The organism is Butyrivibrio proteoclasticus P6B7, from assembly GCF_000622085.1.
In the GTDB taxonomy this organism is placed as follows: domain Bacteria; phylum Bacillota; class Clostridia; order Lachnospirales; family Lachnospiraceae; genus Butyrivibrio; species Butyrivibrio proteoclasticus_A.
This window is the reverse complement of the sequence record NZ_JHWL01000002.1, coordinates 1-115,343: the sequence shown is the minus strand read 5'-3', so window position 1 is coordinate 115,343 and position 115,343 is coordinate 1. Positions and strand designations below refer to the sequence as shown.

At 41.0% G+C, this 115,343-nt stretch carries 99 protein-coding genes and 2 tRNA genes (1 of these 101 running past the window's edge); 7 read left to right on the top strand and 94 right to left on the bottom strand.

The window, feature by feature from the left end; translation table 11 throughout:
* The 29 genes from T541_RS0102105 to T541_RS0101965 form a co-directional block, all read right to left on the bottom strand.
* Positions 1 to 171, bottom strand: the beginning of a protein-coding gene (locus T541_RS0102105) for a ribonuclease HII (RefSeq protein ID WP_026651129.1). 591 nt of this gene lie to the left of the window's left edge; only the first 171 of its 762 coding nucleotides appear in the window; the start codon lies at positions 169 to 171; its stop codon lies off the left edge, out of view.
* Positions 171 to 704: a signal peptidase I gene (gene lepB / locus T541_RS0102100; protein WP_026651128.1), complete on the bottom strand. Its 534-nt coding sequence runs from the start codon at positions 702 to 704 to the stop codon at positions 171 to 173. Before lepB (T541_RS0102100) ends, T541_RS0102105 begins: the two co-directional genes overlap by 1 nt.
* Before the next feature lie 27 nt (positions 705 to 731).
* Complete coding sequence (gene ylqF, locus T541_RS0102095) at positions 732 to 1,607, bottom strand: ribosome biogenesis GTPase YlqF (protein WP_026651127.1); 876 nt, start codon at positions 1,605 to 1,607, stop codon at positions 732 to 734.
* Positions 1,604 to 2,161 carry a signal peptidase I gene (lepB, locus tag T541_RS0102090; protein ID WP_026651126.1) on the bottom strand — a complete coding sequence of 186 codons (558 nt, stop codon included), beginning with the start codon at positions 2,159 to 2,161 and terminating at the stop codon, positions 1,604 to 1,606. Before lepB (T541_RS0102090) ends, ylqF begins: the two co-directional genes overlap by 4 nt.
* Positions 2,162 to 2,236: 75 nt before the next feature.
* Positions 2,237 to 2,587, bottom strand: a complete 351-nt coding sequence (gene rplS, locus T541_RS0102085; protein WP_026487880.1) for a 50S ribosomal protein L19 — start codon at positions 2,585 to 2,587, stop codon at positions 2,237 to 2,239.
* 105 nt (positions 2,588 to 2,692) lie between these two features.
* Positions 2,693 to 3,115 carry a cytidine deaminase gene (locus T541_RS0102080; protein WP_026651125.1) on the bottom strand — a complete coding sequence of 141 codons (423 nt, stop codon included), beginning with the start codon at positions 3,113 to 3,115 and terminating at the stop codon, positions 2,693 to 2,695.
* Positions 3,116 to 3,121: 6 nt separating this feature from the next.
* The gene (locus T541_RS0102075) at positions 3,122 to 4,063 is read right to left on the bottom strand and encodes an ABC transporter permease (RefSeq protein ID WP_026651124.1); all 942 of its coding nucleotides are present in this window, start codon (positions 4,061 to 4,063) and stop codon (positions 3,122 to 3,124) included.
* On the bottom strand, positions 4,060 to 5,238 hold the full coding sequence (locus tag T541_RS18570; protein ID WP_034465726.1) for an ABC transporter permease: 1,179 nt from the start codon (positions 5,236 to 5,238) through the stop codon (positions 4,060 to 4,062). The genes T541_RS0102075 and T541_RS18570 overlap by 4 nt, the downstream gene beginning before the upstream one ends.
* The gene (locus T541_RS0102065; protein ID WP_026651123.1) at positions 5,238 to 6,749 is read right to left on the bottom strand and encodes an ABC transporter ATP-binding protein; all 1,512 of its coding nucleotides are present in this window, start codon (positions 6,747 to 6,749) and stop codon (positions 5,238 to 5,240) included. Before T541_RS0102065 ends, T541_RS18570 begins: the two co-directional genes overlap by 1 nt.
* Before the next feature lie 129 nt (positions 6,750 to 6,878).
* Positions 6,879 to 8,108: a BMP family lipoprotein gene (locus T541_RS0102060; RefSeq protein ID WP_026651122.1), complete on the bottom strand. Its 1,230-nt coding sequence runs from the start codon at positions 8,106 to 8,108 to the stop codon at positions 6,879 to 6,881.
* 48 nt (positions 8,109 to 8,156) lie between these two features.
* Complete coding sequence (gene udp / locus T541_RS0102055) at positions 8,157 to 8,933, bottom strand: uridine phosphorylase (protein ID WP_197025107.1); 777 nt, start codon at positions 8,931 to 8,933, stop codon at positions 8,157 to 8,159.
* A 126-nt stretch (positions 8,934 to 9,059) separates the two neighbouring features.
* A complete protein-coding gene (gene rimM / locus T541_RS0102050; protein ID WP_026651120.1) occupies positions 9,060 to 9,572 on the bottom strand; it encodes a ribosome maturation factor RimM in 513 nt (170 codons plus the stop codon).
* Positions 9,569 to 10,318 carry a tRNA (guanosine(37)-N1)-methyltransferase TrmD gene (gene trmD, locus T541_RS0102045; protein ID WP_026651119.1) on the bottom strand — a complete coding sequence of 250 codons (750 nt, stop codon included), beginning with the start codon at positions 10,316 to 10,318 and terminating at the stop codon, positions 9,569 to 9,571. The genes rimM and trmD overlap by 4 nt, the downstream gene beginning before the upstream one ends.
* Positions 10,319 to 10,409: 91 nt before the next feature.
* Entirely contained in the window at positions 10,410 to 10,637 is a 228-nt protein-coding gene (locus T541_RS0102040; RefSeq protein ID WP_026651118.1) for a KH domain-containing protein, read from the bottom strand.
* A 36-nt stretch (positions 10,638 to 10,673) separates the two neighbouring features.
* The gene (gene rpsP / locus T541_RS0102035; RefSeq protein ID WP_026651117.1) at positions 10,674 to 10,919 is read right to left on the bottom strand and encodes a 30S ribosomal protein S16; all 246 of its coding nucleotides are present in this window, start codon (positions 10,917 to 10,919) and stop codon (positions 10,674 to 10,676) included.
* Positions 10,920 to 10,984: 65 nt separating this feature from the next.
* Positions 10,985 to 12,361: a signal recognition particle protein gene (gene ffh / locus T541_RS0102030; protein WP_026651116.1), complete on the bottom strand. Its 1,377-nt coding sequence runs from the start codon at positions 12,359 to 12,361 to the stop codon at positions 10,985 to 10,987.
* 3 nt (positions 12,362 to 12,364) lie between these two features.
* Positions 12,365 to 12,712, bottom strand: a complete 348-nt coding sequence (gene ylxM / locus T541_RS0102025; protein WP_026651115.1) for a YlxM family DNA-binding protein — start codon at positions 12,710 to 12,712, stop codon at positions 12,365 to 12,367.
* Between the two features lie 76 nt (positions 12,713 to 12,788).
* Positions 12,789 to 13,628 carry an AraC family transcriptional regulator gene (locus T541_RS0102020; RefSeq protein ID WP_034465721.1) on the bottom strand — a complete coding sequence of 280 codons (840 nt, stop codon included), beginning with the start codon at positions 13,626 to 13,628 and terminating at the stop codon, positions 12,789 to 12,791.
* A 1-nt stretch (position 13,629) separates the two neighbouring features.
* Positions 13,630 to 14,718: a glycoside hydrolase family 25 protein gene (locus tag T541_RS20475; RefSeq protein WP_051538045.1), complete on the bottom strand. Its 1,089-nt coding sequence runs from the start codon at positions 14,716 to 14,718 to the stop codon at positions 13,630 to 13,632.
* A 3-nt stretch (positions 14,719 to 14,721) separates the two neighbouring features.
* A complete protein-coding gene (locus T541_RS0102010) occupies positions 14,722 to 15,600 on the bottom strand; it encodes a YitT family protein (RefSeq protein WP_026651113.1) in 879 nt (292 codons plus the stop codon).
* A 2-nt stretch (positions 15,601 to 15,602) separates the two neighbouring features.
* Positions 15,603 to 16,829 (bottom strand): threonine ammonia-lyase, encoded by a 1,227-nt coding sequence (gene ilvA / locus T541_RS0102005; RefSeq protein ID WP_026651112.1) that lies wholly within the window; start codon positions 16,827 to 16,829, stop codon positions 15,603 to 15,605.
* A gap of 41 nt (positions 16,830 to 16,870) precedes the next feature.
* On the bottom strand, positions 16,871 to 17,785 hold the full coding sequence (gene ftsY, locus T541_RS0102000; RefSeq protein ID WP_026651111.1) for a signal recognition particle-docking protein FtsY: 915 nt from the start codon (positions 17,783 to 17,785) through the stop codon (positions 16,871 to 16,873).
* Positions 17,785 to 21,342: a chromosome segregation protein SMC gene (gene smc / locus T541_RS0101995; protein WP_026651110.1), complete on the bottom strand. Its 3,558-nt coding sequence runs from the start codon at positions 21,340 to 21,342 to the stop codon at positions 17,785 to 17,787. Before smc ends, ftsY begins: the two co-directional genes overlap by 1 nt.
* Position 21,343: 1 nt before the next feature.
* Positions 21,344 to 22,036 (bottom strand): ribonuclease III, encoded by a 693-nt coding sequence (gene rnc / locus T541_RS0101990; RefSeq protein ID WP_026651109.1) that lies wholly within the window; start codon positions 22,034 to 22,036, stop codon positions 21,344 to 21,346.
* Between the two features lie 90 nt (positions 22,037 to 22,126).
* Entirely contained in the window at positions 22,127 to 22,363 is a 237-nt protein-coding gene (gene acpP / locus T541_RS0101985) for an acyl carrier protein (protein ID WP_026651108.1), read from the bottom strand.
* A gap of 50 nt (positions 22,364 to 22,413) precedes the next feature.
* Positions 22,414 to 23,424 carry a phosphate acyltransferase PlsX gene (gene plsX / locus T541_RS0101980; RefSeq protein WP_026651107.1) on the bottom strand — a complete coding sequence of 337 codons (1,011 nt, stop codon included), beginning with the start codon at positions 23,422 to 23,424 and terminating at the stop codon, positions 22,414 to 22,416.
* A 133-nt stretch (positions 23,425 to 23,557) separates the two neighbouring features.
* Positions 23,558 to 23,740 carry a 50S ribosomal protein L32 gene (gene rpmF / locus T541_RS0101975; RefSeq protein ID WP_022777229.1) on the bottom strand — a complete coding sequence of 61 codons (183 nt, stop codon included), beginning with the start codon at positions 23,738 to 23,740 and terminating at the stop codon, positions 23,558 to 23,560.
* Between the two features lie 168 nt (positions 23,741 to 23,908).
* Positions 23,909 to 24,769 carry an AraC family transcriptional regulator gene (locus T541_RS0101970; RefSeq protein ID WP_026651106.1) on the bottom strand — a complete coding sequence of 287 codons (861 nt, stop codon included), beginning with the start codon at positions 24,767 to 24,769 and terminating at the stop codon, positions 23,909 to 23,911.
* A gap of 196 nt (positions 24,770 to 24,965) precedes the next feature.
* Positions 24,966 to 26,159, bottom strand: coding sequence for an acetate/propionate family kinase (locus T541_RS0101965; RefSeq protein ID WP_026651105.1), 1,194 nt, complete (start codon positions 26,157 to 26,159; stop codon positions 24,966 to 24,968).
* Between the two features lie 232 nt (positions 26,160 to 26,391).
* On the opposite strand from T541_RS0101965, the gene T541_RS0101960 reads away from it, so the two are divergent.
* The 3 genes from T541_RS0101960 to T541_RS0101950 all read left to right on the top strand — a co-directional run bounded on the left by T541_RS0101960 (position 26,392) and on the right by T541_RS0101950 (position 30,392).
* Positions 26,392 to 27,669, top strand: a complete 1,278-nt coding sequence (locus T541_RS0101960) for a nucleotidyltransferase (protein WP_026651104.1) — start codon at positions 26,392 to 26,394, stop codon at positions 27,667 to 27,669.
* A gap of 177 nt (positions 27,670 to 27,846) precedes the next feature.
* Positions 27,847 to 28,179 carry a hypothetical protein gene (locus tag T541_RS0101955; protein ID WP_026651103.1) on the top strand — a complete coding sequence of 111 codons (333 nt, stop codon included), beginning with the start codon at positions 27,847 to 27,849 and terminating at the stop codon, positions 28,177 to 28,179.
* 101 nt (positions 28,180 to 28,280) lie between these two features.
* Positions 28,281 to 30,392: a hypothetical protein gene (locus tag T541_RS0101950; protein ID WP_026651102.1), complete on the top strand. Its 2,112-nt coding sequence runs from the start codon at positions 28,281 to 28,283 to the stop codon at positions 30,390 to 30,392.
* 116 nt (positions 30,393 to 30,508) lie between these two features.
* On the opposite strand, the gene T541_RS0101945 is transcribed toward T541_RS0101950, so the two are convergent.
* The 8 genes from T541_RS0101945 to T541_RS0101910 all read right to left on the bottom strand — a co-directional run bounded on the left by T541_RS0101945 (position 30,509) and on the right by T541_RS0101910 (position 41,297).
* Positions 30,509 to 31,264 carry a hypothetical protein gene (locus tag T541_RS0101945; protein WP_026651101.1) on the bottom strand — a complete coding sequence of 252 codons (756 nt, stop codon included), beginning with the start codon at positions 31,262 to 31,264 and terminating at the stop codon, positions 30,509 to 30,511.
* A gap of 121 nt (positions 31,265 to 31,385) precedes the next feature.
* A complete protein-coding gene (locus tag T541_RS0101940) occupies positions 31,386 to 32,231 on the bottom strand; it encodes a sugar phosphate isomerase/epimerase family protein (RefSeq protein ID WP_026651100.1) in 846 nt (281 codons plus the stop codon).
* Positions 32,232 to 32,249: 18 nt separating this feature from the next.
* Positions 32,250 to 34,202: a family 43 glycosylhydrolase gene (locus tag T541_RS0101935; protein WP_242840737.1), complete on the bottom strand. Its 1,953-nt coding sequence runs from the start codon at positions 34,200 to 34,202 to the stop codon at positions 32,250 to 32,252.
* A 19-nt stretch (positions 34,203 to 34,221) separates the two neighbouring features.
* Positions 34,222 to 35,859: a glycoside hydrolase 43 family protein gene (locus tag T541_RS18560; RefSeq protein ID WP_034465716.1), complete on the bottom strand. Its 1,638-nt coding sequence runs from the start codon at positions 35,857 to 35,859 to the stop codon at positions 34,222 to 34,224.
* A 66-nt stretch (positions 35,860 to 35,925) separates the two neighbouring features.
* Positions 35,926 to 36,792 (bottom strand): carbohydrate ABC transporter permease, encoded by an 867-nt coding sequence (locus T541_RS0101925; protein WP_026651098.1) that lies wholly within the window; start codon positions 36,790 to 36,792, stop codon positions 35,926 to 35,928.
* 11 nt (positions 36,793 to 36,803) lie between these two features.
* Positions 36,804 to 37,760, bottom strand: a complete 957-nt coding sequence (locus T541_RS0101920; protein ID WP_051538044.1) for an ABC transporter permease — start codon at positions 37,758 to 37,760, stop codon at positions 36,804 to 36,806.
* Between the two features lie 103 nt (positions 37,761 to 37,863).
* Positions 37,864 to 39,498: a hypothetical protein gene (locus tag T541_RS0101915; RefSeq protein WP_026651096.1), complete on the bottom strand. Its 1,635-nt coding sequence runs from the start codon at positions 39,496 to 39,498 to the stop codon at positions 37,864 to 37,866.
* A 296-nt stretch (positions 39,499 to 39,794) separates the two neighbouring features.
* The gene (locus T541_RS0101910) at positions 39,795 to 41,297 is read right to left on the bottom strand and encodes a UxaA family hydrolase (RefSeq protein WP_026651095.1); all 1,503 of its coding nucleotides are present in this window, start codon (positions 41,295 to 41,297) and stop codon (positions 39,795 to 39,797) included.
* A 201-nt stretch (positions 41,298 to 41,498) separates the two neighbouring features.
* Between T541_RS0101910 and uxaC the strand changes: the two genes are divergently transcribed.
* Both uxaC and T541_RS0101900 read left to right on the top strand, forming a co-directional pair.
* Positions 41,499 to 42,917 (top strand): glucuronate isomerase, encoded by a 1,419-nt coding sequence (gene uxaC / locus T541_RS0101905; protein WP_026651094.1) that lies wholly within the window; start codon positions 41,499 to 41,501, stop codon positions 42,915 to 42,917.
* A gap of 3 nt (positions 42,918 to 42,920) precedes the next feature.
* Positions 42,921 to 43,943: a LacI family DNA-binding transcriptional regulator gene (locus T541_RS0101900; RefSeq protein WP_242840736.1), complete on the top strand. Its 1,023-nt coding sequence runs from the start codon at positions 42,921 to 42,923 to the stop codon at positions 43,941 to 43,943.
* 57 nt (positions 43,944 to 44,000) lie between these two features.
* Here T541_RS0101900 and T541_RS20470 read toward each other — a convergent pair whose 3' ends face one another.
* The 5 genes from T541_RS20470 to mscL form a co-directional block, all read right to left on the bottom strand.
* Complete coding sequence (locus tag T541_RS20470) at positions 44,001 to 45,479, bottom strand: GGDEF domain-containing protein (RefSeq protein WP_051538043.1); 1,479 nt, start codon at positions 45,477 to 45,479, stop codon at positions 44,001 to 44,003.
* A 114-nt stretch (positions 45,480 to 45,593) separates the two neighbouring features.
* A complete protein-coding gene (gene mnmA / locus T541_RS0101890; RefSeq protein ID WP_026651092.1) occupies positions 45,594 to 46,679 on the bottom strand; it encodes a tRNA 2-thiouridine(34) synthase MnmA in 1,086 nt (361 codons plus the stop codon).
* Positions 46,680 to 46,727: 48 nt separating this feature from the next.
* Complete coding sequence (locus T541_RS18550; RefSeq protein WP_051538042.1) at positions 46,728 to 48,467, bottom strand: Hsp70 family protein; 1,740 nt, start codon at positions 48,465 to 48,467, stop codon at positions 46,728 to 46,730.
* Positions 48,433 to 50,727 (bottom strand): J domain-containing protein, encoded by a 2,295-nt coding sequence (locus T541_RS0101880; protein WP_026651091.1) that lies wholly within the window; start codon positions 50,725 to 50,727, stop codon positions 48,433 to 48,435. Before T541_RS0101880 ends, T541_RS18550 begins: the two co-directional genes overlap by 35 nt.
* Positions 50,728 to 50,812: 85 nt before the next feature.
* On the bottom strand, positions 50,813 to 51,295 hold the full coding sequence (gene mscL, locus T541_RS0101875; protein WP_051538041.1) for a large conductance mechanosensitive channel protein MscL: 483 nt from the start codon (positions 51,293 to 51,295) through the stop codon (positions 50,813 to 50,815).
* 111 nt (positions 51,296 to 51,406) lie between these two features.
* Here mscL and T541_RS0101870 point away from each other — a divergent pair.
* Positions 51,407 to 51,477: transfer RNA gene (locus tag T541_RS0101870), tRNA-Gly, on the top strand.
* 291 nt (positions 51,478 to 51,768) lie between these two features.
* On the opposite strand, the gene T541_RS0101865 is transcribed toward T541_RS0101870, so the two are convergent.
* From T541_RS0101865 to rny, 46 genes are all read right to left on the bottom strand, one after another.
* Positions 51,769 to 52,569 carry a response regulator gene (locus T541_RS0101865; protein ID WP_026651089.1) on the bottom strand — a complete coding sequence of 267 codons (801 nt, stop codon included), beginning with the start codon at positions 52,567 to 52,569 and terminating at the stop codon, positions 51,769 to 51,771.
* Between the two features lie 30 nt (positions 52,570 to 52,599).
* Entirely contained in the window at positions 52,600 to 53,358 is a 759-nt protein-coding gene (locus tag T541_RS0101860) for a response regulator (RefSeq protein ID WP_026651088.1), read from the bottom strand.
* Between the two features lie 108 nt (positions 53,359 to 53,466).
* Entirely contained in the window at positions 53,467 to 55,851 is a 2,385-nt protein-coding gene (locus T541_RS0101855; RefSeq protein ID WP_026651087.1) for an HD-GYP domain-containing protein, read from the bottom strand.
* A 16-nt stretch (positions 55,852 to 55,867) separates the two neighbouring features.
* Positions 55,868 to 60,118 carry an ATP-binding protein gene (locus T541_RS18545; RefSeq protein WP_051538040.1) on the bottom strand — a complete coding sequence of 1,417 codons (4,251 nt, stop codon included), beginning with the start codon at positions 60,116 to 60,118 and terminating at the stop codon, positions 55,868 to 55,870.
* 26 nt (positions 60,119 to 60,144) lie between these two features.
* Positions 60,145 to 62,310 carry an HD-GYP domain-containing protein gene (locus T541_RS0101845; protein WP_026651086.1) on the bottom strand — a complete coding sequence of 722 codons (2,166 nt, stop codon included), beginning with the start codon at positions 62,308 to 62,310 and terminating at the stop codon, positions 60,145 to 60,147.
* Between the two features lie 91 nt (positions 62,311 to 62,401).
* The gene (locus T541_RS0101840; RefSeq protein ID WP_081779822.1) at positions 62,402 to 64,705 is read right to left on the bottom strand and encodes a transglutaminase-like domain-containing protein; all 2,304 of its coding nucleotides are present in this window, start codon (positions 64,703 to 64,705) and stop codon (positions 62,402 to 62,404) included.
* Positions 64,626 to 65,696 carry a DUF58 domain-containing protein gene (locus tag T541_RS0101835; RefSeq protein WP_026651084.1) on the bottom strand — a complete coding sequence of 357 codons (1,071 nt, stop codon included), beginning with the start codon at positions 65,694 to 65,696 and terminating at the stop codon, positions 64,626 to 64,628. The genes T541_RS0101840 and T541_RS0101835 overlap by 80 nt, the downstream gene beginning before the upstream one ends.
* A complete protein-coding gene (locus T541_RS0101830; RefSeq protein ID WP_026651083.1) occupies positions 65,693 to 66,625 on the bottom strand; it encodes an AAA family ATPase in 933 nt (310 codons plus the stop codon). Before T541_RS0101830 ends, T541_RS0101835 begins: the two co-directional genes overlap by 4 nt.
* Before the next feature lie 90 nt (positions 66,626 to 66,715).
* On the bottom strand, positions 66,716 to 69,220 hold the full coding sequence (locus T541_RS0101825) for an ABC transporter substrate-binding protein (RefSeq protein ID WP_026651082.1): 2,505 nt from the start codon (positions 69,218 to 69,220) through the stop codon (positions 66,716 to 66,718).
* Between the two features lie 4 nt (positions 69,221 to 69,224).
* A complete protein-coding gene (locus T541_RS0101820) occupies positions 69,225 to 70,532 on the bottom strand; it encodes an ABC transporter permease (protein WP_026651081.1) in 1,308 nt (435 codons plus the stop codon).
* Positions 70,519 to 72,069 carry an HlyD family efflux transporter periplasmic adaptor subunit gene (locus tag T541_RS0101815; RefSeq protein WP_026651080.1) on the bottom strand — a complete coding sequence of 517 codons (1,551 nt, stop codon included), beginning with the start codon at positions 72,067 to 72,069 and terminating at the stop codon, positions 70,519 to 70,521. The genes T541_RS0101820 and T541_RS0101815 overlap by 14 nt, the downstream gene beginning before the upstream one ends.
* A gap of 13 nt (positions 72,070 to 72,082) precedes the next feature.
* Positions 72,083 to 73,015: a carbohydrate ABC transporter permease gene (locus tag T541_RS0101810; protein ID WP_051538039.1), complete on the bottom strand. Its 933-nt coding sequence runs from the start codon at positions 73,013 to 73,015 to the stop codon at positions 72,083 to 72,085.
* On the bottom strand, positions 73,015 to 73,938 hold the full coding sequence (locus tag T541_RS18540; RefSeq protein WP_034465710.1) for a carbohydrate ABC transporter permease: 924 nt from the start codon (positions 73,936 to 73,938) through the stop codon (positions 73,015 to 73,017). Before T541_RS18540 ends, T541_RS0101810 begins: the two co-directional genes overlap by 1 nt.
* Positions 73,938 to 76,115: an ABC transporter permease gene (locus tag T541_RS0101800; RefSeq protein WP_026651078.1), complete on the bottom strand. Its 2,178-nt coding sequence runs from the start codon at positions 76,113 to 76,115 to the stop codon at positions 73,938 to 73,940. The genes T541_RS18540 and T541_RS0101800 overlap by 1 nt, the downstream gene beginning before the upstream one ends.
* Entirely contained in the window at positions 76,087 to 76,992 is a 906-nt protein-coding gene (locus tag T541_RS0101795; RefSeq protein ID WP_026651077.1) for an ABC transporter ATP-binding protein, read from the bottom strand. The genes T541_RS0101800 and T541_RS0101795 overlap by 29 nt, the downstream gene beginning before the upstream one ends.
* Positions 76,989 to 77,369 (bottom strand): GntR family transcriptional regulator, encoded by a 381-nt coding sequence (locus T541_RS0101790; protein WP_026651076.1) that lies wholly within the window; start codon positions 77,367 to 77,369, stop codon positions 76,989 to 76,991. Before T541_RS0101790 ends, T541_RS0101795 begins: the two co-directional genes overlap by 4 nt.
* A 259-nt stretch (positions 77,370 to 77,628) precedes the next feature.
* Positions 77,629 to 78,993: a PFL family protein gene (locus T541_RS0101785; RefSeq protein ID WP_026651075.1), complete on the bottom strand. Its 1,365-nt coding sequence runs from the start codon at positions 78,991 to 78,993 to the stop codon at positions 77,629 to 77,631.
* Positions 78,994 to 79,040: 47 nt separating this feature from the next.
* Positions 79,041 to 79,313 (bottom strand): ACT domain-containing protein, encoded by a 273-nt coding sequence (locus T541_RS0101780; protein ID WP_026651074.1) that lies wholly within the window; start codon positions 79,311 to 79,313, stop codon positions 79,041 to 79,043.
* Between the two features lie 104 nt (positions 79,314 to 79,417).
* Positions 79,418 to 80,215 carry an MBL fold metallo-hydrolase gene (locus T541_RS0101775; protein WP_026651073.1) on the bottom strand — a complete coding sequence of 266 codons (798 nt, stop codon included), beginning with the start codon at positions 80,213 to 80,215 and terminating at the stop codon, positions 79,418 to 79,420.
* 102 nt (positions 80,216 to 80,317) lie between these two features.
* A complete protein-coding gene (locus T541_RS0101770) occupies positions 80,318 to 82,489 on the bottom strand; it encodes a cell division protein FtsA (RefSeq protein ID WP_026651072.1) in 2,172 nt (723 codons plus the stop codon).
* Positions 82,482 to 83,108 (bottom strand): dephospho-CoA kinase, encoded by a 627-nt coding sequence (coaE, locus tag T541_RS0101765; protein WP_026651071.1) that lies wholly within the window; start codon positions 83,106 to 83,108, stop codon positions 82,482 to 82,484. Before coaE ends, T541_RS0101770 begins: the two co-directional genes overlap by 8 nt.
* Positions 83,109 to 83,156: 48 nt before the next feature.
* Positions 83,157 to 85,334 (bottom strand): DNA polymerase I, encoded by a 2,178-nt coding sequence (gene polA / locus T541_RS0101760; RefSeq protein WP_026651070.1) that lies wholly within the window; start codon positions 85,332 to 85,334, stop codon positions 83,157 to 83,159.
* A gap of 4 nt (positions 85,335 to 85,338) precedes the next feature.
* Positions 85,339 to 85,665, bottom strand: a complete 327-nt coding sequence (locus tag T541_RS18535; protein WP_051538038.1) for an anti-sigma factor family protein — start codon at positions 85,663 to 85,665, stop codon at positions 85,339 to 85,341.
* A gap of 244 nt (positions 85,666 to 85,909) precedes the next feature.
* Positions 85,910 to 86,263 carry a hypothetical protein gene (locus T541_RS0101750; RefSeq protein WP_155839445.1) on the bottom strand — a complete coding sequence of 118 codons (354 nt, stop codon included), beginning with the start codon at positions 86,261 to 86,263 and terminating at the stop codon, positions 85,910 to 85,912.
* The gene (locus T541_RS18530) at positions 86,254 to 87,177 is read right to left on the bottom strand and encodes an alpha/beta hydrolase (RefSeq protein WP_051538037.1); all 924 of its coding nucleotides are present in this window, start codon (positions 87,175 to 87,177) and stop codon (positions 86,254 to 86,256) included. The genes T541_RS0101750 and T541_RS18530 overlap by 10 nt, the downstream gene beginning before the upstream one ends.
* A gap of 18 nt (positions 87,178 to 87,195) precedes the next feature.
* Positions 87,196 to 87,741 carry a DUF3592 domain-containing protein gene (locus tag T541_RS0101740; RefSeq protein ID WP_026651068.1) on the bottom strand — a complete coding sequence of 182 codons (546 nt, stop codon included), beginning with the start codon at positions 87,739 to 87,741 and terminating at the stop codon, positions 87,196 to 87,198.
* Positions 87,742 to 87,885: 144 nt separating this feature from the next.
* The gene (locus tag T541_RS0101735; protein ID WP_026651067.1) at positions 87,886 to 88,197 is read right to left on the bottom strand and encodes a hypothetical protein; all 312 of its coding nucleotides are present in this window, start codon (positions 88,195 to 88,197) and stop codon (positions 87,886 to 87,888) included.
* A 151-nt stretch (positions 88,198 to 88,348) separates the two neighbouring features.
* On the bottom strand, positions 88,349 to 88,990 hold the full coding sequence (locus T541_RS0101730; RefSeq protein WP_026651066.1) for a trimeric intracellular cation channel family protein: 642 nt from the start codon (positions 88,988 to 88,990) through the stop codon (positions 88,349 to 88,351).
* Positions 88,991 to 89,175: 185 nt separating this feature from the next.
* Positions 89,176 to 91,032 (bottom strand): MFS transporter, encoded by a 1,857-nt coding sequence (locus T541_RS22165; protein ID WP_330375704.1) that lies wholly within the window; start codon positions 91,030 to 91,032, stop codon positions 89,176 to 89,178.
* 26 nt (positions 91,033 to 91,058) lie between these two features.
* Positions 91,059 to 92,531, bottom strand: coding sequence for a DUF6937 domain-containing protein (locus T541_RS0101720; RefSeq protein WP_026651065.1), 1,473 nt, complete (start codon positions 92,529 to 92,531; stop codon positions 91,059 to 91,061).
* Positions 92,532 to 92,712: 181 nt separating this feature from the next.
* Positions 92,713 to 93,795, bottom strand: coding sequence for an HD-GYP domain-containing protein (locus T541_RS20465; protein ID WP_051538036.1), 1,083 nt, complete (start codon positions 93,793 to 93,795; stop codon positions 92,713 to 92,715).
* Positions 93,796 to 93,955: 160 nt separating this feature from the next.
* A tRNA-Leu gene (locus tag T541_RS0101710) sits at positions 93,956 to 94,038 on the bottom strand.
* A gap of 53 nt (positions 94,039 to 94,091) precedes the next feature.
* Positions 94,092 to 94,889 (bottom strand): YlmH/Sll1252 family protein, encoded by a 798-nt coding sequence (locus T541_RS0101705; RefSeq protein ID WP_034465706.1) that lies wholly within the window; start codon positions 94,887 to 94,889, stop codon positions 94,092 to 94,094.
* A gap of 18 nt (positions 94,890 to 94,907) precedes the next feature.
* On the bottom strand, positions 94,908 to 95,264 hold the full coding sequence (locus T541_RS0101700) for a hypothetical protein (RefSeq protein WP_026651063.1): 357 nt from the start codon (positions 95,262 to 95,264) through the stop codon (positions 94,908 to 94,910).
* Positions 95,257 to 95,466, bottom strand: a complete 210-nt coding sequence (locus T541_RS0101695) for a hypothetical protein (protein WP_026651062.1) — start codon at positions 95,464 to 95,466, stop codon at positions 95,257 to 95,259. Before T541_RS0101695 ends, T541_RS0101700 begins: the two co-directional genes overlap by 8 nt.
* Positions 95,444 to 95,644: a hypothetical protein gene (locus tag T541_RS0101690; RefSeq protein ID WP_026651061.1), complete on the bottom strand. Its 201-nt coding sequence runs from the start codon at positions 95,642 to 95,644 to the stop codon at positions 95,444 to 95,446. The genes T541_RS0101695 and T541_RS0101690 overlap by 23 nt, the downstream gene beginning before the upstream one ends.
* On the bottom strand, positions 95,641 to 96,711 hold the full coding sequence (locus T541_RS0101685; protein WP_026651060.1) for a hypothetical protein: 1,071 nt from the start codon (positions 96,709 to 96,711) through the stop codon (positions 95,641 to 95,643). Before T541_RS0101685 ends, T541_RS0101690 begins: the two co-directional genes overlap by 4 nt.
* A gap of 28 nt (positions 96,712 to 96,739) precedes the next feature.
* Positions 96,740 to 97,168 (bottom strand): hypothetical protein, encoded by a 429-nt coding sequence (locus T541_RS0101680; RefSeq protein ID WP_026651059.1) that lies wholly within the window; start codon positions 97,166 to 97,168, stop codon positions 96,740 to 96,742.
* A 182-nt stretch (positions 97,169 to 97,350) separates the two neighbouring features.
* Positions 97,351 to 98,871, bottom strand: a complete 1,521-nt coding sequence (locus tag T541_RS21785; protein ID WP_155839444.1) for an NUDIX domain-containing protein — start codon at positions 98,869 to 98,871, stop codon at positions 97,351 to 97,353.
* A 113-nt stretch (positions 98,872 to 98,984) separates the two neighbouring features.
* Positions 98,985 to 99,287 (bottom strand): hypothetical protein, encoded by a 303-nt coding sequence (locus T541_RS0101665; protein ID WP_026651058.1) that lies wholly within the window; start codon positions 99,285 to 99,287, stop codon positions 98,985 to 98,987.
* 75 nt (positions 99,288 to 99,362) lie between these two features.
* On the bottom strand, positions 99,363 to 101,012 hold the full coding sequence (locus T541_RS0101660; protein ID WP_026651057.1) for a putative manganese-dependent inorganic diphosphatase: 1,650 nt from the start codon (positions 101,010 to 101,012) through the stop codon (positions 99,363 to 99,365).
* 126 nt (positions 101,013 to 101,138) lie between these two features.
* Positions 101,139 to 102,869 (bottom strand): ABC transporter ATP-binding protein, encoded by a 1,731-nt coding sequence (locus T541_RS0101655; protein ID WP_026651056.1) that lies wholly within the window; start codon positions 102,867 to 102,869, stop codon positions 101,139 to 101,141.
* Entirely contained in the window at positions 102,866 to 104,590 is a 1,725-nt protein-coding gene (locus T541_RS0101650; protein ID WP_026651055.1) for an ABC transporter ATP-binding protein, read from the bottom strand. The genes T541_RS0101655 and T541_RS0101650 overlap by 4 nt, the downstream gene beginning before the upstream one ends.
* A gap of 55 nt (positions 104,591 to 104,645) precedes the next feature.
* On the bottom strand, positions 104,646 to 106,076 hold the full coding sequence (locus tag T541_RS0101645; RefSeq protein ID WP_026651054.1) for an RsmF rRNA methyltransferase first C-terminal domain-containing protein: 1,431 nt from the start codon (positions 106,074 to 106,076) through the stop codon (positions 104,646 to 104,648).
* Between the two features lie 119 nt (positions 106,077 to 106,195).
* Positions 106,196 to 106,573, bottom strand: coding sequence for a metal-dependent transcriptional regulator (locus tag T541_RS0101640; RefSeq protein ID WP_026651053.1), 378 nt, complete (start codon positions 106,571 to 106,573; stop codon positions 106,196 to 106,198).
* A 150-nt stretch (positions 106,574 to 106,723) separates the two neighbouring features.
* Entirely contained in the window at positions 106,724 to 108,268 is a 1,545-nt protein-coding gene (gene rny / locus T541_RS0101635; protein WP_026651052.1) for a ribonuclease Y, read from the bottom strand.
* Between the two features lie 236 nt (positions 108,269 to 108,504).
* Between rny and T541_RS0101630 the strand changes: the two genes are divergently transcribed.
* Entirely contained in the window at positions 108,505 to 109,452 is a 948-nt protein-coding gene (locus T541_RS0101630; RefSeq protein WP_026651051.1) for a hypothetical protein, read from the top strand.
* 56 nt (positions 109,453 to 109,508) lie between these two features.
* Here T541_RS0101630 and T541_RS0101625 read toward each other — a convergent pair whose 3' ends face one another.
* The 6 genes from T541_RS0101625 to T541_RS0101600 form a co-directional block, all read right to left on the bottom strand.
* Positions 109,509 to 110,039 (bottom strand): FmdE family protein, encoded by a 531-nt coding sequence (locus T541_RS0101625; RefSeq protein ID WP_026651050.1) that lies wholly within the window; start codon positions 110,037 to 110,039, stop codon positions 109,509 to 109,511.
* A 90-nt stretch (positions 110,040 to 110,129) separates the two neighbouring features.
* Positions 110,130 to 110,882: an ABC transporter ATP-binding protein gene (locus T541_RS0101620; protein ID WP_026651049.1), complete on the bottom strand. Its 753-nt coding sequence runs from the start codon at positions 110,880 to 110,882 to the stop codon at positions 110,130 to 110,132.
* Positions 110,879 to 111,952 carry a FecCD family ABC transporter permease gene (locus T541_RS0101615; RefSeq protein WP_026651048.1) on the bottom strand — a complete coding sequence of 358 codons (1,074 nt, stop codon included), beginning with the start codon at positions 111,950 to 111,952 and terminating at the stop codon, positions 110,879 to 110,881. Before T541_RS0101615 ends, T541_RS0101620 begins: the two co-directional genes overlap by 4 nt.
* 1 nt (position 111,953) lies before the next feature.
* Positions 111,954 to 113,144: an ABC transporter substrate-binding protein gene (locus tag T541_RS18500; RefSeq protein ID WP_051538035.1), complete on the bottom strand. Its 1,191-nt coding sequence runs from the start codon at positions 113,142 to 113,144 to the stop codon at positions 111,954 to 111,956.
* 50 nt (positions 113,145 to 113,194) lie between these two features.
* Positions 113,195 to 114,001: a class I SAM-dependent methyltransferase gene (locus tag T541_RS0101605; protein ID WP_026651047.1), complete on the bottom strand. Its 807-nt coding sequence runs from the start codon at positions 113,999 to 114,001 to the stop codon at positions 113,195 to 113,197.
* 394 nt (positions 114,002 to 114,395) lie between these two features.
* Positions 114,396 to 115,163: a nucleoside phosphorylase gene (locus T541_RS0101600; RefSeq protein WP_026651046.1), complete on the bottom strand. Its 768-nt coding sequence runs from the start codon at positions 115,161 to 115,163 to the stop codon at positions 114,396 to 114,398.
* Positions 115,164 to 115,343: the final 180 nt, after the last annotated feature.

The window sequence follows — 115,343 nt, the reverse complement described above, 5'->3', positions numbered from 1 at the left end:
TTCGATACGCTCTTTTTCTTTTAAAAGAGCTTCATGCTTTTTGGCGGCAGTAGCTATAAGCTTCTGAACACCCGCTCTTTGATCTTCCTGATATTCCCTGATAAAAGCCTCGAAATTATTGACTTTAACTGCCTCTTCCAGTCTTTCCTTAATAAATGCTATGCTTTCCATTATCTGATGCCTCCAAAACTGTCAAAGGGGAATATGCGAATAAATGCCTTACCTATGATGTCTTCTTTCTGAACATTACCTACAGAAGGATCTCTACTGTCCATACTGTGGTTTCTGTTATCACCCATAACGAAGTATTCATCCTCGCCCAAAGTGATCTCTTCTATGGCTCTACCAGGTTCAAGAATGACCTCTGCGCCATAATTCTCACTAAGAACCTGACCATTGATATAAATATTACCGCTTTCATCGATCCTTACTGTCTCTCCAGGAAGACCGATGACACGCTTGATGAAATACTGCTTATTGCCGTATTTGTATGGGAAAATAACTATATCAAATCGCTTGGGATCTGAAAATCTGTAGGATAATTTATCTACTAAAAGAGAATCCTCGTTATGAAGGGTTGGCTCCATAGAAGAGCCACTAACCTCCGTACGCTGAGCTATAAACGTAATAAAAAGAAATGTAAGCACGAAGATACATGCCAGATATACTATAGTGTTAAATATTTCCTTCAATACTTTTTTCATGTTTTACCCATTTCCGCACCAGGTGCTTTAATTTGGTCTTTCTAATGAAAGCTTCCCCAATCTTCCATTTCTAAAATCATCAAGAAGTAATGCTGCAGCCCTATCAATATCAGGAACACCGCCTTGTTTAAAGCACTTTCTATTAAGGGCAATAGCAGAAAGGTAAGCACTAAGCTCAGTAGCATACTGCTCCTCTGCCAGCTCCTGAAGCTGTTCGTTAGTTATATTATACTTCTCTAAAATAGCATTTGGATAATCAATTTTAAGAATCTTGATAAGTTCGCAGGCAAGCTCTGTCTGATCAAGATTCTCATCATTCATAGATCCAATAAGTGCAAGATGAAGACCAACTGTTTCATCCTCAAATTTAGGCCAAAGAATACCAGGAGTATCTAGTAACTGCATGTTCTTAGAAAGGGCGATCCACTGTTTACCCTTAGTAACACCAGGCTTATTACCTGTCTTGGCAGAAGCCTTTCCAGCAAGCTTATTGATAAATGTGGACTTACCAACGTTAGGGATACCTGCAACCATGGCTCTGATAGGTCTTCCAACGATTCCTCTCTTTTTATCCTTTTCAATCTTTTCAGCACAGGCACTCTGAACAAGGTCTTTAACCTTTCCAGCCTCATTACCTGTCTTAGAATTCATCTCGCAGACAAAATAGCCCTGATTCTTGTAATACTCATGCCACTTCTTGGTAACTGAAGGATCAGCAAGATCAGCCTTATTAAGCACAATAAGTCTGAACTTATTCTTACCAAGCTCATCTATATCAGGGTTACGTCCTGATGCTGGAATTCTGGCATCAGTCAGCTCGATTATAATGTCGATCAGCTTGATGTTCTCCTGCATCATTCTTATCGCTTTGGTCATATGACCTGGGTACCACTGAAAATTCATAATTTATACCAAACCTTACCTATCATCATCTTGGTAGTGATAATTCCAATATTGGCGCTTCTGGAATCCTCACTACTGTTTCTGTTATCACCAAGTACAAAGTACTCACCGCTACCAAGCTTTATTTCATTGACAGCTATCCCTGCATCTTCCATTTTATCATAGTTTGCGTTATCATCGTCGGCTAATGTTCCATTTACATACAATGATCCATCTATGATCTGGACAGTATCACCAGGCTCTGCCACAACTCTCTTAACATAATAATGTGAATTAGTATTACCATTTGGTAAAAAAACTATCACATCCCCCTTAGATGGTCCTCCAATCTTATAGACCAGTCTATTGACCAGTACACTCTGTCCATTGGAATAAGAAGGCTCCATAGAATCACCGATAACCTTCACCTGCATTCCAAAGGATGTAACGAAAACAAATGCCAGAAAAATAGCAAGCACAGTCACAAATGCCCATGACATTATTTCTCTGACAAGTTTAGATGTAATTCTCTTTTTCTTTTGATAAAATGTGTATCTCTTTCTTCTGCGAAACATGGCCCCTCCACCAAAAGCTTTATTTAGAGAAAAAGAGGCAATTACTAAAAAGTAACTGCCTCTTTTAAAAACAAATTATCTGGTAACAAGTTCCTTAACCTTAGCCTTCTTACCTGTAAGACCCTTAAGGTAGTTAAGCTTAGCTCTTCTAACCTTACCTCTTCTAACAACCTCTACCTTCTCAACGATAGGTGAGTGAAGTGGCCAAGTCTTCTCAACGCCAACACCGTAAGACTCTTTTCTTACTGTGAAAGTTGTACGGTTGCTGCCGCCCTGAATCTTCTTAACAGTTCCCTCGAAAACCTGAACTCTCTCACGGTTTCCTTCCTTGATCTTAGCGTGAACTCTAACTGTGTCACCTGTGTTGAACTGAGGTGCGTTAGCATTCAGCTGCTCTTTCTCGAGCTCTTCGATAATTGTACTCATATCTTTTCTCCTATCTCTGGGACGTTCTTAATACACAAATTCTGTAACAGAGGACCGTCTGATTATCACAACGCATTTTAATATAACATATATCCTTGTGACAAGTCAAGACAAAAGATCATTTGGACCAAATCTGTCCGGTAAACTCTCAGGCAAAGTATACTTACGATATTCAGTTTCAGATTTAGCGCATATTACAATGAAGTCATTGTCACAGAACTCGCTCATTACCTGTCTGCACACTCCACATGGAGGGCAAAACTCAAGCTCTGCGGCGTCTTCTGGGCCTCCTACAATAGCAATTGCTTTAAATTCCTTGACTCCTTCAGATACTGCCTTAAAAAAGGCAGTTCTTTCGGCACAGTTTGTTGGAGTATATGCTGCATTCTCAATATTACAGCCTGTATAGATCTTACCGTTCTTAGCAAGAAGCGCTGCTCCAACCTTAAACTTGGAATATGGAGTATAAGAAAAAGCTCTCATATCCAGTGCTTTTCTAATAAGCTCTTTAATTAAACTCTCATCCATTACAAATTACCTTGATCCCTTATCGTATGGAATTCCTTCAGCCTTAGGAGCTCTTGAATTAGCTGATGTAAATGCAAGAACTATAAGTGAAATAATGTAAGGCATCATGTTGTAGACTGAACCAGGAATATTAAGCGTGGTCAGGAAATCAAATCCTGAATATACATTGGAAAGAGCTCTGAAGAATCCGAATAAAAGAGCTGCAAGTCCAATATTAACTGGCTTCCACTGACCAAAGATCATAACAGCCAGAGCAAGGAAACCAAAGCCTGCTACACCATTTTCAAATTTCCACTCTCCAACACCGGCTGTGATATATACGATACCACCAAGTCCGGCCAAAAGTCCTGAAATAAGTACGCCAGCCCAACGCATTGTATAAACATTAATACCAACGCTATCTGCAGCCTGTGGATGCTCACCGCAGGCCATAAGTCTAAGACCAAATTTAGTCTTATAAAGTACTACATAAGATGCAATAAGTGCAAGTACAGCCACAAGCATAAACCAGTTAAACTGGAAAGAACCAAAATTAACAACAAGAGCCTTTTTGGTTGCAACATACTGTACTGTTGAAGATACATTGTTAGGATCCTCTGCTACGTTAATTGACTTGGCAATAATAGAAGCAAGTGCTGTAGCCAGGATATTAAGGGCAGTTCCAATAAGTGTCTGATCAGCCTTAAAGTTAATGCAGGCAAATGCAAGAAGCATAGAATAAACCATACCAACAGCAATAGCCACAAGCATTACTGAAACAATGATCAAAAACTTAGGAGTTGAAGGAGAAATATATTTAAGAGTAAGAGCTCCGCCCAATGCTCCCATAACCATTATTCCCTCAAGACCAAGGTTGATTACTCCGGAGTGCTCTGAAAAGCAGCCGCCAAGAGCAACCAGGGTTAAAACAGATGCAAATAATAAGGTATACTGAAGAAGAAGTATCATTCTTTCTTACCTCCTTCCTCGTTTTCGTCTTTATTGTCTTTGTTTTCTGGTGGATAGCCTAATTTGCTAACCTTCTCATTAAGCTTTCTGTTAACTATGAATTTAACAATAAATGCAAATCCGCAGAGGTAGATAATGATTGAAGAGATAAGATCTGCAATCTGTGCAGGATATATCTGCTTATCAAGATGAGCTCCACCACTGGTAATATGCTGAATAAAGTATGAAGCAAAAATGGTTCCGATAGGATCAAGACCACCAAGGAATGTAGCAGCAATACCATTGAATCCCATGCTAGGAACTGATGACTGTGTAACCTCCCACTGCTCATAGCCTGTAAGGTAAAGGAATGCTGCACCTGCACCAGCCAGTGCGCCACCAATAAACAGTGTAAGGATGATATTTTTCTTTTCTTTCATTCCGCTGTACTTAGCAGCATCCTTAGAAAGACCTGTTGCTTTGATTTCATAACCAAATACAGTCTTGCTAAGAACAATCTTAAGTACGATAGCTACGATAAGAGCAAGAGGAATTGCAATAGTTACATACTTGTTATTGGAAAAGAGCTTTTCAAGTCCAAGTGAAGGAATGATAGCAGCCTTGTTAGTGCTTGCAAGTGTCATTGTATATGGGCTTGCTGTCTCTTTAACCTTAGCAAGAAGCATGTTAACTGAGTAAAGTCCCATCCAGTTAAGCATGATTCCTGAAATAACCTCATTAACATTAAGGTAAGCCTTAAGGAAACCAACAATGATACCAAAAATTCCGCCGGCAATAATAGCAGCCAAAAGGCAGAGATACCAAGGAAGTTTAAAGGAAAGTGCACAGAAAAGGCACGCTCCTGCTCCAGCTACATACTGTCCAGCTGCACCGATATTGAAAAGACCTGTCTGGTAACAGAACTGAATAGAAAGGGCACACATAAGAAGTGGCGCAGCCTTTACCAGTGTATTACCGAAGTACTTCTTAGCTGTAGCTGGTGATGAATAGTTAAGGAAGTTCTTCAGGATAGATAAAATTGCATCATTAGCTCCCTTACTATTGATTAAAAGAAGAACAATATATCCAATCAAAAGACCAATTACTATACAAACGATAGAAGCCAGGAATGATTGAACTGCAGAATTCGCTAAAAAGCTCTTTTTAGGTGTATTTGTGTTTTTGTTAGCGCTCATTATGCACCAATCTCCTTTCTCTTGGCTCCAGCCATGTAAAGACCAAGCTCTTCTGTTGTAACTTCTTTAGGATTGAATTCTCCAACAATCTCACCCTCGTACATAACAAGGATTCTGTCGGAAATACTCATTACTTCTTCAAGCTCGAGAGATACAAGTAAAACTCCATGACCAGCGTCTCTCTGAGCAATAAGTTCTTTGTGAATAAACTCGATGGCTCCTACATCAAGTCCACGTGTAGGCTGAACTGCAATAAGAAGATCCGGATTCTTATCAAGCTCTCTGGCAATAATTGCCTTCTGCTGATTACCACCTGACATACTTCTAGCTATTGTTGTAGCTCCCTGACCAGATCTTACATCAAATCTGTCGATTAGCTTGTTAGCATAGTCAAGAATCGCATCCTTTTTAAGGAAGCCCTTATTGCTAAATTCTGGTTCAAAATATCTCTGAAGCACAAGGTTATATGCCAAAGAGTAATCAAGAACAAGACCGTGCTTATGTCTATCCTCTGGAATATGGCTCATTCCACTGGTAGAACGCTCTCTGATAGAAGCAGTTGTAATATCCTTGCCCTTAAGAGTGATCTTACCGCTTGAAATATTTTCAAGTCCTGATAAGCCGTAAACCAGCTCAGTCTGACCATTTCCATCAATACCAGCAATACATACAATCTCGCCTGCTCTTACATCGAAGGAAACATTCTTAACTGCATTATTCTTATGAAGTTTGGAAGGAACTGTCATATTCTCCACATGAAGAATAACATCGCCTGGAGTCTTATCTTCCTTGGAAGCAACCAGCTGAACGTCACGTCCTACCATCATTCGGCTAAGCTCTTCCTGAGTAGTATCTGCAATATCAACAGTACCGATATACTTACCTCTTCTAAGAACAGAGCATCTGTCAGCTACAGACATGATCTCAGCAAGCTTATGAGAAATAAACAAAATTGATTTACCCTCTTTAGAAAGGTTCTTCATAATTTCCATAAGCTCATCAATTTCTGCAGGAGTAAGAACCGCTGTTGGCTCATCGAAAATAAGAATATCATTATCTCTATAAAGCATCTTGAGAATCTCAGTTCTCTGCTGCATACCAACAGTGATATCCTCAATCTTGGCGTCTGGATCAACCTTAAGTCCATATTTCTCAGAAAGAGCAAGAACCTTCTTACGAGCCTCGTCTTTCTTAAGAAGACCGCACTTTGTAGTCTCCACACCAAGGATAATATTATCAAGAACAGTAAAGCACTGAACAAGCTTAAAATGCTGATGAACCATACCAATTCCAAGATCATTAGCATCATTAGGATTGTTGATCTTTACTTCCTTTCCGTCCTTTTTGATAATACCCTCTTCAGCCTGATAAAGGCCAAAAAGAACACTCATAAGCGTAGATTTTCCTGCACCATTTTCTCCAAGAAGTGCATGAATTTCACCCTTTTTGAGCTGAATAGTAACATTATCATTCGCTACAATACCAGGAAAGCGTTTGGTAATATTTAGCATCTCAATTGCATACTGGGTATTCTCTGCCAATTTCTTTTCCTCCAACGATTATTACTCCATATCTATATGGTAAAAAGGACCGGTAGACTATGAATCTGCCGGTCCCTGTGAAATTATAAAGTAAATTGATTACTTAATATTTCCCTGGAAAACAACCTTGATGTTCTCAGCAGTTGGCTCATCAGCTGATGTATCATTAGATACTGTTACAGCACCGCTTGCCATATCAGCAACAAGCTTCTTGTAATCATCAACTGTGAAATCCTCTGTCCAAAGTGTTGAATCCTCTGGAAGACCTACGTAGTTAAGTGATAAATCATCACCTGATACGATACCAAGGTTTAAGATCTGTCCAGCGTAGTTATCCCACTCGCCATCTCTGATAGCTGAAAGAAGTGTGTTAACTGTAGCCTTAAGTCCCTTCATAGCTGAAGTAACTGTCATGCCATCGCCGTACTGTCCATCGATTGTAGCCTTCTGGTCAACGTCTACACCGATAACCTTGCCGCCTGTCTTAGAACCAGCCTCTGCAGCTGATGTCCAGATTCCGCCACCACAAGCGAATACTACTTCTGTTCCGTTCTGATACCATGTATCCATAACAGCTGTGATATCAGGATCGCCTGAGAACTGGTTACCATAAGCATAGTTAACTGTTACATCAACGCCAAGCTCAGCTGCTGCATCATCAGCACCCTGAACAAAGCCGTAACCATAACGGATAACAGCAGGAACTGCCATACCGCCAAGGAAACCGAGCTGTGTGTAGCCCATCTTTACAGCTGCATAACCAGCCATGTATCCAGGAAGCTCTTCCTGATAAATAGCACTAAAGAGGTTAGGCTGTGAATATGTGTCTGTACCAGCTGCTGTAGCAAGGTCGTACTCAGAAACATCAAGAGCAACGAACTTAACATCAGGATATGTCTCAACAGTCTCAACAATAGCCTCAGCGAAAGCATAACCAGGCATAACGATTACGTTATAACCATCTTCAACAGCTTTCTCGATCATAGCTACTCTACCAGCTGTTGTGTTGTCTTCTGGCTTGTAGTATGTGAATGTAGCGTTGTTCTTTTCTGACCAATCTGTGCAAGCCTCGTGTGTTGACTGGTTGAAAGACTGGTCTGTGATATCACCATAGTCTGTGATCATAGCGATCTTCATGTCTGAAGCATCAGCTGTCTCAGCATCCCCAGTTGTCTCTTCACCTTCTGTCTTTTCTTCTGTCTTTTCTTCAGTCTTCTCTTCTGTCTGTTCTGTTGGCTCACTTGTTGTAGGCTCAGCTGACTGTCCACAAGCTACAAGTGATGAAACCATAGTTGCAGCCATTAAAACTGCGATGAGTTTCTTTTTCATAATTTCCCTCCGTTTTTATGAATGTTTAACAACATATAATAAAACCCTTTAGGCTTTATCCATTGCTATCAGGTTCTTAACTGCCTGGATTGTTGTGCGATACACAACATCCATATCGTGAACCTGCGGATTAGAAAGACCAGCCTTAGCTCTTTCCTGGTTAGCAACAACCAGGAGAATTGCACCAGTTCTAACCCTTAAATAATTACCAACAATAAAGAGCGTTGATGATTCCATTTCAGAGCATAAAGCTCCGCATTTAATCCATGCATCCCATTTATACAAAAGCTCAGGTCCTACAGGCTTAGTCTCTGGCTCGTGCTGACCAAAGAAAGAATCCTTACACTGTACTACACCAACATGATACTTGGCGCCATTAGCTTTAGCTCCGTCTACAAGGGCATTAACAACATCAAATGTAGCAACGGCAGGATATTCAATAGGAGCATACTCCTTGGAAGTGCCCTCTGCTCTAATGGCTCCGGATGCAATAACTACATCTCCACCAATGACATCCTGCTGCATACCACCAGATGTGCCCATGCGAATAAAGGTATCAGCGCCGGCCTTAACAAGCTCTTCAACTGCAATTGCAGTTGATGGACCGCCAATTCCGGTAGACATAACTGTTACCTTCTCGCCATCAATGGTTCCTGTATAAGTATTATATTCTCTGTTATAAGAAATAAATTTGGGATCATCAAAGAAATGTGATATAGATTCGCATCTTCCAGGATCTCCTGTAAGAAGAACGTAACGTCCTACATCACCTTTTTTAACATGAGTATGGTACTGATATCCAGCCCCTTCAGTATAATCGATCATATTAACCACCAACAAAATTCAACGAATATTATTTCTAATATTTGATTATAGAGCATATAAGCAAAAAAGTCATCTTACTTTTTTATGTAAATCTATAGGAAGTCCTGCTATTCTTTTATGTAAAACTTACAAAAGCCCGTCCATAACGTGAATTGTAATCTTGCCAGCCTCTACATCAATATTAAGAACGCAGTCTTTGATAGCTGGAATATAGACCTTCTCCCCACCGTCTATTCTATCCATCTCGTAGACATCATTGGCACCAGTCTGAATAATATCAGAAATAGTTCCAAGCTCTTTATCATCCTCATCAACTACCTTAAGGCCGATAAGATCTGCGCAGTAATATTCTCCCTTTTCAAGCTTAAGGGCATCTTTTCTATCGATAGTAAGTTCACACCCTCTAAACTTCTCAACATCATTGATGTTGTCGTACTGCTTGAACTTCACAATAACAAACTTCTTAAAGAACTTGGCACTCTGAACATCAAGCTCTATCTCTTCGCCGCGATTTGTATGAAGAGTCACCTTTTTAAGCTTTTTAAATCTCTGTGGATCCTCAGTTGTAGGAAAAACATTAACTTCACCGTGAAGTCCGTGGGTAGAAGCTATAACACCTACTTGAAATCTATCTGTCATGCTTTTCTCCTTCTTTTCTTTTTCTCAGGCTTAGGAGGATTCTCAAGAATATACTTCTCGTAAAGATCAGGTCTTCTCTCCTTAGTTCTAAGTATAGACTGTTCTAGTCTCCATTCGTCAACCTTCTTGTGATCTCCGGATAAAAGAATAGGAGGCACCTTCATGCCCATCCACTCCTCAGGTCTTGAATACTGAGGATACTCCAGAAGATTATTGGCAAAACTCTCGGTCATGGCGGACTCTTCGTTGTTAAGAACTCCCTTAACCAGACGTGAGATAGCATCTATCATTACCATGGCAGGAAGCTCCCCGCCTGTAAGGACATAATCTCCAATTGAAATATAATCTGTAACTATAGTCTCAAGAACTCTTTCATCCACGCCTTCATAGTGGCCACACAAAAAGACAAGATCATCTTCCTTGGCAAGATCAGCAGCTATGCCCTGATTAAAAACGCTGCCCTGAGGAGTTACATATATAACTCTTGGCTTCTTATTGCCCTTTTCAAGAATTCTCTCTTCAATAGACTTATAACAGTCATAAATAGGCTGAGCCTGCATAAGCATACCAGCTCCGCCGCCATATGTATAATCATCCACCTTATGGTGTTTATTGTCAGCTGAATAGTCCCTGATATTAACCACGTCAAAAGAAATATATCCCTTTTCTTCTGCTCTGCCAGTTATACTTTCCTTTAATCCTGAAAGAATCATTTCAGGGAACAATGTCATTACATGAAAATCCATAATCTCTTCATCCAAAAATAGACATAATTCTATGTCATTACAAAAGTAGCCGAATAAAGCGTATTGCCTTATTCGGCTTATAAATTGTTAATTAGACAATTTCAACATCAACCTTGATATTTTCTCTTGTGGAAGCAGCCTTAACTACAGCACGGATTGCCTTAGCAATACGACCCTGCTTACCAATAACTTTGCCCATGTCTGAAGGTGCAACATGAAGCTCGATCATAATATTGCGCCCATCTGATTTTTCAGATACAACAACTTCATCCGGATTATCCACGAGGGCTCTTGCGATTACTTCAACTAATTCTTTCATTGGTCAACCTCCGGCATTTTTTATTCAAAAAATGAATTATTTTGTGATGCCGGCCTGTCTGAATAACTTAGCAACAGACTCTGTAGGCTGAGCTCCGTTAGCGATCCACTTCTTAGCAAGCTCCTCATCAACCTTAACTGTGCTAGGATCTGTGTTAGGATCGTATGTACCGATCTCCTCGATGAACTTACCCTGTACAGGGAACTTTGAATCAGAAACGATGATTCTGTAGAAAGGAACCTTCTTCTTACCAATTCTCTTTAATCTGATCTTAACTGCCATTTTAAATTTCTCCTTTTTTATAAATAATAATTGTTATCTATATGCATAAACAATACATATCAAAATTAAAAGAACTTACCACCGCCTGGGAATCCACCGAAGCCGCCAAACTTACCAAAGCCGCCTCTCTTTCCTCCCATGAGACCTGGCATCTTCTTCATCATCTTCTGCATCTGTTCAAACTGCTTGATAAAGCGGTTAACTTCTGCAATGTCATTGCCTGATCCCTTGGCGATTCTAAATTTTCTCTGAGGAGACATCAGCTTAGGATTCTGTCTCTCCTCTGGAGTCATAGAAAGAACTATCGCTTCCATTCTTGCAAGCTGCTTCTCATCAGGGAGCTGATCATCACTGATCTTGCCCATTCCAGGAAGCATACTCATAATGGATGAAAGTCCGCCCATGTTTCTCATCTGTTTCATACTCTCGAGATACATCTCAAAATCGATCTTGCCCTTCTTCATCTTCTGGGCCATCTCTCGATCTTTTTCCTCATCTCTCTGAGCATTGGCTTCTACAGCCTTATCGATGAGACTAAGCACATCTCCCATTCCAAGGATTCTGCTGGCCATTCTATCTGGATAGAACTGCTCTAAGTCAGATAACTTCTCACCCATACCTACATAGAGGATAGGCTTACCAGTTACAGCCTTGGTTGAAAGAGCTGCACCACCTCGTGAATCACCATCCATCTTAGAAAGGATGATTCCGTCAATGCCGACCTTGTCATTAAACTCGGATGCCACATTAACAGCATCCTGACCTGTCATAGCATCAACCACAAGGAGGGTCTGATGAACGGTAACTGCTTCCTTAATATCACACAGCTCCTTCATCATCTCTTCATCTATCTGTAAACGACCTGCTGTATCAAGGAAAACCACAAGATTTCCGTTCTTATCAGCATACTCGAGTCCAGCCTTAGCAATCTCTACTGGGCTAACATCTGTGCCCATTGAGAAAAAGTCAACCTCCTGCTTCTTAGCATTGATCTCCAACTGATCAATAGCAGCAGGCCTGTAAATATCGCAGGCAACAAGAAGTGGCTTCTTGCCCTTGATCTTAAACTTACCAGCAAGCTTAGCTGCTGTAGTAGTCTTACCAGCACCCTGGAGACCACACATCATAATAACTGTCTTGCTCTTACCGGGCTGAAGTTCAATCTCTGTTGTCTCAGAGCCCATAAGAGCTGTCATCTCTTCATTAACGATCTTGATAACCATCTGAGCAGGATTAAGACCATTTAACACGTCCTCGCCAACTGCTCTTTCCTGTACAGAAGAAATGAACTGCTTAACTACCTTAAAGCTTACATCAGCCTCAAGTAAAGCCATCTTAACTTCCTTGAGTGCAGCCTTAACATCTTCCTCTGTAAGGCGGCCCTTGGATCTAAGAGACTTAAATACATTTTGTAATTTGTCTGTAAGACTTTCAAATGCCATGTATTATGTAAGCTCCTCTAAAATCTTATCTGAAATATCCTTGATTCTCTGTCTGAATTCCTCATAAGAAAGATCATCACTATTGTTGGATAACTTCTCAAGCTCCTTGGCATCACTTCTGATGGCTTCAAACCTTCTGATCATGTGGAGCTTATCCTCATAGCCCTTTAATGTACCGGTACATCTCTTTATCAGATCATGTACTCCCTGCTTGCTGATACCATGTTCATCAGCAATCTCTGTAAGAGACATGTCATTATAGACGGCAGCTTCATATATATCCTTTTGATGCTTGGTAAGAAGCTCGCCATAAAAATCATACAACAAGCCCTGCTCTACGATTTTCTCCATAAATACCTCTTTCTACAGTGCACAAAGGATATAATAGACAAAAATAATATAAGTGTCAAGTATTTTTTCTTGACACTTATATTTTCACCTCTGAAGGAAGTACTCCCAATTGATTTTTAAAGGCTCTGCTAAAAGAGGAATAGTCCTTAAAGCCACATTCTATGCAGGCTGAAGTAGCTGGCATTCCTGCAATGATAAGACTTCTCGCCTTTAGAATTCTCTTTTCAGAAATATATTGATGAATCGAATATCCAGTCTCATTTTTGAATATTCTCATCATATGATATTTGCTCATATAGAAGCTGTCCGCCAAATAATCTATAGACAGATCTTTATTAAGGTTATCTGTGATATAGGCGATGATATCTATAACTTTTCGATTGTACCTGGCCTCCGGCTTAAATCCAAAATCTTCTTTGATACATGCCTTGTTAAAAGAAATAAGAAAATTAAGGACGTCCAGTCTTACCGACAGTTCTCCGGCATATTCCTCATCCTGCCTTCTTATATCCTCCTCAATGAGCTTAAACTCATTAAAGATCGTGGCACTGACATCTCCAGGGAACCTGACCACAAAGCTCTCCAGCTCTTTTGCCTTATTGAAGCAATCCAAAAGGCCATACTTAGAAAGAAAATCATCGCTAAGATAAAGAATCATTCTCTCATAATTCTCTTTACCGGCGGTGGCTATAGGCTTATGTATAGAAAACCTGTTTACAAGCACAAAATCGAAGGGCATAAGCTGATACTCGCGCCCTTCGATTATATATTTAACATCACCTGACAGAATCAGGATTATCTTGTGAAAATCATGATAATGATAAGGAACATCAATGCTATTCTTGTCACTTATGTGAAAGAGCCTGAAATCCTCGTTAAGATAACCCTTCTGTTCGTAATCTTCTAATCTGTTCATATCAATAATCAGTCATGCATATGTTAAGATCAACGTTACCGTCGATACCATTTACAGTTCCTGTTGATGTGTACTGCCATACATTAAAATGATATGGATAATAAAGAGGTGTTCCGTAATAAGCAATCCAGATGTCGTAATCATCAACATCATAAGCATCCATAAGAAGCGTATAGGACTTAACGTTACCATAGACCATAGGTGTATAGCCTGCGTTCTTAACTGTCTCGCAGAACACCTTAACAACAGCCTCATACTCATCTGTGGTCATATTATTGGTTCTTGCTGAATCAGACTCAGCGCTCTCCACATCGATAACCACAGGATATTTAATATCATATGGCTCGATAAGATCAAGCACCATCTGGGCTTCCTCTAAAGCCTCTTCCTCATTGATAGCCTGAGAATAGAAATAAACACCTACATCAAGACCATTCTCTGTGGCGCCCTTGAGATTATCCTCATAGTAATCATCCTCAAGAAGCTTACCCTCTGTAGTTCCACGAAGACCTACTCTAACGAAAGCAAAATCAATTCCGTCAGCAGCCACCTTAGCCCAGTCAATCTTGCCCTGGAATCTGGAAACGTCAACACCAGTCTTAAAGTTGTAGGCAGTGCTATTACCTACATACTCAAGAAAGCCCTTTTCATTAAACTCGAAGTCCTCAGGACCAAATGGATGATGGTCAATATCATCTCTAATTGGGAAGAAATAATATCTGCCAGCATTAGCCACCACAAGCTGATCTGGGAAAAGAGATCTGATTGTAGCAGTTGTGCCTTCTCCAGCCTCAAGCTTTTGCTGGATAGAATCCCTTATGGACTGAGCTTCAATATCCATACCTTCCTGCGTAGCCTCTTCAACAAGCTTCTTGGCCTGAGTCTCAGTATAGTAGCCTTCTGACTCAAGAGCTTCAAGCTGACTTCTTACGGCATCTTCTTCTCTTTGAAGCGTAGCGTTCTTGATAAGAAGTATTACGCTAAAAGAAAGAGCCAAAAGAGCAACAAGACTTAAAAAGATAATAGATATGATGTTGTGGGCATTTCTAATGCCCCTGCGTTCTTTAATATCCTGGGAAGTATTTTTCATAGTTTACATTCTCTCATCAAAGTAGCTCTTATATCCTTCACCAAATATTTCACTGGCGCTAGTAACAATCATAAATGCATTTGGATCTTCATCTCTTACTATCTCCTCTGCAAGAGGTGACAGTCTCTTCTTGATGGCACACATAATAACCTTTTTCTTCTCACCACTGTATGCACCCTGAGCAAACACATGGGTTGCACCGATATCAAGCTCCTCAAGAAGTCTTGCTGTAATGATATCCGGATGATCAGAAATAATATATATAAGCTTAGCACCATCACGACCATATAACACAAAGTCTAAGGTAAGAGATGTAACCATTACTGAAATAAATGAATACAAAGCTGCAGCAACGTCACGGAATACGATACCTGCAAAAATAAGTACAAACACATCAGTCAGAATATAGAGCATACCAGTCTTGATATGTGGATACTTGATTCTCAAAAGCTTAATGATAATATCCGTTCCACCTGATGTGGCATGACACTTGAACACAAGTCCCATAGCAAGCGCTGTGACAGCACTACCTATAGTTACGCCAAGGATCTTATCCTGAATAACATAGGCTCCAAGGTACTGATCAGTAAGATTGGTGGCCCAGCCTATGATCGTAGTTGCATAAATAGTAGAAATCGTAAATCTGATACCAAACTTCCATACTGCCAAAATAAGAAGTGGAACGTTCATAAGCATGAACCAGGTACCAGTATTGATTGGAATAAGTCTGTTTAAAGCAATAGCAAGACCTGTAATTCCACCAGGTGCTATGTTGTTAGGATCAATGAGTATAGCAGTTGCAAAGCCATATAATGACGCTGCAAACGTAATGATCACATACTCTTTTAATCTCTTCTTGGCGCTAACTTTTTTTGATTCCATTTTTAAATATTTGTCCTTACAATTCTTGGCTTATAGCCGTTTTCATTAAGAGCGCTGATAATCTGCTCCTTATGCTCTGTGCCAAAGGCCTCAAGAGTGATTCTAAGCTCAACAGCTGCATTTCTGTTGATAGAAACGAACTGGTTGTGCTCAAGTTTGATCACATTACCTTTAACATCAGCGATTACTCCTGATACTCTTGAAAGCTCGCCTGGCTTATCAGGAAGAAGAACAGAAACAGTAAAGATTCTGTCTCTCATGATAAGACCCTGCTGAACTACTGATGACATGGTGATAATATCCATGTTACCGCCAGAAAGAACACAGGCAATCTTTTTATCCTTAACATCCAGCTGCTTAAGTGCTGCAACTGACAGAAGTCCGGAATTCTCAACAACCATCTTGTGATTCTCAACCATATCAAGGAAGGATACAACAAGATCTTCATCCGGTACTGTAATTATATCATCTATATTCTTGCTGATATAAGGGAAAATATGCTCACCAGGAGTCTTTACTGCAGTTCCGTCAGCAATGGTATTAACTGTAGGAAGTGTTACAACATGTCCCGCCTTGATTGACTCCTGCATACAGTTAGCTCCAGCAGGCTCAACACCTATAACCTTGATCTTAGGATTAAGGAGCTTGGCCAGTGTTGAAACACCAGTAGCAAGTCCGCCTCCTCCAATTGGAACAAGGATATAGTCTACTGTAGGAAGCTCTTTGATGATCTCCATTGCAATAGTTCCCTGACCTGTAGCAACATCCAGATCATCAAATGGGTGAACAAGTGTATAGCCATGCTCATTAGCAAGCTCTAAAGCCTTCTCATAGGCCTCATCATAAACATTACCGTGAAGAACAACCTCAGCTCCAAGCGCCTTTGTTCTATTAACCTTAATAAGTGGAGTTGATGTAGGCATTACGATAGTTGCCTTAACGCCGTAGCACTTGGCAGCATAGGCAACGCCCTGAGCATGGTTACCAGCTGATGCAGTAATCAGTCCCTTTTTGCGCTCCTCATCTGAAAGAGTTGTAATCTTGTAATAAGCGCCTCTTACCTTATAAGCTCCTGTTCTCTGGAGATTCTCAGGCTTGAGATAAACCTTATTACCTGTGGTATTGCTCCAATAATCGCTGTAAATAAGCTTAGTATCAAGCGTAACCTTTTTTACATCCTCATATGCCTCTTCAAATTTGGCAAGAGTCATCTTCTCTGCATCTGACATACCATTTCTCCTCCATATCCTGAATTGATGCTCCGCTCCCTTTATTCAAAAAGAGCTTTTACAAAATCATCGCTGTTAAATCTTTCAAGGTCATCAATACCTTCGCCCACACCGATATACTTAACCGGAATGTTGAGCTCAGATACGATTGCTACAGCAATTCCCCCTTTTGCTGTACCATCAAGCTTAGTAAGAACTATACCTGTCAGATCTGCAGCCTCCCCAAACTCTTTAGCCTGCATTAAAGCATTCTGACCAGTAGTTCCGTCAAGAACAATAAAGTTCTCTCTGCATATATTTGAAAGTTCCTTATCGATGATCCTGTTCATCTTGGCAAGCTCTTCCATAAGATTCTTCTTATTGTGAAGTCTTCCTGCCGTATCAACTATAAGAATATCGCAGTCTCTAGCTTTAAAAGCCCCAACAGCATCGTAAATAACACTGGCTGGATCTCCGCCTTCTCTGCCTGTAATGATAGGACATCCGGCTCTGTCAGCCCATTCCCTGAGCTGTTCTGTGGCAGCTGCTCTATAAGTATCTGCAGCAGCGATCAGAACCTTCTTTCCTCTGTTTTTGAAAATAGATGCCAGCTTTCCAACAGATGTGGTCTTACCTACGCCGTTGACACCAATTACAAATACAACGCTCTTGGTATCCTCAAAGTCATAGGCGTGCTCATCTGTCTTCATCTGCTCCTTGATAGACTCAATGAGAAGCTCCTTGCACTCAGCAGTATCAGAAACATGGTTCTTTTTAACCTGCTCCTTAAGATTCTCCATGATACGAGTGGTGGTGTTCACACCGATATCACCCATAATAAGAGTCTCTTCAAGCTCCTCGTAGAAATCATCATCTATCTTGGAAAAGCCACTAAAGACATTATCAATTCCTCTGGCTATATTATCTCTGGTCTTAGAAAGACCCTGCTGTAACTTGCTAAAAAATCCATTAGCCATCAGTTAGTAAGCTCCTTATCAATAAGATTAACACTGACAAGAGTAGATACACCCTTCTCCTGCATAGTAATACCGTAAAGTCTGTCAGCACTTTCCATTGTACCACGGCGGTGCGTAATTACAATAAACTGAGTGCTTGAAAGTTTGTGAAGATACTTGGCAAATCTGACAACGTTATTCTCATCAAGAGCCGCCTCGATCTCATCAAGCAGACAGAATGGTGATGGCTTAAGATTCTGAATAGCAAACAAAAGAGCTATGGCAGTCAAAGCCTTCTCTCCACCGGACATCTGCATCATGTTAACCAGCTTCTTTCCTGGTGGCTGAGCATTGATTCTGATTCCTGCTTCAAGAACATCCTCATCCTCAGCAAGTTCAAGACTTCCCTTACCGCCTCCGAACATTTCCTTAAACACCTTATCAAACTCGTTGTTGATAAGGTGGAACTGCTCAATGAACTGCTTGCGCATGGATTCATCAAGATCCTTGATGATCTCCTTAAGCTGTTTCTCAGCCTCAATAAGATCATCATGCTGAGTCTTCATGAAGGTATAACGCTCCATGAGGTTCTTGTAGTCCTCGATGGCATTGACGTTAACATCGCCCAGCTTCTTGATGGCATCCTTTAAGGAGCCGATCTCTTTTCTCATGGCTGGAACATCAGTCATCTCCTCATCTCGAAGAGCCGCTGCATCAGTCAATGTGATCTCATACTCATTCCACATATAGTTGATCTGAGCTTCTATAGCATCCTGACATCTTTCCTTCTTGGAAGTTAATCTGATAACTTCCTTCTCCAAGTCTGACATCTGCTTATTAAGCTCCTCTGTCTTACCAAAGAACTCCTTCTGAGAAAGGGACAGCTCATTTTTCTTGTCCTTCATCTCATCCAGTTCCTTTGTGGTCTCAGACTGAACATCTGAAGAAGCTTCGATAGTAAGTCTGATCTCTTCTATGTCTGATCTACTCTGGTTAAGACTTTCCTCGTTGGCCTTAAGAGAATCCATGATCTCCTCTAAAGCCTTCTCCTCAGCCTCAATATCTGCGTCGACACGATCAATGTTCTGCTGCTTAAATTCCTGCTTCTGAGCAATCTTCTCGTATTCGATATCCCACTTGGCAACGCTGTCGTTCTCTTTTTCCTCTATCTCGTGAAGGCCTTCAAGCTCCTTCTGGAACTTCTCAACCTTGGCAGCGCATTCCTTTTCAAGATTCTCAGATGCTAAAAGAGCTGCCTCTGACTCTTCCTTCTCATTGGCAATCTCAAGCATCTTGCTCTCGATCTCATCATTCTCAACCTTAAGTTCGCTGTAGTTGCCCTTTTGTTCTTCCTGACGAGCCTCCTCGTTCTGGACATTAAGTCTTGCAGTATTCTGAGCAATGAACTTGCCCTGAAGCTCAGCTCTAAGCTCCTCAGAAAGCTCACGAAGCTCATTTCTCTTAGTCTTATAGCTCTCGATCTCAAGCTTAAGACTATCAATTGTGGCCTTGTACTTCTTGACGTTAGCTTCCATGTCTTCCATTTCGCGACGTCTTCCAAGGAGATTAGAATTATTCTTAAACGCACCACCAGAAATAGCACCACCTGGTACAAGAAGTTCACCCTCAAGGGTTACCATTCTGACAGTGTACTTATACTTTCTTGCGATCTTAACCGCGTTGTCGATATTATCAACGGCCACGATTCTTCCAAGCATTGCCTTGGCAACAGCCTTGTACTTAGGATCTGTGGTAACAAGCTCATCAGCCATACCAAGAACACCTGGCTCATTAAGCGCTTCCTTAGCCTTAAGCTCTGGAGGATTATCCAGAGATGTAAGTGGCAGGAATGTAGCTCTACCAGCCTTGGTATCCTTAAGATATCTGATCATCTTCTTAGCAGTCTCTTCATCATCTGTTACGATGTTCTGAATATTTCCGCCAAGAGCCACCTCAATAGCTGTCTCATACTTGGACTCAGTCTTGATAATGTCCGCAACAACACCAATGATTCCCTTGGTATCATCCTTGCGCTCCATTACCTTCTTAACACTTCCGCCATAGCCCTCATATCGCTCAGTAAGGTTAGCAAGAGCCTCAAGTCTTGATTTCTCCTGCTGATAAAGCTCCTGCGTCTTACGAAGCTCTGTATCCTTAAGAGACATATTCTCACGGATAGATACTATCTCCTGATCAGTCTCTTTCTGGCGCTTGTTCATCTCTGAAATTTCGGCAGTTATTGCATCAAACTCATCACGGAGCTTCTTAATGGTCTCTTCCTGCTTGGATTCATCAGAGCGGGCGCTAACAAGCTTTCTTGTAAGCTCGGCCTTTCTGATATTGACCTGTTCCTTCATTGTTTCCAAAGAACTGAGCTTGGACTTGATATTAGCTCTGGTGCCAAGAGTCTCAATAATAGTACTCTTGCACTCCTCGATCTCATCATTTATATTCTGAATCTGAGTAAGGACTCCGTTAAGATTCTTCCTGGCCTCTTCTCTGTCCTTAGAAAGAGCTGATGCCTCTTCATCTATCTGAGCCTTCTCAGCAAGGTATTTATCCTTTTCCTTGTTCTTCTCAGCAATCTTCTCCTGCTCAGCCTTCATTCTGCTCTTGAAATGAGCATCGTTGTCTGTAGCAGCCTTGATCTTCTCATTAAGAATACCGATCTGGCCTTCTAACTTCTCTCTTTTTACAGAAGAATCTGTGATCTTAGCTCTTGCCTCGTCGATTCTCTTATCCAGATCCTCAAGCTCTTTTTGAATATTCTCATACTCAAGCTTGGTCTCCTCATAGCCCTTCTTGGCACCATCAAGTTCACCGGTTGCAATATCAAGATTCTTGGAAGCCTCCTCGAACTGAGCCTTCTGATTCTTGTTCTCAACAAGGAACATGTTAACATCAAGAGTCTTAAGTCTTTCTCTTCTCTTTAAGTATTCCTTGGCAACCTCAGACTGCTTCTCCAAAGGTCCGATCTGCTTCTCAAGCTCTGAAAGAATATCAGAAAGTCTTGTAAGATTGATTTTCTCCTCTTCAAGCTTCTTGATTGCAGTCTCTTTACGGGATTTAAACTTAACGATTCCGGCAGCCTCATCAAAAAGATTACGTCTGTCCTCAGGCTTACTTGAAAGGATCTGATCGATCTGACCCTGTCCGATGATGGAATAGCCCTCTTTACCGATACCAGTATCCATAAAGAGCTCATTCACATCCTTAAGTCTGCAGGCAGTACCGTTAATCATATATTCACTCTCTCCAGAACGATAGAGACGTCTGGAGACAGTTACTTCATCATAATCAATTGCAAGGGAATGATCTGAATTATCAAGTGTGATGGCAACAAAAGCATAGCCCAGAGGCTTTCTAAGCTCTGTTCCCGAGAAAATAACATCCTGCATGGATCCGCCACGCAGCTGTTTGATACGCTGTTCACCAAGAACCCATCTTACAGCATCTGCAACATTACTCTTACCAGAGCCGTTGGGTCCTACGATTCCTGTGATTCCGTTGTGGAAATCAAATTTGATCTTATTGGCAAATGACTTAAAGCCATGTATCTCAATACTTTTTAAATACATCTTAGTTCTTTTTTAATACAAGAAGAGCCTCGTAAGCCGCCTTCTGTTCAGCAGCCTTCTTGGTTTTTCCTGTCCCCTCTCCAAAAATCTTTTCACCGACATAAACGCGCGTCTTGAATATTTTATCATGTTCAGGACCACTTTCGCCACAAATTTCATATCTAATTTGTCCTAAGTTGCTACCCTGAGCAAGCTCCTGAAGTATAGACTTACTATCTGCAAACATCTGCATGCTCTCTGCATTAGTAAGGACATACTTATCTATAAAACGCTTGGATTCTTCAATTCCGCCATCAAGAAACAGCGCACCTATCACAGCTTCGCAAACATCTGAGATAATGGATTCTCTATTTCTTCCCCCTGTGGCTTCCTCGCCCTTTCCAAGCTGAATGTACTCCTTAAGGTTGATTTGTTCAGCATCAAAAGCAAGCGCTGGCTCGCAAACCAGTGATGCTCTGATCTTGGACATTTCGCCTTCCTTCTTTTCAGGATATTTCTTAAAAAGGAATTCACTGGAGACCATCTCAAGAACAGCATCTCCCAAGAACTCTAGCCTCTCGTAGTCCTCTTTTTTATTGATCTTCTGCTCATTGACAAAAGAGCTATGAGTAAGAGCCTGGATCAGCAGATCCACGTTTTTAAAGGTATATCCGATTTTACTTTGAAATTCATTAAGCTTTTCTGTGCTAAGCATAATAACCTCATCTAAGAATTAAAATTGTTGTGGTATTAGAAAGAAAAAAGAGGCAGAAATGAATGCTGCCTCTTTTGACAAAGTCGAAAATTATTTACCAGAAACTGCTGTCTTAAGAAGCTCTACAGCCTCTCCTACTGTTGTAATTTTCTCAGTCTTCTCAGGATCAATCTGAACATCGAATTCATCCTCAAGACCCATGATAATCTGGAAAAGATCAAGCGAATCAGCTCCAAGATCCTCTGTAAATGTTGTATCCATTGTGATCTCCTCAGGATCTACATTAAGTACATTCGCAATTACTTCTTTCATCTTTTCAAATTCCATAATAACCTTCCTTTACTGTAATCCAGTATTTAAATAATATTTTGCAACGATCAAACCTCTTGAGAGAGCTTCTCGCTGATCTTCTTGCTTATCTCCATTTCCTTAAATGCAATACACTGCATAATGGAGTTCTTAACCTCAATATCATTGGCACTTCCATGAGTCTTAACAACCAGTCCCTTAAGTCCTAACATAGGAGCTCCGCCGTACTTCTCCATACTGTAATCGGAAAGAGATTTCTTAAGGTCGTTCTTAATAAGAAGCGCACCAATCTTAGTCTTAAAGCTTGAAAGCATGCTCTTCTTGATGACATGCATCATAGACTTGGCAACACCTTCATACATTTTGAGAATTACATTTCCTGTAAAGGCCTCACAGACAATAACATCTGCATATCCGGCAGGAATATCCCTGGCCTCAATACTTCCAATGAAATTGATGTCAGGACAATTCTTAAGAAGTGGGAATGTCTCCTTAACAAGAGCATTGCCCTTCTCCTCCTCAGCGCCAATGTTAACTATGGCAACTGTAGGATTCTTGATGCCCATGATGTTCTCCATATAAACGGTTCCCATCTTGGCAAACTGAACCAGATGATTGGATCTGGCATCCACGTTGGCTCCGCAGTCGATCAAAAGAGAATTACCCTTCTCGGTAGGAATAAGTGGAGCAAGAGGTGCTCTGTCAACACCCTTAAGTCTTCCAACAATTACCTGACCACCTACAAGAGTAGCTCCAGTACTGCCTGCAGATACATAGGCATCTGCTTCGCCATGATTCACCATATACATAGCCTTAACAATGGATGAATCCTTCTTTTTCCTAATAGCCATAACAGGTGGCTCTGCCATCTCGATCTCCTCAGTTGCATTAACAACCTCGATACGATCCTTGTCATAGCTGTACTTATTAAGTTCACTCTTTACAACGTCTTCCTTACCTACAAGGAAAACCTTAAGCTGAGAGCTCTCGTTAACGGCATCAACTGCACCCTTAACTGTAACAAAAGGCGCGTTATCACCGCCCATAGCATCTACAGCAACTCTGACTAAATCAGACATGTACGCATCCCCCTAGTCTTTTCTTAAAAACCCTATTTATAGATGATACTAAAGTGATAATCAAAAATCAAGGCTTTCCAACATAGTTGGAAAGCCCTAAAATTTCTGCATACATGAGGTTATACTAACCTAATTAAGCATCAACTTCAACGATGCTCTTCTTATTGTAATAGCCGCACTTCTTGCAAGCCATGTGAGGCTGCATAAGAGCGCCGCAATGACTACACTTAACCAAAGTTGGAGCTGTCATTTTCCAGTTAGCTCTTCTCTGATCTCTGTGGCCTTTTGATGATTTATTCTTTGGGCAGATTGACATGAGTAACACCTCCTTACAGTAACCGTATAAGAAACTGCCTTATTTGCAAGGCAATTATTTACGTTTATTCATTAGCATACCTATGTAGTATATCCATAACAAATGTCTTTGTCAACAATTTTTTCAGTAAAATACAACTATTCATTAAAAAATTAGTTCTTTTAACCCTTATCTGTTGCAATTCTGTGAGTATTTCTTAGGGGAAATACCTACAGATTTAGTAAAGGCCTTAAGGAAATTACTATAATCCGAGAATCCGCATCGCTCGCAAACTTCGCTCACACCAATACCCTCTGCTAATAAAGACTTGGCTATAGAAATTCTTCTTGCTGTCATGTACTTATTAATAGTTGTTCCTGTGGCAGACTTAAATATCCTGCAGATATAAGACTCGCTGATATAGAACTGCTTGGCAAGGTCTCCAATACTGATAGGATACTGAATATTGTTATTAAGATAAGAAAGAATCGCATCCACCTGTTCATTATAAGTGGCGGCCTTATCTGTAACCTTGTCTGTGTTCTTATCTATTATTATCTGGTTGATCATAACGAAAAGCTCAGTAAAGGTAGCTCTTTCTAACAGATCATGACCATAACCATTGCTGGTAAGAATCTTGTTAATAAAGTAAAGGAACCTACTCTGCTGATCTCCAGACAATGAAAGCTTATGGGAGAACTTATCTCCTCTATCTCTAAAGCAAGCATCCAGATTGGTCTCGCTGCTGGAAATGCCTCTCATGAAATCAGGATCTATCATAATGACAATTCTCTCATGAAGCTCTTTATCAATCTGAGTAAGATAATGAGAATCGTACTGATTGATAAGGAAAAGATCTCCTGGCTTAATATCATAAACCTTATTATCTATAAGGAACTGCTTACCACCTGAAATCGAAAAATAAACCTCATAGCAATCGTGAATGTGCATTTCCATAGCCTTCTCATCCTTATATAAATGAGCAATGCTGAAATACTTATTTTCAATGCTTGATGCCATCGCTTCCTTGCATGAATTTAACTCTTTCACCCCAATATCCTCCTATATGCGTCCTTGGCGCAACAATTATTATCATAAGGTATCACTTCATAATTTTCAAGTTTTTATTAGGTTTACATTGTAAAAATAGTATATTCTGATAATAAAATATCAATCAAAAAACAGCCACATCATTCCTTAGGAACAACGTGGCTGTCTAACACACTTATTTATTTGTAAAAAGATATTACTTACAAAGCTCGAAAGTATCTCTTGCGATAGCCAGCTCCTCATTAGTAGGAACTACCAAGAGCTTAACCTTTGACTCAGGAGTTGAGATGAACTTCTCCTCGCCGCGAACCTTGTTAGCATCGTTATCAAGAACCGCTCCAATAAATGAAAGCTTGTCGCAGATAAGCTTACGAACAAAGCCACTGTTCTCACCAACACCTGCTGTAAAGCAGATAGCGTCAACAGATCCCATAGCAGCTGTGTATGCGCCGATATACTTAACTACGCGGTAAACAAAAGCGTCAACTGCACGGATTGCACCAGCATGACCATTGTTGTAACCGTCCTCAAGATCTCTAAAGTCTGATGAAAGCTCATCTGAAAGACCAAACACACCTGACTTCTTGTTAAGAAAGTTAGTTACATCTGCTACTGTAGAATTCTCTTTCTTCATAACGAACTCAACAACAGATGGATCGATATCACCTGTTCTTGTGCCCATGATAAGGCCCTCAAGTGGAGTAAGACCCATAGAAGTATCAACGCACTGTCCGCCCTTAACTGCTGAGATTGAAGCACCGTTTCCAAGGTGACAAACAATAAGGTTAAGGTCCTTAGCGTCCTTTCCAAGGATTTCTACAGCTCTTTTGCTAACATATGAATGGCTTGTGCCGTGGAAGCCGTATCTGCGGATGCCGTACTTCTCATAGTATGAATATGGAAGACCATAAAGATAAGCATTCTGAGGCATTGTCTGATGGAAAGCTGTATCAAATACTGCAACCATAGGAACTCCTGGCATTACCTTCTGGCAAGCTCTGATTCCGATAAGGTTAGCTGGATTATGTAAAGGAGCAAGGTCGCTAACTTCCTCAATAGCCTTGATAACCTCTTCGTTGATAACAACTGACTTAGTGAACTTCTCACCGCCGTGAACGATACGATGTCCAACAGCGCCGATCTCAGAAAGCTCAACAACACCATTTTCCTTATTGGTAAGAGCCTCGATGACAAGCTCGATAGCTCTGTTGTGATCTGGCATAGGAGTTACATTAGTTATCTTATCCTTGCCTTCTGGTGTGTAGCTGATCTGGCTTCCATCAATTCCAATTCTCTCGCAAAGACCCTTGCAGATAACTGCCTCTGAATCTGAATCGATGAGCTGGAACTTTAGTGAAGAACTTCCACAATTGATAACAAGAATTTTCATGATAAACCTCTTTTCGTTAATTAATTCTGATTATAAAGCATATTCACAAACATGCTTCATTGCTTTATTATAAATATGACACTGGTGTAATAAAGAAGAATACAGCAAATGTGTATGATACCACATTTTGGCAATCTATGAAATACACCATTAATATTGTAACATTGACTATTTTTATGGCAAGTGCAAATGTTGCACAAAAGTATGCCATTTTTGAAAGTGCTTACAAATCATGAAAACTATCGGAATCATCGCGGAATTTAATCCATTTCACAACGGCCATTCATATCTTATTGAACAGTGTAAAAAAGATCTGAATGCCGATTTTTGTGTTGTAGTAATGAGCGGTGATTTCGTTCAGAGGGGCGCTCCAGCCATCATAGACAAATTCACCAGAACCAGAATGGCCCTCTCCTGCGGAGCTGACCTTGTTATTGAGCTTCCAATCTACTATTCAACTGGAAGTGCTGAATTCTTTGCAAGTGGCGCCGTTTCTATTCTTGATAAGCTTGGCGTAGTTGACTATCTGTGTTTTGGCAGTGAATGTGGTGATGTTGCTGCCCTTTCAGAGATTGCAGATATTCTTGCATCTGAGCCTCAGGAATTTAAGGATGCTTTGGCAAAAGAGCTAAGAAATGGAGCAAGCTTTCCAAAGGCCAGGCAGAATGCACTTATGGCCACAGTTCCTTCCCTTAGCGCCGGAAATGCTATAAGTGATATCATGGCAAGTCCAAATAACATCCTTGGAATTGAATATCTAAAGGCATTGAAGCTCGCCAATAGCTCTATTAAGCCTTATACCATCACAAGAGCTGGCGAAGGTTACCATTCTGATGCCCTCAATGAGCTTTCCAGTGCTTCTGCCATTAGAGAAGCTATGCTCTCTGGCAAGGATATAAGCGGATCTATTCCAGAAGCTGCACACAGAATACTTGTAGAGTCTAACAGTAATATCGAGCATGATAACTCTTGCAATAATAGCCACGAGTCATCAGATACTGTATCAAAACCGTTTGCTACTACAAATGATTTTTCACAACTTCTGTTATATAAGCTTTTATCTGAAAGCAGCGTTGATGTATTATCCAAATACCTTGATGTAAGTAGCGATCTTGCTCAGAAAATCCTGAACAACGTTAGCTCTTTTACCACATTTGATGAGTTCGCCATGGCACTTAAATCCAAGGACCTGTCCTATGCCCGCATCAGCAGAAGCCTTATTCACATCCTACTTGGCATAACTGATGCTCATATGGAAGCATATAAATACGACGATTACACCGCTTATGCAAGAGTTCTTGGACTTAAGAAGTCTTCTTCCAAGCTTCTATCCAGCGCTCATGAGGCGTCATCTATTCCTATCATAGACAGACTTAAGGACTCAGAAAAACTCTTAAGTCCTCTTCAAATGTCTCTTTTAGATGAAACCCTCTATGCCAGCAAGGTCTACAGCCTGGCTACAAAGGGCACCTACCTTGATGAGTATAAGCTTAAGCAGATAGTTGATTAAAATACAACAATAATAATCCCCCGACTACTTTTCATAGTTCGGGGGATTTATTCATTAGATATATTCTAGTAGTTCTCTGGACATCTCCTCTGCCATCTCTTCTTTCTATATACTAACAGATTTGGCCTTATTGTGATAGAATCGAAGCTACAGAGTTTTATGCGGAGGTTTACTTATATGAAAAGCGAAAAGAACAGCAAAGTATACAAAATCTTTATTATTCTACCAGTAGCTCTGTTCGTATTAAGCATGCAATTATTTATTATATCAGCAATTCTAGAAGCTCCAACTTCCCGTGGAGCTATATATAGTCTCTGCTCTACCTTTGCACTAATAAGCTTCGCTCTTAGTGTCTTTCCAGGAATAATACTGACCATTGTTGGCACCATATTGGCAGCAATAGCCAAGAACATTAAATTCTTAATTCTTGGCATAATCGAAATCCTTGCAGCCGCAGGTGGAATCTTCTTTATTTGGTATCTAATATTTATCGTTAGCCCAGGCGTATAGTGGCTACCCACAATCCCCCATTGATGAGCAAGAATTAACGTGATATCATTAATATGTATACACAAAATGGTGGCATTTGATGTTTCTTTCTGGAGGGATCTATGGGACTTCTCAAACTTGAAAAAGGTCAAATTCTTCACAAATCAGCAGCCGATACCGTTAGCACCATCGAAGTCCTTGTAAAAGGCCGTCTTAAAATTTCCAACCAATATTCATCAATCGAATTATCAGTAGGTGGTTTTGTAGGCATCGTTGAAAAGCCAGGCAAACCCTACATTTATACCTATGAGGCCCTGGAAGAATCAGCCGTTTACTCCTATCCCTTTGAAACCGTTGACGACATTCCAAATGTAGTCCGCTCCAACCCTAAGATTGCTGCCATCCTTGCATCCCAGAGTACAGAAACTGCTTATAAATGCGTAGACGTGTTTGAGCAGGAATATGAAGAAGCCCTGGAAGAATACGAAGGAATAAAATCAGATTATGCCAACTATCCTAATCTGTGTCTTAAGGTGGGTGAAACTCCCAAGACCTTCCCTGAAATAGACAACCTCATTCCTCCTGAAAAAGGCGGCAAGGTTCCTGAATGGTCCCTTACCTTTGTTAAGGCCCTTAAGGAAAGTGAAGCCCATCTAAAAAAGGTCTTTTACCCATTAAATATCGACATCGCAGTAGGTATGGTCATGACCACCTACACCATATATAACATTATCTCAGAGCAGTCCCAGCTCCTGGCTGAGTACAGAAAAGCTCTGACTTCCCAGTGCGCATCCTTCAACTCCACCATGAAGGTTATTAAAGCCAAGATTCATGACCAGGAGCGCATGGAAGAAGGCGGCGAAGCTGTGGTAACTGTAGTAAATGCCCTGGATACTATCCTTCTGTACTCCGGCGTATCTACAGAGATTGCCACTAAGTTCCAGGATCAGATAAAAGAGTTTAAGGCTAACGATAACAGATATGACTCCTCTGATGAATGCAGAGCCTTAAGGCGTAATATAGGAACAACCTACTATGAAGTATTTACCCCAGCCTTTTTAAAGAGTCTGACAGATCCTAATGTACCAATTGAAGTAAAGATGTTCTTTATGTTCGGCTTTGTAGATGAAGAGCTGGCCGGCGAGAAGAACACCTCTATCCTCTACAATATGGCTAAAGCCTATACTCCAGACCCAGAAGGCAAGACTCTTTTAATTTATGAGTGGCTCATCAAGATCTATAACCTCGAGGTGGAACCTTCGAGAAACGAATTTGATCAGGACTGGCCTACATACCTTAGAGACCAAAAGGTAAGCGGTAATCTTAACCAGGCTCAGGTTGATGCCATGACCGATGACCCTAAGAGCAGACTGGACTTCGAGGTTCATAATCTCTTTGCCCTTGGTAATAGAATGACCTTTGGTCGTATCTCATCCTTTGTTCCAGTATTTGATTCTCAAAACGTTCTTAAGCCTCTTGATATGGCTTACCTTAATTGGAACAAGATTAATGAGTATTACAGCATGATCAAGGCTGTTGACTACGGTGTATTCTGCAGATCCGCCGTGTTCTCAAATCCTGAGATCGGCATTAACCAGATTCACTACGCAGATGACATCAATCCATACATGATCCTGATGCCTAACGTAGGAAGCAGAGCTTCCCTGTGGCAGGAAATTGAAGGTAAAAAGAGAAGCACCCCTGCCAGAATGGTTGTTTCTATCTTTAATACTGAGAACACCGAAGAATGCATGGTTAAGCTCTTTGGCGAATTCAGATGGGAAATGTGTAAGACTGAGCAGGGCGTTCACTGGAATGATGTAACGGATCCTTCCCTTACATCCATGTACTGCGATTATCTGCAGTTCTACAAGAAGAATCCTGCCCTTTCAACGGACAATAAAGAAAAGCTTAAGACAGACCTTAAGAAGTATTCCAACAACTATAAGAACGTATTTATCGCTGACTACCTTGCCTACGTTAAGTTCGAGGCAGCAAGCTCTCCAAGACTTAACAAAGTTGCCAGGGAGATTATCTTTACCTTCTGTCCTTTTGCAAAAGAGCTAAGAGAAAAGATTGGGGATAATCCGCAGTATACAGAGCTTATCAATCACTACAACACAAGGATTGCCAATCAGATCAAGCCTCTTACAAATGTGGTACATAAGCTTAAGAAGGAAGATATTCCTATCCCAGAGCCACTATCAAGGCAGATTGCACATTTGCAGAAGTAAAAGATAATACAAAACGCATAATATCATTAACGAAAATAAATACATAAACTGAAAACAAAAAATCCCATGCCAACTGGCATGGGATTTGTATTTTACATCTTTAATCTATATTCAGATTAGTCGTTGTACTTAGCAAAGCCCTCATAGAGCTTATCAAGTTCTGCAAGGTCTGTAGTAGCGCATGTGTAAGCTGATACATAGCTGCCCTTGATGATGTACATCTGTCTCTGGTAAAGCTGAACACCGTTCATTTCCATAGACATGTTAGCAACGTAGTGAGTCTCACCCATGATCTCCATCTCTTCTGTTGAAACCTCAACGTTCTGATACATCTGCTCAAGTGTTGGCATAGCCTGCTCGATAGACATATCTACAAGAGTCTTCTCAGAAAGAAGTGAACCAAAAACGTTAAGTGAAGACATAGTTACGTTGAATGTCTTTGTGTTATCTGCATTTAAAGCATAAGCAACGATAACAGTCTGACCATTATCAAGCTGAGACTTTGTAGCCTCATCATCAACCAGGTCTGACATAGCGCCTGAAAGAAGAGCAAGCTCATCCTCAGTAGCAAATCTCATATCGTCCTGAATTGTGTATGTAACATCAAAGAACATGTTCTCATAGACATTACCGTTGATAACACCTGATGTGAACTCAGAATCATCAACCTCTTCCTCAGATACTTCTTTTGCTTCTTCCTCTGAATCAGCCTCGTCAGCTTCTTCTGTTGTCTCTTCAACTGACTCTTCTACACTTGACTCTTCTACACTTGACTCGTTTGTTGCTGGCTCGATTTCCTTTGTTGATCCACATGCTACTGAAGCAATAGCAAGTGAAGCCATAAGCATGATTGCTACGATTTTCTTCTTCATAATAAAATTCTCCTCATTTGACTGTTAACAAAAAATGTTAACAAATTGGTAAAAAATAACAACTTACCAAATATATCAAATAAGGAGATAAAATTCAAGTTTATATTTCCATATGATGGAATCAGGCTTTAGCGTACTTTGCCTCAAGTCCCTCTATATATTCCCTTGCTGCAACAGCATTTGAAGGAACTGTGTCCTCCAAAGTAGCATGAATAAAGGGCTTTCTCTCGCAGGCGAACTTGATAACGCTTGAAAGATCAATGTCTCCCATTCCACAGGCAAAACTCTTTACCGCATTATCCTCAAGGCATCCGCCCTTTAAGTGGAGCATGCATACATCCTTGCCAAGAAGATCAATTGCCTCCTGGAATACCTCTTCCCTGCGATCATAGTTATCAGTCCAAAGAAGATTCACAGGGTCAAAGATTATCTGAAGGTTAGGTGACTCAATCCTGTCAAGAACCTCTCTGGCTCTCTTAGGATCATATACTATATGTCTGTAAACAGGCTCAATAGCTACAATTACGCCCATCTTCTCTGCATACTGAACTACAGGCTTAAGATTAGTTATGAAAGAATCCAAAGCCTCCTTGGAATGGCAGGCCTCCTTGTCATAATGGTAATCCACGTTAGGAGCCCCAGTCTCTGTTCCTACCATGCCTGCTCCCATAAGAGATGCAAAGCGGATATGAGCCATATACTTATCCTGAGTGGCCTTAAGCGCCGCCTGATCAGGAGTTGCCAGATTAAGATAGCATCCAAGAACAGCCACATCAAGATCTGCTCTTCTAAAGGCATCTCTCATATACATGGCATAACCTGGGGTCAGCGCCTCTGTATCTGCTGTAAAGCCCTTAACCTTAGAAAGAGCGATATGGGTACAGCTAAAGCCCTGTCTCTTTATTTCCTGAAGTCTTTCCTCAAAAGGAAGCTCCACAGTATCATGAAATCTAATTCCTATCTGCATCAGTAATCCCTCTTAGATTTACCCCACATCCTCATAAACAGGATCTGTAAACCTTGCCACAACATTCTGCAAAGGCCCACCATAGCAATACATTCCCACCATGGCACCGGTAAATCTCTTTCCCATTTTTAATCCTTCATCACAAAGATAATACACATCAGAAAGCCTTGTAAATGTATTTTCTTTTCCAAAAACTGTATAACTTAGTACTCTTTGAAGATAGTCTGTTGTCATGGTAAAAGAAATCTCTTTTGCCTCAGTGGGCAGTGGCTCCTTGGAAACCTTCTCGCTAAGGGCTTCACCACAGTGTTCCAGAGCATAAACATAGTTGCTGCCCTCCACGTTCTTAATTCCAAAGCATATAAAGGTATTCTCATCGTAGTATCCAGTAATTCCGGCGTTCTGTCCATCAGAAAGCTCAGGAATCTCCAGCGTTACACTATATTTGAATTTAAAAGAGCTTTGCCTTCTAAGGACGATATTCCTACTCTGAACGCTGCTTAAAGGATATTTACAGCCTCTAATGTCAAAAACTCTGTGACCATCCTCCTCCAAATAATTGATATTGCCCTCAAAAAAGGTTCTTGGAGTCGTATAGTCAAAAGGAAGTATCTCTTTTGCCTTAGGAACATCTGCATCCTCTGAGCCATCCATGTCCGGATAAGGCTTAACCTGCATATATGACGGTCCCTTTAGGTCATTAACTATTGGCCATCCATCGCTGGTCCAGGTTACAGGGTCAATTGCTGTCTCTCTTCCAAGCATACTGTATTTATTATCTATCTTGCGTCCGCAAAGATAGACCATAAACCACCTTCCGTCGTTAGTTTCAACCATATCTCCATGCCCACATCTCTGGATTATGGCACCTTCATCCTTCTGTCTCATAATAGGGTTATAGGGACAGGTCTCGTAGTTACCAAACAAAGTCTTAGATCTGGAAACCGTAACTCTGTGTCCATCTCCAGTTCCACCTTCTGCCTCAAGAAGATAGTAATATCCATCCTTCTTAAAAAGATGTGGTCCCTCCGGAGCCCTCTTGTGATCTCCATAGTACAAAAGCTTTGCCTCGGAAATCTGCTTAGTTGCTGTCTTATCAAGCTCCAGTATTCTGGCGCCTCTATTTAGAAGCATATATCTTTTGCCATCGTCGTCGTTAAAAAGGCTTGGATCAATACCGTCCTCGTCAATATATACAGGCTCCGAATATGGACCCTCGGGGCGCTCAGATGAAACTATGATCTGACGCCTATATACCGGAGGTTTATCGTTTAACCTAAGGGTCGCAGTAATGTAGAATTTGCCCTCATAGTACGAAATATCAGGAGCCCAATAACCTCTTCCTCCCTCTAGATCGTCAATCCCTGCACAGTTAGGGTCAGTTATGGCATGGCCTATTATCTCCCAGTGAATCAGATCTCTAGAATGGGAAATTGGAATACATGGGAAAAAGATAAATGAAGAATTCACCATGTAATAATCGCTTCCAACTCTGCAGATTGAAGGATCTGGAAAGAATCCTCGTCTTATGGGATTCTTATAAAAGTCCTCGTATTTGTGACCATATTTATTTTCAAGGTACTCTTCAATGCCGGCAAAATCAGGAGCATTCCCTGTACCATCTATCTCTTTATTATCAGTTTCATGTAACTGTTCACGAACAATATCCCAGCTGGTCACAAGATTGTTGTCACCGGCTGTGGGATCCATTCCACATTTATCAACCAGATATATAAAGAGCTCCTTATTCCCGGAAAGAGCTGCATAATGAAGAGCATTCCTGTGATCATCGTCATATTCATTAAGGCTAAGTCTGGAATACTCCACATAATACCTGACTATATCGAAGTTCCCAAGCTTAGCTGCAAGGAAAAAGCCCTCTTTGTCTGCCTTTTCAGGACTATAGACAAGTATCTCTTTTACCCCGTCAAGATTACCGTCTATTATTGCTTTCTCAAGTTCCTTATCCATATTAATCCCCCAAAAACACTTATAGCTCTGTAGTCGTTACACTTAAAAAGTCCCCATGACCTCCCTTGTAATCCGGATCTGTACTGGTTGCCAGAGCAAAGATACCAATCTTAGCTCCAACCCAGGTATGATCAGAAGGTGTATAGTCTACAGGAAGAACTACCTCTTCCCCATCTCCAAAGGTTACCCTCACCTTAAGTGAAGGATTCTTCTCACCTTCTAAAGGCCATATGTTCTTATAATACAAAAGCTCTGAATCAAAGTTCCTGCCTTCAATATCAAAGATAAGCTTACAAGAAATATCAGAAAGATCCTTATCTGTAACATCCAGAGTATAAATAATATCTTCCTTCCTCTGCTTATCTTCTCCATAGGATTCGGCTACCTTAAGGAAAACTCTTGCATCCTGCTCTTTTTCCAGATAGACCATGATATACTGACCACCTGTCATGCACACTCCAGCCCTCTCTCCAATGCATAGACCAGACATGTCACATTTAATTATAGTCTCAAAAACAGGATATACCAACTTCAAAGTAAGGACATTACTGCTTCTCCAAAGAGTCGGTTCCTCATCTCCTGATGGATTAAGGCAATAGAGCCTTATACCGTTATCACGTCCCGTGACTGCCGAATAGAAAGACTCCTTATGATTACCAAGCCACTGCCAGTTAAGGTTGTACTTGCCGCCCTCAAATTCATCCGATGCAAAAAGAGCTGTCTTTTCAAAGTCCCCCTCTACGTCGGGCTTGTCATATATTTCTGAGGGATGACCGATTCCATTATCATCAGGATTAACCCCAATAACAGGCCAGCCCCTATCCCAAGTTACCCTTTGCATGTGACAGATTCTGCCATAAAGGCCTCTGTCCTGAAAGTGAATAAACCATTCTTGGCCGGACTTTGTATCAACAAGGCCTCCCTGGTGAGGTCCATTTATTACGCTATCTCCAGACTCACAAACTGTCTTAAGCTCATAGGGGCCATAGATATCCTTACTTCTAAGAGCAACCTGATATCCTTCCTTAACACCTCCTGCAGGAGCAAGGATATAGTAAAATCCATCTCTTTTATAGACTTTAGGCCCCTCAATGGTTATAGCAAGGTGTCTCTCATCATTGCCATCAAATATAAACTGATCCTCAGATATAGCCTTAAGGCTATCAGGTGAGATCTCAAAAATACCAAGAATACTCTTAAAGCCAATTCGGCTCTTAGCATAACCATGGATAATATAGGTTCTTCCATCCTCATCCCAAATTGGACATGGATCAATAAAGCCCTTTGCTTCCAAAACGCGAACAGGTTCTTCCCAGTCACCAAGGGGATCTGTGGTCCTTACTACATAGATTCCCTCATCAGGCATTCCATAATATATATAGAACATTCCCTCATGAAATCTTATGGAAGGAGCCCACACTCCCTCTGAATGTCTTGGAATATCAAAGCGCTGTTCCTTTATATTCTTAAGAGCATAGTTCTTAAGTTCCCAATTAACCAGATCCTTGGAAATCAGAATAGGAAGACCTGGTGTGTAGTTAAAGCTTGATGCAGTGAGATAATATGTATCTCCAACCCTTATCACATCAGGATCACTATAGTCTGCAAATAAAATCGGGTTTTTGAATTGTCCATTACCTAAGTCTGAAAATCTCATTATTATACTCCTAAGACAATTAACCGTCCGGAATATAAATACTCCGGACGGCTACAAAACAATTGATTACTCCTTTACCGCTCCAATATTAACACCCTGAACGAAGTATTTCTGAAGGAAAGGATACAGAACCATGAATGGAAGAATCGCTGCTACGATACCTGCGTTAAACAGTGTAGTCTGTGAAACATTATAGGCAGTGGTAGGCGTATCACCAGCCATGGTCATATTATAAAGCTTGTACTGGAAGTTAACCTGGTCAGGATCACTAATGTAGATCTTAACGGTTGAATAGTCATTCCAGATAGTTACTGCAAACATAAGTCCAATGGATGCAAGAGCAGCCTTAGACAAAGGAAGCACGATCTTAAAGAAGATACCCATTGGAGAACATCCATCGATCTCAGCTGCCTCAAAAAGTGAATCAGGAATGTTCTCAAAGAAGTTCTTCATAAGAACCAGATTGTAAACATTCATACCATGCTTAAATACAAGGATCCACATCTTGTTAATAAGACCAATCTTCTTCATTACAAGGTATTCAGGGATCATTCCACCTGAGAATATCATTGTAAACAGAAGGAAATAAGCAAAAATCTTTCGTCCTGGAACTTCCTCTTTAACAAGAACATAACCACCAAGTGTGGAAAGTGTAAGTCCAAGGAATGATCCAAGTACAGTAGTGATCACTGAATTAAGGAAAGGTCTATAAAGCTCTTTGGTAGAAACAATAACCTTATATCCATCAAGAGTAAAATTTCTTGGCCAAAGTCTGAACTGATAAACACCTACTGAATTAAGTGAGTCGACTACTACCTTCCAAATAGGAATAAGGATAACAAGTCCAAGTATAATAAAAACAAAATAGTTAACTATATCGAAAACGCCAAGTTTTCTCTTGCGGCCCGCAACCGCATTCATCTTCTTCGCCATGGTGAACCTCCTTAAATAATGCCGCGTCCGCGAGTCTTCTTACTGAGCCAGTTGCAGAAAAGAACAAGACCGCAACCAACCAATGACTTGAACAGACCTACCGCGGTGGAATAACCGTAATTTGGAAGTGCATTTCCAAATACCTGACGATAGATATATGTAGAAATAACATCGGCTTTCTCATATACAGCTGGGTTATAAAGAACAAATACTGACTCAAACATGTTAAGAACCTTGGCAAGGTTGAGAATCAGCACTGTAATAATCGTATTCATAAGAGCTGGAATTGTTACGTAGCGGATCTTCTGAAGTCTCTTAGCACCATCAATATCAGCAGCCTCATAAAGCTCAGGATTGATACCTGATAAGGTTGCAAGGAAAATAATAGTGCCCCATCCTGTCTCTTTCCATATGTTAATGATATAGAAAATAGGTCTCCATAAATTCTTATCAGCAAGGAAATAGATGAATCTATTGGTATCTCCCTTGAAAATAAGGTTGTTAACAAGACCAGTATTTGATGGGGAAAGGAGCATTCCAAAAATAGATGCTACTACAGCCCATGACATGAAATGAGGAAGATAAATGACTGTCTGAAGAGTCTTCTTAACAATCATGTTGCCCATTTCAAAAATAAAAACTGAAACAATAACTGAAGATAAAGTTGTAATAAGTAACTTGACTACACTAAGTAATAGTGTATTACCAAATGATGTCCAGAAAGCACTGGCTCCAAGTCCAGTAAACATCTTTTCAAAATTAGCTGTTCCAATGTACTTTGGAACTCCAACCGGCTTGTAATCATAAAAAGCAAATTTTACACCAAGCATTGGCCAGTAATAAAATATAAGGACAAATATGAAAACAGGAAGAAACATAAGGTAATAACCTCTTGCATTCCAAATTCTCAGTCCTAATGGTTTTTTTCGAATGTTTCTACCATCCTTTTTGCTATCTATCTTTGCCATAAATTATCCCCTTTGATTACCATTTAACTTGGCTTTTTCAAAAAATAGCCTGCCTAAGGCCTTCCTTAGGCAGGACCATTTTTAGATAAGATCAAATACTAAATTACTTAGAATTGAGCTCTTCAAGAACCTGATCGATGATTGCACCAACCTCAGCCTTGTATGTCTCAAGAGCTGTATCTACATCAACACCCTCAACGATAACTGAAGAAACAACCTTATCCTTAGCATCATTGATAGTTCCCTGTGCCTCTGTAAGTGTGTCTGAAGAAGGAGAAAGTGGAGCATCCTTCATGTGTGCTGTGAAGAATTCGTTACCCTCTGCTGCAAGTGAAGACTGATTTACATAACCAGCATAGTCACCCTCAAGGCTGCAGATTGTAAGAGCTGGATCAAGATGGTTCTTCTTCCATAATGTGTTAGGGTCGTTTGGTGATGGCTTAAGGTGGAACTCACCCTCAGCGTACTCATAGTCTTTCTTCTTCTCAGGATCATCTGGGTTAGTTGTGAAAGACTCAGCCTTTGTTGACCAGTGAACGTCCTCAGCACCGTATGTCCAGAGAATCTGACCAAATCCGCCATCAAGCATTGTCTCGAAGAATGCATCGAAGATAGCCTGCTCACGTGAATTGTCATCGTCGCCATCGTTAATGATTACCCATACAGGAGCTTCTCTGTTGATGTAAGCACCAACCTCAGCTACAGGAGCGATCTCAACGATTTCAGAATCAACATCGTTCTTTGTAAGTGAATCTGTAAGGTTCTGGTACCATGTTCCAGCCCAGTATGTGAATACACCAGCTGAACCTGTCTGGTCATTTGAGAACCACTTCTCACGAGCATCCTTAGTACCTGCTGTAAGAGACTCAGGATCGATAACACCATCTACATAAGCCTGACGAAGTCTTGTAAGAGCTTCCTTAGTAGCATCCTCCTGGAATCCGTCTACCCACTGACCATCCTTCTCATAGATAGCTGGGTAAGCATCCTGCCAGAACTCTGGAAGGTAGTTGATGTATGGAGCCTCGAATCCAAGGAATCCAGCAGAGATAACACCGTATGTGTCTCCGTCCTTGCCGTTGCCATCTGGATCGCCATTATGGAATGCAAGAAGCATGTTGTAATAGTCTTCATATGTCTTGATGTCATCTGCGCTTAATCCGCAGTTATCAAGCCAAGCCTTCTTTACATAAGTAACACATCCGTTACCATATGTAGGAGCAATACCGTAAAGTCTTCCGTTGCCTACTGCCTTAACGTTCTCGTTAACGTTAGGATAAAGCATACGTGACTGGAAATCAGCGTTCTCATATGCCTCAGTCATATCCCAAAGGATACCTGTGTTGATGTACTGAGCATACATAGAAGCTGGCATGATCATAACGTCTGGCATATCGCCTGAAGCAAAGATTCTACCAACAGCATCTACATAGCCTGAGTGATCCTGCTGCTTGATCTCAAGGTGAATGTCATGTCCGAGCTTCTCGGAAACATAAGCATCCCACTGATCGTTGAACTCCTGCTGACCATTCTCCTGGTTAGCTGTAAGTGTTCCATCAACAACCATTGTGATCTTGTCGAGCACGTACTCGCTAGCTGCCTCTTCTGAAGCACCTGTGGAAGCGCTTCCAGTGTTGCTGTCTCCGCCAGCTGTTGTGCCAGCACCAGAGTTAGTACATGCAACAAGAGAAGCTACCATTGCTGTTGAAAGAAGTAATGATAAAACTTTCTTTTTCATATCTACTAATCCTCCCATACATTAGATGAAAAATAAATGTAAGCGTTTTCAAAGCTTATGTAAGTAATTTATCATGTATTGAAATCCTTTGCAATCGTTAATTTTGCATAAATTACATCGACTTTGTTCACTTTTTCTCAGAATCCCCGATTTTCCTAGATTTTCGTAAGGGCTTACATAAATACTTTTTACAAAAAATATGTCCAAAATATGATTTTGAAGGTTCAAAAACCCAATTTTGCATAATCGCATATCATTTTCGCCACATTCCATTGTGCAATTTGCACATATAACGTTTAAAGTGTAACTCCCCTCTTCCAGATTGCCATGTCATGAAAGCCACTAATCTCGCTTTTTAGCTTCTCTCCAGAGGCTGTTCTTACAATCTTTTCAAAGAGTTCGTCTGTAAGTTCATCAAAGGTTCTTCCTTCTAGAATCTGGCCTGCTCTATAATCGATCCAGTTGCCCTTCTTATCTGCAATAGTGTTATTGCTGGCAATCTTAAGCGTAGGCACAGGACAAGCAAATGGAGTTCCTCTTCCTGTTGTAAAAAGAACTATCTGCGCTCCACTACTTGCCAAAGCCGTAGCTGCACAAAGGTCATTGCCTGGAGCACACAGAAGATTAAGACCTGTAACATCAGTTCTTTCGCCATATTCAAGAACATTCATGACTGGGTAATCTCCTGACTTCTGAGTACATCCAAGAGACTTATCCTCCAAAGTAGTGATTCCACCTGCTTTATTACCTGGTGAAGGATTCTCATAAATAGGCTCACCCTGCTTGGTGAAATACTCCTTAAAGCCATTTATCATGTTCACAGTATCATTAAATGTTTCAACATCCTTACATCTGTTCATAAGAATAGTCTCTGCGCCAAACATCTCTGGAACCTCAGTCAAAATCGATGTTCCGCCGTATTCAACAATCCTGTCGGAAATCCTTCCAACAAGTGGATTAGCTGTAATTCCAGAAAAGCCGTCACTTCCGCCGCACTTAAGGCCTATTACCAGCTTGGACAGATCGCAGTCAGTTCTTTCATCCTTAGAAGCTGTCTCAATAATATCCCTAAGAAGCTCAAGGCCATCAGCCATCTCATCATCGCTTTCCTGACATACAAGGAACTTAACTCTTGATGAATCCACATCACCTATGTAAGGCTTAAGCACATCGATATTACTATTCTCGCACCCAAGGCCCAACACCAGTACGCCGCCAGCATTTGGATGGTTAATAAGATCAGCCAGGATAGTTCTGGTATGCTCCTGATCATCGCCAGTCTGAGAACATCCATAATTATGAGTAAAGGCCACAACCTCATCAACAGAGCCTTTGACAAAAGAGCTAGCCTGCTTAGCCATAGCAGTTGCAATATTATTTACACATCCAACTGTAGGGATGATCCATACTTCATTTCTGATGCCAACTTTTCCGTTTTCTCTTAGAAAGCCCTTGAAAATACCCTTTCTGGATCCCATAAGAGATTTCTTTTCCTGTATATAGGAAGAATCAGGTTCATATTTGTATTCCAAAATTCCCTCAAGATTAGTTTTGGTATCATGGGTGTGAACCCAGGCTCCAGCCTTGATATCGCTGGTGGCATGGCCAATGGCATAGCCGTATTTAACTACATTTTCCCCTGTGCCGATATCGGTAATAGCGATCTTATGGCCTGCAGGAATCTCTTCCAAAGCCGTAATCTCTTTACCATCTGTAAGAGTGATCTTATCACCCTTAGACAGCTTATCCAGGCACACAACCACATTATCCAGCTTATGTATCTGTAAAAAATCAGTCATAAAAATACCCCTTTATGTAAGATTACGCAATGTTTTATGTAAGCGTTTTCATCTAAATCATATCTTCAAATAGTGCTAGCGTCAACAAATATTTGCTATTGTATTTACTATCCCTCTCTTGTATAATTACTATGTCTAAATATGAAAAGGCTTACATACTTTTTTCATAAAAACCATAAATATTTTCGGGAGGGTATGAAAATGAAGAAATTCATGGATGCAGATTTCCTACTTCAGAGCGAATCTGCTAAAAAGCTTTACCATGATTATGCTGAGAATATGCCTATCTTGGACTACCACTGTCATATTAGTCCCAGAGAGATTGCTGAGGATAGACATTTCGACAACATTACTCAGGTATGGCTTGGAGGTGATCACTACAAATGGCGTCTTATGAGAGCCTTTGGAGTTGATGAGAAGTACATCACAGGAGAAGCTTCTGACAAAGAGAAGTTCGTTATGTTTGCAAAGTGCCTTGGTAAGGCAGTGGGTAATCCTCTTTACCACTGGGCTCACTTAGAGCTCCGCAAGTACTTTGGCTACAACGGCATTCTTAATGAGAGCACTGCTGAGGAAGTATACGATATCTGTAATAAAGTACTTCAGTCACCAGATATGAGCGTTCGTAAGCTCATCAAGATGAGTGATGTAACACTTATCTGCACTACAGACGATCCAGTAGATACACTTGAATGGCATGACAAGATTGCCGCTGATGAGACCTTTGACGTACAGGTACTTCCAGCATGGCGTCCAGACAAGGCTAAGAACATTATCAAACCCGAATTCGTTTCATATATTGGCACCCTATCTGAAGTTAGCGGTGTAAAGATCGATTCATTCAAATCCCTTAAGGAAGCTCTCAGAGTAAGACTTGATTACTTCGCATCCAAGGGCTGCAACGTAACAGACCACGCTCTTGAGTATGTTATGTACAAGCCTGCTACAGATGACGAAGTTGAGGCAATCTTCGCCAAGAGACTTCGTGGTGAGACTCTCACTAATGAAGAGTACCTTAAGTACCAGACAGCCTTCATGTTATTTGAAGGTGAAGAGATTGCAAAGCGCGGCTGGGTAATGCAGCTTCACTTCGGATGTAAGAGAGACAACAACTCTCCTATGTTTGAAAAGCTTGGTCCAGATACAGGCTTTGATACAATTGATGCTTACTACCCTATGGGCGAACTGGCTGACTTCCTTAATGCACTTCACTCCAAGAACAGCCTTCCTAAGACTATTCTTTACAGTCTTAACCCTAATGATGACAAGATCATCAACACTACTCTTAATGCCTTTAACGAAGGCCCAACTGTAGCTAAGATTCAGCAGGGAAGCGCTTGGTGGTTCAATGATACCAAGCAGGGCATGGAGAGACAGCTTGCATTTGTAGCAGAATCCGGTAACCTTTCAGGATTTGTTGGTATGCTCACTGATTCAAGAAGCTTTACTTCATATACAAGACATGACTACTTCCGCAGAATCCTTTGTAACTACCTCGGATCCTTAGTAGAAAATGGTGAGTATCCTGAAGAGAACCTTGATATTTTAGGTGAGATTGCCAAGGATATCTCCTACAACAACGCTGTGAGATATTTCAAATTTTCATTAGAAACGAGATAAAATATGGGCGAACAGATGACTATTTATGATATATCCAAGAAGGCTGGCGTATCCATTGCTACTGTCTCAAGAGTTCTTAATGGCAGTACTAATGTTAAGCCCCGTACCAAGAAAAAGGTAATGGATATTATCGAACAATACGGATACAAACCAAATGCATTTGCAAGGGGCCTTGGTCTTAACTCCATGAAGACCATCGGACTTCTCTGCGCTGATGCATCAGACTTATATCTTGCAAAAGCCATCTACTACATTGAACGTAACCTGCGAGAAAATGGCTATAATTCAGTCCTTTGCTGTACAGGCTATGATATGGAAGCCAGGAAGGAATCCCTTAATCTCCTTCTTTCACAGCACGTGGACTCAGTTGTAATGATAGGTTCTAACTTCATCATGAACAATGACGAGGATAACCAGTACGTTAAAGACGCTGCTGCTTCTGTTCCTATCATGCTCCTTAATGCTGACTTTGACTGTCCTAACGTCTACTGCACACTGTGTGATGACTACAAGGCCACACAGGATGCCACTGAAAAGCTAATAGAGTCCGGGGTAAAAGATATCCTGTATCTTTATAACAGTAACTCCTACAGTGGACTTAAGAAGCTGGCAGGCTTCCAGAATGCCCTTATCACTCACAACATTCCTCTTAAGAAGGAATTACAGCAGTGCTTTAAGGGAAGCCACGAAGACATCGATGGCGTTAAGGATTTCGTTGAAAAGATCAGCAAAAAGGGCGTTAAGTTCGAAGGTATAGTAACAAGTGATGATTTCCTTGCTATTGGCGCCATGAACTATGCCCGTGCCAATAAGATCAGTGTTCCTAAGGATCTCCAGATCATAGGCTACAACAACTCAATCCTTACACACTGCTCTGAGCCCAACATCTCCTCTATAGACAACAGACTTGAGGATGTATGTGACCAGCTGGTTAAGACCCTTATTGGTAAGCTCTCCCAGAGCGAAATGCCACAGAAGATCATCTTCTCCGGCGAACTGGTTAAGAGAGGTTCAACTTCATTCTAAGCAATAAATAATCCCGAGGCTTTAAAATAGCCTCGGGACTTTTGTTATCATTATCTCTTACACCCTTTCGAAAACACTGTCATAGTTCTGATCTTCGCTTGTATATATTGCCATTTTACAGGAAGTCATATACTGGTTCCACGGCGAATTGTCCACATTCAGAGTCTCTTCTTTATACTTCTCATTTAGAGCTTCAAATAACTGCTCCCTATCGTAATAATCTCTGTTAGTAATAATAGCTACAAATTCGTTGCCTTCAATTCTAAAGACCTGAGAATTAACAAATATTCCGCAAAGGATCCTACATGCTCCTGTTATGTAATCATTGCCCTTTTCTGTGCCATATCTTTCATTGATATCACTTAAGTGTCTTAGCTTAACCTTAACAATACCAAACTGGGCTGTCTTCTTCTGGATATCCCAGTTAAGGGATTCAACCATTTTACCATAGGCAGATACATTCTTAACCTTGGTAAGAGGATCCTGATAGGACAGATTGCTACCACTGCTATCCTCAATAACTGTAACTACCCTGTTCTTGCCACTGTGCTTACCATAATAAAGCTTTTCGTCGGCACCGCTTATAACCTTATCAATGTCTTCATCACTAGAAAACAATGACATACCAAAGGTCATAGTCACGCTGAACATATTCCCTTCGAATTCAAAAGGTATTTGCTCAATTTCTTTTCTAAGACCATCAAGAAACTCCACCGGATCGTACTTTCCATCCCTCTTTCCAAGGAAAATAAACTCTTCACCGCCCCAGCGACAGCACAGGACATCCTTTGATAAAAAGAGCTTTCCAAGAGTCATAAGAACATAATCACCACAGTTATGACCATAGGTATCATTTATCTTTTTAAAGCCGTCTATATCAGCGATGGCTAGCCAATAATCTTCCTTTTTCTTCTGGATCTTCTCAAACTGAGTAGATATATAGTATCTGTTGGGAGCTCCGGTGAGCTTATCATGAGAAAGCTGGTATTCAAGCTGTTCCTCAGAGGAATTGGCAATAAAAACAAGGAGCTGTAATACAAACAGATTGATAACAAAAACAATTACGCCCCACAAAATAGAAAGCCAAAACTCTGCCTGTCCTTCCAGTGAATATGGAGCTGGATGATAGAACTGATAAATATAGGAGCCAAGATAAAGAGCCATACCAACAATACACATAGGCATAACCTTAATATATTTAAGCTTAAGAGTACGCCCGGTATACTCTGCATAGAAAGCAAGAACATTCATACCAATAAGTGTAATCTGGAATCCAGCCTTCCATCCTGTTAAAAGAACTGCCAATGTCATATGAGCAACAACTTCCAGATATACAGATACAGCATAGAAAGGAAGCCACTCCTTGTAGACCACAAAGAGCGTAAAAATATAAAACGCAATGCTAAAGACGTTAAACCTGACCATAGGTGTAACGCCGCATTGCACAAAGATAGCTATCATAAGAATGTGTATAAACAAAAAGCATATTGCCATACCAGCTGCTATCAGCTTGGCTCTTTTCATATTCATGAACATGGTAAAAGAATGCCTCCTAAATATACAAAATCAGTAAAGCGTTCATTCATGTTCATTATATCATCATAGCAATGAATTTCTAATTAAAAAAACCTAAACTATAATACTATCTCATCAGTTGTTCTCTATGATTCCGCCGCCAAGAACAATATCTCCATCATAGAGAACACAGGACTGACCAGGTGTTATGGCTCTCTGTGGCTCATCAAAGGATACAGATGCTCTTCCGCCCTCAAGAGCCTTTACAGTAGCAGGCTGTTCCTTGTGCTTATAGCGGATCTTGGCACTGCATCTGATGTCACCCTGTGGCACCTCTCCAGTGATCCAGTGGAAGTCCCTTACCACAAAATCCGTTGTAAAAAGATCTTCATTATCAGCCAGAATAACCCTGTTATTAGGTACATCAAGCTTAGTAACATAAAGCCTTCTATCAGCAGGAATTCCAAGGCCCCTTCTCTGACCTATGGTATAACCTATGATTCCATCATGCTTCCCAAGGACATTCCCATCCTTATCAACAAAATCCCCCTTAGGATAATCCTTATTCCTGTAACGCTTAATCATAGCTGCATAGTCACCATCTGGAACAAAGCAGATATCCTGGCTTTCGCTCTTATGGGAGGTCACAAACTCGTTACTTTCTGCAATCTCTCTTACCTCACCCTTAGTGTAGTCACCAAGTGGGAATAAGGTATGAGAAAGCTGCTCCTCAGTAAGATCATAAAGAACATAGCTCTGATCCTTGTTAAGATCCTTAGCCTTAAGAAGGTAGAAATGTCCATCTCTTTCCTCTATTCTGGCATAGTGACCTGTCACAATATAATCATAGCCAAGCTCCAGTCCCTTCTTATAGAGACTGTCAAACTTAAGATACTTATTACATCTGATGCAGGGATTAGGTGTCTCACCCTTTTCATAGCTGCAGACAAAGGGCTCAATAACCTTTTGCTGAAACTCCACCTCATAATGGTAGATATTATAAGGAATACCTATTTTATCGCAGACTGCCCTGGCATCCTGAGTATCATTAAGACTACAGCAGGTGCCAAAAAGGTCCTCTCCGATCATATCATTTTCATAAAGACGCATAGTACAGCCCATGCACTCATAGCCCTTTTCATGTGTAAGGAAAGCTGCAACAGAACTGTCCACGCCGCCGCTCATGGCAACAAGCGCCTTTTTATTTAAACTATCACTCATATAAAACCTCACGGATTAAATTACTACATCCATTTTATCAGATAATGATCATTTGTCCTCATCATCTAAATCAGTGCTTTCAAACAGCTCTTTCCAAAGGTCTCCGCCTTCCCCTGAAAAGCTGAACATTGTCTTTTCTATATTATCCAATGTAATGGAAAAAGAAATAGCGGCCTTCTTGCACTGATCCACAGACTGTTCATCCAGGATATAATCAAACTTCCTCATTTCATCAAAGAGAACTCGGCGCTGAATTTCATTGCCTTCCTCATACATTCTGGCAGCCTTGTTAAGAAGATATTTGATCTCAGGAATCTCTCTTGGATCCTGTTTAAGCTCTTCCATTCTTACATTCAGCTCATTGAGAGTCTCCTCATCAATACCCTCTGCAGCTCCTCTGTGCCTTTGGATGCTAGTCTTATTGGCTGGGCAAAAGATATCAATATCAAAGATACCATTAAGATCATAGGAAAAGCGCACATCTGCATAGACCTCTCCGCTTGGCTTAGCCGGGATATCAAAGGTAATGGTATCTAGAAGAAGGTTACTGGACGCAGTTTTCTTCTCTCCCTGATAGATGTTAAAGGTAAGCTTCGTCTGATAGTCAGATACAGTGTAGTACCTCTGGGTTCTACTGGTTGGCAGGGTCCTGTTCTTAGGAATAATGGTAGACATTACATCTCCAACAACATCAACTCCCAATGAGAAAGGACAAATATCAGTCATAACAATATCTTTGACCATTTCCTTCCTTAAGTTGATACCTGTCACAATGCCAACACCGCGGCAAATAGCCACATCACCGTCATTATCAAGAATAACCTTTCCTCCAAATAAAGATTCCAGATATGCCCTTACAATAGGCATCTTGGAGGATCCGCCCACCATGATAACACCAGAAATATCCTCAATCTCAAGCATGGCATCATTCATAAGTCTTTTAAGAACAATAGTAAGCTTCTTAAAAATAGGAGTAGAAATGTTGATAAGTTCCTGTCTGTTTAAGCGATATGAAAACTCTTTTCCCTTAAGAGTCACCTGAGTTTCTATCTCATCCTCTGTAGAAAGAGCTATCTTTATTCCCTCAGCTATGTTAAGAAGAATTGCCTGCTCCTTTTTATCAAGATGTAACCACTCAAGATCTGCCTTACTGCAGATATCCATGGCGATAGCTTCATTGAAGTCCTTGCCACCAAGACTGTTGTCTCCAGATATATTGCAGATCTCTACCACGTTATCAAAGGCATCAACCAAGGTAACATCTAAGGTTCCGCCTCCAAAGTCAAAGATAATGAACTTCTCATCCTGATCCATATGACTGATATGATAAGAAAGAGCCGCAGCTGAAGGCTCATTAACAAGCTGAGTAACCTTAACTCCTGCCTTAATTCCAGCGATACGTGTAGCCTCCCTTTGATGATCATCAAAATAGGCAGGCACACTGATAACTGCAGAATCAACCTTCTCCCCTATATACTTTTCAGCGTCAGCCACAAGCTTTTTTATCACGATGGCAGAAAGCTCCACTGGAGTGTAAGATCCAGCCTTACCAAGATTGTATTTAACATCTCTGCCCATCTGCCTCTTAAATTCACGGACCGTATTATCCGGATCTGTAATAAGTCTCTCCCTGGCTGTCTTACCCACGATCACATTTTTATCCTTGTCAAAAGATACTACGGAAGGGGTAAGGAATTCACCAAACTCGTTGGGAATAAGCCTTATGCCTTCACCTTCCCATACACTGACAAGACTATTTGTCGTTCCTAGATCTATTCCAACTATCATATAACTTTCCTCGTTTTACAACTTTAATATCAGGGCATTTCTTTTCAATACCCTTTACTATATTTCTCATATCATCTGCCATAAGCTCATAGTTTTTGGTGACAGAATAATCAATACGGCACATGCATATAACTCTGTTACTGTTCTTCTCACTGACATACCCATCTGCAGATATCCATTCAATATCTTCATACCTGAATATATAAAGAGAACCGGAAGCAATAAATACCAGGAAATCATCCAACGCGTAAACTGCAAACTTTTCGCTCTTATACACATCTGGATACATCATCTGTATCATAGCTTCCACCAGGTCCTTGTGAGCACGCCTAGTATAGCTACGCATACTATAAAATACGGCCAGTAAAAACAAAAGCATTATTATCAGAACAATGCTACCCACAATAATCTCTGGCTTAGTCTCTCCAGCAATGCAAAAGCAAAAAGCCCCAAAAGCTATCATTCCAAACACAAAAACAAGTGAATAATGAGCTAAATAAGTAGCTCCAATATCTGTATGAAGAAGATATGATGATGTAAATTTAATCTTCTTCTCAGCAAGCATTTTGGTATAAAAAGCATGAATTCGCTCTTTATCCTCAGGATTCGCCCCATCTTCGTAGAGATTACCACAGGCTTCTCTCTTTTCCTCAATAAGTGAACGAACATCTTCCAGAACACCTATAAGATTATTCTGATACCCAAGTATTCTGCCATCGATCATGGATAGTGTTATTCGCGCAGATTTATTCTTGCTATCGGGATGATACATATGGCTTTCCTTTATCTTGTTGTATGGGACAAGATGAATACCTTTATGATCTACTATAATAAGGTATCTTTCGAAGAAACAAAGATCACCATTGGCTGTCCTCTTAGCTTTTCCGTTTGATATATCATTCTTGAGTTCTTGTCTTACCGGCGATTTGATCTTGAAAAAACTAAGCAAATAACCGATAGTCCAGCATCCAGTTGCAAACGCCAAAATAGTAAAAATCACAATCAGCGGAAAGCATACAATTCCTACAGTCTTTACCAAAACAATCAGATATCCCAGCTTTGGCATTTCAAGGTAGTAAAGAGGCGCAAGACACAAGCAAATAACAGTCAAAATCAGGAACGTAGCAACAAGTTTAAAATTATGCAGCTCCCTTCCCCAGAAATAATAGTCTGAAAAGAGCCGTGCTTTACCGTTCTTATCAGGTTCATAGGGCATAAGCATATTAAACCTGTTCATCTTCATCTCATGGGCTCTCTTACTTGTAGATCTAAGAAGCATTGTGAGAATGGCCTGGTAATCTACAAAACCCACAGAAAAGCTAATTATCTTTTTGCCTTTATTGTCACGGATAGACAGTCTTCCAGTTCTTTCATTGATGTCAAAAGAGGTCTCTCTTAATAGATAGCATCTGGTCCTAGGTCCAATAATATACAGATAGGTGGTACTAAGAACAAATCTCACCTTATTAAAGTGCCATAAACCTCTTGCAAATATCCATCCAACATAATCAGAGTAAGCTCCCTCATCTGCGATCTTGATAAACAATCTGGTGACATCATCATAGCCAAGCTTATACTTGTAATTCTTAGCGCTCACAAGATCAGGATTATAGAGCTTGGCAAGCCTACTCTTAAGTGCTTCAAATTCCGAACCCTTCCTGCCTTGTATAAGCTTATTATCTAAAGCCTTTATCATATCCTTACTAAAGCATGGTATCTGGCTTATAAGCTCTATAAGCTCTGAAACAAGAACGCTGGTAAGGTGATCAGATATAGGCTTTTGGTCCCAGTTTGCCATCACCAGATTAACCGACTTGCCGTTGCCATAAATCTTAGGCTTTTGCTTAACCAGCTCGCAAAAGAGCTTAACCATCTTATACAAGTCCCTTTGAGCGGGAGTTAATCTATTATCTAAATAATCACCAAATTCGTACTCAGGAGCCTTCTCTTCCTCATCACTTTCTGCCTGGCCACCTGACATTTCATAATCATATTCTGGTGAATCATTATATTCTGTAGTCTCAGTTAATTTATGCTCTGCAATTTCTCTATCATCCAGAGCATTATCTTCCCTGGCTGTCTGAGCCTTACGACGCTTTGCAATCCTAAGAGCCTGCTTATAGCTGTCTCTTAGCTGCTGGAATTCCTCTGGAAATTCCACCGGGTGATATTTCTTACACATTTCAGAGTAAGCTTTTTTTATCTCTGCTTCGTCATTAGTTGGTTCTATTTCAAGCCATTGCCATATAGACTTATTCATCCCCAAAAACTCCACCAATAGTTAGTAAAGAAAAATATATAGAAAAGAGGCCTTATAAAAAGGCCCCTTGTCATTCATATAATAATCAAAGATCTGAAGTACAGCATGGGCACTTAGTTGCCTCGATATTGATCTCGCTCTTACACTTAGGGCAGATCTTAGTAGTAGGTGCCTCTTCTTCCTTCTCCTTCTTAATTCTGTCGCTTAATCTGTTCATAGCCTTAACCATGAAGAAAATAACCAGCGCCATTAAGATGAAGTTGATAACTACAGTAATGAAGGTACCATAGTTGAGAGTTGCTGCTCCTGCCTCCTTAGCGGCATCAAGAGAAGCGTAGCTGCCGCCATCAAGAACAACATACATGTTGTTAAAGTCGATACCGCCTGTAAGAAGGCTGATGACTGGCATGATAATGTCATCTACAAGTGATGTGATGATCTTCTGGAATGCACCGCCGATGATAACACCAACAGCCATGTCCATTACATTACCGCGCATGATGAACTCACGGAATTCTCCGGCAAGTCCCTTTCCTTTTCCCGCAACATCTTTAATCTTTTCTGTCATAACTACTCACTTTCTACACATTTACTGTGTCCCCATAAAAAGTTTAGTAATAAAAGTATTGGTATATACCTTGAAATTATATCATACATTGAGTAAAATGAAATAGTTGTTGCAGATGTAGTTCATCGGTAGAATACAAGCTTCCCAAGCTTGGGAGGCGGGTTCGATTCCCGTCATCTGCTCTTTGTTCTATAATAAAAGCTGATACATGACGTATCAGCTATTTTTTTGCACTTTTTTATTATTTTTGAATTCTTGTTGGACATTTGTTGGACATGGCGGAATATACTACTAATCATAAAGTGATCGTCTGCGATTTACTTTATGAGGGGTGTTTTTTATATTTCTCGTATCCCTGTTCAGTGGATACGGCGATTATCACTGCCAGGGTACTATGCCCGTGGTACCCTAGCATATACATCGTCTAAGATACTCCTGAACATTTCACTTACATTATCTTTATTTTCCCACCATCAGTAATCAATTCTATCATCAAGAAGCATACCTTCTGTCATACTTGCCCAATAATAGGAATTCATATATACGCCTCTATAGGACTTAATGGCATTTTCATCTCCATCAAGATAATCGTACATATCACATTCTATCAGCTCTGTATTGATCCTCATGGAACCACTCTTAATCTCAAGAATATCACTGATATCATATTCCTTTAATGTATCTTTAAGGCTCCTAATAATGACATCCATCTGCTTTTGCATGGATCTGTCATAAAGACCATCCTCCCAAAGTGCTGAGAAAGCTTCTGCTCTTGTAACAGTGCCGCCTCTTTGGTCTATCAGATAAGCCAGTAGCTCTTTTGACTTAGATCTCTTAAATACTACGCTCTGACCACCCACAAACAGATCAAAGTTACCAAAGGTTCTGGCTGTGGCCAGAGTCTTAGTCTCTTCATCCCTGTTATCCAGCACATATGAAAGCTCCTCAAAGAGCTTATCCTTTTCGATGGGTTTAAGAAGATAGCCTTCGGCATGGACCTTGAAGGCATCAACAGCATACTGAGAGTATCCCGTCAGAAAGATAATTGATAGCTTAGGATCTATCTCTCGCAGCTTCCCTGCCAGAGTCATACCATCCATTTCCGGCATATCAACATCCAAAAGAGCCAGTGATACTTTGGAATTTTTCATATATTCTATAGCTTCTTTAGCTGAAATAAAGCCCCTAACCTCAGAGAAAAAATCCGACTCTTCCATAAAGGAGATTGTAAGGTCAAGAACCATCTCATCGTCATCTACACAAATTGCCCGCATTTATTGCTCTTCCCGTTTGCCCGTTTATTTTTACTTATGGAGAATAAAGAATTCCGAGAGCTTCTCCAATAGCTCTTTTTTATCAATAGTCTTTAAAAAGTAGCCTTCTGGTTTAAGTGAGACCACTGCCATAACGCTTTCCTTATCACTCTTACCTGTAAGGAACATTACTGGAATGTTCTTGGTCTCCTCATCGCTTCTAAGCATTTCCAAAACCTGAGGTCCTGTGGTAACCGGCATCTCATGATCCAAAAGAATAAGATCAGCCTTGTTCTTACCAAGCCACTTGATGGCCTGAAGTCCGGAATTAGCCATGGATACTCTGTAATCATCCTTAAGCCATTCTCTGATAAGTCCAAGATAGCTGGCATCATCATCCACCACAAGAATACTCTTTTTAAATTCGCCTTTTTCAACCTTGTTAAAAAGATCTGCCACTGTACTTACGTATTCAGCATTGTCCACCGGACGAAGAAAACATTTATAGATAAGATCTTCTGGCACATGACTCTCAATAAATGCTATATCATTCTTTTCCCCAATGGGAATCATGAGCTTACCCTCATCTGTAAGCCTGTCTACAAGAAATCTTATAATATCATCGCCTGGTCTGTCCCCGTCTGCCATAAATATAGTAACCAGATCAGTGCCTTCCCAGTCATTACAAATAGCGTTGATGTTAAAGTCCTTAAAGACGCAGTCAATACCAGCATCCTTAACCTTCTGCACCAGCACTTTGACAAGGAAAGTCTCCTTTTCTCCTATTACCATAATGCGATTCTTTTGCATGTGGTCTCCTTCATACTAAATATCGTATATATTTAATCATATCACATATTACCGGTACTGATGTTGCTTTTATTTACTCAAATATTGCAATATATGAAAAAGAACTATTTATCTAACCCTTATATCAGTAAGGGCCACCTGATCTCCTGTAATAGAGACGTATACGTCCTTACTTCCATCAAGGATTGTGGTGGTATTCTCAATCTCTACGCCAAGATTTTCTGTATACACAGTGATCTTATTTCCTCTCTTGGCAAAGCGAACTGAACACTCGATTCCCTCTTTGTTCTTTTCCTTCCATTGATCCCATCCAGGGAAGGTATCCAGTCTCTTCATGGAGAAGTTATTCTCTGACAATCCCTTTTGTCCTGAAACCTCGCCATTTATCTTGATCATGGCATATCCTTTATAGTTCTCACCCCAAAGCTTTTTATCATCTGAATAAAACAGAACAATATATGGGCACTGCCATACAAGGGCTGATGCCGGAAGACTCATGGAATGGAAATCAATCCTAAGTCCGTCCTCCACAAGAACTGCCTGGGTTCCAAAGGCAATAGGCTGATCGATCTGAACATTAGGAAGGTCGGAAACCATGCGGTCTATATAGCTGACCTTATCTGCAATCTTCTTAATATCATCTGCTGCAATCCTTTGGTTGGTCTCCACAACTTCAATATCTTTAATATAACAGTTTTCTCCAGTAAGACCGATAAATGCTGACTTGGAATTATCATCAAGGGCAATGATAGCATCAAACTTACCCTTTGAGCTCTTCATTTCAATCTTAATGTGGTCTTCATATCTACCAGCAACAATTTCAAAGGATTCACCCATTCCCACAACTTTGCCCACATTATCAGAACTGTCATTCTTTTCCATACTGCCTACTTCCATGTTTCTTGCTCCTATGGAATTAAAATGTCCATCGAACCAGATCTCACTGTACTCAGTATAGAAGTATGCCTTGATGGCCCTTGGATCATAGTGTACATGACCATCAAAGGAATCAAACAAAAGAATATATGGATCACTGAACTTTCTACCCTTAATTACGAGAGGGAAGCTCTTAAACCTGATTCTTGTTAGATCCTGCTTTAGAGGAATACCTGTGGAGACAGAATCTCTGAACTGATCACACTTAAGCTCTTTTTCAAACTGAACAAGCTTATCTTCTGACCCTTCAGCAAAATCCCTGTCCATAATATCAACCATGGCTGCTGCAAACTTGGCATCATAAGTAATTCCTGCCTGCTTAATGAATTCTTCCCTTATAGTAAAGTAGGGATATGGGCCCCTATAGCCATTTGATGAAGACATAAAGTTATAAGCGTCAGCAACAGCAATGATTCTGGCGATTTCTGGAATCTCATCTCCCTTTAAGCCCTTTGGAAATCCGGAACCATCGTATCGCTCATGACTATAGATAGCATTATCACTTAGATATGGATACTCTTTAATTCTTGAAAGAATATCCCTGCTTATATCCGGTATTTTTTGAAAAGTCTTCCTGTCATCATCTGTAAGGTCTTCTGGTTTCTTGGAAAGAATCTCTATAGGAATGCTGGCTATTCCAACATCATGCAAAAGAGCTGAATAGTAAATCTCATCGCACTCTTCATCATTTTTTCCAACAGCCTTTGCTATTCTAAGTGCAAAGTCTGCAGTTCTTTTAGAATAACCATCAAAGAATGGATTTCTTTTCTCTATGGCCACAACAAAGGCATTGGCTGTCTCGTCGAAAAGGCGAAGCATACTCTTCTTCTCTTCCTGCAACTCCTTCATCTCCAGCCTGTGAGCTCTCAAAACCGTTTCGTTTATATCCAGATAGGAAAAGATATACAAAGTCATGGATACAAATACAATTGCCATATTTACAATGGATATTCCATAGGCAAAATACTGGATAACTCCTGTAATGATAGGCACGAAGATGAACAGTACCAGGGCTGTATAAATGAATTTACTAAATACCTTTCTGTAATTAACAACTACAGTATATTGAATAAGTGGGCATACAAGGGGCGTAACATAATTTAGGAAAAAACCAATACCTCTGTGATAAACATTATTTGCGTCAAAGTAATATATAAAGCCAGTAAACTGTGAAATCACAACAAGAGCCATTCCAAATAATGAGGCATAGCTTACAAAGATAAGCCTCTTTGGAATCACCGTCTGCTTTCCTTCAACCCGTAAAAGGTCCATCAGATACAGGTTAAAACCATACACCACTGCAGAAGTCAGAAAGAAAACGACAAAGTTGCTGACTCTGGTCATAATAATGCCTGTATTACTCAAATCTCCAGAGTAAAGATATGCCATCCTGTCAAAGTAAAGAAGAAAGGCTGCTATGAATTCCATAAGAATCAGAATAAGTCGCCTTCTTTTATCAAGAAATCTTGTGATAAACATTAGGATTCCAAAGGTAAAGCAGGTGGCACTAAGCGCCAGCATTATATTAATTTGATGGAGCTTTAAAAACTCAAACATATTTATCCCCTCAATGTCATTTGCCTATAAGCTCTTCCATTGCTTCCCACTCAAAGCCCTTAAGCATTTTATTTAATGATTTTATTACTTCTCCCTCTTTTTCTGGAAGCTTGTATTCATTAAGCTGACCCAGGATCATTTCTACTGAGTCATAGTCCATCATAGGAATCAGCTCTTTTAACGCCTCAAAGGCATCCTTAAGCTCATCCTCAGGAATAGGCTCCTTGCCTTCATCTGACTCGATGCCGCCCTTGATAAGTGCCAGCTTATCCTTATAAGCTGCGTAATCATCAAGGAACTGATCTGTATTCTCATGGATGAAGTTCTCATCCTTATGGTTACCTGCATCCTCAAGCTTTTCTGCCAGCTCTGATAAAGCCTTGGCTCCAATGATACGGGCTGAGCTCTTAAGAGAGTGAACCTTGATGGTATAAAGTCTTATATTATTGGTGTCGTAGGCTTCTCTTATTACCTTTGAATTGTCATCGATGGTATCAAAGAACAGCTCCAGAGCAAAGATATACGAAGAAATTCCTCCGGAATTCTTGATTCCATCCTCCACAGAAAGACCCTCAACCTCATTGATCCACTGCATGTTTTCAGGAATCTCTGTAAGCTCCTCAAATGCTTCTTCAGCAGTAGGCTTCTCCATCATAGACTCTGGAATGTGCTTCATAATTGTCTTTTCAAGAAGCTCACTTTCGACAGGCTTAGGAAGATAACCATTAAAGCCCTTGGAAATGTAGAACTCCTCACCTGCCGTTGCATTGGCCGTAAGAGCATATACAGGAAGGTCTGGATAGTACTGCCTGATAATACCAACAGTTTCTATTCCATCCATGCCAGGCATCATATGGTCAAGAAGAACCACATCAAAGTGGCTGCTCTTTATCTTATCAATAGCATCCTCTCCGCTTTCCGCAGTAGTAACAAACACTTTGGTTGCCTTAAGAAGGCCCTTGATAACACTAAGGTTCATAGGGTTATCGTCAACTACAAGAATGTCAGCATCAGGAGCAATAAACTTAGGAATGTACGGTCCTTTAGCACTCTCATTGTCATGCTCTATAAATACACCAAGCGGGGTCTCATCTACGATCTTCTGATCAAGAGTAAGGATGAACTCTGAACCCTGGCCATAGACACTTTCGCACCAAAGCTTTCCACCCATTAGCTCAGCAAATCTTCGAGAGATATCAAGGCCAAGACCTGTTCCCTGAATAGCACTGTTCTTCTCTTCGTCAAGTCTTTCATAGGCGGAAAAGAGCTTATCCATATCCTCTTCTTTAACGCCAATTCCTGTATCCTTAACAGAAAAGCGAAGGCTGCAAACATCGTTTGTTCTGGCTTCCATAGAGATATTAAGAAGGAAGCCACCCTTTTCTGTATACTTCACAGCGTTGGTAAGAAGGTTAAGAAGAATCTGCTTGATCTTACTCATATCGCCATACATACGCTTTGGAAGCATCTCATCAACTACAACGTCAAAAGTAAGCTCTTTTTCTATACTTCTGACACGAATCATGGATACAATTGAGCGTATAGCATCCTGAACGTCATACTCAAGCTCCACAAGGTGCATCTTACCAGACTCAATCTTGGAAATATCAAGAAGGTCATTGATAAGACCAAGCAATGACTCTGTGGCGTTCTTAATATCATAGGAGTAATTGATCATGGAAAGGAAATAATTCCTTGGTACTCCCGTTGGATCCTCTCTTAGGATCATTTCATTCATACCCTTAATGGTATTGATAGGGGTTCTGATCTCATGGGACATATTGGCAAGGAATCTGGACTTGGAGGTGTTAGCTCTTTCTGCCTCCTCCTTGGCCTTGCTGATCTCATCGTACTGTCTTCTAATGACTGTGGATCTCATGATTCTCCAAACCATGAAGCCTGTAATAGCCGCAAGAACCAGGGCAAATAGAATCCTTGTAAACAAAAGCTCCGCTAGTCTTGGCTCTTTTACGATCTTAAAGCTTTCATCCTGAATCACAACCAAACTAGTGGAATCAAGGACCTGAATATGCAGGGTGTAGGTTCCATAGGCAAGGTTAGTATACTCCAATGGAAAGATCTTATTTCTGTTCGCAGTAATACCGGCATCAGGTCCGCCCTCTAAGTAGATGTGGATCAGAGGATTGAGCATAGTGTAATCCATTACAGAGGCATTAACCTGGATACGGTCCTTACTTGGCGGCAGTCTATAAGTTCCATCTGCAGATGGCATAATTTTTTCATCACCGCAAAAGATTGAATTTACTCCAACCTTTAACGGAACGTTCTCTTCAAAAAAGCTGTCAACATTAACCTTTATAACACCTTCACGACCTGAAATAAAAAGATTTCCCTCATCGTCTCGTGCACAATAGGAATTGGCAGTTACAGCAAAGGGCAATCCCTTTTCAACCGTATACACCTTATAATCTGTGACGTTATCATTTATCATATCCTGTACTTTAACAGAATAAACGCCATAGGAAGACAGAATCCAAGCCACATCATTGTCGTCAATAAACAGATCGTAGTTATTGTTAAATGGGAATGTAGTAACCGCAGTAGCTACTCCATCCTTGTAATATTCAATAGAGTTAGAGGTTATGACCCATATGATATCTCTTTTCTCATCCTTTATGATCCTAAGGACAACATCACTGGTAAGGCCGTCATCACGACCAATCCTGGTGATATCATAGCCATCTATGATATACAATCCATCACCGTCAGACCCGGCAAAGATCACTCCATCGTCAACTTCCTCTACTGTAAGGAATACAGGATTCTTGATACCTAATCCAACACCAACGGTTCTTGTAACCATTCCTCGAAAGACAATAGCAAGACCATTATTTGTTCCCAGCAGTACACCGCCCTTTTCTGTAAAAGAAATACTTCTTATCTGGTTGCTGGGTAAGCCATTTGCAGTGGTGTAGGTCTTGATAGAGCCATCACTTCTCATGCATACAAGTCCAATGTCATTGGTATAGGTGCCCACCCAAAGGTTTCCTTTATCATCACCCTTGATGCAGCGAATTCGCGTACCCTCTAAAAGGTCTGTCAGTTCATTTCTTATCCTCTCACCATTTTCACGAAGGATCCTAAGTCCATTATCTGTACCAATGTAGAGCACGTTGTTGTACTGGCAGACTGCGTTGGTAACCTCTTCTGGCAGTCCTTCCTTTTCGGTGATATTGGCAAAATTGTTGGTGACAATCTTCATAACACCCTGGGTAGATGACGCAAACCACATATTTCCCTGATAGTCAGAAGTCATCATCTCAATGCCGCTATAGAAGGGCACATTAGTTACCATATGAAAGCGATTATTATCATCTATAAAACCGATCTTACTTGTTGAAGCAACCCATACTCTTCCGCAATCATAGCTAAGCCAGTGAACATCTGAAAAAGGCGACATGTCTATGCGCTTAAGATAGCTGGATCTAAATCCAAAGGTTCCATAGTATAAGTTCTTGCTTTCTGTTCCAAAATAAACCATTCCTGGATTATTAGGGTCAGCAAGAATAGAAGTAATCTTCTCAACTCCCAGATCCTGGCTTCTGTATGCCTCAGTTATTCTACATTTATCGATGGCAAACACTATACCGCTGGAACTTTGTCCATAGATTCTTCCATTGGAATCTGAATCCAATTTAAGAATTCTCTCACCTCTAAGGATTCCATCAGTGATATTTATAACGTTAAAATTCTCATCAATATAGCAAACACCTGAAGTTGTTCCTACAAAGATATTACCCTCAAGATCCTCTGCAAATTCTCTGATAGAGGAAGATGGCAGTCCTTCCTTGTAGGTAATATGGGTTCTTGTTTCGCCATCAATGACAACCACTCCGTTATCATTGGTTCCAACCCAGATTCTGCCCTTACTATCTTCAAACAAAGCTCTGGCACTGGTAAGACCATCTTCAGTACTAAGCCTGTCAAAGGCAGATCCATCATAGCGAATAACACCACTATAGCCGCCAATCCAAACATGGCCCTTATTTGACCCTATTAGGAACATGGCATCAGAGGTAGGAAGTCCGTTAGAAGCATCATAAACTTCAGCAGAATAACCCACCCCTTCTATCTGCCCGGTTGCAGCATATCCGCCGCCGTACCCATCATATATTTCATTAGTACTACTTCCATCAGATTCATAGCTATTTGCCCTTACAACAGCACTTGGCAAAAGAGCTGTCATAAAAAGGGCAGCTACTGATAACGAAGCTATGATCCTGACCTTAAGATTTCTTTTACTCACAGATAAACTCCTTACAAAGTTTATGATCAAATGTTCCTGTTGTACTTTCTGTAAACAACCTTAACTTCAGCGATGGCATCAACAAATACTTCTACGCACTTAGGATCAAAGGCAGTGCCTGACCCTTCTCTTATCATATTCATGGCCTCATCAAAGGAGAAAGGCTTCTTGTAGACTCTTTCAGAAGTCAGGGCATCGAACTCATCTGCAACGGCCATGATTCTTGCTGAAAGGGGAATTACCTCACCGTGAAGGCCCTCGGGATAACCTGTTCCATCCCATCTTTCATGATGATAAGCTGCCATGTTCCTGGCTTCCTTAAGGTAGTTATCTCCTTCAATAGTTGAAATAGCATTCTCCATAATCTGCTTACCTGCAATAGTATGGGACTTTATGATCTCATACTCATCGTCAGTCAGTTTTCCGTGCTTATTAAGGACGCTGTCAGAGATATTGATCTTACCTATGTCATGAAGAGGCGCACTTCGGATAACATCGGACATAAACTTAGGAGTCATCTTTCCTGCATAGTAGCCCTTTTCCTTAAGCCCCTCTACAATAATCTTTACATAAGCTGCAGTTTTCTGGGTGTGGGAGCCAGTGTCGGAATCTCTTTTCTCAACAAGATCCGCCATGGTAATGATAAGTCCATCCTGCATCTTGGCTGTGCTTTCAGAGAAATGCCTGATACTGCGCATCTGCTCAGCCTGGTTAAGAGCCATATCACAGATGGAATGATAGAGCTTTTCTACCTCATCATCTGTGTGAACATCATAGTTTCTAAGCTCCTTGATAGCTTCATCCAGCTTCTTTTGATCATCCCCCGCCTTAATGAACTTCTCAACACCCATGGCAATGGTGTTAATAGGATAAACCATGTAAGCGCCGGTATTCCAAAGACCATAAGCAAGGATTGAGATCAGAATTCCGGACATAATAAGGAAAATCTTTGCAAAGAAATTCCCTATATAATTGGGGATATACTCCAGTGTTGCATCAGCACCAGCATATGCCACACATTCTCCCTTAGAGTTATATATAGGATAATAGGCAGTCAAAAGCCACTTCCACTCACCCCTTGATTCCACAGTTGGTATCTTTTTTCCTGCAAGAAGGTCATCCAGATAAGGCTTAAAGGGTTCTTCTATAGGTACGCTTTCTCCAGGGGCAAAGCCTTCAGTATCATCATTAAAGCCCAATTGTTCATACTCTTTTGATGCATCCAAATCGAAAATAAAGGTACACTTATATTTATCTATCTTGACTATGTATAGATAGCCGATTCCAACGGCGTTATCTCTAATCTTATATAAAAGCTCCTCTGTTTCCTTATAACCAGGGGCTGATTCACCTTCTTTAAGGTAATCATCAACCATTTCAGGATCAACAACAGAGGCAGCAAATTTAGCGGCATTTACGACTACCTCTCTTTTCTCCTCAAGTTTCTCTTCAAAATAGAATCGGAGCTCTATCCAGCTCATGATGATAATGATCATGAAGGATACGCCAAGAAGAACCAGCGCAAGTCTAGCTCTCATGGAATATCTCGTACTCTTACCCCACAGCTTCATAGACCTCATTTCATCGTCTGAGAGAGGTCTCTGTCTCCACCTGCCATCTCTAATTCGCTTTAATATCCTTTCTGGAATCAGCGAGAAACAGATAATAGCAATAAAAAGACATATGGCCATATCCACAATGTTTACGATGATATTGACCAGCATAAAGGACAAGAATGTTGGAAGCCCTGTGGCTGCAGAAATTCCATTAACAGAATCTATAAGGAATTCTATCTGGGGACCATGAAAAAGAAACCACTGAATTCCGGCGCTTCCGCCTCCGCTTATTATTCCGGAAAGAACAATAAATAAAACTGTGGTCTTAACGTTATGGTAGGAATACTTTTTGACAAAGGCTGCGGTAAAAATGGCTATAAGAACGCTTATAACGCCAAAATACATGGACACCTCAATAAAGACGTTGCAGACCATATTGGTAATGATACCGGTGAGAATACCAGGCAGTGCACCACCAATAGCAGCCACCGCTATAGTGCCTGCTGTATTCAAAAACATAGGGACTTTTAAATACTTTGCCAGAAGTGTTAGTAGAACATTAAGAATAACTCCAATTCCTATGGAGCCAAGTCTTAGAATTACGTCACGATTAGCTTTGTGTGAATAACGCTTCACGAATACATCCTCCAATACCCATAACTGTAAGAACTGTATGTATTAAGAATATCACAATTATGGTGATTAATTGTCTAAATACAGATTTATTTTATCCTTTTCCTCTTCTTTTAACTGATTTTCTGACTCTTTGTCTGACATCCATGGAAAGCTCACTGTCCCTGTCCGTAATATCCTGGTCTACAGCTCCGCCATAAAGGATCCCGTAATAAATATCAAAAACACTGCTTACATCATCTTTAAGCTCTGGTGATGCCAGCAAAACATAGTCAGATAAAAGACCTCTGTCGATAAAATCGCCCTTGTTTCCTTTGAGGAGAGCTTTTTTGATCATATCCACATCCATTCTGACCTTCATGGCTTTGCCAGCCCTTTTGTATCTTAGCTTTCTGATAAAGAAGGTTCCCGCAATCAGTATCACAACTAAAAGAATTATGCTGATGACCACAAGAGCTGCCAGATACAAAACCTTAATGGTGGTATTATCAGAAGGTTCTTCATCGATTTCTGATTTTTCCACATCTATAAGTGGCGGTATTTCCGGAACCTGGGCTATAGCCACTTTGTTTGCCGCTACCTTATCTTCCTTAGCCTTAGCATGCCAGGAGTAATCCGCAGCTGTCATAAAGGTGCTTGTAGGCTCAAAGGGAACCCAGCCCACATTCTCTATATAGGCTTCAGGCCAGGTATGGGCGCAGCTTCCATCTACCACATAAGATTCCTGTTGCTCAAAGGGATAGACATAGCGGTAGCCAAAACACACCCTTGCTGGGATTCCTGAAAGTCTTAGCATCATCACCATGGCTGAAGTATAGTGGACGCAGTATCCTTCTTTGTTTTCAAACAGGAACCTATCTGCAATATCTGAAAGACCTGCAGCGCTGCTCATATCAAGGTCTCCCCCCGAAGCCCCTGAAACACTGGTATTATACTTGTACTGCCTAAGATACCCTTCAATCACCTTACATTTGTCATAATCATTCTGTATCCCCTCAGTAACGGTACTTGTAAGGCTCTTAAGCTCTTCTCCAACCCCGGTAGTATCCAGATACTGGTCAAAAGAGCTATCTCTTTTAGAAATCTTTGTCTCGTAGTCCTCTTTGGATATAAGATCCTGAAGCTCTATGCCATAGAGCATATCCACATACTCACAGGCCTCTTCATAGGACATGGTAATGTCACTACCACTGCCCTTTGCATTTTTCATCATTTCAATAAGGTACGGGCTTCCATAATCGATATCTATATAGCTTGCACTTAAAGAATAGCCCTTTTTATGCCTTTTACTACTTACACCATCTGTAAGTACACTGCCATTACTTAGAAGCTTAAAGGACGCCATTGGCGCTATTTCATCACAGGTATCAAGATAGACGTACTCAACTTCAAGCTTGGCGGTCTTGGAAAATAGAAAAGCATATTCCTTATCAACGCCGTTTTCATGAAGGAGCGACACGAAGCTTATGAGATTCTCTATGTCAGAGCCTCTTCCACCAGCAAGGTAAATAGTCCGTCTCATCTTCATCCTTACGTTTGTTTCTTCATCAACGAAATTAACGTAGGGTTTATCAGACGTTCTAATTATTATCTGCTGCTTGGCTGAGCCAGTGATCTTGCCGCCTTTAACATTAAGAGAGTTATAACCCGTGTAATAGGAATCCTCTGAAAAAGCAGACGAAAACACATAGGATGCATTGTTAGCCATGGTTATAATAGAATTTATCACTCTCTGACCGGCATCAACGACCTTAGTCCAGTCTATAGGATCGCTCTTCATGGGAATTATCGCCACAAGAATTGCCATGACCACAAAATAGTAAAAGGGAAAGCTACTCTTTCTCTTTTCAAAAACAACACTCTGAACTGTAGAAAAAGTAAGGATCACAAGAAAAACAAATAAGAGCTTATCTGCTATTTTGCCTCCCTTAAAGCAGCCACAGATAAAGAAAAGGCAGATGGCTATCACATCCAATACAAGAATGCCATATTGGATCACCATCTCTTTAAATGGCATAAAAACAACTAAAAGCCTTAAGAGTGCTGCGCAAATTACCGCTATCTCAGCGTAGGGCCAAAGATTTAGCTCTTTTAACACAAAGAACAAAACTATAGCTGGAAGAACTGAAAATATTGAAGACGCAGCATTATCTACAAGCCTTCTAAAAAGATATTCAAGTAGGCAGTAAAACAAATAAAAACATGACACTAAAAGGGCAAAAATAGCCCCCTGGAATTCAAAGCTCTCACCCTTTATTAAAAGAAAGACAGAAAGCCCAATATAAAAGCATGCAAAAGAAAACAGAAAAGCCTTAAGCTCATCCGCAAACAAGGTAGTAATCGTCTTCCTTGCATCTGTCCTCTCTGATGATGATACAGGTTTCACCAGCCCTGTCATTACTTGCTGCCTCCAACGTCATACTCTGTAGCTTGTTATAATCCTCATCTGAACTGTAAAAGATTCCATCAGCCACCAGGTTATAAAACTCAAGGAAGCTGTCGTAGGAATCCACCACATACTCTGTTATCTTCCCAGAAGGATATATGATCTTTACAGGAACCATCTGCTCTCCAAAGTGCCATGCAATGGACACTGCAAATTCCAGGAACTGATCTCTTTGTTTTAGAAATTCTATATCCTGATCTATCTCTTTAACGTCCACGGCCTGCATCAGGATAGAGACAGTTCTTTTCTCCATTCTGTCTGGAATTCTTACATAAAGGTCATTTAGCCTTGCAGATACCTTCCAGTTGATCTGCCTGTAGGAATCCCCCTTCTGATATGGCCTTACGTCACTTCCCGGAATATCCTCATAGAGCCTGTCGCTCTTAAAACCGCTATTATTAACAATGTTCTCAATATCAAGGATTCTGTCGGCGTCATGAGTGATTCTGGGACTTACAATAGCCCTGAAGGAATACGGAATATCTATCTGGAGGGTGAAGATTCCAAAGGGATCAGTAAAGGCCACCTTCTCTATTCCAACGTAGTAGGCTCCTGCGTATCTGCAGCTAATTATTGAGGTCAGCTCTTTTTTCTCAAAGATAGAAAGAGATATCTCCTGACCATCAGCAATATCAAAGAGATTACATCTGTCAGAATAAAGAAATATCTTCATCCGGTGGATCGGAAGGATTCCGGCATTATCAAAAGATGCACGAAAGCGATGCTCCTCACCCTTTGTCAGCTTGTGAACCTCGATTTCCTGATAGATTCTAAGGAAATGGTAGTTCACCACAATATAAATAATGGATATGGGAATTATCAAAAGAACACCGTAAAGAAGCGCATAAGAAACAGGCCCTCCATAAAAACTTGAAAATGTAAGGCTTCCCCCCAGCTCGATAAGATATAGTATTAGTCCTACTCTATGGATCTTGATCTTCATGGCACTTTCACTTGTGTAAGGATCTTATTAACTATGTCCTCTTTAGTCACCTTGCTAAGCTTAGATTCTGTCGAAAGCACAAGCCTGTGCGGAATAGAGAGCTTGGCTGCCTCTGCAATATCCTCAGGGATACAGTAGTCCCTTCCGTCTATATAGGCTATAGCCTGAGCGCAGCGAAGCAATGATAAAAGAGCCCTTGGTGATGCACCGCAAGATACTTCCGCTTTATTTCTGGTGGCCTCTATTATCTGAACTGCATAGGCTCTTAGGTTGTCATGAATAGTAACCTTTTGGCACTCCTTCTGCATTTCAAGAATATCTTGTCCAGAGCACACAGACTCAGTCTTTTCATGAAGGCTTCCCTCAAGGAATCTCTTTGCCATATCTTCAGAAGCAGAAGAATCCGGATAGCCTACAGATAATTTCATCATGAATCTGTCAAGGGAGGCCTCCGGTAATGGATATGTGCCCGCCATCTGGGAAGGATTCTGAGTTCCGATTACCATAAAGGGCTCTGGAACCGGGATATCTTTTCCATCAATAGTTATCCTATGCTCCTCCATAACCTCCAAAAGGGCAGACTGGGTCTTGGGCGATGTTCTATTAAGCTCATCTGCCAAAACAATATTATTATTTACCGGACCTGGAACAATCTGAAAGCTTTCATTTGAGGAACTGTAGATAGAAAGGCCAGTGATATCCGCAGGTGTTGTATCCGGCGTACACTGTATCCTTGAAAAAGAAACGGAAATAGAATCGGCAAGTGCTTTGGCAAGAGACGTTTTCCCCACTCCCGGAACATCCTCTAAAAGGACATGTCCCTGCGCAATTAGACAGATGATGACTTTCCTTATTACATCATCCTTTCCGATTAGTCTTTTCCTGATGTTTTCTGTCAAACTGATGATTGTCGTATTCTCTTTTCCCATATTGCCCCCACAAAACGAATAATAGTTAACTTCTATTCTACCACAAAAATAAGACCCCAACCGTGATGGTTAGGGTCTTTTCAAAAAATATCAGCTATTTTCGTTTACGTAAATTGATACTCGGCTCTGGATAATGTCTGCAACCTCCTGAGCTGACTTCTGTCCGCTGAAGTATGCTGAAGCCTCTTCTGTAACGATGTTTATGATATCGTTGTTATAGCCACCCACAATATCAAGGGACTTGATGAAGCTCTTAAGATACTCTGCATCCTCCTTGGAAAGTGGTTCAAGGATGATCTCTTCATCGCCAATGTAGTAGTACTCTTCCCTCTCTACCTTCTCTCCATTTACGATGTCGTACTGTTTCTCAGTAGAAGCCTGCGCCATCTTATCAAAGCTTGATTCTCTGATAGGGAAAGTATAATCAAGGCTGTCCTGATACTCCTCTGAAAGGAAGGACTTAACAAAGGCCCATGCGCCATCCTTATGCTTGGTAGAAGCACTGATAGCCATAGAATAATCAGGGAAGATGATTGAGCAGTTAGCTCCAAAATCATTAGGAATTCCGCAAAGTGCTACTTCATCATTAAAGATAGCCTGTCTATCTCTTGCAAATACCTTAAAGTTATATAAGTAGCAGAAGTGGAACAGTGAATCTCCTGTTCTATAAAGCTCATCGTAGTCGCCATCATAAGAGAATGCGCTTTCGTCATCCTCTGAAGGAAGCTCGTTGGCAAGCTCAAGGAAGTTGATAAATTCCTGTGAGTTAAAGCTGCACTTCTTATTCTCCCAGTCGATATAGTGCTGACCTGAGAAAAGAATTCCATAGGTAAGCATGCTGGTGTTGTAGAGACCACCAAAGGCCTTATCAAGAGATGTGCCCTTGGCATCAACAAGCTGCTTGCACTCATCTGTAGATAAAGTGTTTTCGTTATTAAGGTATGACTTCTTAGTAGATATAGTCTCGATTACATACTCTGGAGCAATTCTATAGAGCTTTCCGTTTGTCTCAAGAGCCTTCATAACATTATCAAGGAACTGTACATCCTTAGTCTCTTCGTCGCTATTAAGAAGTGAATAAAGGTCAAGGCAGACACCCTTGTTAAAATAGCTCTCAACAGGATCATCACTTGAGAAAAGCATTACGTCAGGTGTGTTACCTGAAACAATGTCCATATTGAACTGTGTAGAACCAGCATTCCAGTCATCCTCTGTATCATAGCTTGAATAGTCCACAAGCTTGATTCTGTAATCCGGGTTATTCTGATTAAACTGAAGGGCTGCCTTTCTAACGTTGTAGTTAATATATGTTCCTGCTACAGTTATAAGCTCTCTGTCCTTAACCTCTTCTGGTGGAACCTTGGTGAGCTTCATAAGTGAGTAGTTGTAATCAAAGTCAGGTATAAGAGCAAAGAACACTGTATCACTGATGGCAACAGCTCCATCAAGTGCATATTCTACATTAAGGTCTGAATCCATAAAATCAAGGATCTTAGTTAAAGAATCAGACTTCTTGTCGTAGCCAAAGACACCTTCACTGTTACTTGCATAGAGTTCATATCCGTTTCCTGTAAAGAAGCCATAATCTGAGTAGCCCTGAATTGAACCGGATTTCTCTGAAATAGCACCACTTGTAGGATCAAGAGTACTAAATTCAATACCCATATCTCCATAGTGAGACACAAAGATATAGTTGTTAAAGCCATTGTAGATAGTGTAAGAATCCTCATTCTCTCCGACTTTAACGAAGTCAGAGATCTGTCCATCATCTGTAACCTTATGGATTCCTGTAGTATCACTCATAAGAAGGCCGGCTGCATCTGTATAGCAAAGAGAATAAACATATACATAGCCATCTGGAGAGGTGATCTCATTCTTGAAAATAGGAGTTCCTGTTGAATCAAACTTGGCAAGATAAGTATGGCTGTCGGAATCATAATAGCCCTCGCCATCTTCGCCCATTCCTTCGATGTCTTCTTCAGTATCAACATCTGTATCCCCGGAAGTTTCTTCAGCAGCTTCTTCTGTAACTTCTTCTACTGTTTCGTCTTCATTAGCTGGCTCTACCACTGTAGGTTCAGCCATGCCTGAATTCTCCATATCCTCTTCTAAAGGATTCTCCTGTTCATCACCAGTGTTTTCAGAATTAGTGCTGTCATCAATGTAAAGCTCAGGATCATCATAATCGTAGTTATACTCTTCAATTGTGCAGTAGAGATTGCCATCTTTATCAAAGGTTGCACTGCCACCACCAAAATAGCCATTATCTCCGCAGTTGACAGTATAGGAACCCAGCTTCTCGCCATCAGTATTAAGGGTATATACATTTACATCATTGGTATTATTGTCTCTTGCCATAGCATAGAGCTTGTCACCCTGAAGCTGAAGACTAAACAGGTACTGATCCTCCACATTAAAGCCAAGATCAATAGTCTCACCCTTAAACACGTAGTCCTTAGAACCAGAGCTTGCCTGATCGATGAGACTATCGCCCTTATTCTTGTTCTTGTTACAGCCTGTAAATAAAGACGCCATAAGAGAAACAAAAAGGGCACTTACTAATATCTTTTTAGCTAATAACTTTTTCTTTTCCATAATATTACTCCCCACTTTCCTTTACTTTACTATCCTTTTTCATCTTTCGTTTTACATCAAAATCATATTTCATATCTGAAAGCTTATTGATGATAAGCTCTAGATTCCATTTCTTGTTCTTATAAGCCTTAACTATAAGAACTGCGATGATGATAACTATTGTGGCAACACATAAGAACCTCACAAACAAAAGCATTGCCAGTATATCTTCATAGCCTCTTGCTATATTCTCCCAGTAGGGATAAAAGATAGCCTTATCCCACATGCTTCTTGTTCCTACCTTAAAGATGATCTTGGCAAGAGACAGGTTTTTAAATCTGGTTGTGTTATCTATAACTGTTACATGGGCATCATCAAGGCCTGTGCTCTCCTTAACTGCCTTGGCAGCTATTCCTTCAACAGGAGATGGACAAACAATCTCAAAACAGTTAATGCCACCTGTTAGTCCTGAAGTGTAGGCTCCCTCTTCTTCTGCCTCTTCCTGGGTCCTTCCGCTAAGGATGGTTCCATACTTGGCAAGGGAATCCAGTGAAATATAAGCATAGGATTCTGAAAGTCCTGCAGCCTTGTTCATTCTGCCACCAGGTCTTTTGACTACCCCCTTTACATAGTGGGGAATGTCATCAATTGTAACCTGCTGACCTACGATATCTATTGAACCAAACAGATTCCAGGCCAGGTCCTCGTCAACAATGATGCCGTCCTTCATAAGATCATCGCCGCTAATATAAGCTCCCCTTACAAGCTCAAGGGGATGGAAAAGAAAAAAATCTCCTCCGATTCCGATGGTCTTAACCTTCTCAGCCTTTCTGTTTTCAAAAGAAATATCTACATAACCTTGGGCGCTGTAGCAGGTGGTATATAGAGATGATATCCCGGTGTCCTCTTCCTTTGGCTCTTCCTGGTCTTTCTCTTCTTCCTGACCAAGGGGCTGAGTATCTATGATATTGGAAGGAGAATCCTTTTTATCAATCTCATCATCGGCATCGTTATTGGTTACGCCAGCTTCCACAAGCTTTTGATCTATTTCATAGACAAGCCTTTTGATAGAATCCTCCGTTATGGCCTGGTCTTCAGAAAAGAAAACACTGACCTGGGCTGATTTTCCATCATCGGACCATCTGGATGCTTCATGCTGCTCTGGCATAAGACCAATTATGTGCCTGCTGATAAGTCCTAGGATTATATCTGCAAGTAACAGGATTATCAAGAGAATAGCAACCCTAAGCTTACGCTTACTTGTAAATATCTCTTTTACCTTTTGTATGAACTTGTTGTAAATGTCTGTGATTATGTCTTTAACCCTGGTCATTTGCTAGCCTTACCTGATCTCCTGATTTTACTAATGAAGAAGCGGTTGTAATTACATATTCATAAGGATCGATGGCTGCTGTAATCGCTGTGTTGTTGTCATCGCTTGCAACCACATTTACTTCAACTCTGGTAGCAATATATCTGTTTCCAAGAGGACTTGATTTACTTGTGACTATAAGAACAAATTTACCATTACTGTCTGTCTTGATGGCACTATTTGGAACGATCATGTCATACTGAACTGACTTTTCTCCAATGGCAAGAGAAATGCTCTGTCCCTGGGTTACTTCTGTACTCTCTATCTTAAATACCAGCTCTTTTTTATTGGCTGGATCTGACTTATCGTTTCTGATAGCTGTAAGAGTAGCCTTAAAATCTTCACTGAACTGCCATGGATTCTGTGGTCTTGCCTCGTCACCAACTGTAAGCTTCTTTGCCTGAGCATTAGTTACGCTAAAGGAAGTTGTCATGTCCTTACCATCTACCTGAATAACAGCGATGGTCTCATCTGCTGATGTACTCTCACCGGCAACCTTGGCAAGGCTTGATATTGTTCCTGCAACAGGAGCCTGTACAGATGCGCCTGTAGATTCAGCCTCAAGCTTAGCTATTGTTTCCTTCTGCTCTGTGATCTTATCGCGAAGCTGGCAAAGGCTGATCTCAGTATTGATACTCTTTAAAAGCTCTTCCTTTTCTTCAGTAGCATCCTTAAGAGCCTGGGCTGTCTTGGTCTTAGCCTGGTTAGCAGCAGCCAGTTCTTTAGCTGCGCTGTAGCCCTGCTGATTTCCATAGGTAGAAAGCTGTGACTTATCCTTTTCAAGCTCTGCAATCTGCTTATTGATCTCCTGAACTTTCTCTTCATCTCCTGCCTGCTGAGCACATACAAGCTCATACTGAAGCTGAGCAATCATGTAATCAGGTGTTGAAGTATTATAAGAATTCTCTGCAGATTCAGAAGCTGCCAGGTTAGTGTAATAATCAACTGCCGCCTGAGCCGCATCATCGGCAGCCTTAGCAGCATCGTACTTATCCTGAACTGCCTTAAGCTCTGCCTGGTAAGTATCGTAGGTTGTGTTCCTTCCACTTCTTACGTTGGTAATAACGCTATCTGGAACATCACCTGAGAAAAGAGCCTGCTCATAGGAAAGCTCCAGCTCATCCAGAGTCTTCTTGGCATCAGCCAGCTCTGTAGATTCCTTATCCTCAAGGTAGTAGATAACATCACCAATTTCCACATGAGATCCCTCTTTTACCGCAACTCCTGAGATCTTACGGGTCTCCTTAACAGTTACGTTATATGGATCCTCACTGGAAACAGTTCCTGTTCCTCTAATGGTTGGTGTAATAGAACCATCTGTGATCTGTGAGGTGGCAACCTGTGGAAGTGAATAGTTCATGATGGTATTTGAAAAGAAGGTAAGAATAAGCATGATAGTCAAAAAGGCTATGGCTACATTTTTAATCTTATCCTTTTTATCTCTGGACTTAACTTCCTCTTTGTCCACTTCGTTCTTAGTTTCAATTACTTCTGACATATACTCTCTCCCTTTATCCCTTTATTCCTCCCTGGTAGGAAATACCCTGAACCAGATAATCTTCTCCATATAGGAAAATAAGTAGTGGCGGTACCAGATAAATAACGGCAACCGCAAAGGCAAGGCTTATCTCGCCTGTATTTATCTTAGACAGGAACACTGACAGCGGGTGGTAGTCCGAGTTAGTTAAAAGAATCAGTGGCTGTTCAACCATGTTCCAGTAGTCAAAAAATACTAAAATTGCTATTGATACAATTCCGCCCTTACAAAGGGGCATGTTGATGCGGGAAAAGATATACCATTCCCCGGCCCCGTCAATGGAGGCTGCTTCTATAACCTCTGTAGGAATTCTCTTCATGAACTTGGTTAAAAGATATACCGCAAAGGGTGAAAAGAATCCTGGAAGCCATATGGCCCATCTTGTATCGTAAATGCCCATCCACTTGGATACCATGAAGTTTGGCACCAGAGTTACCTGATAAGGCATCAGCATCAGTACTATATATGCAAAGAATATTCCTCTTTTTATCCTGCCCCCGTATCTTGAAAAGCCGTAGGCCGCCAGCGTTGCAATGGCCAGCTGTATGGTCACAATAGGGACAACATATATAATTGAATTCCAGAATTTCATCAGGTACTCAGGACTTTTAAAAAGAACTGTATAGTACTGAGAAAAGGAAACCATATCCGGAATAAACTTAAGATTAACAGTCTTGGAAATGAATACCTTTCCGCCCTTTTCCGTTGTGGCAAACACGCTTCCGTAGTTAGCGCTTATTTCTGAGGACGACATGAATGAATTAGTGATGGTAAGTATGGTCGGCATCAGAAATGCGAAGGCGAAAAGAAATGCTGCAATGGTGACTATAGCGGTCTTAAGTCTGTCTATTCTTCTCTTTTTCTTTTTTATTCTGTTAAGGTATCTATCCTGTAGTCTTACTGCCATTATCCTTCCACATCTCTTCCGTAGTGATTCTCACATCTAAGCATTAAATAAACCAGCACAGTAACAACTATGAACATGATGATGGCTGCCGAAGACAGCTTCTGATAATCAAGGGATGTAAATGTATTGTTCATAAAATGCTGAAGCATATATAAAGGATCGTAAGGATAATCGCCCGTCATCAGGTAAACCTCTCTGAACACCTTAAAGGAATTGATAAGTGACATAATGGTGACAAAGGCTATTGTTGATGACATGAATCTGACTTTAATGTGCCAGAATATCTGGAACTTACTTGCATTCTCCAGGGCTGCTACTTCCAAAAGGTCCTTAGGGATACTGGCCAGAGCTGACATAAAAAGGATCATGTTGTATCCCAGATTCTTCCATAAAAACAGGAAAATGATCACAAGCTGGGCATGATCTGACTTAAGCCAGTCGATCTTGTCTGCACCAAAGGTAGCTGTCAGATTGTTGAACAGACCGTTGTAGTGGAATACCACCTGCCAGATAAGAACGATGGAAGCCGTAGGAACCATAATGGGGCTTAAGAAGAACGACCTGAAGTAACTCTTAAATGGAATTCTGGACTCCATGACTGCTGCAAGGAAAAGAGATAATAATACTGCCATGGGAACTGCCACTAAAGAGAACTTAAGAGTATTAAGCCCCGCCAGCCTAAAGGCTGAGTTGTTCCATACGTTTACAAAATTTATAAATCCAACAAACTCCTTCTGAATAGGATTGTTGATCAGAGAGTAGTAAATAACGACGAAGAAAGGTATTACAAAAAATATCAACACTCCTATAAGGGAAGGCAGAAGAAAGAGCCATGAGATAAGACTCTTCTTCTCGTTTGCAGATAGCTGTCCCTTAAGTAACCTATGAAGTTTTCTTTTTACTCGTTCCAGAAACTTTTTCACTAGTTAGTGTCCTGAACCACAAACTCAGGAACTCTCCCTTTGTAAAATGCAAAATAATTTGAATAATAATCAGGTAGGTCATTTAAGTTAACCTGAATGAAATACTGAGGATTAGTATCAGTGTAGTTATAAAAGGTTCCCATAAAGTTGTCAGATCTGGCTCCTTCAAGTATCTCTTTTATCTGATCAGGATCAGAATAGGTTGCCTCTGTTGATGGGATATAATCCTCTGTAATGTCTGAATAACTGATTTCTTCCAGGTCATAGCCAGGATAATAATTGGTAACAACAACGCTTCTAATATTGGAAACATCCATCTCATTTTCAAGATACACATCATATTTCTTAAGAAGTGCAATGAGATTGGTAAATTCCTCGTAGACAGGTATCTCCATATCAGCTGAGTTATCACCCTCTATTGAGTAAATGATACGTCCTATAGGAACCTCTGTACTTGCAAGCTCATAGTTATAGTGATCAAGAATATCCTGTCTGTATGCATCACTGAGCTCTGTATAAGGAACCTCTAATGTCTCTACATTTCCATTTATATTGCTGTAGTTAAGTCTTGTACGTGAATTCTTAACAGTTTCTCTGATGACATCATCTCCAAAGCAAGGGAAGGCGCCCTTTTTGAAGGCCTCTGTATCAATAACGCTTGCTAAAAGAGATGGATCTGTATCGTAAGGAATATAGAGGGTTCTGTACTTACTCATACCATTCTTAAGCCTATATAGAACGGTAATCTCAATTCCTTCCTGGTAATAATCGTAATTGTATGGCTCTACTGTCTTCATCTGCTTCATGCCGTAGGAAGCAAGCTTAAGGAAGTTATCAAGATCAGTGATCACCATATTGTTCTCATCGTAATTATCAAAGTAATTAATGTAATTATGGTCCTGATCAGATATAGAATAAGCTCTGAACATGCTTGATTCTTGCAAACCGACTATAGCGCAGCTCTTAATTGAATTCTTGCTTGGAATATAGCTGTCATATCCAAGAAGGTCGCCTCTATAAATAATGAATACGAGAAGTACCAGCGCCATTGCCATAACAGTCTGGCCAAGGCCCTTAAACGTTCTTCTTACATTACCCTCAAGGATAACTTCACAGATGCAGCCTACAATAAATGATGCTATTACCATAATGATAGCCATCATTACAAAGTGCTTGGTGCTCCATACAGATTCGTAAACCATGTACACAATGTAACCAGCAAGAAGTCCTCCAAGAACAGAGATAAGAACCTTAAGCGCCCATCTGAAAGGTCTGAAGGCAATGCTCTTACTTGCCCACTCAGCTCTTCTTAACTTGCTGAATATCATCACAAAGATAAGGGCAATGATCCCAACAACAAGAATATCAATATCAAACTTAATGGCGTTTAGATATGTGTTAACTACTGATGCTACAGAAATATCATAGCCATAACTACTAATTCCACGTGAAATTGCTGTTAAAGCCATATATCTGTCATATAAAGGACAAAGCCAGATATTTAATTTGCTATGCCATGAGTAGGTCTTGAAAAAGACCTGCTGGTAAAAACTACTCTCTACACCAATAACGATACTTACAATTCCAAAGAATGCTGTCAAAAGCATAGCTATTGGAAGAGATCCTGTAAGCATGATGGCCAGAACTGTGACGTTGTATACAGTTAAGAACAGTATCAGATTTCTTAATGTCTCAATAAGTGCTGAAATGAGAACCGCTGCGCTTACTGCTCCCATGCAAAGAGCTATGATAAGAGCTATCATTTCAGTGATCACGTAGATCGCTACGAAGGTGAAAATAGCTTCAAAATAGTTCTTTCTGATTCTCTGTCCTCTAGTTGTGGGCTGACTTAAGTAAAAATCCATTTTGCTCTGATTAAAAACATAGGAAAATGCCTGGAAGGCAAACATCAAAGCGGTAATAATAACAAAAAACCAGCCTATACCTTCAATACCAAGAATTCTTGTAACAGCTCTGCATTTCTCAAGCTTAAGAACCTCAAAAGCCTGTGGATGAATTGCTGCATAGTTCATGGATCTTGAAACCATCATCACTACACCAAGGACGTGATATACAGCAAAAATAAGAATTGCAAGATATGAAGTCCAAAGTGTTCTTGATATATATTTTTTCCTGCTTCTGAGCTTATCAGTTAAGGATAAATTTGCGGATGTCATACCCCACTACCTCCGTTTCACTTATGAATATTTCCTCTAAAGAAAGAGATAATACTTCAAAGAAAACAGGATTTCCTCTCTTAAAGGCATCTTCTATTGTTTCTCTTTCCCCACGAATAGTAATCGTATTAAGTCTTCCTCTTCTGTCATGGATAAGAACTTCAAGCCCCTCAAGAGCCTTCTTCTCATCCTCTTCATTTGCAAATACGCACTGTACCTTCTGCATGGAAAGCTTCATGTTCTCAATATCCTGTGAAAGGATTACTCCGCCTTCATGAAGAAGTCCTACGTGGTCGCATATATCCTCAAGCTCTCTTAAGTTGTGAGAAGCAATAACCGGTGTAAGTCCTCTGTCTGCCATCTCTGCTGCAAATAAGCTCTTTACTGCCTGGCGGACCACTGGATCAAGTCCATCGAAGGTCTCATCGCAGAGAAGATACTTAGTTCCAGCACACAGGCCAAGAAGAATTGACACCTGCTTTTTCATACCCTTTGAAAAGGTGCTGATCTTTCTTTTGTGATCCAGGTTAAAGCCTTCGCACATCTTATAGAATCTGGACTTATCAAAGGTGTCGTAAATATCGTTATAGTAGTCAGCCATTTCCTCTGGTGTTGCATTAGGAAGAAAGTACTGCTCATCTGAGATGTAAAAGATATCCTTCTTAACATCAGGGTTATCATATATTGGTCTGTTATCAACAAGGGCAATTCCCTTATCTGGCTTGATAACGCCGCTTATTATTCTAAGAAGAGTACTCTTTCCGGCACCGTTGGTACCAATGAGACCAAAGACTTCACCATCTGCAATATTAAGTGAAACACGATTGACAGCCTTTATCTCATAAAAGTTCTTCTCTAAATCCAATAATTCAATCATGCCTTACCTCCCGCGGTAGCGCCAATCCTTGCTCGTATCTCAGATACGATATCATCCAGAGAAATCCCCAGATCCTCTGCCTCTTTAAAAAGAGTAACGATTGACGTGATCAGCTGTTCCTTTTTTCCATCCATTAAAGAAGCATCCCCCTTAACAAAATTGCCCCTTCCTTTAACAGTGTAAATAAAACCCTGCCGTTCTAGTTCAGCATATGCTTTTTGAACCGTGTTTGGATTGGTAGACAATTCCATAGCAAGGCTTCGTACCGATGGCATCTGGTCATCCGCCTGTAGAATCCCTTTATAGATCTGAGTCTTAAAGTTCTCTACTATCTGCTCATAAATTGGTCTACTATCCTGATAATCAATTAGTTTCATAACCGCCCTCTGTTTCATAATGTGTAGTTACTAAACTGTGTCTTACCAAGTTGATAGATAAGTTATAATGACTTGATTAAGTGTACTAACATTATTAGTACAGTTAAATAATACGCTTCGTATTTTTAATATGCAAGCAGATTTTTTAATTTTTATCAGGAATTTTCTAAGATTAAGGCGGTTCAATAAAAAGAACTGTCACCAATGCCTCGAAAACACTGATAACAGTTCTTTACAAATTACTATTTAACTATATCTATTAGTTCTTAAAGCTATGAACAGGAGCAGGGATTCTGCCGCCTCTATTAACAAATGCATCACAGGAGAACTGGTTAACTGGCATAATTGGCGCATAGCCAAGAAGTCCGCCAAACTCAACAGTCTCGCCAACGCCCTTTCCAATAACAGGAATAAGACGAACAGCTGTGGTCTTCTGATTGATCATACCGATGGCCATTTCATCAGCGATGATACCTGCGATTGTTGTGTCCTTGGTATCTCCAGGAATCGCAATCATATCAAGACCTACTGAGCATACACAGGTCATGGCTTCTAACTTCTCAAGGGTAAGACATCCTGCCTCAACAGCATTGATCATTCCCTGATCTTCACTGACCGGGATAAAGGCACCTGAAAGGCCTCCTACATAAGAAGATGCCATTACGCCGCCCTTCTTAACCTGATCATTTAAAAGAGCAAGAGCTGCTGTGGTTCCAGGAGCACCAGCGTGCTCAACGCCAATCTCATGAAGGATATCTGCAACAGAATCGCCAATTGCAGGTGTTGGAGCAAGAGAAAGGTCAATGATTCCAAATGGAACACCAAGTCTTTCTGATGCCTCTTTAGCAACAAGCTGGCCAACTCTGGTTACCTTAAAGGCTGTCTTCTTAATGGTCTCGCAGAGAACTTCAAAGCTCTCTCCTCTTACGCTTTCAAGAGCTGTCTTAACAACGCCAGGGCCTGATACACCGACATTGATGATCTTGTCAGCCTCTGTTACGCCGTGGAAAGCACCTGCCATGAATGGGTTATCATCAGGAGCGTTACAGAACACAACAAGCTTAGCGCAGCCAAGAGAGTCATTCTCTTTAGTAAACTCTGCTGTTTCTTTAATAATGCTGCCCATGAGCCTTACAGCGTCCATGTTGATACCAGTCTTGGTAGAACCAACATTTATTGAGGAACAAACTACATCAGTAGTTGAAAGAGCCAGAGGAATAGATTCAATAAGAAGTCTGTCGGCCTGAGTCATTCCTTTACTTACAAGGGCTGAATAGCCACCAATAAAGTTGACGCCAACTTCTTTAGCCACCTTATCCAGAGTCTGTGCAATAGATGCAAAGTCTTCTTTTGTTTTACATGCTGAACCACCAATAAGAGCTATTGGTGTAACTGAAATTCTTTTATTAACGATGGGAATACCGTATTCCCTTGAAATCTGATCTCCGGTCTTAACCAGGTCCTTAGCAGCCTCATAGATCTTGTTGTAGATATTGTCCCTAAGCTTATCAAGATCAGAAGTAATACAATCTAAAAGACTAATACCAAGAGTAATAGTTCTTACATCGAGATTCTCTTTCTCGATCATTTCATTAGTTTCAACAACCTCTGTGACGTTAATCATACTTTTCTCCCATGACTTTGATAACTGTGATATTGCGAATTACTTGATCAGATTCTGTGCATAGAATCAAAGATCTCTTCTCTCTGGCACTTAACAACTACACCAATATCCTTACCAAGAGCCTCAAGATCATCTGCAACTGCATTGAATTCCTTCTTGGCAGCTGTCATATCAACGATCATCATCATGTTAAAATAACCGCTTACGATAGTCTGGGAAATATCAAGAATATTGATACCTGAATCTGCAAGATATGTACATACCTTAGCAATAATACCTACTGTGTCCTTACCAACAACTGTAATGATTGTTTTGTTCATAATCCCTCCCGTAAAACTCTATTTCTATCAAAGTTAGCAATATATCAATGAAAAGTCAATTGCACTTTTTTACTTAATTTGCCACGGCAAACGCCCAATTTTCGTCAAAATTCAAGAAGTGGTGATACTTCGCTTCTGCTAGCCACCATAAGTGGGAAGTCGCTGGCGCTGTATGGGTTATCTCCCATCTCAATCTCTACCCTTACGGTTTCGTAAGCAAGCTCTGGAAGATTATTTTCTTTTGACAGATGTCCAAGGAAAATACCCTTCATATTGTCGTGAAGAAGCTTACAAAGAAGCTCTCCGCTCTTATCATTGGATAAATGCCCTGTGTCCCCAAGAATTCGGCGCTTAAGCTGATATGGATATGGCCCTGTCTGAAGCATGCGCACATCATGGTTAGCTTCAAGAAGGAGCGCATCGCAGTCCTTAAGGCAGTCAACAGTGTAATCCGTATAGCAGCCAAGGTCTGTGGCAACTCCGATCTTCCTGCCATTACAGAAAACTCTATATCCGCAGGGTTCAAGAGCATCGTGGGATATCTTCATAGGATTAAGGATCATATCTCCAACAGCTACTTCCTTATCTACTGACACTTCAATAAAGCGAGAGTCTGTCATCTCGCACTTCTTGTCTGAACTACGAATTCCCTGGATCGTGCCATTTGTGGCATAGATTGGAATATCAAACTTCTTAAGAATAGTGTGAAGCGCCGCTATATGGTCTGAATGCTCATGGGTTACAAAGATAGCGTCTATATCAGAAAGACCCAGATCAAGGGTCTTAAGGCCCTCTTCAATTCTCTTTTTACTGATTCCTGCATCAATAAGGATGTGGGTGTTATCAGAGCCCACATAGGTACAGTTGCCACTACTTCCGCTGGCAATGGTCGTAAATCTCATAAAAAACTACTCTCCAAACTACAAAACTTTTTTCTCAAAATTGAAATCGCAAAAGAAAAGACTTACCTGCGTAAAAGATACTGCGCAAATAAGTCTTTAATCTCATTGTTTCCAGTATACTTCAATCCTGTCACCATCATTTATGGTCTGCATATAATCCGGTGTTGCTCCATTAAGGGTGGTGACAATTCCTCTTCCCTGGGGCTTGGACAGATCAAAATCTATTACGTCGAAAATGTCTACGAATACATAATCTGCTTTGCCGTGAAGGGTAACGCTTTCGTTATTAACTATAACATGAAGATCGCGAGCAAGCACGTTTTTTATTGGCTCCTGCTCTTCTTTTTCATAAACATCGTCATCGTCAGGAAGGTCCTCAAAGCTTAGCTGCCCATCTGCCTCTGCTACGAACTTTACGTTGTTATCATCGCTTTCGTAGGCTTCCTCATTGGCCTGGCTTACAAGAACCTCGTCTGCATCAGGGAAGTCCTCGTAGGCATCCATGATGGCCTCCTCCTGATCCTTGAACTCTACTTTGAAGTTCTCGTAAACAGGGGTGTTGGCATCACCTCGCTCGTTGTTAACGATAATGACTGTATCTTCTGTGATAACAATATCCATAAGCTCAGCTATCTGAGCTGCTGTGTTGTAGTCAAGAACCTTAACGTCATCTCCTGGCTTAATATCATAGAATCCAGTCTGGGCCTCGCCATTAACTGTGGCATATCTTGAAGCCTCCACATTCTTACCGTTTACGTTGACGTTGAACTTGGTCTTAAACTCAGGTATGGAATCAATTGTAGCCTTACCAGGTGCACCAGCTGTGGAAGGCGTAACCTGAATAATATCGTTGGCATGGAGCTTGGCATGGATATCTGTAAGCTTACCATTAAGGGAAATAACAGCAGCTTCACCAGGCTCACCCCTTGAAGTACGCTCCTTACCATTTACAGTAAACTTAAGCTCTTCGCCTCTCTTTGGGAAAAGATCTTCATTAGGAAATGCCACCTGCATGGCAGCGTCCACGATCTGAAGCTTACCATTATCATAGAGCTTGGTCTGAGTTCCATTAAATGAAACAAAGATAAAGTTATTGGCCTCTTCATAGTAGCTGATACAGATACCAAGAGGCGTTACCATAAGAGAATCTCTCTCGATTCCATCGTTGTTAAGGAAGGTAATATTCTTCATTACCTCCTCGCCCCTAAGAGCAACACGCTCATCAGGGATGTCCATGTTCTTGGATATAGCCTTGGTATATCCTGGAACACAGCCGCCACCACCTACTACGAATACAGCGCTGACAGGCTTATCGCCGTTAAGGCGTTTAATCTCATCACAGACCTTCTTAGCCATTTCTTCAACCTTAGGCTTAATGACCTTGGCTATTTCCTTGGCTGTTATGGTCTTCTGAAGTCCCATAATGTCAATGTAGTCAATTCTGTCCATGTGACTGGCTGCAATCTTGATCTCATCAGCCTGGTTAAAGTCCACAAGACAGTGCTGAGCAATAATCTCAGTAATATCATCACCGGCGATAGGAAGCATGCCATATGCGGTGATAGAGCCGTCATTGGTTACGCAGATATCGGATGTACCTGCACCAACGTCCACAAGTGCAAGATTCAGCATTCTGAATCTGTCTGGGATAGCAACCATCATAGCCGCTATAGGCTCCAGTGTAAGGTTAGCTACGTTGAGTTCAGCTCTTTCGCAGGCTTTATAAAGACCATCAACGCAGTCATCAGGAAGGAATGTAGCAATAAGCTCTACGCTTACCTTTCCTGCATTATGTCCCTCCAGATTGGCTATCTGATAGCCATCCAGATAATAGTGCATAACAGAATAACCCACCAGATAGAACTTAAGATCTGATGTGTTCTTTTCAAGGAATTCCGAGTAGGCCTTTTCTACTGCGGAGGAATCCAGATTATAAATGTCTTCATCGGTGATTGCATGATTATCAGGATACTCATAATCATAGACGATATGAACGGTTTGGAGCACACGACCAGCAGCAGCGATACAGACATCCGTCAGATGAATATCTGTCTGCTGTTCAAGCTTTTCTTTGACAAGCTTAATAGTGGCCCCAACTTTGCCGATATCATGGATCTGTCCATCCAGCATGGCTCTGGTCTGATGCTTCTCAACACTCTGTGCGATAACGTTGAACTGACCATCGTTCATGTACCCAACAGTTCCAACAACACTTCTAGTACCAATATCAAGTCCAAATACTACCTTCTGATCCGCTTGTTCCAAACTAGCCATTGATTTTCCACCCCTCAAGTTTTTTATCAATACTACCAGTTGTCAGTGCAAAATTTTTCCCGTTATCTATGACAAAGTCACAGTTCTTGCGGAAGGTCTCATCGTCAAGCTGCTTGGAAAGGATATCTGTAATCTTGTCATCACTATAGCCCCTCGATGACTTAAGCCGCTCTCTCCTTACAGCCTCTGATGCATACACGTACCACAGCTCATCTACAATGTCCTTATAGCCATTTTCAATAAGCAGTGCTGCCTCTACGAAAACGAAATCGTATCTGTTCTCTTTACGTTCATTCTCTATACTATTAATAATAAAGGTATTTACTGCAGGATGCAAAATATTATTGATGGTTTTTAGTTTATTTTTATTATTAAATATGGCAGCCGCCATTTTGGCCCTGTCAATTTCACCATCATCTCCAAGAATCCCCTCTCCCAGAAAGCTCACCAGCTCGTCATAGGCGGGGTATCCCTTCTTTTTAATCTCATTGGCCACGTCATCGGAAAAGATAACAAGGCAGTTATAGTGCTCCTTGATATAGCCCAGCACTGTGCTCTTCCCTGCACCTATACCACCTGTAATTCCAATAATGTTGGTCTTTCCTTTAATCAAACTCATTCGAACACCTCAAGTCATTGGGGACGGTTCTCTTTGACTCCTTCCCATTTACTTAGCTTCGTACCAGTCTGTTCCTGTATGGCACTCAGCTTCAAGAGGAACACTAAGGTCTGCCGCTCTTTCCATCTCTCTTGTTAAAAGAGCTGTCACCTTATCCTCCTCGTCTTTGGCTGTCTCTATTACAAGTTCGTCGTGAATCTGCAGAATAAGCCTTGATTTAAGCGCTTCCTTCTTAAGAGCAAAGAAAACATTGATCATGGCGATCTTCATGATATCTGCAGCTGTTCCCTGGATTGGAGCATTCATGGCAACTCTTTCTCCGAACTGACGAAGATTGAAATTACCTGCCTTAAGCTCAGGAATAGGCCTTCTTCTGCCATACATAGTTACGCTGTAGCCCTTCTCCTTGGCGTCCGCAATGACATCCTCCTGATATTTCTTTACACCAGGATAGGTCTCGAAGTATTTATCCATATACTCTTTTGCCTCAGATACAGGAATAGAAAGGTCCTGAGATAAGCCAAAAGAGCTAATTCCGTAGACGATACCAAAGTTAACAGCCTTAGCATTTCTTCTTTGAAGAGGTGTTACCTCCTCAAAAGGCACATGGAATACCTTGGAAGCTGTGATTCCATGAATATCCTTTCCCTCATGGTAAGCATCTATAAGTTCCTTGTCCGCTGACATGTGGGCAAGGATACGAAGCTCTATCTGTGAATAGTCTGCATCAGCAAAGACATAGCCATCCTTTGGAACAAAGACCTTTCTGATAAGTCGTCCCAGCTCGGTTCTCATAGGAATGTTTTGAAGGTTAGGCTCTGTGGAACTGATACGGCCTGTTGCTGTAATGGTCTGATTAAAGCTTGTATGAATTCTGTTATCAGCTTCGATATATTCAATAAGTCCATCTGCATAGGTGGATTTAAGCTTGGCAAGTCCTCTGTACTCCAGGATATCTTTTACAATCTGATGATCTATAGCCAGCTTCTCAAGTACATCTGCAGCAGTTGAATATCCTGACTTGGTCCTCTTCTCTGCAGGAAGGCCCAGCTTCTCAAAAAGGATCTCTCCAAGCTGCTTAGGTGAATTGATATTAAACTCACAGCCAGCAGCCTCATAAATTGATGACTCAAGCTCTATTATCCTGATGCTAAGCTTGTCGCCATAGGCTTTAAGCTCATCTGCTCTGGCAATAATACCCTCTTTTTCCATGGAATAAAGGATATAGGAAAGAGGCATCTCAATATCAAGGAAAAGACCAAGCATTCCTACTTTATCAAGCTTCTTCTTAATCAAAGGCGCTGACATAAAGCAGACCTCTGCAGCCTTGGCAGCATAGTCAGAAACCTTCATATCATCAGCATTTACTATGCTTTCCTTACCAAAAACATCACTCTTTTTGAAAAATGGAATCTTAAGATACTCCTTAGAAATATCCTCCACCTGATAATCATTCTTGTTAGGGTCGTTAAGGTAAGCTCCAATAAGAATGTCGAAAAGATGTGGCTTACCCTGATTGTAATTCTCCAGATACCCTTCAGTTCTATCACTTATGCAGTCTGGGTCAAATATGCGATAGCATTCCTTACAATCAAAGGTTGCAAGGTTACATTCCTTGGATAAAAGAGCCAGTTTCTGACCAAGGTAGCCTTCTGTAATAAAGCCGCTTACAGGAATGTAATAAGCGCTATTATCATCAAATGCAATGGAAAGGCCAAGGATAGGGTTCTTCTTGCTACCCTCCATCTTAACTGTATCTGTAAGAAGGTAGAATCCGATATAGCGCTCAATATCTGCCTTGCCATATTCGAGAGCTTTCTTGAAGATATCCTCAACCTCATTAAAGTCAGAGGTTGTAGTGATTGCCAGATTGAATCCGGCTACTTTAGCTCCCTCCTGACCTGGTGCTAATCTATTAAGTATTTCCTCTAACTTGGATACGTCGGAATTAGAAATGGATTCTGATAAGCCAGCTTCTGCAATAGACTTCTGAACCAGTTCAATCTGATACTTAAGAGCCGGAATGCTGTAATCATATTTATCACTTTCTGCATCAAAAGAAAGAGACAACGCCTTAGCGCCTCCCTTTAATGCGCTTACCAGCTTATACATGGCTCCATAAGCACCACCAATATGATTACCTTCTGAATCAGTGAAATCGGGGATAGAATAGAAAGCATCCCCCACAAGTTCTTTGACATCTATAGTAATTAAATCATTAGACATAGGATCACCTCAGGATTATTGCTAAAAATAGGGTTACAGCCGACATGGCAACAACTGCAAATTCAAGGCCGTAACTAAATAGCACGAGCTTCTTCCTGAAGTTAAGGCGCCTTTGCGCATCCTTTAGAAGGTTGTCCAGTTCATACTTAAGGTTAAAGGTATTGCCGTCCTCAAGGCGCTGCATACCTACTCTTACCAGGAACTGAATGGTAAGCTCCTCTTTACACTCAGGGCAATGCTCCACGTGATCAAGGAACTGGGCCAAATCCCTATTATCGAGATCATCTTCCAAAAACAAAGGAATTAACTTGTCTGCATCCTTACATGTCATAGACTATTCCCCAAAAACTACTATACGTTTTCTCAACATATAGTGCATAAAATAGTTGATAGAAAACACAATTCTACAACATATAGAATACACCATCAGGGCAGATTATGCCACTAGTTTGTTGGCTGGCCAAAGTTATTGGCTATCCGGAAGGAAGCCAGTGGGGGCATGGGTATGCATCTGCATACCCATGCCCTCACTGTCTTTTCTATACCGGAGCAACAAAAACTATGTTCATGCCCAACTACATCACTTTGAATCTTTGTGGTCTTTTCTTGTAGTACTTGATACGTACAGTACCGTTTTTACTTCCTGCTGCTTCGGTTTCATTTATGTACTTGGTATACTCCACTCCGTCTACAGTATATACAATTTGATATTCAGTCTTTTGGTCTGGAGCTTTATAGAAGCCGTGTGTACCTTTATCTTCAGGCGTGAATGCTTCTTCATCACCTGTTAGTCTGGCAGTTGTGGTTTCCCAGGCATCGTCGTCTTTTTCAGACTTATTCTTGCGAATGCACAACAAGGCATAGATCACAAGTGGTGAGAACGCAACAACCAACACAATTATTAAATTTATAGGATTGCTCATGTCCATATCTTCTTACCCCATTCAATTCTCATATCCATCGACTTCTTCACAAGGTTACTCTTGGTTGCTACTTCATAGCCGTGGCAGGAGCCCTTAACTTCATGGAATTCTACTGGGATGCCTTCATCCTCTAGTCTCTTGGCGAAGAGGATTCCGTCGTCGTGAAGGGCATCAAATTCTGCAACTTCTATGTATGATGGCGGAAATCCTGTAAGGGACTTTGCTTCCATAGGTGAAGCGTATTCTATGTGCTCTGGAAGGCCATTAATTAACATCTCATCAAAGTACATCTTAGCAAGCTTAGTGTTAAGTACTGGTGTATCTGTGTATTTCTTCATAGACTCTGTGATCATTCGCCTATCAAGAGCTGGATATACCATAAGAACGCCACTAGGCAGCTTTCTGTTTCGATCAATAGCCATTAGGACAACTGCTGCCGAGATATTACCTCCGGCGCTATCTCCAGTCAGAATCACTTTGCTGTCATCAATGCCAAGTTCATCAGCATTATCAAGGACCCACTCATAGGTGCAATAACAATCCTCTACCGCGTAAGGGAATCTATACTTTGGCATCAGTCTGTAGTCTGGCATGATAACTTTGCATACAAGCTTTTCTGCATACCACTTAGCAAACTGATAGTGGGCGCCTACTGCCTTTAAGATTAGTCCGCCACCATGATTAAATATGATACACGGAAGCTTATCCTTAGCATTTCTTGGCTCAATAATCAGTACAGGCAGTTTGTATCCCTGATATCCTGCAATAAAGCGCTTCTCTACAGAAACCTTATCATCCGATTTACAGCGGATCATTCCCATAAAAATGTTTACAAAGGGATATACATTTATGTTTGGAAACAAGCTTGAGTTTGAAAGATATGCAAGTTCTTCATCTAGCGGATATTTTCTTTTAGCCATTTTCATTCCCCTCATATCTCAAAATATACTTCCAATAAAAGAAAATAATAAATCCTGTCCGATTACGCCAACAATAATCGCTATAAATCCCGCAACCACAAACCATAGTTCAAAATCAGGAGCAATCTTACGGTCAAACTCAAGCTCCGAGGCCGCTGGATGACCCTTCATGTAAAAGACATTCACATACTCTCCTATCTCAGGAATTTCCCTTTTGGAAGTACTAAAACCTGATGTTACAGTATAGTCTTCACTATCTACACGATACTGCACTACAGGAGAATACGTTGTACAATTTTCATCTTCATCCCAATGCTCAGAGATACTTATAATCTTTCCCATGCAAGGTTCTGTGTATCTTAGCTTTTTTACAATAGAACTGATTCCAAAACCGATTCCTATATAAGAAAATAGCAGTCCAAATAATACTAGTAAATATCCATACTTCCATAATTGGTAATATCTAAAAACATACTTATGGATTGCCAATAATAACAGTATCAGCAATATAGGGCTTATAAGCTTAAACGCTATCATCAGCTTTGATTTTACATTATTCTCCATCTAACACCATTCCTATAAATCATTGTTAAAAAAAACTATCTCCTACTATATACTTTTCCCACACATAAGAAAAGCCCATGGATCTAAATAATCCATGAGCTCTTATAGTTTATCTATATATTTCTTTTCCCAGATCAAAGTCTATTATACTGCTGTAGCTTCTTCTTTGAGTGCTGATAACACCTTAGGATTCTGCATCATCTTAACAGACTCAACTGCGCATCTGTAGATCATAGCCATTTCTCTCTGGGCACTATTCTTAGTATCACATTTCTTCTCAAGCATCTGGAAGTGCTGAATAGCCTTCTCTGCTATAGACTTAGAGATAACCATTCCGTTGCAATATAAAGTTCCTGTCTCTACGTCAAATCTTGACTCTTCGAATGTAGTAGGTGCAAATTTACCTGCTCCCATTGATGCTGCCAACTGATTGATAAGGTCTGATCTGTCTGCCATTTCTAATAAACCTCCTGGGTCTTGTAAACAAAAAACAACCTGCTTATTTAACCTCAAAAAACTATTTTCTGTCAATCAGTTTTCTATTTAAATCTTTAAAGTTTTGTGTCCTTTGACACTAAATTTCAATTATCTTTTTCGATTTTGAATTTTATATATTTACCTTTGGAAGGTTCCATCTGAAATGCCTTGCAAAGTACCTAAGAATCAGGATTACCATGAATCCTACCACCATAGCTATGTGCCATGAATTGGTAATAAGCTCTGTAACCAGCATTACAATTGAGCCCACAATAACAGCAATGGCATACACGTGCTTAACAAAGATAGCTGGCATCTGTACTGACAGTACATCCCTGAATACGCCGCCACCTACACCTGTAATAAATCCAAGGAATGCCAGGAGGAACATATTGTCCTCATAGCCTGAATTAACACCGATCATTACTCCGTCAACCATGAAGGCTGCCAGTCCCAGTGTATCACTTACAAAAAGAGCTCTATCATAGAGATGTGAAAACTTAGCCGGAACACCCTTATGGAAATACATGATCCAAAAGACAATGTTGGCCACAACAAATGCCACCAGTACAAAGAATGGATTGATAAACATCTGAGGTGGAAAGCTGCCTATGACGATATCTCGAACAAGACCTCCTCCACAGGCTGTCATGATAGCCAGGATATTAACTCCAAATATATCCATTCTCTTCTGTATACCAGTAATGGCACCAGATATAGCAAATGCAATTGTTCCTATAAGATCAAAAACAAATAATAGTGATAAATACATTTCTTTTTACCCGACAATAGTGATGTTATGTAAACAAGAACAATTTTATCACATTTATTGCATTGGACAAGCGTTAATTCCATGGTTGTAGCGTATATTTACAGAATGATATCAGTAAAAAAGCGCCACGAAGTAGCAAATACTCCGCAGCGCGTAACCCCCTAAAGCAGGCAATAACTATATTATCAATCCATCTCTTTTGTCTTTCTCATAACCAGCTCTACTGAGATCTCCTGAAGCTTCTCATCTGTAAGAATATATCTAGCCTTAAAGAAGAACAATGCAATGAAGAGAACCAGTACAGGACCTACAGTCATGATCATACGAAGACCAATAACTGAGCCATTATCAATTGATACAAGAACACCAGAGTTTGCAACCTTATCGCAAAGGCCCTTCATATCAAGGGCAGCTGCGCTATCCTTCTGAATGTTGAACAAAGCAAGGCAAATAGAAGCTACTAAAGCAGCGATTCCTGAAGCAAGCTTAACAACGAAGGTCTGCATTGAGAAGATAACTGACTCATCTCTTCTGTAGTTCTTAAGTTCACCGTAATCAACAGTGTTAGCAAGGAATACTGTAACTACTACGTTAAGGATTCCAGCACCTGACATGATAAAGAAGCCAGGGATAAAGAACACAAATACATTAGTCACTCCTGAAAGAGCCATAGCAAGAAGGATGAAGTATCCAACAATCTCACCAATGACACAGAGATAGAAAATCTTAAGTGTTGTAAATGCCTTTCTAAGAAGTGGAAACAGAAGCATCATAGCAAGGATCTGCATTCCACCAGCGAAGGTATTGAACAGTGTGTAATTACCCTGCCAGTTAGTTCCTGCAAGATCGTACTTAAAGAAGTAGATAAGCAGGTTAGATGTAATATACAAAGCAGTATTTACAAGAACGATTGTGATAACGATTGTCATAGCCTGATCATTCTGTAAAAGAGCTTTAAACATCTCGCCAATTGATGCTGTCTTCATATCTACAGTTGATTTCTCTTTAATGCATACACATGTAATTGTAATAAAGAGAACAAATAAGATACCAATAATGATTGAGAAGTACTTAAAACCAAGTCTCTCAACTTCTACTGTTGAATTCATCTCAACAGATACATCGCTGCCGCTTGTAGCTACAATAGCTGTGTACTCATCCTCTGGAACATAGATGACAACTACAGCCTGTCCACAGTCAGCACTATCCATTGAAACCTCGATGGCGTTATTACCATCGCCTTCAGCTAATGTAACGCCAGCTACAGTAAAGCTATAATCTGTATTATCGTTCTTAAGATAGATAACACCGTCAGCAACATTCTCATCGCCTACAGATCCTTCGAAGAGCTTAGATCCACCAGTTACGCTGAGAGTAGCCTGAGCATCTGTAATCTCATGAACATTAGTTGTTGGGTTTCCATCAGCATCTCTTTCTACTACATAAACAGTAAATGCTGTGTTGCTGTTGTCATAAACCTTAGTGATATTGTCAGCACTACCTGCAGCCATCTTAGATCCAAGAGCTGCAACTGACATAACAGTTACGATTGTGATGATAGCTGAACCAACACCTGCGCAGGAACGAGCAAGAGCTGATAAGCCTTCTCTCTCCTTACCTGTCTCTGTGAAGGCTGGAACCATTGACCAATAAGGGATATCCATCATTGTGTAAGTAACACCCCACATGATGTAGGTAATTGCAGCATATGCAATAAGTCCCTTACCATCAAGAGTTGGAGGTGCTGAAAACATCATGATAAGAAGCACTGTATTGGTAATTGTACCAATCATAAGCCATGGTCTGAATTTACCCCATTTAGTCTTAGTCTTGGCTACGATAACACCCATGATAGGGTCATTAAATGCATCAAACACACGGGCAACAAGAAGGATAATTCCCATTGCGATGGCGCTGACGCCCATAATATCCTGGAAGTAATAAAGTACATAGGATGCAGATAGCATGTAAACCATGTCCTTACCAACAGCACCTATGCCGTATGCAAATTTCTCGAGTCCTGTTAATGATCTTTTTTCCACCGGTCTTCTCCTTAATAATCTCTAAATCACTTATTCTTTAGGCTAACAGCCAATTCAACAACCTTCTTGGCACCGTCATATATTCCCATCTTGTTGTTAAGACAGATACTCTCACACATCTCATCAATAAGATTAGTTTCAAGGAACTGATCAAGCATCTGTATTGTATGAGGAATATCTCTGCACTCAAGTGTTCCATCTCCGATCTCAGCTGAGTGGATAGCCCCCCACATCTCATGTTTACCCACACGCTTGATAAAGAGCTTAGGAACTGGATAAAATGCCAGCTCTGAAGGCTTAGTAACAAGTACATCACAACTTCTCATAAGAAGGTTTGTAGCATAAACCGCTTTAAAGATGTCCTTGTGATAGAAACTATGAATACCAGTGATATCCTTGTTTTCATCAAGAGCATCCTCGGCAAACTTAAGTGTATCCTGCCAGTCATCCATGTGCTCGTGAGCAACATCCATAACTCCGGCAATCTCACTCTTAAGCTCATCCCACACATTGCGATAATCGCCTACGTTAACGTAGATAACAGCCTGTCCATCTTTTACCCTTGGAAGAAGGTGCTTGATGATCTCAGCAAAGATCTCTTTCTGCGCTCCAGCTCCGCCAATGGTTAAAAGAAATCTCATAGGCTTGCCATTCTTTCTTCTGTCGATACGAGCCTTGCAATCCTTTTCAATATTGCTTACAAGCTCATAGTCGATGTAATGACCTGTGTAAACAAGTGCATCCTGTGGCATTGGCTTACAAACAGTCTTCTTATTCATACCGTTTAAGATTCTGTAGCCCATGTAAGCGTTCTTACACTGAATAGTATGAACAGAACCCTCTGAAAGATGAAGAGCCATAGGCCAGTTATCAGGAATCGCATTGACCACGTGCTTCATTCCTGCATGAACAGCTGCCTGAGCAGGCCATGCATGAGTAGCAATTACAGGAATATCCTTAGGAACATTTCTGTAAACTGGAGCCATAAGCTCTGCGTTCTTCTGATCCTTAGAGTTATAAGAAAGAGCTCTGAAGCCCTCATAGTTAGTAGGCTCCCAAACAAGCTTGTTAAAAAGACCTATCTTAGAAAGTCTTGAACCAAGTGAATAAAGGTCATTCTGATGACCGATAACCTTAGTACATGTGGTCTCCTGATATGAATTAAGGTCCATCCAGTAAGGAGTATAACCAAGATGGTGAGCATAAGAAGCCATCGCCATTGAGATTCTGTAATGACCAAATCCCATACGGATATTGCCAACTATGATACCCTTTTCTGTATCCATCCCTGTATCGTTAGAATCAAAGGATGAAGAAACTACTACATTAGAAACTCCAAGAAGTGGTCCGATTGTGTCATTCTCAGTGATCTTAATCTTGTAGTCCACGTTTGAATCATCACCGAACTTCTTCTGATAGCTCTTTTTAGACTTAAGAGCACTCTTATAGTCCTTGTTACTGATCGCATTACCAAATATTACTTTTGATTTATCCATCATAACCTTTCCATTTCCGCCAAATCATTAGACCCGACCAATACCCCCCAAAGGAAACGAGCCCAAAAGTTACTGGTTTCCAAATAAGATATTACACTGAAACACACATTAAAACAAGAAACGCTTTTTACAATTTTCGTTTCCCATTTTTGTGCATTTTGTCTTATTTTTGTTTTTGAAATAATCAGATTACCGCAACTATGGCAAGATTTCTGTTGGCAGCAAGATCTATGAACTCCTCGCCACATTTAACCATAGGTTTAGAAAGATGTTCAGGATTAATGAAGACAATATCACCAACCTTGCCGTTATTGAGCATAACTCTGTTGGCGATAAAGGTATTTACTATATTACTAAGGAAGGTCATTATGACATCAGGTGCAAACTTACTAAGGCCCTCATCCTCAAACTGCTCTATAACAGCAAATGGACAGATAGGGGCTCTGTAGGTTCTCTTTGATGTAAGCTCGTCGTAGATATTAGCAACGGTAACAATGGACGCTATCTCATCAATCTGGCTTCCCTTTATATGGAATGGATAGCCAGATCCGTCCCTGAGTTCATGGTGCATAAGGACACAGTTCTTGATATGGGGATCGATATCTTTATCCTTGATAAGCTCATATCCCTTAACAACATGCTCTCTCATGGCCTTCTCTTCATATTCAGTAAGCTTTTCTGTTTTGTTTACAAGCTCAGATGGAATCAGCATCTTACCGATATCATGCAAAAGACCTCCAGCTGTAGCCAGCTGAATCTGATCCGAAGAAAGACGCATCCATGTAGCTATGGTATTAGAGATAAGGGAGACATTAAGAGAATGCATAAATACTGCATCGGAGTTATCTCTTAAGTTGTGGAGCATGTCAAAAATACCTGCTGTTCCACCTGCCTCAACAAACAAGTGGTATACAGGATCTGTAAGCTTGTCTACATCAAGAGGAATGCTGTCATTGGCCAGCATCCTAAAGGACTCCTCTAAAGCTTCCGCATGTTCCTCAATATGCTCTTTAAACTTAATGAATTCTTCAGTAGTTCTTAGCTTTTCGGCATAGGATAAGCTAGACTGTGGCTTCTCTTCCTTGACCTTCACAGCCTTCTTTTGTTCTTCGACAAATATATTATATAGAGAAAAGGACCTTATTCTTGCTATATCATCGTTATCAAGAATCGTTCCCTTTGTAAGAACAAGCCTGTCGTCTACGGTGTAGATATTCTCTGACACCACCATTCCCGGCTCTAATTTATCAACTGATACAAGCTTCATACACGTTTACCCTTTAATGGACTTAACTATAAAAAGCACATAATATCACTATTATTAGTATACCACTATTACGTACATTACGATAGCGTGTATCAACTGTCGCCTAAGTTTGGCGCCAAAGCAAAAAAAATAGCTCCAAGGAAAAACCTTGAAGCTAAAGTGCCGGCAGTGGGACTTGAACCCACACGTGGTTACCCACAACAGATTTTGAGTCTGCATCGTCTGCCATTCCGACATGCCGGCGTTTTCAAACAGCTTTTATAATATACCACAGGAAAGCCTCTTATTCAAGAAGGCTAGACATACTTTTTGACATTTACGAAAAGACGTCCTTTTCTGGTGGTATTGGTAGTTCCGCAGTATATGAACTTGCCATATCCCTTCACTGAAACTCTTGCGCCTGCCTTAAGATCATAACCGCCACTATAGGCTGTTCTTCCATCAATAAATATGCTTTCACTCTCTATAAGCTTCTGGGCATCTGACCTTGAAAGGTGATAAACAAAGGCAACAATGGCATCGATTCTCTCTGAGGCCACAGATCCGGAGATCTCATCAAATTTCTGCTGAATGTCGCACTCTGAAGGCTTCACAATACTGCACTTTACAGATGTATGTCTGATCCTCACAAGCTCTTTTTCAATCATACGGGCAATATCAGGAAGAGCAAAAAGATAAGCTTCCTTCTCTCCAACAAAGATATCTCCTATCTGATCTCTTTCTATACCAAGATTCATTACAGATCCCAGGTAATCTCTATGATTAAGATCATCGGAGAACTTGGCATTTAAGGGCTCAATCTTAAGGCAGAATAATACAGAGGGCTCCGCTTCCTCTGCCATCAAAAAGCTCTCCTCATCCATGTAGTCTGGTAAGAAGCATATTACCTGCCTTTGAGAATCCTTTGTTCCTCCATAGAGAAGGTACTTTGCTCCGCAGAATTCATGCACATTTGAAGGCACACCTTCCTTGGATAAAAGAGCATAAAAAGAAGCAATCTCGGACTCAGACAAGAAAGATGTGTGAGTCACGAAATTGTTCATAAACGCTCTATTAGCTATATCTTTTATTCTGCCTTCCAAAAAGTCGCTCATAAAATGCTCCAAAAACTATTATAAAAACTTGGCTATCAGATCTACTATACCCATTCCTGCGATAAAAGAAAAGGTATTGGCAATATAAGTCACAACCAGTATACGCCTAAGTGACAGATCTGAGATAAAAAATCTGTAGACAGCAGCCTCAACAATAAAGACCACCACCTCCATGCCCACTATAGCTGCTCCATAGTCCAGCTGAAAATAGATTATAAGAGCATTGAGGATCACGTTGGTGACGATGTTTATTGAAACGAATATAAGAGGCAGCAGCTTGTAGCTGGTGTTTCTAAATCCATAGAGAATCGGGAAAGCCTCAAGCACAATAGTCAGTAGAGCAAAAAAGCCCAAATATGTAATAGACTCAAACATTCTTATTCTTTTCCCATAAAACAACGCAGCCGCATACTATAAGAGCAATAAGGGCTGGAATAATGAGGATTGCACCACTTGAAACCATCTGAGTAAAGAAATCCTGTATTGGGGATGGATCTGGTCCTGGTGTTGGTGTTGGATCATAATCATATGGACCTGCCACATCTAAAAGAATATTATTCAAAGCTGTTAGTATCATTGCTTTTCCTCTTTTCGCTTTTTTCTTTAAGTGCCATGATTCCTGCTATTATAAGACCAATAATTGGTGCCATTATCACAACCAAAACAGCCAAAAACAATCCTCCTAGAATAAGGATTCCAAGGCCCGCAGCCCCTGCCGCATCAAGCAGCATCCCTGTCATAAGTAAGCTATTCATACACTACTCCTTTCTTTATCCCCCTTAAGGGTAAATCCGAGAATTATTGCGCACAGGATAGACAGCACAACAATGAGGATCACATTTACAACAAAGCCTAGATCACCGAAGGCAAATGGCACCATAATACCGTTACCAAGAGCCAATGTGGTAAGTCCAAAGGCAACTCCAGGATTCTTTGGAATAACTGATAAGAACATTCCAAAGGTTATGGACATGGTCATACTAAAGAAGAATACGCCAATGATGGAAACTACCATCATATCTTTACCGCAGATAAGAAATGGTATGCTGATCAAAGTACTGATGATACCCACCTTCTTAGCACCAAACTTATCTGTCAGGTAACCGCCAAGCGCCTTACCTAATCCCATTATAAAGAACAACAGTATTGCTTGCCACGTGGATTTCTTCCAGGAAATTGGAATTGCATATCCCATAAAGCTACGAACAAAGGTAACAAAGTAAGCTGCAAATACCACGATCCAATAAGAATACTTACTATCTTTTTTAACAAGATCATACTTAGGATATACGTAGTCCTTAATAAGCCAGGATGAATTAGTAAATAGAAGCAGTCCCCACATGATCAAAAGAACTATGAAAAGACACCACTTGGAGGCATACTGGCTTCTTCCAAAAATCTGGCCAAGAACAACACCAAAGGATCCTCCCGAAACATATAATGCTGCTGGAAAGAGCTTGCCCTTTCCAATAAGTGTTGTCTGAATCGCACAGCAGTCATGAAGAAACGCGTTGCCCAATGCAATAACTCCAACTGCTATCATGCTCCTAACTGATGACTTATCAAACTGAAGAATCAAAAGCCCCACTGCCATGATTGCCACTGAAATCGTTGGTATATCAAGCTTAGGAAACCTTTCGTGAATTACACCCACAATAAACTGCGGATAAAAAGCAATAATATCAAAGGCCATATATAAGAAAAACTGCACCAGTCCGCTGACTCCAAAGGTGTGAGTCAACACCGTAAAGCATATGATCTCAATACAGAAGTGCACAAAAAAGCACGCCCATGAATTAAGAAGTATTCTACCGTCACTCATTTTTTCATCTCCCTTAAAACTATCTATATCAAGACTTCCCTGTCCTGCGATCTATATACAGGGCCTGTGGGCAGTTAGCCCCAAGTACATTAAGTAGAACCCAGATATTTTCAAACTCCTCGGTTATCCTAATCTTCTCACCATTCCCATAATAGATGTTCATGTTGGTTCCATAAGGATTACCGCCAAATAATTTAATGGCATTGCTGCTTCTGTAACTAAATATCTGTCTATTGGATAGCTCAATCTTGGTAATCTGCCAATATGGCAGGCCAACAAAGTCATTTCCTACCTTCTTAATCCTTATGCCATCATTGTATATCTCGATACGCCTTCCTATGGTCATAACAAATTCGACAAGATTGTACAAAGAATATGCTCCCATCACAACAAGCGTAAATATCGCTATTCCAACGCCCTTCTCTCTAGAAAGAAGAACAAATACGCCAATAGTCATAACGGCACAAAAAAATAATCCCAAAAGGCGTAAACATATATATTTACTAGTTATTTTGACTACATTCATAACGATTTATAATCACCTAATTTACCCTTCATTTTATAAACAGATAAAGGATACATTTTGTTGCATCATTCAGAATAAATAATTATAAAGCTAGAAACCTCGCTGAGATGGAGTCATTGGGGACGGTTCTCTTTGACTTCTTTGCTGAGGTAGTAGGCGAGGATGTGGAGGGACTGCTTAAAGTCGCCGCCAAACATGCGCTGGCGGAGTTCTTCCTCGGTGATAAGCTCTACGTTTAGGAATTCTGTGTCGTCCAGCTTCTGATCTGTGATCTTCTTGCAATTGCCTGCGAAGAAGATGTGAACATTGCTGTTGGAGAGAGTTGCATTGGCAGGCACAGTCAGAAGATGCTTCCACTCCTCTGATACATAGCCAGTCTCCTCCTTAAGCTCCCTCTTGGCAGCCTTAAAGGCAATGTCCTCGCTGGAAATGATATTCGAGTAATTAATAGGCTCATGAGAGTCCTTCTCCTTATACTCAATGCCACCAGCTGGGAACTCGGTTGTGATGGAATCTATACCATGACGATACTGCTTAACGCAGATATATCTGCCCTCTTCATCTGTTGCCACAATAAGTGAGAAGCTGTGCTTGGAATAGTTGTAAACAGGCCCAATCTCCTCCCCATTAGGCAGCTTATAAAGGCACTGCCTGAAATCAATCCACTCATCCTGAACCACATGCTCTACCTTGCTAGCTTCCCACATGAGGCTATCAAGATCCTTCTCATCGCTATAGCAGTAATGCTCTACCATTCTGTCAGCTTCTTCCTCTGAGATCTTAAGGATTCCGCCATGGCGCTTTTTACGCTGTCCAAGGTCATACTCAGAATCATCAATATGCTCAAACTCTCCAGTAGAAAGGTCCTCACAAAGAAGTGGCAGATATCCCTTGTTGCCTGCATACTGATCAACGATAAGGCACCATTTCTTTTGCTCCTCAATATAGTAAGCCTCTGGCCCCTCCACTCCATAAAGCTCTGATAAAAAAGCTGACTTAACCTCCTCAAAGGGTCCATCCACAAGGTTCTTACTTCTTTCAAGAATTATCACCTTGTTGGTCTCATCCTTGGAGAAACGATAGTAATAGCCATCCTCATAGACAATATCTGTATCTATAACGTTAGTTTCGCTTTCCATGTATTTAAAAGTTTCTGAAAAATTCTTAAAGTCCTTGGTAAAGGTGCCATAGACTCTCTGCTTACGGCCCTTTTCACCATCCTCCTGAACGTTGGAAGCAAAGAACACAAACCAGGCCTCCTTTTCTCTGCAGTAAACAGCTTCTGGAGCCCATACACAGCCTGCGCCTTCAATTCCAACCTCTGCCATATAGGCTTCTGACCAGTTACAAAGGTCCTGGGATTCAAATACAAACAGGAATCTGCTTCCCCTGCTTGATGCTCTCTCCCAGTCTCCATCTGATGTGTTAAGATCTGTTGCTATGATAAAGTACTTCTTTAGCTTCTCATCATAGACCATGAAAGGATCTCTTATTCCCTTTGAGCCTTTATCTGTCTTAATGGCAGGAACCTTACTTCCAAGGTCTCTATAGTGAAGGCCGTCATAGCTTAAGGCAAAGTATATATTCTCATTATCGTGATCATCACTGGTAAAATGTGTAAATAAATATGGCATAATATCCTCCTAAAAAGATAAAAAATGAGCTGTAATCTGCTAAGCAAACTACAACTCATTATATCTCACAACTATTTTCTTGTCAGACTATTATTTGCCATTAATATGGCTTTTTATAACCTTATCTTAGTATCTTTAAAAGGATCAAACAGCTCTTTATCATTAAAGGATGCATCTGTAACAAAGGTCTTATAGCCATCCTTAGAAAGAGCCTTTCGTCCTGTAAGTATAAGGTGAATTCTCTTATCCTCTGTCATGTATTCCTCTGACACCTCATCGGCATCCTCAGCCTTATCAAGGACCTCTTTAAAGTCCTCAAGAAAAGCCGGAATAATAACAGCACCGATACTCTGACCCTGATTAGGTCCATAGATTCCCATTATTTCATGTAGCAGTTTCATTCTAAGTTCATCCATACAATAACCCCCACGATCATTAATGAATTAATTCTGTTTAACTACTTCTTGTCTATGCTACAAACATATTTCTTTTTACTGCTGAATAGTCTCTACAATGCTAGGAAGGAGCTGCTTCTTACGAGATACAACTCCAGGAAGCTTAGCACAGTCACCGGTGATATTAACGCCAAAGGCCTGACCAAGTGTGTGCTCAGCCTTAGCTCCAGCAAATACCACTTCAGAAGACTCTTCAATAATATTGGTAAGCATGAAGAACAACATATCAAGCCCGTCCTCGTTTGCTACCTTTTCAAGCTCAGGAGTGATTCGCTCCTTGATCTCCTGAAGCTCTTCTCCGCTCATAGAATTGATCTGGCCGATACCAATTGTAAGATCATCAACTGTGAACTTCTTGAAATCCTGATGAAGGATCTCAGTAGCACTCTTTCCTGAGAGATTTGATCCTGCATGGAACATCTCTTTTGCAAAGGCTTCAAAGTCAACGCCAGCAATCTGTGCCAGGTCTTCACCGGCCTTCTTATCTATCTTAGTGCAGGTTGGCGATCTGAACATAAGAGTATCTGAAAGAATAGCTGCAAGTAAAAGGCCAGCAATAGTCTTATTGATCTCAACCTGATATTCCTTGTACATAAGGTAGATGATAGTACATGTTGAGCCAAGAGGCTGATTTCTAAAGAACACCGGGCCAGCAGTCTCAATAGTACGAAGTCTGTGGTGGTCAATAATCTCAAGAATCTCTGCACTGTCAGCACCGTTAACTGCCTGGTTCTTCTCATTGTGGTCCACGAGAATAAGCTGTTTCTTCTTGGCACCCAGGAAGTTTCTTCGGCTGATCATACCGATGTAGTGATCATCCTTATCAAGGACTGGGAAGTATCTGTGTCTCATCTGAGCCATTACATCCTGAATATCCTCGATGTAATCATCCATATGGAAAGCAACTAGATTGTCGCTCCTCATTACATGTTCAATTGGCATTGACTGGTTGATAAGTCTTGCAACAATGAAGGTATCATGAGGTGATGTGATAATCTTGGTGCCATGCTCTCTAGCCTGAGTCTGAATAGTCTTGGCAACGTCAGCGCCCTCGCAGACAATGATACATCCAGCGTTCATCTCAATAGCACAAAGCTGCATATCATAACGGTTACCAAGGATAACAACGTCACCCTCTTCGATAACATTCTCCATCATATCTGGATTAGCAGCTGCAATAACAACCTTACCCTTTTCAAGGATATCGTCGATCTCACCAACAATAAGCTCACCATCAAGGGTCTCAACAATGTTGCGGTAGCTGGTCTTAGCCTCTGAAAGGATCTTAGGATCGATAACGTCCATGTAGGTCTCAACGATATCGTTGGTTGTAACGATACCTTCAAGCTCATCGTCCTTGGTTACGCAAAGAGTAACTACCTTAGCATCTCTCATCTTGGACCAGGCATTCTTTAAAGACAGCTTTCTGCTTGTTCCATCAAGCATTCTGATCTCCATATCTCTTACCTGAGTTCTAACGTCCTTAACATAGGCAGGAACGTCAACTCCAAAGTGAGACAATACGAACTGTGTCTCCTCATTAAGGTGGCCAGCTCTGCAGGCGATGTAATTGCCATCTGTTATTTCATTCTTAAGATGCGCATAGCAGATTGCTGCGCAGATTGAATCAGTATCAGGGTTCTTGTGACCCATTACGATTACGGGTCTTTTTATATTGTTTTCCAATTTAACTCCTTTGCATGGTAGTAACCATGGTGAAAAACGAATTATCTTTTACCATCTTATACCATATTAACGCATTTATATGTATCTTTTCTACACTTTTCAAAATATTTGCAGACATAAAGTCTATCAGGCAAACTGACTGTTGTAAAGGTCGTAGTAGAAGCCCTTCTTCTCAAGCAGCGCTTCGTGATTGCCCTGTTCAAGAATATGACCATCCTTCATAACAAGGATCACGTCAGCCTCTCTAATAGTTGAGAGTCTGTGAGCTACGATAAAGCTTGTTCTTCCAGCCATCATCTTATTAAAGGCCTTCTGAATCCTGATCTCAGTGCTAGTATCAATTGATGATGTAGCCTCATCCAGGATCAGCATAGGTGGAATATGAAGCATTACTCTTGTGATGCAAAGAAGCTGCTTCTGACCCTGAGAGAGATTGCCGCCGTTCTCTGAAATAACGGTATCATAGCCATCTGAAAGCCTCATAATAAAGTTATGGGCATGGGATGCCTTGGCAGCCTCTATGATCTCTTCGTCTGTAAAGCCCTCTCTTCCAAGGGTGATATTATCTCTAACGGTGCCATTACGTAGCCATGTCTCCTGAAGCACCATTCCAAAGTTATCTCTTATATCTTTTCTCTTAAGATCTCTAAGGTCATACCCATCAATCTTAATGGAACCCTTATCCACGTCATAGAAACGCATCAGAAGGTTAATAAGTGTACTCTTACCACTACCAGTTGGTCCAACAATGGCAACTCTCTGGCCCTTCTTAATATCAAGGTTAAGATCCTCAATGAGCTTCTTACTTTTATCATAAGAGAATGAAACATCGTCAATAACAATCTGTCCCTGGGCTTCAAAGCTCAAAGGAGCAGCCTTGTTATCCCTTGGCTCTGGCTTTTCCTCAATAAGAGCAAATACTCTCTCAGCGCAGACCAGGGCGTTCTGAAGCTCTGTTACAACGCCTGAAATCTCATTAAAAGGCTTAGTGTACTGATTGGCGTAGCTTAAGAAAATAGTAAGTCCGCCAATTGACATATTACCTGCAATGCAGGAGAAAGCTCCAAAAAGAGCTACACTGGCATAAACCAGGTTATTAACAAATCTTGTACTTGGATTAGTAAGTGATGAGAAAAACGTTGCCTTTACGCTGCTATCTGCAAGTCTGTCATTGATCTCACCAAACACTTCCATGTTCTCATCTTCATGGGCAAAGGCCTTAACAACAGACAGATTGCCGATCATCTCATCTACAAAGGCTGTCTGATCAGAACGGGCCTGGCTCTGAGCCTTGAACAGATTAAAGGACTTGCTGGCAATAAACTTGGCAACGAACAGTGAAAGTGGTGTTAATACCACAACCACAATGGCAATCCTGAAGTTCAGGATGAACATATATATCAGGGTTCCAAGTATAGTCACAATTCCGGTAAAGAGTTGTGTAAAGCCCATCAAAAGACCATCAGAAAACAGGTCTACATCGGAAATAATCCTACTTACAATATCTCCAGTCTGCTTGGTATCAAGATAGTCGAAAGGAAGAATCTGAAGCTTTTCAAAGGCCTCCTTACGAACATCCCTTACAACCTGGAAGGTGATCTTATTATTAGCCTTGTTCATGATCCACTGGCTGACCACAATCACCGCAATAACAACCACCATCTGGAGGAGAATAACAGTAATCTTCTCAAAATCAACGTTGCCCTTATCTACAATGCAGTTAATGGCATTACCTGCAAGCACAGGTACATATAATGACAAAAGAGCTGTCAAAACAGCAAGCATCATTGAAAGGAATATCAGTCCCTTGTAGCGGCCTGCGTATTTAAGTACTTTCTTAAGTGTTCCCTTTTTCATACTGCTCCCTCCTTCTTAAACTGAGAATCATAGATCTCTTTGTAGAGGTCGCATGTATTCATAAGCTCATCGTGGCTACCAATACCAGCCACTTCGCCATTATCAAGCACAATTATCTTGTCGCAGTTAATAACTGCAGAAGTTCTCTGGGACACAATAAACGTGGTTGGCGGATTATCCATATTTGCTATGGCATTTCTAAGATTCTTATCTGTAAGATAATCCAGTGCTGAAGCACTGTCATCCAGGATAAGGATCTCAGGCTTTCTAACAAGAGCCCTGGCAATAGTAAGTCTCTGCTTCTGACCGCCTGAGAAGTTCTTACCTCCCTGAGCTACCACGTAGTCAAGGCCGCCTTCCTTCTCATCAACAACCGCCCTGGCCTGGGCAATATCAAGAGCCTCATAGATTTCTTCATCAGTGGCGTCATCCTTACCCCACTTCATGTTGTCTCTGATAGTTCCATGGAAAAGAACTGCCTTCTGAGGCACCACGCCAATTCTCTCTCTAAAGGCTTCAAGATTGTATTCCTTAACATCCCTTCCATCCACAAGGACAGTACCCTCATAGACATCATAGAACCTTGGAATGAGGTTAATAAGTGAAGTCTTTCCACTTCCTGTTCCGCCGATAACACCAATCTTCTCACCGCGCTTAGCAGTAAAAGTCACATTACTTAAGCAGTTCTCACTGTCCCCATAATAGCGCATGGAAACATTCTTAAACTCCACATGGTTTTCAGCTCTTTTAAACTCAGTTACCTTGCCATCCTCCATTGATGACTTAAGCTCCATAAGTTCCTGAACTCTGTTGCCGGAAGCAATTGCCTTAGTCATTGTAATAACAAGATTAGCCAGCTTAATAAGCTCAACCAGGATCTGCATCATAAGGTTATAAAGAGCTATTACTGAACCCTGAGTAAGCTCGCCGTGGCTTACATGAACTGCGCCCTTGTAGATCAGGTACGCAACTGAAAGGTTGAGAATAGCATAAGTCACAGGATTCATAAGGGCTGTGATGGAGCCAACAAACTTCTGAAGCTTCATCAGAGCATTGTTCTTGTCATTGAATTTATCTTTTTCCTCACCCTCAAGGCCAAAGGCTCTGATAACACGAAGACCTGTGTGGTTCTCTCTTGTGAGTCTAAGAAGCACATCAAGACGGCTCTGGATCTTTTCATATCTAGGAATGCTCCAGGCTGTAATAGATACAACAACAAAGGTCAAAAGAACTATGGTAATAAGGAAGATCAGCGCTGTTCTTGGGTCGATGATAAAGGCCATGACCATAGCACCAAACACAACAAAAGGTGAACGAAGAAGAAGTCTTATAGTCATGTTGACGCCCTGCTGAACCTGGTTCATGTCAGTGGTCATTCTGGTTATCATGGCAGATGTGCCGATCTTGTCGATATCTGCATAGGAAAGCTTCTGGATGTTGTCAAAAAGAGCTTTCTTGGTATCCCTGGCAAATCCAGTGGCAGCCTTAGCTGCAAAATACTGAGCTGTTACAGCAGATACATAGCCCACAAGACAAAGAAGCACTAGTATAATGCACTCCTTGATAACATACGCCTTATCGCCGTTCTTGATTCCCACGTCAACTATAGCCTTGATGACGAAAGGAACCATCAGCTCAAAGGAAGCCTCTAAAAGCTTAAACAGAGGCCCTAATACCGTTTCTAATCTGTAGTTTTTAAGATATACAAGTAGTTTTTTCAAAGTATCATCCTGTCTAATTAATATATTGTCGCCTAATTATTGCCAATCATGTAGATCAATAGTTTATTCGAAGTCCCTTTGGATAGTGGTTCTTAAGAACTCCGTTGCTAGCCTTGCACCAGCCAATGCTGTAACCATCACAGGTTACAAGGGTCCATCCCTTTAAAGACCTGTCTTCTACTCTAAGGGTCTGTCCATTAAGGAAGCTCTGAATATCCTGTGAATCGGAAGAAATGTCATAGGAATTCTTAACTTCTGATTTATTAAGGAAAAGAGCCAGTGCATGGGAAGGCTCAAATCTATCCTTCTTAATTGTACCAAGGTGAAGTCCTGGTCTTTGTACCTTAAGTCCTGCAATTGAAGGCATATCAGGCATTGCAAGATAGAGCTGATCTCCAAACATAAAGTATGTGCCTTTAAGCTCCCTTGTAAGATTTAGTTCTTTTGCAAATTCCTTGAAAGGCTTAACCTGTTCTGGCTTAGCTTCCCTGACACGGCCACCAGGAACATAGCCATGAGCACTGGTAACCAGTTCTCCTTCTCGCTCCAAGACGCAAAGGAAATGACCCTCGCCCTTAACCTTGTGAGGCCAGAGTCTTACTGTATTCTTAACGCCCTCCATAGCTTTATCAAGCTTATCCTTGGAGATAGCTGAAAGCTCATCAATAAGCTCTTTTGAAATAAAATCTGTACGACCATTCTCCATGCCGCCTGTAAGCTCTATTTCTTTTACATGGAAGTCCTCGTGATCAAATAAGAACCTGAGAATCTGCTCCTCATTCTCTGCAGGAGCAAAGGTACAGGTTGAATATACAAGGCGGCCTCCCGGAAGAAGCATGTTGGCTGCGTTATCAAGGATCTCCTTCTGACGTTCAGCGCAGTTTACCACATTTTCTGGGCTCCACTCATCTGCCGCGTTGTCATTCTTTCTAAACATTCCCTCGCCAGAGCATGGGGCATCAACTAAGATCTTGGTGAAGTAGCCGGAGAACACCTCTGCTAGATGCCCTGAGTCCTCGTTGAGAACCATGGCATTTCCAATGCCCATACGTTCTACATTTAGAGAGAGGATCTTGGATCTGTCCCTGTTTATCTCATTGGTAATAAGGATTCCCTGACCCTTCATACCAGAAGCTATCTGCGTGGTCTTACCTCCTGGAGCTGCGCAAAGATCCAGGGTTCGGTCCCCTGGCTGTGGATCCAGGAAGTGAACTGGCGCCATTGCACTTGGCTCCTGAATATAGTAAAGGCCTGCCTCGTGATAAGGGTGCTTACCAGGAGCTACGTCGTCTTCGTAATAGTAGCCGTTTGGCTCCCAAGGGATAGTCTCGGTTAAGGAGAATATCTCTTTTACATGGCCAGACTTAAGCGCATTAAAACGAAGGCCATGATATCTTTTGTCAGTATCAAAGCTTTCTATAAACTTATTGTATTCATCGTCTCCAAGAGACTGTCTCATTCTTTCTTTGAATTGTTCTGGTAACATAATATGTCTTTCCTGATAGATAAATGTGATATTGCACAATTAATAGATTTCATATATCTAAGAAAAATATGAGGCTACCACACATGTGATAACCCCATACAATAATATCAGCAATTCAATTATTCTTCAATTTTGCCATTATTCTTAAGATATTTCTTAATGCCCTTAAAGGTCTCAGGACTAATGATATGTTCAATCCTGCAGGCATCTTCCTCAGCGATTTCTTCGCTGACACCAGCTGTAAGCATAAGGAACTTAGTAAGATTCGTATGCTTAGCATAAACGGCCTTAGCGGTCTTAAGACCTTCCTCAGTAAGAACCAGATCACCATTACCTTCAACCACTAAAAGGCCTTGATCCTTAAGGATTCCAACAGCCCTTGAAACACTTGGTCTTGAGAATCCAAGCTCATTAGCCACGTCTATTGAACGAACTGAACCGTTTCTCTTCTTAAGAATGTATATAGTTTCGATGTAGTCTTCACCTGATTCGTGCATCACTTGTCCCCTTTTCTTATACCTTCAATACTATAATTCTATTGTGCAAAAGAGATTTTGGCAACCCATAAAACGCAAAAAGAGGCAATCCCATCAATTTGATAGGATTGCCTCTCCACTACATTTTCGTTGTAATCAGCAGAATGGTGATTACTTAGCGTAATCGGTTGCTCTGCTCTCTCTAATGATATTAACCTTGATCTGACCAGGATATTCCATTTCATCCTCGATCTTCTTAGCAATATCGCGAGCCATAAGAACCATGTCTGCATCAGAAACCTGCTCAGGAACTACCATTACTCTAACTTCACGGCCGGCCTGAATAGCAAAGGAGTGATCAACACCCTTAAAGCTATTAGTAATATCTTCGAGTTCTTTAAGTCTGGATGTGTAAGTTTCAAGTGTTTCGCGTCTAGCACCAGGTCTAGCGGAAGAAATTGTGTCAGCTGCCTGTACAAGAACAGCTATAAGTGACTGTGGCTCTACGTCACCGTGGTGAGCCTCAACTGCGTTGATAACGATCTGAGATTCCTTGTACTTCTTACAGATATCTACACCAAGCTGAATGTGTGAACCCTCAAGTTCATGGTCAACAGCCTTACCAATATCATGTAAAAGACCTGCTCTCTTTGCTACTCTAACATCGAGGCCAAGCTCAGATGCTAAAAGTCCACAAAGCTGTGCAACCTCTACAGAATGCTTCAAACAGTTCTGTCCGTAACTTGTTCTGAACTTCATTCGTCCAAGAATCTTGATTACTTCAGGATGAAGGCCATGAACACCAGCCTCGATAGCTGCATTCTCACCTTCCTCTTTGATCTTCGCAGCAACTTCTTTCTGCGCTTTCTCAACCATTTCCTCAATTCTTGCTGGATGAATTCTTCCATCAACAATGAGCTTCTCAAGTGCTATACGTGCTACCTCACGACGTATAGGATCGAAACCAGAAATGACAACAGCTTCTGGTGTATCATCAATGATAAGATCTACACCAGTCATTGTCTCAAGGGTTCTGATGTTACGTCCCTCTCTACCAATGATTCTGCCCTTCATTTCATCATTTGGAAGCTGAACTACAGAAATAGTGGTCTCAGATACGTGATCTGCTGCACATCTTTGGATGGCGTTAACTACGATTTCTTTAGCCCTCTTATCAGCTTCTTCCTTCGCCTCAGCTTCCATGTTCTTGATCATGACTGCTGATTCGTGCTTTACATCATCTTCCACAATCTTTAAAAGATACTCTTTTGCCTGCTCGGAGGTTAAGCCAGAGATTTTTTCAAGTTCCTGTATCCTCTGTTCATTAAGCTTAGCAACCTCTTCACTCTTTTTGCTAAGTGCCTCTTCACGGGCATTTAAGCTCTGCTCTTTTCTTTCGATCGCTTCGGATCTCTTTTCGACGTTTTCCTCTTTCTGCTGAATTCTTCTCTCAGTACGCTGAACCTCATTTCTGCGGTCCTTAACTTCCTTCTCGAGATCATTACGTGTCTTTAACGCTTCCTCTTTTACCTCAAGGAGCTTCTCACGCTTTGTTTCTTCGGCAGATTTGAGTGCTTCGTCAATAATCTTTCTTGCCCTTTCTTCTGCACTACCGATTTTCCCCTCAGTTATCTTCTTTTGATAAGCCGTTGAAATAAACCACGCTGCAATAAAAGCGACAAGAGCTGCTACTATTCCAATAACAACATAGGTCATTACAGGAGCACCTCCTTATTAAGTTTTCATTGTACAATATTTTGTATAGTGGCCTATAAAAATGCACACTTGGATACAATTTTACAACACTATAATTTTAACTTTTATAAATTACAGTGTCAAGGCAATAGGAATGGATTACATTTTTTATTACCTGCGATAAATGGCTTAAATTTGCCCTTTCCAAGTTAGCATGTTATAATCACAAAATATTTTTTTGATGGAGGTTTGATTAAATGAAAAATAAATTGATCATGTTAATTATGGCCACAACTATCGTGTTAAGTGGCTGTTCAATGGGTCCAAGTAACCAGGCTCCTGTTCTTCCTGGTGATCTAGTTGATTCCACAAGCGAAGATAGTTCAAATACTGAAAGTGCTGGAACAGAAGCTTCCGTGGATGAATCCGACGAAGCTTCAAGTGATGTTTCCTACGCTGGAGGCCAGGATTACACAGAGCAGATCATTGCGGAGATTGCAGAAAATGTAACGGCCAACGAGAATTCTCTTAGTGATGAGCTCCTTGGTGTGGAAGAATTATTCCTTAAATACGAAGCTTATGTTGCAGCATCTTCATCACAGACAGAAATGAACGAGCTCAGTGTATGGGGCACTCTGGTATGGAAGACCGAGGTAGAAAGCCTTTTTGAAAGACTTAAAGAGGTAAGTCAGGATCCTGAATACCTTGAAGAGGAAAATAATAAATTAAATGAATATGTTGATACCATGGCAGAAAGAATGAGTGCCACCTACAAAGAAGGTACAATATATCCATCAATGTTCCAGTACAACAAGGCTATGCGCTACAGAGAGGAAGCCTTCACACTGGCAAGCACTCTGGCTGATATAAATGGTGAAGTGACATTCTCACTTCCTTCATCAGATGCCTGCGGCTATTACGGTGACTACACCACAGATGAGTACCTTATCATCACAGACAGCATGGAAAATGGCTCCTATGAAGTCTTCATCAAGCTTTCTGGCCAGGATGAGATTCATGGCTTTGGATTCGTCAACGAAGGAACTGACGAGGAATACAGCGACGCAATAGATTTTACTAGTGATGACGACAGCGTTAGCGGAACAATCGATCATTTCGCACTTGGTGCATCCTTCTATGTTACTGAATCTGATGGATCAGTCTTTGAGCAGGGTCAGACCTACGAATTCACATTTAAACATTGATAAAAGAGCTGTCATAATAAAGCCCCCGGACTCCTGATAAGTCCAAGGGCTTTTTCTTATACATTGAATCTGTCGTATTTAGGAGTACAGTCAAGGCAAAGCTTCTTACCGCCAACAAGGCGCAGCCACTTCTCTCCTGTTACTTCGCCGCAGTTCTCGCACTTGGCAGAGGCAAAGATTCGGGCATTTTCTGGAAGCTCTATTGTGGTTTCTTTTACCTCAAACATATCCTCTGGCTCGCAGTTCTGGTAATACTCAAAGGATTCTTCCCGGGTCATCTCACGTGGTCTTTCCTTAAGTACAAGGCGCACAGACTTACCAGTTGTGCGGTTGTAGAAGGAAAAGGCCTGCTTTCCTCTCATATGGAAAAGGAGATTTCCCTTTCCTACGCTGCATCCAAGAACCACCTGAATAGCATCAACTCCGCAGGCATCATTCTCTGAAATGCAGACAACATCCTCATCCTCTGAAAACTTAAAATCTAAAAGCTTAATTGCATATATAGCAGCCTGATAGCCTATTGTAAGACCTCCGCAAACGTGGCCGTGAAAGGCAGCTGCCTTATCCCATAATTCTGATTTGATCATATCAATCTCCTAATTAGCATCTTCTTAGACAAACTTATGCTAGTCTATTATCTATTTCAGTAATCAATTGCTATATTCCCATTCTGGCTATCAGCAGACCACCACAACCTTGTTGCCGTTTATATCTGCAACGGTGGTGTCCACTCCGTATACCTCTGATATTGCCTTCTCTGTCACTGTGGAGCTATCTCCATAGCTGTAAACCTCGCCATCACTGATCAGCATGAATCTGTCACAGTATTTAAGGGCAAGGTTAAGGTCATGAATAACTACCACCACCAGAATGTTGTCCTGATGGGCAATGTCAGAAACCACCTTCATAACCTCGTGCTGATTGCACAGATCAAGGCTGGCTGTAGGCTCATCCAGTAAAAGAACTCTTGGCTGCTGAGCAAGGGCTCTTGCCAGCGCAACCTTTTGAAGTTCTCCGCCTGACAGCTCGTCTACATATCTTAGAGACAGCTTTTTTAAATGCATACGCTCTATTGCCGCCTCCACAATCTTGTAGTCCTCGTCAGTTGGCGCAAACTTAATGTGAGGCTTGCGACCCAAAAGAACTGTATCATAAACCGTGAGCCTTTCAGCGTGGGTATGCTGTTCAACATAGGCCATACGCTTAGCGATATCGCATCTGGCAGCATTCTTAACATTGATGCCGTCAACCTCGATAACACCGTCCTTTGCAGGCAGAATGCGGTTAAGACACTTTAGAAAGGTGCTCTTTCCTGCGCCATTATTTCCAAGAAGTGCAAGGCAGTGCCCAGCCCCCTCGTGAACAGTGATATTCCTAAGTACCGCATCCATTCCGCGATAAGAAAAGCTAACACATTTAGTATTTATCATCTTTTCCACCTGCCTTTGAAAATGATCCATAAAAACATTGGTGCGCCGAGAACTGAAGTAATAGCACCGATTGGAAGAACGATTGGTGCGATCACAAGCCTTGCAACGGTGTCACTAAGAAGCAGTAGTATCGCTCCAGCCAGACCCGATGCAGGCAAAAGAAATCTATAATCTGTTCCAACAAACTTGCGAACCAGGTGAGGCGCAATCAGTCCCACAAAGTTAATGATTCCCACAAAGGAAACGATGGTAGATGCTGCAAAGGAGCACATTACCATTCCCATAATAAGAACGTGTCTGGTGTTTACGCCAAGTCCCTTAGCAGTATTTTCTCCACCCTGCATAGCATTGTAATTCCAGCAGTTAAAGGCAAAGTAAATGCTGACAAGAAGGACAACCACTGCGATTATGGCAATGTCCTTCCAGAAGGTACTGCCAAGGTCTCCAAAGGTCCAGTACACAACAGCCGCTACTCTCACATCATCAGCGAAGTACTCAAGGAGCGTTGTTCCTGCAGAGAACAGCGAGCTAAGAGCAACACCGGATAACAGAAGTGTTCCTGCCTCCAGCTGCTGGAACCTTGATAAAAGAACTATGAACAGAGTTGATACCATTGAAAAGGCAAAGGCACAAAGGGTTGTGACAGCGGGATTGTTAACACTAAGCTGAGCTCCCTGTGTGCTGGCTGACATAAGTCCGCCACCTAAGACGATAATGGCAAAGGCTGCGCCAAAGGCAGCTCCCTGGGAAACACCTATGGTAGATGCTGAAGCAAGGGGATTACGAAGAATCCCCTGCATAACACATCCAACTATTCCAAGACCAAAGCCTGCAAGTATTGCTGTTACCGCCCTCGGAAGACGAAGGTTAAGAATTATGATATTTTCTTTATCTGCGCCCTTTCCAAAAAGCGTAGCCAGTACCCTGTTTAGTGGAACTGTTGATGATCCAAGGGCAATTGCCAAAAGAAATGTCACAACAGTAAGCACAAAAAGTACTGCGATAAATATTCGTTTCCTACCTATAAAGGCGCGATAGTCCTGAGTGTCTTTGATGTCTGATTTATCCATATTACTCACCGATGGTCATCTGGCCAAATCCCATATTATTCTCGTTAAGAACATCAAGATAATCCATTCCGATCATTACGTTGAAGATTTCTTCAGCTTTTTCTTCGAAGTTAACATCAGCAAAGGCTTCTGGATAGATGATTGATCCAGCGTAGTAAGAGTCTACGATTGCAAGCTCCATGTTGCACCAGTAGTAGTTGAAGTTAACCTGTGAATATACCTTACCCTCTTTTACCGCTGTTAAGCTGTCGATAGCACTGCCATTTGAAGCATAGTCTTCATTAACAAGTTCCATGTTACTTGGGTTAAGGAAGATGATGTCTGGATCCCAGTCAAGGATCTGCTCCATGCTTACTTCAAATCCATCTTCTGCATCAAGTGTATCTGAAAGGTTGATAGCGTTGATTGCTTCAAGTGGTGCGTAGCCTGCGTATGTTCCTGTAAAGCCATGGCCACCACTCCAGCTTACAGCACCTGGATATACAGTTGGCTTCTGGTCTTCTGGGATATCCTTAGTTCTGTCATTAAGATCTTTTACCCAGCCATTGATAGCATCAACTACTACGTCTGAATGATCCTTGCAGCCAAGAACTTCACCAATAAGTGAAATTGAATCTGTAAGATAGTGAGAATTGAAAGCATCACCATATACGCCGATGATTGGAAGACCTGTCTTCTGAGCAAGATCTTCGATAGCTACTGTGTCTGAATCCTGGTAAAAGACAACGTCTGGAGCCAGCTCAATAAGTGCCTCAGCATAGTCTGCGTTTCCGCTTCCGCCTGAAGCTACAGCTGTACATGCAGCAAAGTGATCTTTGTTAGCATATGCGAAAGGCATTCCTGGAGCACCCTTAAGCTCCATTTCTGTACAACCAATGATCTTCTCTACGCCACCAGCATAAGTGATAAGACGAGCTGCGCTACCAAGCGCTGCGCAGGTGTTAACCTCTGCTGGAATCTCTACTTCACGACCAAATACATCAGTTACGATGCGTGTTCCTGATTCTGTAACTGTTACGTTTGCAGATGTTTCTGATGCAGCGTCATCTCTTTCACCAGTAAGAACTTCCTGATTAGCGGTTGCATCTGCAGATGCCTGTGTTGTCTGATTTGCACTTCCGCATCCCGTTAAGATCTGTGCGGCCATGAACACAGAAAGTGCTACAGCCTGTACTTTTGTTTTGAGTTTCATACTTTTTCTCCCTCCATATTTGAACCTGATAATTTCTACAGGTTATTTACTTAATCTACGCGCCAATAGATGTTTACAAGCGTTGTATCGATGCGTTCATTGACATAGCCATCAACTGCAATTGAATTAAGGTACTCTTTTACCTTATCTATGGTCTCATCTGCTGGTTCGTAGTAGCCCTTAAGTCTTCCAATGAACCAGTCCTCTGCTTCCTTAAGTGTCTTCTTGGGAAGCCATACAGTCTTGGCATAGGAAATTTCTGGGTTATAGCCCAGTCCCCAAAGGGTATCAAAGGCGTAGGCCACAGAGTCATCTACTCCTATCCTCTCTGTTACGCCAGCGATATGCTTAATCTCATCAAAGACTTTGTCTGTGCGCCTTGCAGGCTTACACAGAAAGCACGCGCCTTTTGATACCTCGCACATTTTAACGAGGGTACTGTAATCTGCTACAGCAGGGGTTGTGTGGGCAAAGACCACGTCATATTTCTTTTTAATAGGTGAAATGTCACAGGTGTGCCAGTTACTGACACTTAAGTGTAGATTCTGAATGTTGTGCTCTTTGGCATAGGCATTTCCAAGCTCCACCATACGAGGCGATAAGTCGACGCCATCAGCCTTAGCCACCTTAGAAGCAAGTTCTACTGAGTAAGCTCCTGCTCCGCAGCCAACATCCAGTGTTTCCATAGATTTATCAAGCTGAATCTTTTCAGCCATGAATTTAAGAAATGGATCTTCTTTGAAATTGTTCTTTTTCTCGTAAAGGTATTCCTCTGCAGTGCTGTCCCATGCAGCAATCTCAGCTTCTACGTTCCCCTCACGCATTTTCCACGCTTCTTTAATCTGCTCTAGATTCATATATCCCCCAATACATGCATAAAACAAGCTGCGCTATTATCTAAGTGCAGCTTGTTTCTGTAATAATCGAAGTATATCATTGTAAAAATGCGTGCGTAAGCCCCCTAGGGGGTTGTTTTTGTGTTTTTGTGTTTTTGTGTTTTTGGGCTCTTATACCAGCTTACAGATTGGCAATCCCCTTAAGTGGGTTAATTACTACATCCATGATTTATTTCCTCGCAAATATTGTGTACCAATCGACTTCTTCTATATCCTTTGGTGGGAAAAAGGCTGGGAACATAAGAGTTTGTATGTCCTTGTATCCAAGAGCTTTTAGTTTATCTAAAATTAGTGATACCCCCATCTGCTACGAGGCTGTCGTAAATTGTCTTCATGCTAGTCCTCGTTGTTATGTTCAGTTATAGTGCTTCAACACATCTATTCCAAGTAGCAGTGCCTTCTCATGGGAGTCTGAACCGAATCCTCTTGTATCGTATTCATGAACATTGGCAAGGGAATCCGCTGTGAAAAGGAATTGTCCATACTTGGCGCCACGTTTCCTGCAAACTGCCGCCAAGGCTGCGCACTCCATCTCAACAACTGAGCAGCCTTCTTCCAAGCGGTACTTAACCATGTCTTTAGTCTCTCTGAAAAATGCGTCTGTAGTCCATGTTGTGCATGTCACAAAAGGAAGATTGTGAGTTTTGAAACAGTCTTCAATAGCGGCAATTGGCTCTTCATCAAGCTCAATGTATCTAGATGCTGGAAGGTAATGGTAAGATGTCCCTTCATCTCGTAGCGCCTTGGTCGGAACTATAAATGCATTCTCCGGCATCTGTGCTAAAACGCCGCATGATCCAACTGCAATTACCTTCTCGCATCCACATGCCACAAGAAAATCAACAAGAGAAGCTGCTGCCGGCGCTCCGATTGTTGGCTGTACCAGACAGATATCCTCATCATCCTCGTGTAAAACATAAACCTTTATGATGTGAGAAACAGTAATGAAGTCTTTCACAACCTCGGCTTTCTTTTCCTCAGCATACTTCTGAACCACATCTCCAAGGAAGGCTACAAGGCACTTCTTAGGTAGCACCAATCCCTCACTATCATGATCAGGCGCTATAACCTCCAATGAGTGATCGTCGTATTCTAGTACTGGTATCTCGTTCTTTGTTATCACTATGCTGCCTCCCTTAATGTATTTATTTGTGTGATTAAATTCGGATATAACGAGCCATGCAAGATGATTTCCGATTGGGCCGATGGGAGCTTGCTCACAAATCGGCACATATCGGAATCAGCCTATAAGGCGACAAGACGGATGAAATAGAATGCGTCAGCATTCTATGAATTCGCCTTG

Bases quoted from the DNA above. Each gene is read 5' to 3' on its own strand.
- T541_RS18570 (WP_034465726.1), bottom strand. From the start codon at position 5,238: ATGAGCGCTAACAAAAACACAAATACACCTAAAAAGAGCTTTTTAGCG.
- T541_RS0101800 (WP_026651078.1), bottom strand. From the start codon at position 76,115: ATGACATCCGCAAATTTATCCTTAACTGATAAGCTCAGAAGCAGGAAA.
- T541_RS0101830 (WP_026651083.1), bottom strand. From the start codon at position 66,625: ATGGGAAAAGAGAATACGACAATCATCAGTTTGACAGAAAACATCAGG.
- T541_RS0101775 (WP_026651073.1), bottom strand. From the start codon at position 80,215: ATGAGATTTACGACCATTGCCAGCGGAAGTAGTGGCAACTGTACCTAT.
- T541_RS0101940 (WP_026651100.1), bottom strand. From the start codon at position 32,231: ATGCAGATAGGAATTAGATTTCATGATACTGTGGAGCTTCCTTTTGAG.
- rimM (WP_026651120.1), bottom strand. From the start codon at position 9,572: ATGACAGATAGATTTCAAGTAGGTGTTATAGCTTCTACCCACGGACTT.
- T541_RS0101910 (WP_026651095.1), bottom strand. From the start codon at position 41,297: ATGACTGATTTTTTACAGATACATAAGCTGGATAATGTGGTTGTGTGC.
- T541_RS18560 (WP_034465716.1), bottom strand. From the start codon at position 35,859: ATGAGATTTTCAGACTTAGGTAATGGACAATTCAAAAACCCGATTTTA.
- T541_RS0101620 (WP_026651049.1), bottom strand. From the start codon at position 110,882: ATGATAAATACTAAATGTGTTAGCTTTTCTTATCGCGGAATGGATGCG.
- T541_RS0101935 (WP_242840737.1), bottom strand. From the start codon at position 34,202: ATGGATAAGGAACTTGAGAAAGCAATAATAGACGGTAATCTTGACGGG.
- rpsP (WP_026651117.1), bottom strand. From the start codon at position 10,919: ATGGCAGTTAAGATCAGATTAAAGAGAATTGGTAAGAAGAAGGTTCCT.
- T541_RS0102040 (WP_026651118.1), bottom strand. From the start codon at position 10,637: ATGAAAGAATTAGTTGAAGTAATCGCAAGAGCCCTCGTGGATAATCCG.
- rpmF (WP_022777229.1), bottom strand. From the start codon at position 23,740: ATGTCAATCTGCCCAAAGAATAAATCATCAAAAGGCCACAGAGATCAG.
- T541_RS0101690 (WP_026651061.1), bottom strand. From the start codon at position 95,644: ATGAATAGCTTACTTATGACAGGGATGCTGCTTGATGCGGCAGGGGCT.
- smc (WP_026651110.1), bottom strand. From the start codon at position 21,342: ATGTATTTAAAAAGTATTGAGATACATGGCTTTAAGTCATTTGCCAAT.
- mnmA (WP_026651092.1), bottom strand. From the start codon at position 46,679: ATGAGTGATAGTTTAAATAAAAAGGCGCTTGTTGCCATGAGCGGCGGC.
- T541_RS0101840 (WP_081779822.1), bottom strand. From the start codon at position 64,705: ATGACAGGGCTGGTGAAACCTGTATCATCATCAGAGAGGACAGATGCA.
- ylxM (WP_026651115.1), bottom strand. From the start codon at position 12,712: ATGGAGAAAATCGTAGAGCAGGGCTTGTTGTATGATTTTTATGGCGAG.
- mscL (WP_051538041.1), bottom strand. From the start codon at position 51,295: ATGACAGAAAAGATTAAAGATGTTGCGGGAAAAGGAAAGGGACTTGCC.
- T541_RS0102010 (WP_026651113.1), bottom strand. From the start codon at position 15,600: ATGGAATCAAAAAAAGTTAGCGCCAAGAAGAGATTAAAAGAGTATGTG.
- rplS (WP_026487880.1), bottom strand. From the start codon at position 2,587: ATGAGTACAATTATCGAAGAGCTCGAGAAAGAGCAGCTGAATGCTAAC.
- T541_RS0102065 (WP_026651123.1), bottom strand. From the start codon at position 6,749: ATGCTAAATATTACCAAACGCTTTCCTGGTATTGTAGCGAATGATAAT.
- T541_RS0101965 (WP_026651105.1), bottom strand. From the start codon at position 26,159: ATGAAAATTCTTGTTATCAATTGTGGAAGTTCTTCACTAAAGTTCCAG.
- T541_RS0101615 (WP_026651048.1), bottom strand. From the start codon at position 111,952: ATGGATAAATCAGACATCAAAGACACTCAGGACTATCGCGCCTTTATA.
- ilvA (WP_026651112.1), bottom strand. From the start codon at position 16,829: ATGTCAGATGCAGAGAAGATGACTCTTGCCAAATTTGAAGAGGCATAT.
- T541_RS0101785 (WP_026651075.1), bottom strand. From the start codon at position 78,993: ATGATTAACGTCACAGAGGTTGTTGAAACTAATGAAATGATCGAGAAA.
- T541_RS0101605 (WP_026651047.1), bottom strand. From the start codon at position 114,001: ATGAATCTAGAGCAGATTAAAGAAGCGTGGAAAATGCGTGAGGGGAAC.
- T541_RS0101780 (WP_026651074.1), bottom strand. From the start codon at position 79,313: ATGAACAAAACAATCATTACAGTTGTTGGTAAGGACACAGTAGGTATT.
- acpP (WP_026651108.1), bottom strand. From the start codon at position 22,363: ATGGAATTTGAAAAGATGAAAGAAGTAATTGCGAATGTACTTAATGTA.
- T541_RS0101825 (WP_026651082.1), bottom strand. From the start codon at position 69,220: ATGGAAAAGAAAAAGTTATTAGCTAAAAAGATATTAGTAAGTGCCCTT.
- ylqF (WP_026651127.1), bottom strand. From the start codon at position 1,607: ATGAATTTTCAGTGGTACCCAGGTCATATGACCAAAGCGATAAGAATG.
- T541_RS0101950 (WP_026651102.1), top strand. From the start codon at position 28,281: ATGGGACTTCTCAAACTTGAAAAAGGTCAAATTCTTCACAAATCAGCA.
- T541_RS0101695 (WP_026651062.1), bottom strand. From the start codon at position 95,466: ATGATACTAACAGCTTTGAATAATATTCTTTTAGATGTGGCAGGTCCA.
- udp (WP_197025107.1), bottom strand. From the start codon at position 8,933: ATGATCGATTATACTGAAGGGGCTGGATATCAGTACCATACTCATGTT.
- T541_RS0101730 (WP_026651066.1), bottom strand. From the start codon at position 88,990: ATGTATTTATCACTATTATTTGTTTTTGATCTTATAGGAACAATTGCA.
- T541_RS0101945 (WP_026651101.1), bottom strand. From the start codon at position 31,264: ATGAAGAAGAAAATCGTAGCAATCATGCTTATGGCTTCACTTGCTATT.
- ftsY (WP_026651111.1), bottom strand. From the start codon at position 17,785: ATGGCTAATGGATTTTTTAGCAAGTTACAGCAGGGTCTTTCTAAGACC.
- T541_RS0101770 (WP_026651072.1), bottom strand. From the start codon at position 82,489: ATGGCTAGTTTGGAACAAGCGGATCAGAAGGTAGTATTTGGACTTGAT.
- T541_RS0101900 (WP_242840736.1), top strand. From the start codon at position 42,921: ATGGGCGAACAGATGACTATTTATGATATATCCAAGAAGGCTGGCGTA.
- T541_RS18535 (WP_051538038.1), bottom strand. From the start codon at position 85,665: ATGACATGTAAGGATGCAGACAAGTTAATTCCTTTGTTTTTGGAAGAT.
- T541_RS0101855 (WP_026651087.1), bottom strand. From the start codon at position 55,851: ATGTTTGAGTTTTTAAAGCTCCATCAAATTAATATAATGCTGGCGCTT.
- T541_RS0101625 (WP_026651050.1), bottom strand. From the start codon at position 110,039: ATGATCAAATCAGAATTATGGGATAAGGCAGCTGCCTTTCACGGCCAC.
- T541_RS0101700 (WP_026651063.1), bottom strand. From the start codon at position 95,264: ATGTTTGAGTCTATTACATATTTGGGCTTTTTTGCTCTACTGACTATT.
- T541_RS0101740 (WP_026651068.1), bottom strand. From the start codon at position 87,741: ATGGAGAATAATGTAAAATCAAAGCTGATGATAGCGTTTAAGCTTATA.
- T541_RS0101750 (WP_155839445.1), bottom strand. From the start codon at position 86,263: ATGGACATGAGCAATCCTATAAATTTAATAATTGTGTTGGTTGTTGCG.
- T541_RS0101680 (WP_026651059.1), bottom strand. From the start codon at position 97,168: ATGACTATTGGCGTATTTGTTCTTCTTTCTAGAGAGAAGGGCGTTGGA.
- T541_RS0101655 (WP_026651056.1), bottom strand. From the start codon at position 102,869: ATGAAAAAGGGAACACTTAAGAAAGTACTTAAATACGCAGGCCGCTAC.
- T541_RS0101815 (WP_026651080.1), bottom strand. From the start codon at position 72,069: ATGTCAGAAGTAATTGAAACTAAGAACGAAGTGGACAAAGAGGAAGTT.
- T541_RS0102060 (WP_026651122.1), bottom strand. From the start codon at position 8,108: ATGAAAAAGAAACTCATCGCAGTTTTAATGGCTGCAACTATGGTTTCA.
- trmD (WP_026651119.1), bottom strand. From the start codon at position 10,318: ATGGATTTTCATGTAATGACATTGTTCCCTGAAATGATTCTTTCAGGA.
- T541_RS0101795 (WP_026651077.1), bottom strand. From the start codon at position 76,992: ATGATTGAATTATTGGATTTAGAGAAGAACTTTTATGAGATAAAGGCT.
- T541_RS0101640 (WP_026651053.1), bottom strand. From the start codon at position 106,573: ATGCACGAATCAGGTGAAGACTACATCGAAACTATATACATTCTTAAG.
- T541_RS0101685 (WP_026651060.1), bottom strand. From the start codon at position 96,711: ATGAGTGACGGTAGAATACTTCTTAATTCATGGGCGTGCTTTTTTGTG.
- T541_RS0101790 (WP_026651076.1), bottom strand. From the start codon at position 77,369: ATGAAACTAATTGATTATCAGGATAGTAGACCAATTTATGAGCAGATA.
- T541_RS0101860 (WP_026651088.1), bottom strand. From the start codon at position 53,358: ATGCAAAAGAATCGCATTATGGTAATAGGAGAAAAGGAGACTTTCCTT.
- ffh (WP_026651116.1), bottom strand. From the start codon at position 12,361: ATGGCATTTGAAAGTCTTACAGACAAATTACAAAATGTATTTAAGTCT.
- T541_RS0101880 (WP_026651091.1), bottom strand. From the start codon at position 50,727: ATGAATAAGTCTATATGGCAATGGCTTGAAATAGAACCAACTAATGAC.
- T541_RS0101810 (WP_051538039.1), bottom strand. From the start codon at position 73,015: ATGGCAGTAAGACTACAGGATAGATACCTTAACAGAATAAAAAAGAAA.
- lepB (WP_026651128.1), bottom strand. From the start codon at position 704: ATGAAAAAAGTATTGAAGGAAATATTTAACACTATAGTATATCTGGCA.
- T541_RS0102080 (WP_026651125.1), bottom strand. From the start codon at position 3,115: ATGGATGAGAGTTTAATTAAAGAGCTTATTAGAAAAGCACTGGATATG.
- T541_RS0102020 (WP_034465721.1), bottom strand. From the start codon at position 13,628: ATGAACAGATTAGAAGATTACGAACAGAAGGGTTATCTTAACGAGGAT.
- T541_RS0101920 (WP_051538044.1), bottom strand. From the start codon at position 37,760: ATGGCAAAGATAGATAGCAAAAAGGATGGTAGAAACATTCGAAAAAAA.
- T541_RS20475 (WP_051538045.1), bottom strand. From the start codon at position 14,718: ATGAAAAATACTTCCCAGGATATTAAAGAACGCAGGGGCATTAGAAAT.
- T541_RS0101735 (WP_026651067.1), bottom strand. From the start codon at position 88,197: ATGGCAGACAGATCAGACCTTATCAATCAGTTGGCAGCATCAATGGGA.
- T541_RS20465 (WP_051538036.1), bottom strand. From the start codon at position 93,795: ATGAAGCTTGTATCAGTTGATAAATTAGAGCCGGGAATGGTGGTGTCA.
- T541_RS0101665 (WP_026651058.1), bottom strand. From the start codon at position 99,287: ATGGATGAACTTAGAATGAAACTGCTACATGAAATAATGGGAATCTAT.
- T541_RS0101645 (WP_026651054.1), bottom strand. From the start codon at position 106,076: ATGTTACCAGAACAATTCAAAGAAAGAATGAGACAGTCTCTTGGAGAC.
- rnc (WP_026651109.1), bottom strand. From the start codon at position 22,036: ATGCTTAGCACAGAAAAGCTTAATGAATTTCAAAGTAAAATCGGATAT.
- T541_RS0101820 (WP_026651081.1), bottom strand. From the start codon at position 70,532: ATGACCAGGGTTAAAGACATAATCACAGACATTTACAACAAGTTCATA.
- polA (WP_026651070.1), bottom strand. From the start codon at position 85,334: ATGTCTAATGATTTAATTACTATAGATGTCAAAGAACTTGTGGGGGAT.
- T541_RS0101630 (WP_026651051.1), top strand. From the start codon at position 108,505: ATGAAAAATAAATTGATCATGTTAATTATGGCCACAACTATCGTGTTA.
- T541_RS0101955 (WP_026651103.1), top strand. From the start codon at position 27,847: ATGAAAAGCGAAAAGAACAGCAAAGTATACAAAATCTTTATTATTCTA.
- T541_RS0101960 (WP_026651104.1), top strand. From the start codon at position 26,392: ATGAAAACTATCGGAATCATCGCGGAATTTAATCCATTTCACAACGGC.
- T541_RS0101865 (WP_026651089.1), bottom strand. From the start codon at position 52,569: ATGCGGGCAATTTGTGTAGATGACGATGAGATGGTTCTTGACCTTACA.
- T541_RS21785 (WP_155839444.1), bottom strand. From the start codon at position 98,871: ATGCCATATTTATTTACACATTTTACCAGTGATGATCACGATAATGAG.
- T541_RS0101705 (WP_034465706.1), bottom strand. From the start codon at position 94,889: ATGAGCGACTTTTTGGAAGGCAGAATAAAAGATATAGCTAATAGAGCG.
- T541_RS0102075 (WP_026651124.1), bottom strand. From the start codon at position 4,063: ATGATACTTCTTCTTCAGTATACCTTATTATTTGCATCTGTTTTAACC.
- uxaC (WP_026651094.1), top strand. From the start codon at position 41,499: ATGAAGAAATTCATGGATGCAGATTTCCTACTTCAGAGCGAATCTGCT.
- T541_RS18550 (WP_051538042.1), bottom strand. From the start codon at position 48,467: ATGATAGTTGGAATAGATCTAGGAACGACAAATAGTCTTGTCAGTGTA.
- T541_RS0101835 (WP_026651084.1), bottom strand. From the start codon at position 65,696: ATGAAGATCAAGATCCATAGAGTAGGACTAATACTATATCTTATCGAG.
- T541_RS20470 (WP_051538043.1), bottom strand. From the start codon at position 45,479: ATGTTCATGAATATGAAAAGAGCCAAGCTGATAGCAGCTGGTATGGCA.
- T541_RS0101925 (WP_026651098.1), bottom strand. From the start codon at position 36,792: ATGGCGAAGAAGATGAATGCGGTTGCGGGCCGCAAGAGAAAACTTGGC.
- coaE (WP_026651071.1), bottom strand. From the start codon at position 83,108: ATGAGTTTGATTAAAGGAAAGACCAACATTATTGGAATTACAGGTGGT.
- lepB (WP_026651126.1), bottom strand. From the start codon at position 2,161: ATGTTTCGCAGAAGAAAGAGATACACATTTTATCAAAAGAAAAAGAGA.
- rny (WP_026651052.1), bottom strand. From the start codon at position 108,268: ATGACCTATGTTGTTATTGGAATAGTAGCAGCTCTTGTCGCTTTTATT.
- T541_RS0101915 (WP_026651096.1), bottom strand. From the start codon at position 39,498: ATGAAAAAGAAAGTTTTATCATTACTTCTTTCAACAGCAATGGTAGCT.
- plsX (WP_026651107.1), bottom strand. From the start codon at position 23,424: ATGTCTGATTTAGTCAGAGTTGCTGTAGATGCTATGGGCGGTGATAAC.
- T541_RS18530 (WP_051538037.1), bottom strand. From the start codon at position 87,177: ATGGCTAAAAGAAAATATCCGCTAGATGAAGAACTTGCATATCTTTCA.
- T541_RS0101720 (WP_026651065.1), bottom strand. From the start codon at position 92,531: ATGATGGATAAATCAAAAGTAATATTTGGTAATGCGATCAGTAACAAG.
- T541_RS18500 (WP_051538035.1), bottom strand. From the start codon at position 113,144: ATGAAACTCAAAACAAAAGTACAGGCTGTAGCACTTTCTGTGTTCATG.